The organism is Pelomonas baiyunensis, assembly GCF_043555935.1.
Lineage (GTDB): Bacteria > Pseudomonadota > Gammaproteobacteria > Burkholderiales > Burkholderiaceae_C > Pelomonas > Pelomonas baiyunensis.
The window spans coordinates 110,242-225,584 of record NZ_JBIGIB010000005.1 but is presented as its reverse complement, the minus strand read 5'-3'; the positions used below and the strand labels follow the sequence as shown (position 1 = coordinate 225,584).

Annotated in this window: 88 protein-coding genes and 1 pseudogene (2 of these 89 only partly in view); 52 read left to right on the top strand and 37 right to left on the bottom strand. The window is 67.8% G+C overall.

Translation table 11 applies throughout. The annotated features are described in order from the left end of the window. The 3 genes from ACG01O_RS17830 to ACG01O_RS17820 all read left to right on the top strand — a co-directional run. Window positions 1-87: the final stretch of a hypothetical protein gene (locus tag ACG01O_RS17830; protein ID WP_394386685.1), read on the top strand. It extends 255 nt beyond the left edge of the window; 87 of the gene's 342 nt are visible here — the last part of the coding sequence; its start codon lies off the left edge, out of view; the stop codon is at window positions 85-87. A 133-nt stretch (window positions 88-220) separates the two neighbouring features. Continuing rightward, a complete protein-coding gene (locus ACG01O_RS17825; RefSeq protein ID WP_394386683.1) occupies window positions 221-1,183 on the top strand; it encodes an alpha/beta hydrolase in 963 nt (320 codons plus the stop codon). Between the two features lie 98 nt (window positions 1,184-1,281). Beyond that, window positions 1,282-1,920 (top strand): LuxR C-terminal-related transcriptional regulator, encoded by a 639-nt coding sequence (locus ACG01O_RS17820; protein WP_394386682.1) that lies wholly within the window; start codon window positions 1,282-1,284, stop codon window positions 1,918-1,920. On the opposite strand, the gene ACG01O_RS17815 is transcribed toward ACG01O_RS17820, so the two are convergent. After that, a complete protein-coding gene (locus ACG01O_RS17815) occupies window positions 1,895-3,757 on the bottom strand; it encodes a sensor histidine kinase (RefSeq protein ID WP_394386680.1) in 1,863 nt (620 codons plus the stop codon). The two genes, ACG01O_RS17820 and ACG01O_RS17815, sit on opposite strands and share 26 nt — an antisense overlap. A 64-nt stretch (window positions 3,758-3,821) precedes the next feature. Further along, on the bottom strand, window positions 3,822-5,240 hold the full coding sequence (locus ACG01O_RS17810; RefSeq protein WP_394386916.1) for a wax ester/triacylglycerol synthase family O-acyltransferase: 1,419 nt from the start codon (window positions 5,238-5,240) through the stop codon (window positions 3,822-3,824). 118 nt (window positions 5,241-5,358) lie between these two features. Here ACG01O_RS17810 and ACG01O_RS17805 point away from each other — a divergent pair, with 118 nt between their 5' ends. Further along, a complete protein-coding gene (locus ACG01O_RS17805) occupies window positions 5,359-5,610 on the top strand; it encodes an acyl-CoA-binding protein (RefSeq protein WP_394386678.1) in 252 nt (83 codons plus the stop codon). Window positions 5,611-5,662: 52 nt separating this feature from the next. On the opposite strand, the gene ACG01O_RS17800 is transcribed toward ACG01O_RS17805, so the two are convergent. Further along, window positions 5,663-5,986: a polyhydroxyalkanoic acid system family protein gene (locus tag ACG01O_RS17800; RefSeq protein ID WP_394386676.1), complete on the bottom strand. Its 324-nt coding sequence runs from the start codon at window positions 5,984-5,986 to the stop codon at window positions 5,663-5,665. Between the two features lie 119 nt (window positions 5,987-6,105). Here ACG01O_RS17800 and ACG01O_RS17795 point away from each other — a divergent pair, with 119 nt between their 5' ends. Together ACG01O_RS17795 and ACG01O_RS17790 are read left to right on the top strand one after the other, a co-directional pair. Further along, a complete protein-coding gene (locus ACG01O_RS17795) occupies window positions 6,106-6,903 on the top strand; it encodes a tetratricopeptide repeat protein (RefSeq protein WP_394386675.1) in 798 nt (265 codons plus the stop codon). A gap of 26 nt (window positions 6,904-6,929) precedes the next feature. Further along, window positions 6,930-7,895: an aldo/keto reductase gene (locus ACG01O_RS17790; RefSeq protein ID WP_394386674.1), complete on the top strand. Its 966-nt coding sequence runs from the start codon at window positions 6,930-6,932 to the stop codon at window positions 7,893-7,895. 13 nt (window positions 7,896-7,908) lie between these two features. On the opposite strand, the gene ACG01O_RS17785 is transcribed toward ACG01O_RS17790, so the two are convergent. The 5 genes from ACG01O_RS17785 to ACG01O_RS17765 form a co-directional block, all read right to left on the bottom strand. Beyond that, on the bottom strand, window positions 7,909-8,436 hold the full coding sequence (locus ACG01O_RS17785; RefSeq protein ID WP_394386672.1) for a GNAT family N-acetyltransferase: 528 nt from the start codon (window positions 8,434-8,436) through the stop codon (window positions 7,909-7,911). Continuing rightward, window positions 8,402-9,463, bottom strand: a complete 1,062-nt coding sequence (locus tag ACG01O_RS17780; RefSeq protein ID WP_394386671.1) for an aminopeptidase — start codon at window positions 9,461-9,463, stop codon at window positions 8,402-8,404. The genes ACG01O_RS17785 and ACG01O_RS17780 overlap by 35 nt, the downstream gene beginning before the upstream one ends. Before the next feature lie 43 nt (window positions 9,464-9,506). Next, window positions 9,507-11,540: a M30 family zinc metallopeptidase gene (locus tag ACG01O_RS17775; RefSeq protein WP_394386670.1), complete on the bottom strand. Its 2,034-nt coding sequence runs from the start codon at window positions 11,538-11,540 to the stop codon at window positions 9,507-9,509. Between the two features lie 154 nt (window positions 11,541-11,694). Next, on the bottom strand, window positions 11,695-13,698 hold the full coding sequence (locus tag ACG01O_RS17770) for a molybdopterin-containing oxidoreductase family protein (RefSeq protein WP_394386669.1): 2,004 nt from the start codon (window positions 13,696-13,698) through the stop codon (window positions 11,695-11,697). Window positions 13,699-13,753: 55 nt separating this feature from the next. Beyond that, window positions 13,754-14,488 carry an SDR family oxidoreductase gene (locus ACG01O_RS17765; protein ID WP_394386668.1) on the bottom strand — a complete coding sequence of 245 codons (735 nt, stop codon included), beginning with the start codon at window positions 14,486-14,488 and terminating at the stop codon, window positions 13,754-13,756. A 116-nt stretch (window positions 14,489-14,604) separates the two neighbouring features. On the opposite strand from ACG01O_RS17765, the gene ACG01O_RS17760 reads away from it, so the two are divergent. Next, complete coding sequence (locus ACG01O_RS17760; protein ID WP_394386667.1) at window positions 14,605-15,525, top strand: LysR family transcriptional regulator; 921 nt, start codon at window positions 14,605-14,607, stop codon at window positions 15,523-15,525. Here the strand turns inward: ACG01O_RS17760 and ACG01O_RS17755 are convergent. The 3 genes from ACG01O_RS17755 to ACG01O_RS17745 form a co-directional block, all read right to left on the bottom strand. Beyond that, the gene (locus ACG01O_RS17755) at window positions 15,512-17,500 is read right to left on the bottom strand and encodes a methyl-accepting chemotaxis protein (RefSeq protein WP_394386666.1); all 1,989 of its coding nucleotides are present in this window, start codon (window positions 17,498-17,500) and stop codon (window positions 15,512-15,514) included. The two genes, ACG01O_RS17760 and ACG01O_RS17755, sit on opposite strands and share 14 nt — an antisense overlap. Before the next feature lie 119 nt (window positions 17,501-17,619). After that, on the bottom strand, window positions 17,620-19,026 hold the full coding sequence (locus ACG01O_RS17750; protein ID WP_394386664.1) for a sensor histidine kinase: 1,407 nt from the start codon (window positions 19,024-19,026) through the stop codon (window positions 17,620-17,622). Continuing rightward, the gene (locus ACG01O_RS17745) at window positions 19,026-19,688 is read right to left on the bottom strand and encodes a response regulator transcription factor (protein ID WP_394386662.1); all 663 of its coding nucleotides are present in this window, start codon (window positions 19,686-19,688) and stop codon (window positions 19,026-19,028) included. Before ACG01O_RS17745 ends, ACG01O_RS17750 begins: the two co-directional genes overlap by 1 nt. A gap of 76 nt (window positions 19,689-19,764) precedes the next feature. Here ACG01O_RS17745 and ACG01O_RS17740 point away from each other — a divergent pair, with 76 nt between their 5' ends. Both ACG01O_RS17740 and ACG01O_RS17735 read left to right on the top strand, forming a co-directional pair. Beyond that, complete coding sequence (locus ACG01O_RS17740; RefSeq protein WP_394386660.1) at window positions 19,765-21,042, top strand: ABC transporter substrate-binding protein; 1,278 nt, start codon at window positions 19,765-19,767, stop codon at window positions 21,040-21,042. Next, on the top strand, window positions 21,039-22,103 hold the full coding sequence (locus ACG01O_RS17735; protein ID WP_394386658.1) for an ABC transporter ATP-binding protein: 1,065 nt from the start codon (window positions 21,039-21,041) through the stop codon (window positions 22,101-22,103). Before ACG01O_RS17740 ends, ACG01O_RS17735 begins: the two co-directional genes overlap by 4 nt. Before the next feature lie 57 nt (window positions 22,104-22,160). Here ACG01O_RS17735 and ACG01O_RS17730 read toward each other — a convergent pair whose 3' ends face one another. Next, on the bottom strand, window positions 22,161-23,186 hold the full coding sequence (locus ACG01O_RS17730; RefSeq protein ID WP_394386656.1) for a PEP-CTERM sorting domain-containing protein: 1,026 nt from the start codon (window positions 23,184-23,186) through the stop codon (window positions 22,161-22,163). 293 nt (window positions 23,187-23,479) lie between these two features. Here ACG01O_RS17730 and ACG01O_RS17725 point away from each other — a divergent pair, with 293 nt between their 5' ends. Further along, entirely contained in the window at window positions 23,480-24,193 is a 714-nt protein-coding gene (locus ACG01O_RS17725) for an energy transducer TonB (RefSeq protein ID WP_394386654.1), read from the top strand. A gap of 47 nt (window positions 24,194-24,240) precedes the next feature. Here ACG01O_RS17725 and ACG01O_RS17720 read toward each other — a convergent pair whose 3' ends face one another. From ACG01O_RS17720 to ACG01O_RS17695, 6 genes are all read right to left on the bottom strand, one after another. Further along, on the bottom strand, window positions 24,241-24,795 hold the full coding sequence (locus ACG01O_RS17720; RefSeq protein WP_394386652.1) for a hypothetical protein: 555 nt from the start codon (window positions 24,793-24,795) through the stop codon (window positions 24,241-24,243). Between the two features lie 130 nt (window positions 24,796-24,925). Beyond that, window positions 24,926-25,894, bottom strand: a complete 969-nt coding sequence (locus ACG01O_RS17715) for a glycoside hydrolase family 16 protein (protein ID WP_394386650.1) — start codon at window positions 25,892-25,894, stop codon at window positions 24,926-24,928. 48 nt (window positions 25,895-25,942) lie between these two features. Then, window positions 25,943-27,280, bottom strand: a complete 1,338-nt coding sequence (locus tag ACG01O_RS17710; RefSeq protein WP_394386648.1) for a GH1 family beta-glucosidase — start codon at window positions 27,278-27,280, stop codon at window positions 25,943-25,945. A 19-nt stretch (window positions 27,281-27,299) separates the two neighbouring features. Further along, window positions 27,300-28,118 carry a carbohydrate ABC transporter permease gene (locus ACG01O_RS17705; RefSeq protein ID WP_394386646.1) on the bottom strand — a complete coding sequence of 273 codons (819 nt, stop codon included), beginning with the start codon at window positions 28,116-28,118 and terminating at the stop codon, window positions 27,300-27,302. Further along, window positions 28,115-29,011 carry a carbohydrate ABC transporter permease gene (locus ACG01O_RS17700; protein ID WP_394386644.1) on the bottom strand — a complete coding sequence of 299 codons (897 nt, stop codon included), beginning with the start codon at window positions 29,009-29,011 and terminating at the stop codon, window positions 28,115-28,117. The genes ACG01O_RS17705 and ACG01O_RS17700 overlap by 4 nt, the downstream gene beginning before the upstream one ends. Further along, on the bottom strand, window positions 29,011-30,279 hold the full coding sequence (locus tag ACG01O_RS17695) for an ABC transporter substrate-binding protein (RefSeq protein ID WP_394386642.1): 1,269 nt from the start codon (window positions 30,277-30,279) through the stop codon (window positions 29,011-29,013). The genes ACG01O_RS17700 and ACG01O_RS17695 overlap by 1 nt, the downstream gene beginning before the upstream one ends. Window positions 30,280-30,643: 364 nt before the next feature. Between ACG01O_RS17695 and ACG01O_RS17690 the strand changes: the two genes are divergently transcribed. From ACG01O_RS17690 to ACG01O_RS17650, 9 genes are all read left to right on the top strand, one after another. Continuing rightward, entirely contained in the window at window positions 30,644-32,395 is a 1,752-nt protein-coding gene (locus tag ACG01O_RS17690; protein WP_394386640.1) for a glycosyl hydrolase family 18 protein, read from the top strand. 174 nt (window positions 32,396-32,569) lie between these two features. Then, entirely contained in the window at window positions 32,570-34,174 is a 1,605-nt protein-coding gene (locus ACG01O_RS17685; RefSeq protein ID WP_394386638.1) for a chitinase, read from the top strand. 210 nt (window positions 34,175-34,384) lie between these two features. Further along, window positions 34,385-35,800 carry a carbohydrate-binding protein gene (locus ACG01O_RS17680; RefSeq protein WP_394386636.1) on the top strand — a complete coding sequence of 472 codons (1,416 nt, stop codon included), beginning with the start codon at window positions 34,385-34,387 and terminating at the stop codon, window positions 35,798-35,800. A gap of 95 nt (window positions 35,801-35,895) precedes the next feature. Next, on the top strand, window positions 35,896-36,945 hold the full coding sequence (locus ACG01O_RS17675; protein ID WP_394386634.1) for a LacI family DNA-binding transcriptional regulator: 1,050 nt from the start codon (window positions 35,896-35,898) through the stop codon (window positions 36,943-36,945). A gap of 369 nt (window positions 36,946-37,314) precedes the next feature. Beyond that, window positions 37,315-40,341 (top strand): TonB-dependent receptor, encoded by a 3,027-nt coding sequence (locus ACG01O_RS17670; RefSeq protein ID WP_394386632.1) that lies wholly within the window; start codon window positions 37,315-37,317, stop codon window positions 40,339-40,341. Window positions 40,342-40,605: 264 nt separating this feature from the next. Then, window positions 40,606-42,153: a tryptophan halogenase family protein gene (locus tag ACG01O_RS17665; RefSeq protein WP_394386630.1), complete on the top strand. Its 1,548-nt coding sequence runs from the start codon at window positions 40,606-40,608 to the stop codon at window positions 42,151-42,153. Beyond that, window positions 42,150-42,863, top strand: a complete 714-nt coding sequence (locus ACG01O_RS17660; RefSeq protein ID WP_394386628.1) for a SapC family protein — start codon at window positions 42,150-42,152, stop codon at window positions 42,861-42,863. The genes ACG01O_RS17665 and ACG01O_RS17660 overlap by 4 nt, the downstream gene beginning before the upstream one ends. Before the next feature lie 66 nt (window positions 42,864-42,929). Beyond that, window positions 42,930-43,937, top strand: a complete 1,008-nt coding sequence (locus ACG01O_RS17655) for a cupin-like domain-containing protein (protein WP_394386626.1) — start codon at window positions 42,930-42,932, stop codon at window positions 43,935-43,937. Window positions 43,938-43,948: 11 nt separating this feature from the next. After that, entirely contained in the window at window positions 43,949-45,490 is a 1,542-nt protein-coding gene (locus ACG01O_RS17650) for a tryptophan halogenase family protein (RefSeq protein ID WP_394386624.1), read from the top strand. A 46-nt stretch (window positions 45,491-45,536) separates the two neighbouring features. On the opposite strand, the gene ACG01O_RS17645 is transcribed toward ACG01O_RS17650, so the two are convergent. From ACG01O_RS17645 to ACG01O_RS17625, 5 genes are all read right to left on the bottom strand, one after another. After that, on the bottom strand, window positions 45,537-46,286 hold the full coding sequence (locus tag ACG01O_RS17645) for a polysaccharide deacetylase family protein (RefSeq protein WP_394386622.1): 750 nt from the start codon (window positions 46,284-46,286) through the stop codon (window positions 45,537-45,539). Beyond that, entirely contained in the window at window positions 46,286-47,596 is a 1,311-nt protein-coding gene (locus ACG01O_RS17640) for an MFS transporter (RefSeq protein ID WP_394386620.1), read from the bottom strand. The genes ACG01O_RS17645 and ACG01O_RS17640 overlap by 1 nt, the downstream gene beginning before the upstream one ends. 31 nt (window positions 47,597-47,627) lie before the next feature. After that, the gene (locus ACG01O_RS17635) at window positions 47,628-49,445 is read right to left on the bottom strand and encodes a glycoside hydrolase family 9 protein (protein ID WP_394386618.1); all 1,818 of its coding nucleotides are present in this window, start codon (window positions 49,443-49,445) and stop codon (window positions 47,628-47,630) included. A 133-nt stretch (window positions 49,446-49,578) separates the two neighbouring features. Continuing rightward, window positions 49,579-51,873, bottom strand: coding sequence for an alpha-xylosidase (gene yicI / locus ACG01O_RS17630; RefSeq protein ID WP_394386616.1), 2,295 nt, complete (start codon window positions 51,871-51,873; stop codon window positions 49,579-49,581). Window positions 51,874-51,914: 41 nt separating this feature from the next. Further along, window positions 51,915-53,450, bottom strand: a complete 1,536-nt coding sequence (locus tag ACG01O_RS17625) for a tryptophan halogenase family protein (RefSeq protein ID WP_394386613.1) — start codon at window positions 53,448-53,450, stop codon at window positions 51,915-51,917. A 258-nt stretch (window positions 53,451-53,708) separates the two neighbouring features. Here ACG01O_RS17625 and ACG01O_RS17620 point away from each other — a divergent pair, with 258 nt between their 5' ends. The 15 genes from ACG01O_RS17620 to ACG01O_RS17550 all read left to right on the top strand — a co-directional run bounded on the left by ACG01O_RS17620 (window position 53,709) and on the right by ACG01O_RS17550 (window position 79,124). Continuing rightward, window positions 53,709-54,941, top strand: coding sequence for an ROK family transcriptional regulator (locus tag ACG01O_RS17620; protein ID WP_394386611.1), 1,233 nt, complete (start codon window positions 53,709-53,711; stop codon window positions 54,939-54,941). Continuing rightward, entirely contained in the window at window positions 54,941-56,425 is a 1,485-nt protein-coding gene (gene xylB / locus ACG01O_RS17615) for a xylulokinase (protein ID WP_394386609.1), read from the top strand. Before ACG01O_RS17620 ends, xylB begins: the two co-directional genes overlap by 1 nt. Before the next feature lie 10 nt (window positions 56,426-56,435). Then, window positions 56,436-57,752 (top strand): xylose isomerase, encoded by a 1,317-nt coding sequence (gene xylA, locus ACG01O_RS17610; protein ID WP_394386608.1) that lies wholly within the window; start codon window positions 56,436-56,438, stop codon window positions 57,750-57,752. Between the two features lie 127 nt (window positions 57,753-57,879). After that, window positions 57,880-60,870: a TonB-dependent receptor gene (locus tag ACG01O_RS17605; protein WP_394386607.1), complete on the top strand. Its 2,991-nt coding sequence runs from the start codon at window positions 57,880-57,882 to the stop codon at window positions 60,868-60,870. An 84-nt stretch (window positions 60,871-60,954) separates the two neighbouring features. Next, complete coding sequence (locus ACG01O_RS17600; RefSeq protein ID WP_394386606.1) at window positions 60,955-62,598, top strand: DUF5597 domain-containing protein; 1,644 nt, start codon at window positions 60,955-60,957, stop codon at window positions 62,596-62,598. Further along, complete coding sequence (locus ACG01O_RS17595) at window positions 62,595-64,958, top strand: glycoside hydrolase family 95 protein (RefSeq protein ID WP_394386605.1); 2,364 nt, start codon at window positions 62,595-62,597, stop codon at window positions 64,956-64,958. Before ACG01O_RS17600 ends, ACG01O_RS17595 begins: the two co-directional genes overlap by 4 nt. Then, window positions 64,955-66,211, top strand: coding sequence for a GDSL-type esterase/lipase family protein (locus ACG01O_RS17590; protein ID WP_394386603.1), 1,257 nt, complete (start codon window positions 64,955-64,957; stop codon window positions 66,209-66,211). The genes ACG01O_RS17595 and ACG01O_RS17590 overlap by 4 nt, the downstream gene beginning before the upstream one ends. 21 nt (window positions 66,212-66,232) lie before the next feature. Then, complete coding sequence (locus ACG01O_RS17585) at window positions 66,233-67,600, top strand: GH1 family beta-glucosidase (RefSeq protein ID WP_394386601.1); 1,368 nt, start codon at window positions 66,233-66,235, stop codon at window positions 67,598-67,600. After that, the gene (locus ACG01O_RS17580) at window positions 67,597-69,039 is read left to right on the top strand and encodes an MFS transporter (protein ID WP_394386600.1); all 1,443 of its coding nucleotides are present in this window, start codon (window positions 67,597-67,599) and stop codon (window positions 69,037-69,039) included. Before ACG01O_RS17585 ends, ACG01O_RS17580 begins: the two co-directional genes overlap by 4 nt. After that, window positions 69,036-70,637 (top strand): family 43 glycosylhydrolase, encoded by a 1,602-nt coding sequence (locus ACG01O_RS17575; RefSeq protein WP_394386599.1) that lies wholly within the window; start codon window positions 69,036-69,038, stop codon window positions 70,635-70,637. Before ACG01O_RS17580 ends, ACG01O_RS17575 begins: the two co-directional genes overlap by 4 nt. Further along, entirely contained in the window at window positions 70,634-72,205 is a 1,572-nt protein-coding gene (locus ACG01O_RS17570; RefSeq protein ID WP_394386598.1) for a GH39 family glycosyl hydrolase, read from the top strand. The genes ACG01O_RS17575 and ACG01O_RS17570 overlap by 4 nt, the downstream gene beginning before the upstream one ends. Beyond that, the gene (locus ACG01O_RS17565; protein ID WP_394386597.1) at window positions 72,202-73,383 is read left to right on the top strand and encodes a glycoside hydrolase family 5 protein; all 1,182 of its coding nucleotides are present in this window, start codon (window positions 72,202-72,204) and stop codon (window positions 73,381-73,383) included. Before ACG01O_RS17570 ends, ACG01O_RS17565 begins: the two co-directional genes overlap by 4 nt. Window positions 73,384-73,605: 222 nt before the next feature. Beyond that, entirely contained in the window at window positions 73,606-76,383 is a 2,778-nt protein-coding gene (locus ACG01O_RS17560; RefSeq protein WP_394386596.1) for a TonB-dependent receptor, read from the top strand. A 117-nt stretch (window positions 76,384-76,500) separates the two neighbouring features. After that, entirely contained in the window at window positions 76,501-78,108 is a 1,608-nt protein-coding gene (locus tag ACG01O_RS17555; protein ID WP_394386595.1) for a tryptophan halogenase family protein, read from the top strand. Beyond that, window positions 78,105-79,124, top strand: coding sequence for a glycoside hydrolase family 43 protein (locus tag ACG01O_RS17550; protein WP_394386594.1), 1,020 nt, complete (start codon window positions 78,105-78,107; stop codon window positions 79,122-79,124). The genes ACG01O_RS17555 and ACG01O_RS17550 overlap by 4 nt, the downstream gene beginning before the upstream one ends. A 16-nt stretch (window positions 79,125-79,140) precedes the next feature. On the opposite strand, the gene ACG01O_RS17545 is transcribed toward ACG01O_RS17550, so the two are convergent. After that, window positions 79,141-80,127, bottom strand: a complete 987-nt coding sequence (locus ACG01O_RS17545) for an ArsR/SmtB family transcription factor (protein WP_394386593.1) — start codon at window positions 80,125-80,127, stop codon at window positions 79,141-79,143. A 277-nt stretch (window positions 80,128-80,404) separates the two neighbouring features. On the opposite strand from ACG01O_RS17545, the gene ACG01O_RS17540 reads away from it, so the two are divergent. Continuing rightward, entirely contained in the window at window positions 80,405-81,484 is a 1,080-nt protein-coding gene (locus tag ACG01O_RS17540) for a glycoside hydrolase 5 family protein (RefSeq protein ID WP_394386592.1), read from the top strand. Window positions 81,485-81,544: 60 nt separating this feature from the next. On the opposite strand, the gene gcvA is transcribed toward ACG01O_RS17540, so the two are convergent. Continuing rightward, window positions 81,545-82,459, bottom strand: coding sequence for a transcriptional regulator GcvA (gene gcvA / locus ACG01O_RS17535; protein WP_394386591.1), 915 nt, complete (start codon window positions 82,457-82,459; stop codon window positions 81,545-81,547). A gap of 143 nt (window positions 82,460-82,602) precedes the next feature. Here gcvA and ACG01O_RS17530 point away from each other — a divergent pair, with 143 nt between their 5' ends. Together ACG01O_RS17530 and ACG01O_RS17525 are read left to right on the top strand one after the other, a co-directional pair. Continuing rightward, window positions 82,603-83,376 carry an SDR family NAD(P)-dependent oxidoreductase gene (locus ACG01O_RS17530; protein ID WP_394386590.1) on the top strand — a complete coding sequence of 258 codons (774 nt, stop codon included), beginning with the start codon at window positions 82,603-82,605 and terminating at the stop codon, window positions 83,374-83,376. A gap of 242 nt (window positions 83,377-83,618) precedes the next feature. Continuing rightward, entirely contained in the window at window positions 83,619-84,494 is an 876-nt protein-coding gene (locus tag ACG01O_RS17525; RefSeq protein ID WP_394386589.1) for a hypothetical protein, read from the top strand. 51 nt (window positions 84,495-84,545) lie between these two features. Here the strand turns inward: ACG01O_RS17525 and ACG01O_RS17520 are convergent, their stop codons facing one another. Next, on the bottom strand, window positions 84,546-85,028 hold the full coding sequence (locus ACG01O_RS17520; RefSeq protein ID WP_394386588.1) for a GreA/GreB family elongation factor: 483 nt from the start codon (window positions 85,026-85,028) through the stop codon (window positions 84,546-84,548). 121 nt (window positions 85,029-85,149) lie between these two features. Between ACG01O_RS17520 and ACG01O_RS17515 the strand changes: the two genes are divergently transcribed. From ACG01O_RS17515 to ACG01O_RS17505, 3 genes are all read left to right on the top strand, one after another. Continuing rightward, window positions 85,150-85,572 carry a helix-turn-helix domain-containing protein gene (locus ACG01O_RS17515; protein ID WP_394386587.1) on the top strand — a complete coding sequence of 141 codons (423 nt, stop codon included), beginning with the start codon at window positions 85,150-85,152 and terminating at the stop codon, window positions 85,570-85,572. 51 nt (window positions 85,573-85,623) lie between these two features. Further along, the gene (locus tag ACG01O_RS17510) at window positions 85,624-87,930 is read left to right on the top strand and encodes a VIT domain-containing protein (protein WP_394386586.1); all 2,307 of its coding nucleotides are present in this window, start codon (window positions 85,624-85,626) and stop codon (window positions 87,928-87,930) included. 225 nt (window positions 87,931-88,155) lie between these two features. After that, window positions 88,156-88,533 carry a hypothetical protein gene (locus tag ACG01O_RS17505; RefSeq protein WP_394386585.1) on the top strand — a complete coding sequence of 126 codons (378 nt, stop codon included), beginning with the start codon at window positions 88,156-88,158 and terminating at the stop codon, window positions 88,531-88,533. A gap of 102 nt (window positions 88,534-88,635) precedes the next feature. Here the strand turns inward: ACG01O_RS17505 and ACG01O_RS17500 are convergent, their stop codons facing one another. Continuing rightward, window positions 88,636-89,772: a zinc-binding metallopeptidase family protein gene (locus tag ACG01O_RS17500; protein ID WP_394386584.1), complete on the bottom strand. Its 1,137-nt coding sequence runs from the start codon at window positions 89,770-89,772 to the stop codon at window positions 88,636-88,638. A gap of 339 nt (window positions 89,773-90,111) precedes the next feature. Here ACG01O_RS17500 and ACG01O_RS17495 point away from each other — a divergent pair, with 339 nt between their 5' ends. From ACG01O_RS17495 to ACG01O_RS17475, 5 genes are all read left to right on the top strand, one after another. Continuing rightward, the gene (locus ACG01O_RS17495; protein WP_394386582.1) at window positions 90,112-91,317 is read left to right on the top strand and encodes a DUF3734 domain-containing protein; all 1,206 of its coding nucleotides are present in this window, start codon (window positions 90,112-90,114) and stop codon (window positions 91,315-91,317) included. After that, window positions 91,314-92,090: an acetoacetate decarboxylase gene (locus ACG01O_RS17490; protein WP_394386581.1), complete on the top strand. Its 777-nt coding sequence runs from the start codon at window positions 91,314-91,316 to the stop codon at window positions 92,088-92,090. The genes ACG01O_RS17495 and ACG01O_RS17490 overlap by 4 nt, the downstream gene beginning before the upstream one ends. Continuing rightward, on the top strand, window positions 92,087-92,869 hold the full coding sequence (locus ACG01O_RS17485) for a 3-hydroxybutyrate dehydrogenase (protein WP_394386580.1): 783 nt from the start codon (window positions 92,087-92,089) through the stop codon (window positions 92,867-92,869). The genes ACG01O_RS17490 and ACG01O_RS17485 overlap by 4 nt, the downstream gene beginning before the upstream one ends. A gap of 90 nt (window positions 92,870-92,959) precedes the next feature. Next, a complete protein-coding gene (locus ACG01O_RS17480) occupies window positions 92,960-93,091 on the top strand; it encodes a hypothetical protein (protein WP_394386579.1) in 132 nt (43 codons plus the stop codon). 603 nt (window positions 93,092-93,694) lie between these two features. After that, complete coding sequence (locus ACG01O_RS17475) at window positions 93,695-94,045, top strand: RNA recognition motif domain-containing protein (RefSeq protein ID WP_394386578.1); 351 nt, start codon at window positions 93,695-93,697, stop codon at window positions 94,043-94,045. Window positions 94,046-94,144: 99 nt separating this feature from the next. Here the strand turns inward: ACG01O_RS17475 and ACG01O_RS17470 are convergent, their stop codons facing one another. The 3 genes and pseudogenes from ACG01O_RS17470 to ACG01O_RS17460 all read right to left on the bottom strand — a co-directional run bounded on the left by ACG01O_RS17470 (window position 94,145) and on the right by ACG01O_RS17460 (window position 96,024). After that, on the bottom strand, window positions 94,145-95,317 hold the full coding sequence (locus ACG01O_RS17470) for a benzoate/H(+) symporter BenE family transporter (RefSeq protein WP_394386577.1): 1,173 nt from the start codon (window positions 95,315-95,317) through the stop codon (window positions 94,145-94,147). An 82-nt stretch (window positions 95,318-95,399) separates the two neighbouring features. Then, window positions 95,400-95,555: pseudogene (locus ACG01O_RS17465) on the bottom strand (IS3 family transposase); the annotation flags it as partial. Between the two features lie 13 nt (window positions 95,556-95,568). Beyond that, window positions 95,569-96,024, bottom strand: coding sequence for a VOC family protein (locus tag ACG01O_RS17460; protein ID WP_394386576.1), 456 nt, complete (start codon window positions 96,022-96,024; stop codon window positions 95,569-95,571). A gap of 100 nt (window positions 96,025-96,124) precedes the next feature. Between ACG01O_RS17460 and ACG01O_RS17455 the strand changes: the two genes are divergently transcribed. Further along, the gene (locus ACG01O_RS17455; protein ID WP_394386575.1) at window positions 96,125-97,120 is read left to right on the top strand and encodes a helix-turn-helix transcriptional regulator; all 996 of its coding nucleotides are present in this window, start codon (window positions 96,125-96,127) and stop codon (window positions 97,118-97,120) included. Window positions 97,121-97,437: 317 nt separating this feature from the next. On the opposite strand, the gene ACG01O_RS17450 is transcribed toward ACG01O_RS17455, so the two are convergent. The 5 genes from ACG01O_RS17450 to ACG01O_RS17430 all read right to left on the bottom strand — a co-directional run bounded on the left by ACG01O_RS17450 (window position 97,438) and on the right by ACG01O_RS17430 (window position 102,691). Continuing rightward, complete coding sequence (locus tag ACG01O_RS17450) at window positions 97,438-98,004, bottom strand: hypothetical protein (RefSeq protein ID WP_394386574.1); 567 nt, start codon at window positions 98,002-98,004, stop codon at window positions 97,438-97,440. Then, window positions 98,001-98,903 (bottom strand): PD-(D/E)XK nuclease family protein, encoded by a 903-nt coding sequence (locus tag ACG01O_RS17445; protein ID WP_394386573.1) that lies wholly within the window; start codon window positions 98,901-98,903, stop codon window positions 98,001-98,003. The genes ACG01O_RS17450 and ACG01O_RS17445 overlap by 4 nt, the downstream gene beginning before the upstream one ends. 408 nt (window positions 98,904-99,311) lie before the next feature. Beyond that, window positions 99,312-100,361, bottom strand: a complete 1,050-nt coding sequence (locus ACG01O_RS17440; protein ID WP_394386572.1) for a helix-turn-helix transcriptional regulator — start codon at window positions 100,359-100,361, stop codon at window positions 99,312-99,314. 144 nt (window positions 100,362-100,505) lie between these two features. Then, window positions 100,506-102,260, bottom strand: coding sequence for a hypothetical protein (locus tag ACG01O_RS17435; RefSeq protein ID WP_394386571.1), 1,755 nt, complete (start codon window positions 102,258-102,260; stop codon window positions 100,506-100,508). Between the two features lie 44 nt (window positions 102,261-102,304). Further along, on the bottom strand, window positions 102,305-102,691 hold the full coding sequence (locus ACG01O_RS17430) for a hypothetical protein (RefSeq protein WP_394386570.1): 387 nt from the start codon (window positions 102,689-102,691) through the stop codon (window positions 102,305-102,307). 154 nt (window positions 102,692-102,845) lie between these two features. On the opposite strand from ACG01O_RS17430, the gene ACG01O_RS17425 reads away from it, so the two are divergent. From ACG01O_RS17425 to ACG01O_RS17415, 3 genes are all read left to right on the top strand, one after another. After that, window positions 102,846-103,631, top strand: coding sequence for an NAD-dependent protein deacylase (locus ACG01O_RS17425; protein WP_394386568.1), 786 nt, complete (start codon window positions 102,846-102,848; stop codon window positions 103,629-103,631). 12 nt (window positions 103,632-103,643) lie between these two features. Next, on the top strand, window positions 103,644-104,327 hold the full coding sequence (locus tag ACG01O_RS17420; RefSeq protein WP_394386566.1) for an HAD domain-containing protein: 684 nt from the start codon (window positions 103,644-103,646) through the stop codon (window positions 104,325-104,327). A gap of 323 nt (window positions 104,328-104,650) precedes the next feature. Then, complete coding sequence (locus ACG01O_RS17415) at window positions 104,651-106,297, top strand: NERD domain-containing protein (RefSeq protein WP_394386565.1); 1,647 nt, start codon at window positions 104,651-104,653, stop codon at window positions 106,295-106,297. A 128-nt stretch (window positions 106,298-106,425) separates the two neighbouring features. On the opposite strand, the gene ACG01O_RS17410 is transcribed toward ACG01O_RS17415, so the two are convergent. Further along, a complete protein-coding gene (locus ACG01O_RS17410; protein WP_394386563.1) occupies window positions 106,426-108,690 on the bottom strand; it encodes an AAA family ATPase in 2,265 nt (754 codons plus the stop codon). Between the two features lie 696 nt (window positions 108,691-109,386). On the opposite strand from ACG01O_RS17410, the gene ACG01O_RS17405 reads away from it, so the two are divergent. The 3 genes from ACG01O_RS17405 to ACG01O_RS17395 are packed head-to-tail and all read left to right on the top strand — an operon-like array spanning window position 109,387 to window position 114,020. Beyond that, entirely contained in the window at window positions 109,387-111,495 is a 2,109-nt protein-coding gene (locus ACG01O_RS17405) for an AAA family ATPase (RefSeq protein WP_394386561.1), read from the top strand. 42 nt (window positions 111,496-111,537) lie between these two features. Further along, window positions 111,538-113,055: a DUF2779 domain-containing protein gene (locus tag ACG01O_RS17400; protein WP_394386559.1), complete on the top strand. Its 1,518-nt coding sequence runs from the start codon at window positions 111,538-111,540 to the stop codon at window positions 113,053-113,055. Further along, window positions 113,055-114,020 (top strand): helix-turn-helix transcriptional regulator, encoded by a 966-nt coding sequence (locus ACG01O_RS17395; RefSeq protein ID WP_394386558.1) that lies wholly within the window; start codon window positions 113,055-113,057, stop codon window positions 114,018-114,020. Before ACG01O_RS17400 ends, ACG01O_RS17395 begins: the two co-directional genes overlap by 1 nt. Before the next feature lie 290 nt (window positions 114,021-114,310). On the opposite strand, the gene ACG01O_RS17390 is transcribed toward ACG01O_RS17395, so the two are convergent. Next, window positions 114,311-115,343, bottom strand: the 3' portion of a protein-coding gene (locus tag ACG01O_RS17390) for a PD-(D/E)XK nuclease family protein (RefSeq protein ID WP_394386556.1). 200 nt of this gene lie beyond the right edge of the window; only the last 1,033 of its 1,233 coding nucleotides appear in the window; the start codon falls outside the window, past its right edge; the stop codon is at window positions 114,311-114,313.

Here is a 115,343-nt window from a genome sequence, read left to right as displayed (position 1 = left end):
GATCCGGCCAAGGTGATGGCCGCCTACCCGACCGCCGCCGGCCGCCCGACCGCCGCCAAGAAGAAGGCCGAGCCCTTCCGCCTGTAAGCCGCTCCACGGCTCACGAAACAAGCGCTCCTCGGAGCGCTTTTTTGTTGCCTGCGCCGGGCAACAACCCTGATCCAGGCACACCAGCGACGCCCTTAAGCTGCACCGCACCCCACCTTGCTGCGGAGCTTGCATGCGGCGTTTGATCCTCCTGCTGTTCACGTGCGCCCTGCTGACCTTGCAGGGCTGTGCCTCGTGCCCGCGTCAGGATCCCCCCGAACCGACCCAGGCATTGGCCTTCAACGCCGCCACGCCCATTTACCGCTTGGCGCCCGCCGGCCACGAGGCGCTGTCGCTGGCCGAGTACCAAAGCCAGTTGGCCAGCTGGCTGCCGGGCCGCGCTCCCGCGGTGCTGTTCGTGCACGGTCGGGGCAAGGAACCCACCAAGAGCGTCTACGGACAGACAGGCATCGCATCGGGCCGAGCGCTTCAGCACCTGACCGACCGCGGCCTGCGCCCCTGGATGTTCAACTGGGACTCCGCCGCCGACGGCCTGGACCGGAGCTGTCCGCTCGCCAAGACCGATGACGCCGTCGATCCGTTCTGGCAGCTGCTGCAGTTCCACGCCGCCCTTCGCGCCCAGCAGCCTGCGCTGCCTCGCCCTGTGCTGCTGGTGCACAGCATGGGTGCCATCGTGCTGCAGAAGGTGATCCAGCAGCACGGGTGGCCAGCCACGGCCCCAGGCGACCGGCTCTTCGAGCGCATCGTCTTCTCCGAGCCCGATGCCGACGAGCGCGACCACGTGCGCTGGCTCACTCGCCTGGCCCAACGCGAAGAGGTGTGGGTCACCTGGAATCGGGGCGACGTCACCTTGAACTTCGCCACCGATGCCCGCGAGGCCGGCGAGGGCGCCTTGGGTCTGGGGGTGCCCTACAACCGCCCGCTGGCCCCCGGCGTGCGCTACCTGGACCTGAGCCACACGGGCTGCTGGCGCGGCTGGCTGAACCACACCGTGTTCGTGGCAGGCAGCTTCGGCTACGCACCGACCACCGACGCGTTCCTGGGGCGCCTGCTCGCTGGCCATCCCATTGACCCCGACCACGACCGCGCCATCGAGCGCCGGGACGAGCGCGGTGTGATTCGGCTCAAACCCTAACCGACAAACCCCACGGCCCTCGGTCAATTGGCCGATGGGCAAGCCCAAGCGCGGGCGGCACAGTCTCCCGTCCAGCCCCTCCCCCGCCCACCGCCACCATGTGCTTCCTGCTGATCGACGACCACGCCCTGCTGCGCGACGGACTGGCCCTGATGCTGGCTGCAGCCAACCCGGGCACACCCTGCGTGCAGGCGGGGTCGCTGGGAGAAGGGCTGGACATCGCACGCAGCCGTCCGGACCTGCGGCTGGTGCTGCTGGACCTGGACCTGCCCGACAGCCATGGCCCGACCGGCATCCCGGCCGTCATGGACGCCTGCCCCACCGCGCGCGTGGTGGTGCTGTCGGCCCACGAGGAGCCAGCCACGGTGGAAGCCTGCATCGAGGCCGGCGCCTCGGGCTTCGTGCACAAGAGCGCCGGGTTCGATGAGTTGAGCGCGGCGCTGGCGCTCGTGACACAAGGCGGCATCCCGCTGCCGCAACGCCTGCTGCAGGGCTCCGCCCGGCCGCTGGACAGCGCGCTGGACGCCCTCAGCGCCCGCCAACACGAGGTGCTGCAGCAACTGCTGCGCGGCGCCAGCAACAAGGTGATCGAGCGCGAGTTGGGGCTGTCGGCGTCCACGGTCAAGACGCACCTGGCCGAGATCTACCGCCGGCTCGGCGCGGCCAACCGCACGCAGGCCGTGGTGGCCGCTGCGGCGCTGGGCCTGCGCATCACACCCGGGGCAGCCGCACCCTGAAGCGAGAGCCTTTGCCGGGCCAGCTGTCCAGCTCCAACGGGTGACGCAGCAGCGCCAGGCTCTGGCGCACGATGGCCAGCCCCAGACCCCAACCCGGCGTGCCGCCGGTGCCCGGCCCCAGCCGCACGAACTCGTCAAAGATGGCTTCGCGCTGCGCCTCGGGAATGCCGGGGCCGGTGTCCCACACCTCCAGCCAAACCTGCGTGCGCCGCAGCCGCGCCCGCACCAGCACGCCCCCGCGCGGCGTGTGGCGCACGGCGTTCACCGCCAGGTTGCGCAGCACCTGGGCCAGCAGCGTGGGGTCGGTGCGCACCACGGCCGCGGTGGGCCGCACCCGCAGCACCAGGCCTTTGGCCTCGGCCTCGGTGCGCAGGTGCAGGGCCACTTCATCCAGCACCGGCTGCAAGGGCACGTCGGACACGCGGGTCTTCACCGCGCCGGTGTTCAGCCGGGAGAGGTCCAGCAGCTCACTCATGAAGCGCTGCAAGCCGTCCAGGCCCTGCTGGGCGCGGTCGAGCAGGCTGAGCTGGTCTGCATCGGTCGCGCGCTGGCGGGCCAGGCCCACCATCAGGCTCACGGCCAGGATGGGCTGGCGCAGGTCATGGCTGGCCGTGGCCAGAAACGCCGACTTCACCCCGTTGGCCCGGTGCAGCGCGCGGGTACGCCGCTCGATGCGGGACTCCAGCAAGCGGTTCAGCCGATCGCCCCGCGCCAGCGCCAGCATCAGCCCGCGCAGCCGCCACAGGCCGAACACGCCAAGAAAGATGGGCGAGGCAAACGGCAGCAACAGGCGCCCCTCGATGGACAGGTGCCCCAGGCCATAGAGGTAGTCGTGCGCCCCGGCCGCCGAGACGAGCACCGCCCCCAACGCCACGGCCGCCACCGGCCAGCCCCGCTGCCGCCAGGCCTGGCGCAGCAGCAGGCCCACGGCCGGCAGCAGCATGAGCGCCAGCAGTGGGTACAGCCAGCGCCGCGCGGTCACGATGGCCTCCATGCCCGCGGCCACGGTGCCCAGCACCAGCAACACCACCGTGAAAGCGTCGGCCAGCGTGCGCCAGCGCCCCAGTTGCAGGTCGCTGGCGGCCAGCGCGAGCCGCGTCAGCAGGTAGGCCGACACCACCTGCGCGCCGAAGAACAGCAGGTCCGGCCCCGGTGCCGGCAGACTGAAGCCCTGGTCGTAGTAGGTGAGGTTGCGTGCACAGGCCACGCAGGCCAGCAGCGCGAAGCTGCCCAGCACACCGTCGTTTCGCTGTTGCAGCCAGAGCAGCAGCATCACCAGCGCCAGCGTCAGGGCCACCAGGTTCAAGGCCTGCGGCAGGCGGGCTTCGCGCACATGCGCTTGAAAGGCCAGCGCCCGCACGTCCGCCACCGGACCGGCCCACACTCGCGACAAGCCGCCCCGGATGCCGTAGTTCACCTCGACCTCCAGCCGGTTCAGGCCTGGCTGCAACAAGCCCAGCGGCAACGCCACCAAGCGCGGCTCCGGATGCTGGCGCGGCAGGCGGGCGCGCTCGCTTTGCAGCACCACGCCATTGAGCAAGATGCGGTGCTCGCTGGACACCCGCGGCAGGTACAGCGCCCAGGCGCCGTTCAAGGGGCCCGACACGGGCAAGTCCAACAGGTAGGTGCCACGCCCGGCAATCGGCAGCCCACGCAGGCCCCAGGTGTCGGGTAGCGCCACGGCCTGCGCCGTGCCGTCCGCCGCCACGAAACGGGCCTGCAACAACTCCAACAACCCGGGTGGCGGCGCGGCCGCACTGCTTGCCGCCGGCTCCAGTGGGGCCTGCGCCCAAGCCGCAGGCAGTGCCCACATCAACCCCATGATCAACAGCAGCACGCGCGGCCCCTGCAGCGCACGCCGCAAGGCCATCCGCGCCCAGCGCGCGCCAAAACTGCCGCGGCTAGACCGCATCGCCCTGCCAGGGCAGCATCAGCGACAGCAACAACAGCTTCTCGAACTCCGGCGCGAAGTTCTCAATGATGGCTTCGGGGTCTGGGCACAAGCCGGTGTCGGTGATGAGCCCGAACTGCACGCGGCCGGCGTAGGTCAGGATGCTCACGCCCATGCCGATGTCGCCGGACTGCGGCACCCAGAACATCACCTTCTCCACGGTCGAGCCGCAGAACTGCAGTGCGTGCGCCGGCCCCGGCACGTTGGTCATCACCGCGGTGGCCTTCTTGGCGAACACGTTCAGCATCGCGTGCTGCACCGGCTTGATGAGCAGACCCGCCACCGAGAGCAGGCCGAACGCCATCACCGGCTGGAAGCTGCCCTTGAGCTCGCTCATGCGCGCGCGCACCGCGAACAGCCGCTCCACGGGGTTGGCAATGCCGATGGGCAGCACCAGCGGCACCAGGCCGAAGCGATTGCCCAACTGCCAGGCCTGCTCCAGCGGGCGCAGGTTCACCGGCACCATGGCGCGGATTTCCTTGCCGGCCGGGTCTTCGCCCTTGTCTGCCAGGTACTGGCCGATGGCGCCCGCCGCGCAGGCCAGCAACACGTCGTTGATGGACGCCCCCAGCGCCTTGCCCACGGCCTTCACCTCGTCCAGCGCCAGGCTGTCGTCCCAGGCCACGGTCTTGCGGTTGCCGGGCTTGCCTTTGAGGCGGGTGTGAGAGTCGTCCGGCATCAAGGCAAACGCCGCCACGTCCGACACCGCCTGGTAGCCCATGCGGGCCATCTCCAGCGAGGTGTCCATGGGGGTGGTGCCGTGCATGGCCAGGTCCACGCCCTTGGCCATGCCTTTGCCCGTCATGCCGATGGCCTTGACGGTCAGGTTGGTCATGGGGCGCAGGAAGGCATCCAGCAGCCAGTCGGTCTCGTGGTGCTCCTCGGGCTCACGCGCCCGGCGCTGCGGGGGCGACTTGCCACCATCGGTGATGGACAGCATCACCGCGATCAGCGCAATGCCGTCGGCAATGCAGTGGTGAATGCGGGCAATCAGCGCGCTGCTGCCGTCGCCCATGTCCTCGATCAGCTGGAACTGCCACAGCGGGTGCGCCGGGTCCAGCGGCTGCGAGCACAGCTCGCCCACGCGCTCACGCAACACCGCATCACGGCTTTGCCCGCGCAGCGGCAGCGGCACTTCCTCCACCACGTGCCGGGCGATGTCGAAATCACGGTCCACCACCCACTGCGCGCCCATCAAAGGGTCTTCCACCACCTTCTGGCGAAAGCGCGGGTACTGCAGCAGCCGCTGCGCCACACGCTCGCGCAACGCAGCCAGCGTGATGCCCGGGCGGATGGACCACACCCCGACGATCATCATCAGGTTGGCCTCGGTGTCCATGCGCAGCCAGGCGGTGTCCACCTTGGACATGCGTTCGCTCAACTGGGCCACGGCGTCTCCTCGCAAGTCGTTTTTGGGGGCCTAAACTCGAAAGCCCGTCGAGCCATTGTCCTGAGAATCGACGACCCTGATCAGCCTGGAGAACCCCGTGAGCCTGAAAGACCAATTCGAAGCCGCCGTCGCCGACTCCAAGAACCTGCCCGAGCGGCCCGACAACATGACGCTGCTGAAGATCTACGCCCTGTACAAGCAAGGCAGCGCCGGTGATGTGGACGGCAAGCGCCCCGGTTTCACCGACATGGTGGGCCGCGCCAAGTGGGACGCCTGGAACGAGCTCAAGGGCACCTCCACGGACGACGCCATGCAGCAGTACATCGACCTGATCGAGTCGCTGAAGTAAACCCGCCCCGGCGCTGGACGCAGCGCCTGCGGCAGCCGGCCACCCGTGAGGGTCAGGCCGGCTTCTTTTTGGCCGGGGCTTTTTTCTTGCTGGCCAGGAGGGTGTCGAGTTCTTTCTGGATCTCGGCCTCGATGGTGTGCTTGAAGGCGCCGAGCAAAAAGCCCAATTGCGCCACCAGCTCGAACCGGTCGGCCGCCACGGTCAGCTCGCCCTTGACGCCGGAGCGCGTGAACTCCACGGTGTCTTCGTCGTCGCCCTCGATCACCGTGCATTCCATGTCGAACTTCTGTTCGACCTGCTCGGCCCACTGCCAGGCGATCTCGCGGGCCTGCTTGAGGCCCAGCGTGTGCTCACGGTGAATGCGAATTTCGGCCATCGGCGCCACTCCTGCAATGCTGGCGCGCACTCTACCGCCCGCGCTGGCTTTGCCCGCATACTTTGCGCCGAAAGCCCCGGGGCCGTGCGCCCCTCAGCAGGGCTCGCCAGGGAGGATGCATGCGACTCAACCCCACCACGCCCACCGCCGCACGAACGGCCACGCCCCCTCGCTCGGCCGACAGCGCGCTGGACGAAGGCCTGCTGCATTTCCACGCCCCCGAGCCCGACCACGCGCTGGCCGTGCACTGGTTCAGCCTGGCGGCCGAGGCCGGCAGCGCCGAAGGCCTGGCCCACCTGGGCTGGTGCCAGCTGGAAGGTCTGGCCCTGCCGCGCGAGCCGCTGCAAGCGCGTGAGCGGCTGGAGCAAGCCGCCGCCGCCGGCAGCGTCACCGGGCAGTTTCAGCTGGGCCGCATGCTGGTGGGCGGCTGGGGCGGCACGCCCGACGCGGCACGCGGCGTGGCGCTCTACACCGCCGCGGCCGCACAAGGCCATGCCGACGCCACGTTCAACCTGGCCTGTTGCCTGGAATCGGGCTGGGGCTGCCAACCCGACCGCCTGGCCGCCAAGGCCCTGTTCCTGCGCGCCCGCACGCTGGGCAGCCCGCTGAAGGCCCCGGGCCTGCGCATCCGCCAGCGCGAGCTGGACGCCGTGCGCGACCTGGCGCGGCGCCTGGCCCAACCGGGCCTGCTGCCCGAGGTGCTGGCCGACCGCCAGGCCGAGGTGGCGCGTGCGCAAGACCTGGCCCGCAGCCCCACGCGCCGGGCCATGCGCAGCCACCAGCAGCGCGCCCGCTGGCGCCGGCTGGCCAGCCTGGCCGCGCTGGCTGGAGGGCTGGCGGCGCTGCTGGCCGGCTTGTTCGGCTGGCGTAACCAGCAGCACCTGGCGCATGATGCCGGCCCCACGTCCACCGCCTGATTCACCTCCGGATTCCCCGTCTGCCCATGAGCCACCGCGCCTTGCCCCTGAACACCCATTTCACCGACATCGGTCCCCTCGTCTACGGCTGCATGGCCCTGGGCGGTGATTGGGGCGGCGGCCCGCTGACCGAGGCCGACATCGCCCAGGCCCACGCTGCCGTGGAGGCCGCGCTGGACATCGGCGTGAAGCTGTTCGACCACGCCGACATCTACCGCCGCGGCAAGGCCGAGGCGGTGTTCGGCGAACTGCTCAAGCGCAACCCCGGCCTGCGTGCCCGAGTGCGGCTGCAAAGCAAGTGCGGCATCCGCTTTGCGGACGACGTGAACGTGGGCCGCTTCGACCTGAGCGCGGCCTACATCGAAGACAGCGTCAACGGCATCCTGCAGCGCCTGGGCGTGGAGCAGATCGACATCCTGCTGCTGCACCGGCCTGACGCCCTGATGGAACCCGCCGAAGTGGCCCACGCCTTCACCCGCCTCAAGGCGGCCGGCAAGGTGGCGCACCTGGGCGTGTCCAACATGCACGCCGGCCAGATGGGCTGGCTGCAAACCGCGCTGAGCGAACCGCTGGTGGTGAACCAGCTGGAACTCAGCCTGGCCAAGCTGGACGCCATCGACGCCGGCACCGCCTTCAACGACCCGCAAGCCGCCACCCGCCCCGGCGCCATCGGCTGGGCCGGTACGCTGGAATACGCCCAGCGGCACGGCGTGCAGCTGCAGGCGTGGGGGTCGCTCGCGCAAGGCCGCTTCAACGACCCCGCCTCGTCAGCCGCTGCCCAGGTCGTGCACGAGACCGCCGAAGCCCACCGCACCACGCCCAACGCCGTGCTGCTGGCCTGGCTGCTGCGCCACCCGGCGGGCATTCAGCCGGTGATTGGCAGCGGCAATGCCGAGCGCATCCGCGCCTGCGCCGATGCGACCCGCATCCAGCTCAGCCGCGAAGAGTGGTACCGCCTCTACGTGACAGCGCGGGGCGAGCGCCTGCCCTGAACCACGCGAAGCCTCACGCCAGCAAGGGCTGCTTCGGATGCAGCCGCGCCATGCTCAGCACGTCTTCGTAGCGGCCGTTGCGCAAGCCGTAGGCCTTGAGCCGGCCTTCCGGCGCGAAGCCATGGCGCTCGTACAGGCGGATGGCGCGCTGGTTGTCGTGATAGACCGTGAGCTCGATGCGCAACACCTGGGCCCAGTTGTCGGCGTAGTCCAGCAGCGCGGTCATCAGCGCGTTGCCCACGCCCTGCCCTTGCGCGGCGCGGGCGACCGTGATGCCCAGGCTCATCGCGTGGCGGCGGCGCACCGAGGGGCCCACCGGGTGCAAACCGGCCAGGCCCACGGGCTTTTCATCGATCACCGCGGCCAGCACCAGTTCGTTGGAGCCCGGTGCCGGCGGGTTCATGCCTGCGATGCGCTGAGCCCAGAGCTCTTCGCTGGCGAACGGCAGTTGCAGCGTGCCACCGAACACATCGGGGTCGGAAAACTGTTCGGCAATCGCCGCAGCGTCAGCGGGTTTGACGCGGCGCAGGGTCAGGTTCATCGGGGCCTCCTTGGCCGCGCAAGGTAGCACGGCGGGCGTCACGCGGCAGCGGCTGCAGCGCCTGCACCGCCGCATGGAAGCGGGGCCAGTCACGCCCCTCGCGCTCGAACAGCTGCTGGAAGGCCGGCACCAGCTCGTCGTACGCCGACAGGATGGCGAAGCTGGCGTTGTTGGCGCGCTGGAACCAGGCTTCATAGCCGGGGGCCTCGCGGGGCGCTCGGGCGCGCAGGTCGTCCAGGATGGCGGCCTTGGCCTCGGCCCGCGCCTCGGGCGCGCCGGCGTAGGCCGCCTGCAGGCGCTGCCGGCCTTCGCGGGCCAGCGTCAAAAAGGCTTCACGCCGCGCGCGGCCCTGGTTGAAGGTGGCCCGGGCGTCGGGCTGATCGGCCAGCCAGGCCTGGGCCCCGAGCAGCTCCACAGCGGTGGCGTAGGCCTCGTTGAAGCCGGTGTCATCGGCCACGTAAACGCGCTGGTGGGCCAGCTCGTGGAACATCATGGCCGCCAGCTCACCGTCCGGGTAGCGGATGAAGGTGCTGAGCAAGGGGTCGCCGCCCAGGAAGCGGCTCCAGCCCAGCGTGGAATACGCCGGAATCGCCTGCACCTGCACCTCCCAGCCCTCGGCCTGCAAGGCGTCGGCCACGCGTTGCGCGGCGGCGCGGTCGAACCAGCCTTGGTAGCCGGCGCAGCCCATCAAGGGGTAGCACCAGGTCTTGAGCTGCAGGTCGAACGCCGGGGCGGCCACCACGTTCCACACCACAGCCGGGCGGCCCAGGTCGGCGTAGCGGCGGTAGCTGTTGTTGTCGGGCAGGGCCAGCTGGGCGCTCGCGAAGTCTCGAATCTGCTGACTGAGGCGCAAGCGTTCGGCCAGGGCCGGCGGGGTGGCGGGGTCGGCCAGCCAGTCGGGCACCGGGCGGGCGGCGCGCACCAGCGCGAGGTGACCGCCAGCCGCCTGACTCCAGTGCGCCAGCGTGCTGCAACCGGTCAAGCTGAGCGTCAGCCCCGCGCCCAGCACCAACACCAGCGCGCCCACGGCCGCACGGCGGAGGCGTCGCCTACCCCGCGCGCCGGCCATGTCAGCGCACCACCACCGTCAGCACCGTGCCGGCCGGCACGCGCACGCCGCGGCGCACGTAGCGCGTGGCGCCGGCGGGCACCTGGTCGTCCACGTAGGTGTGGCTGGTGCGGCCCAGGCGCGTGAGGGCGTCCAGCGGGGCCTTGCGGCGCGAGCCTGCCTGCTCGGCCGTGTCGGCGCCCATCAGCAGGTAGCCGGGCCATTGCACCTTGGGGAAGCCATAACCCAGCGGCGCGTGGCGCTGCGGCATGCCACCGAACACCGTGGTGCCCAGGCGCTCGAATTCATCGGCCAGGCCCTCACTGCCCGCGCGACGCAACACGCCGTCCAGGCAGGCGTAGCTGCTCATGGCGTCGCACTCGGTGATGATCTTTTGTGTCCAGCCAGGGCCCAGCCGCCGGTTCAGGAAGGCGGCCAGGCTGCCGCCCATGGCGTAGTTGGCGGTGGACTGCCCTTCCGCCCAGTCCAGCAGGGGCGTGCCGCTGCCCGAGGCCAGGTAGTTGGGCAAACGGCCGCGCACGATCTTGTTGGCACCGGGGGTGATGCGGTCCGAGAGCAGGTCTTCGGTGGCCATGGCGGAGGTTTCCTCCAGCCAACTGTCGTGCGACACGCTGCGCCGCACCGAGCGCTGGTGGTAGTTGATCATGTGCGTCAGCTCGTGCACGAGGGTGGACGACACATCCGTGGGCGAGCGCGCCAGGCTGGTGCCACGCACAAAGAACGCCAGCGCCTCGTTGGAGTTGGCGTAGCGGCTGCTGCGGCTGCGGTAGGAGTTGTTGACGCCGTAGAAGTAGCCCACCGTGGACGTGCTGCTGCCCAGGTGGCTGGTCACCACCACGTTCACGTCCTGCCGGTTGGTGGCGCTTTCCTGCAGCAGCCAAGGGCGGGTGTTGATCTCGCTGCTGCCCCACACCTCGCCCAGCAAGGCCACGGCCAGGGCATAGCCGCCCGCATCGCCGCAAAAGCTCTGCTGCAACGCGTCCACATCCGACGTCTTCACGGTGCCAGCGGTACTGAGTTCGTCTTCCACCCAGAACACCACGCGGCGGCCGGGCACGGCGCAGGTGCTCACCACGCGCGCCGTGTAGGGCACGGGCTTGCTCACGTCGTCCATCAGGTCGTTCCAGACCCGGGAGGCGCCCACCTCAGTCGCAGCGCGCGCGCGGCGCTGCGGAGCTTCGGCCGGCGCCGCAGCGGCCACGGGCGGCGTCTGCAGGTCGTCCAGCGCCTGCAAGCGTTGCTGGTTCAGCAGGCGTTGGTGGGCGGCATCGGCGGCGGCCTGCGTGCCGTCGCTCGCCGCCAGCGCATGCGCGCGCGTGGGCGAAGCCGAGGCCGGTGCAGCCAGCGTGCCGGCGCCCGGCAGGTCGTTGGCATCGGTGGACTCGCCATGGCTGAACACCAGTGTGACCGCCTGACCGGGTTTGACGCCGGGCAGGTCCACATCCAGCACCCGCGTGCTGGGCGAGGCATTGCGCAGCCGCCACACACCCACACCAGACGCCGCACCCAGGTAGCTGCCGTCGGCGGCCGTGGCGCAGTGCAGGCCGCTGCAGCCCGGCTGCCACACGCCGGCCGGGCGTGGCGCCAGCGCAGGCGCGGCCTCCACCTGCACGGTGACGCTGCTGCGCGCGGTCACGCCCAGGCTGTTTTGCCCGGTCACCGTGGCCTGCACGCTGCCCGCCTGGGCCAGCAGGCGCTCGGCCACCAGGCCGTCCATCGCCGTGGTGTCGCTGAACTCCCAGCGCCAGCTGATGCCGTTTTGCAGGTCGCCGCCCACGAACTGCACGGCCTCGCCCGCGTACACCCGCAGGGCGGACGCCGTGGCGCGTGCCACCGGGTCGGCCGGCGGTGCAGGCGCAGGGGCCGGCGCCGGCGCGGGAGCAGCACCGCCACCCCCACCGCCGCCGCAACCCGCCAGGCTGGCCAGGGCGGCCACGGCCACGCATGTGCCCCACGTGGCCCAAGTGGCCCAAGTGGCCCAAGTGGCCCAGTGCCCCACCGGCTTGGCCCGCGTCTTCACCCCATACCCGCTCATGCTGCTTGCTGCTCCATCTTGATGCGCCACGTTGGGCGCGCGGGGCCGATTGTGGGAGCCTGCCGGGGGCTCACCAGGCCCACCGCGCCCCCTGGACGAGCGACACCCCTAACGCATCCGTCCGCAGCCCTTCAGCTGCGGCGGCGCGCAACGGTCACGCGGCCTGCACCTGCACCAGGCAGTCGTAGAAGGCCGGGGCCTCGCCCAGGTCGGTCAGCCGCTGGTGCGTGACCTCGTTGACGTTGGTGCCGTCCAGGCCCAGCTTGCGCCACCACACGCCCAGGCCGTTGACCACCCCCGGCCGTGCCCGCGGGCTGACCTTGAGCGTGGCGACGTAGCGCCCCCGGTCGTTGAACGCGGCCACGCGGGCACCGTCCACCAGGCCACGTGCGGCGGCGTCGTCGGCGTGCATCTCCAGGATGGGCTCACGCTCGATGTCGCGCAGGCTCTTCACGTTGACGAAGCTGCTGTTCAGGAAGTTGCGCGCCGGCGGCGAGATCATGGCCAGCGGGTAGCGGGCGGCCAGCTCGGGCGCGCTCGTCGCGCTTTCGTAGTTGGGCACGTAATCCGCCCCCACCGCGCTCGCCCGGCCGCTGGGCGTGCGAAAGCCGCCGTGCGCGAACGGCGCCTCCGGAATCGGCAGCGGCTGCCAGCCCTGGGTGCGCAGCAGGTTCAGGTCGATCTCGGCCGTGAAGGCCTGGGCGGCGAGCTGCTCGTCGGTGTCGGCAAAGCAGGAGTCGGTCAGGCCCAGCGCCGCGGCGAGCTCGCGGAAGATTTGCGTGTTGGGCTTGGCCTCGCCCAGCGGCGCAATCGCCGGCTGGTTCATCAGCACGTCGGTGTGGCCGTAGCTGGTGTGCACGTCCAGGTGCTCCAGCTGCGTGGTGGCGGGCAGCACGTAATCGGCCAGGTCGGCGGTGTCGGTCATGAAGTGTTCCAGCACCACGGTGAACAGGTCCTCGCGCTGGAAACCCTTCACCACCTTGGGCGACTCGGGTGCCACCGCGACCGGGTTGCTGTTGTAGACCACGACCGCCTCGATGGGCTCGTCGGTGTGCAGCAGCGCGTCACCGATGGTGCTCATGTTGACCATGCGCGGCGTGCGCCCCGCGAGCAGGTCCGGCCGCTCGAGGGCCGGGTTCTTGTACGGCGCAAACCAGCCCGAGGCCGACAGCAGCAGCCCGCCGCTTTCATGCCGCCACGCGCCGGTCAGGCAGGGCAGCAAGGCCACCAGGCGCACCGCGTTGCCGCCGCCGCGCACGCGCTGCATGCCGTAGTTCAGGCGGATGGCGGCGGGCTGGGTGGTGCCGTAGTCGCGCGCCAGGCCGCGCACCTCGTCGGCGGTGATGCCGCATTCGGCCGCCACGCGCTCGGGCGGCCAGGCCAGGGCCTTCTCGCGCAGTTCGTCCCAGCCCTCCACGTGAGCGTCGATGTAGGCGCGGTCCAGCCAGCCGTGGGTGATCAGCTCGTGCATCACGCCCAGCGCCAGCGCGCCGTCGGTGCCGGGCAGCACGGCGATGTGCTGGTGGCATTTGTCAGCGGTTTCGGTCTTGCGCGGGTCGATGCAAATGAGCTTGGCGCCCTCGCGCTTGGCCTGGTTGGCGTAGGTCCAGAAGTGCAGGTTGGACGCGATGGAGTTGCTGCCCCAGATGACGATGAGCTTGGCGCCCGCGAAGTGCCGCGTGTGCATGCCCAGCTTGTGGCCGTAGGTGGCGGCCAGCCCCGCCCCACCCGCGCTGGCGCAGATGGTGCGGTCCAGCCGCGCCGCGCCCAGCGCGTTCCACAACCGGCCGGCCATGGCCTCGCCTTGAATCAGGCCCATGGTGCCGGCGTAGCTGTACGGCTGGATGCGCTGCGGGTCACGCGCGGCGATCGCCTGCAGCCGCGCGGCGATGTCGGCCAGCGCCTCGGCCCAGCTCACCTGCACGAACGCCGGCGCCTCGGTCTTCTTGCTGACCCGCTTGAGCGGGTGCAGCACGCGGTCGGGGTGGTAGGTGCGCTCGGGGTAGCGCGACACCTTGGTGCACAGCGCCCCATGCGTGTTCGGATGCTCGGCCCGGCCCTGCACCTTGATGACGCGTTCGCCCTCCACGGTGACCTGCAAGGCGCAGGTGTCGGGGCAATCATGCGGGCAGGCGCCCAGGACGGTACGGGTGGACATGGCAATCGCGGTTCACAACGGAGCCGCGATTGTCTCCACTCGAGGGTTCCCGGGTTCAGAGCTGGCTCATCCCGCCGTCCACGATGACCTCGGTGCCGACGATGAACGCCGACTCCGGCGCGCTGAGGTGCAGCACCGTGGACGCCACCTCCTGCGGCGTGCCGAAACGGCCCAGCGGCACCTGACTCTGGATCTGCGCGGCCACCTGCTGGAGCGTCTCGTCATCGAAACCCAGCTTGCCGTACAGCGGCGTGCTGACGGGGCCGGGGCTGACGACGTTGACGCGCACGCCCTGCGGCAGCAGCTCTGCCGACAGCGTCTTGGCCAGGGAGATGAGTGCGGCCTTGCTGGCGGCGTAGATGGCCGAGTTGGGCATGCCGATGCGGGCGTTGATGGAGCCGTTCAGCACGATGGACGCGCCGCGCGCCAGCACCGGGCGCAGCGCCTGGATCAGGAAGAACGCGCCCTTGGCGTTGGTGGCGAAGGTGCGGTCCCACAGGTCTTCGCTGGCATCGGCCAGCGACGCGAACTCGGCGATGCCCGCGTTGATGAACACCGCGTCCAGCGTGCGGCCGGCGGCTGCGAGATGGGCGCCCAGCGCACGCGCGCCCAGCACGTCGGACGCATCCAGCGGCACAAGCTCGAAGCCCTGGGCCTCATGCGACTTGCCCGGGCGGGCGGTGACGATGACGTGCGCGCCCTCGGCCTGGAAGGCATGGGCCGCGGCCAGGCCGATGCCGGAGGTGCCGCCAGTGACGAGAACGGTCTTGTGGGTGAAGCGCTTGGACATGATGGGGTTCCTTTCGAGTCGGGTGATGCAGCGGTGTTGCCGTGGACTCGATACTCGGCTTCAGCCCCGTTTTTGACGTCCGGCCCGGTGGGCCGACTCGTGCAAGGCTTTCGAACATGCTCAGTGACGACGAGATCCAGCTGATGCAGGCCATCGGCGACAGCGGCAGCCTCACCCGGGCCGCGGCCCGCCTGGGCAAGGCGCCGTCCACGGTGTCGTACACGCTGCGCCAGATCGAGGGGCGCTTCGACGCGCTGCTGTTCGACCGCCGCCGCTACCGCCTGCAACTCACGCCCGCCGGTGCGCTGCTGGTGCGCGAGGCCGTGCGGCTGCGGGACGACATGCAGCGGCTCACGCGCCGGGTCACGCAAGTCGCCAAGGGGTGGGAGGACCGGCTCTGGATTGCCACCGACGAGGTCATTGAGTTCGAGAGCCTGCTGCCGGTCATTCAGGACTTCGACACACTGGACTCCGGCGTGAGCCTGCGGGTCACGCACGAGGTGCTGGGCGGCACCTGGGAGGCCCTGGCCGAGGGCCGTGCGGACCTGGTGGTGGGCGCCACCAACGAGCCGCCGCCCGGCTTGGGCGTGCAGTGGCGCGAACTCGGCCAGATGCGGTGGGTGTACGCGGTGTCACCGCGCCACCCACTGGGCCAGGCGCCGCAACCGTTGACGGTGGAGCAGATGCGCGCCCATCGCGCGGTGGTGGTGCCGGACACCTCACGCCGCCACGAAGGCCGCGCGTATGGTCACGGCGCCGGCCAGCCCACGCTGGCGGTGCCCACGATGGCGGCCAAGATCCAGGCGCAACGCGCGGGCCTGGGGGTGGGTTGGCTGCCCGAGGCGCGCGTGGCCTCGCTGCTGGCCCGGGGCGAGTTGGTGGCCCGCATCGTCAGCGTGCCGCGCGAGCCCAACACCCTGTACCTGGGCTGGCGGGCCAGCGACGGCCGCGCCCTGGCCTGGTGGCTGGAGCGGCTGGCCGACCCGCGCCTGTGCCGGCGCCTGGTGGACGGCCTGGACCGCTTCAGCTCAGCTTGAAGTAGCTGATTTCTTCGCTCAGGCGCTGCGCCTGCTCGGACAGCGCCTTGGCCGCGGCGGAGGTTTCCTCCACCAACGCGGCGTTTTGCTGCGTGGCGGTGTCCAGCGCCCGCACGGCCTGGCCCACTTCCACCACGCCCTGGCCTTGCTGCTGCGTGATGAGGGCGATCTCATCCATCATGGTGGCCATCTGGCCGGCCTTGTCGACGATGGAGACCATCATCCCCTGCGCCCGGCCCACCACGCCGTGACCGGCCTCGACCTGGTCCATGCTGGTGCCGATCAGCGTCTTGATTTCCTTGGCGGCTTCGGCCGAACGGCTGGCCAGGGCGCGCACTTCCGATGCCACCACCGCAAAGCCGCGGCCGTGCTCGCCGGCTCGCGCGGCTTCCACCGCAGCGTTCAAGGCCAGGATGTTGGTCTGGAACGCAATGCCGTCGATGACGCCGATGATTTCGCCGATGCGGGCGGACGACTGCCGGATGGTGGCCATGGTCTGCACCACATCGCCAATCGCCTGGCCGCAGTCGCCGGCAGCCCGGGCGTTGTCCTTCATCAGGCCATTGGCCTGCTCCACGGTGCGGCCGGCGTGCTGCACCTGGGCGGAGATCTGCTCCATGGTGGCGGCGGTTTCTTCCAGGTTGGCGGCGGTCTGCTCGGTGCGGGCCGACAGGTCCAGCGACGCGCCGGCAATCTCCTGGCTGGAGGTGCGCACCTGGGCCGAGCCCCGCAGCACTTCGCCCACGATGCTCCGCAGCGCGGTCTGCATCTCACCCATGGTGAGCATCAGGCTGGCGGCTTCGTCACGGCCCCAGGGGCGCGGGGCGGTGGTGAGGTTGCCTTGGGTGATGGCCTTGAGGTGGTCGGCCACTTCATCCAGGCCGCCCATCATCACGCGGTAGAAGCTCAGCAGCAGGTAGGCCGCCACGGCCACGAAGGCGCCCGACAGCATGAGCTTGAACGCGAAGCCGTGCTGCTGCTCGTCGATGCGCTCCTGCAGGCGCGTCGTCAATCGCTCCAGAACCTGATCGTTCAGGCGGTGCTGCCGTTCGACCACGGCATTGCCCAGCTGTTTCAAGGCGCCGCCGTCGCCCTGCACCGAGCCGGACAGCAGCTGCGTCTCCACCGCCTTGAGAAAGGCTTCCTGCGCCGCGTCAGCGCCGGCCATGTCCATGGGCTTGGCCACCTCCGGGAAGGCCGCCACGCCGAGCTGGAACGAGCGCTCGACATTGGCCTCCATGTAGGACTGCAAGGCCGACCATTTCGAGATCTGGTCATGCTGCTCGGGTGTGGCCGCGCCCGCCTTCAGCACGGCGCTGCCCAGGTCGCGCAGCCGCGCCAGGATCTCGGTCTGCAGCGGCCCGTGCATCACGGTCACCAGCATCATGTGGTACGTGTCCAGGTCCGGGTCCAGGCTGAGTTGGGACCCGTCGGCCACGTCGGTGATCAAGGCCAGCACCGCGTCGTTGAATTGCACGTAGGCCGGGAGCGCTGACGCGTCCAGCGGCGCATCTCGCAACGCGGCGTGGCGCTGGCGCACCTGATCGAACGCCTTGCGTGTGCCCAGCGCCTGACCCATCTCCCGCTCGGCCGCGTCCAGCTTGGACAGCGCCTGTTCCGCGCGACGCAGCGCGTCGGCCGGTGATTCGCCCAGCATCGCCGAGGCCCGCGCGTCCTGCGCCGCACGCATCAGCGCCAGGGTCGGGCGCAAATAGGCCACCCCCTGCTGCTCGGCCTGCGCCGCACCGATGACGCCCTGCGCGGCTTGCCACAGGAAGGCCAGCATCACCACCAGCGGCACCACAAATGCCGTGGCGATCCAAAGCGCCTTGGCCGTGAACGACAGCCGCCGGAAGAGTCGGATGCCGGGTGCCAGCCAGCCGTGGTATCGGAAGAAATCACCCCGGGATCGGGCGGCGGTGGGTGCTGATGCAGCAGCGGCGCGGGTTGCGCCAGGGGCCAGAGACACGTTCATCAAAATTGTGGAGATGGGTTCGAGACGAGGGCCAGCGGCCGATGCTAGGGGCCGCTCGTGGCAGCGTGCTTTCAGGCACGTGTCGCAGCCGTCCAAAGACAGCCACCGTGCGCATCAGTTCACGCTTGGTTCAGTGCAATCGTTGGCAGCACAAAACGTGCCACGCAGCCGTGGGGCACCGCCGCATGCAATTCGCACCGCCCGCCATGCCGCTCGGCAATCTCCCGCACGATGGCCAGGCCCAGGCCGCAGCCGTCGCCGCCCGTGGCGCCGCGCACAAAGCGCTCGAACGCCCGCTCGCCCAGATCAGCGGGCACGCCCGGGCCGTTGTCTTCCACTTCCAGCACCACCTGCCCGCCGGCGTCGCGCAGGCGCACCGTGATGGCCGCGCCTGCTCCGGCGTAGCGCAGCGCGTTGTCCACGAGGTTGGCCAGTGCTTCACGCAGGAGCACCGCCACGCCCATCGTTTGCACCGGCGTGGCGGGCAGGTCCACACCCAGGTCGCAACCGGCCGCCAGCGCGCGCGGCACCCATTCGGCCACCACCTCGCTCACCAGCCGGGTGCAGTCCACCGGCTCGCGGGGCTGGGCGGCGCCGGCCTCCGGCTCGGCCCGCGCCAGCACCAGCAACTGCGACACCAGGCGCGCGCCGCGCACTGCGCTTTCATGCACCCGCTCCAGCCGCTGGCGCAGCGCCGGGTCGGTGGCCGCGGCCAGGGCCAGTTCCGTTTGCCCCTTGAGCCCGGCCAGCGGGGTGCGCAGCTGGTGGGCCGCGTCGCTGATGAAGCGGCGCTGCGTGGCCAGGCTGTGCTGCACCTGGCCCAGCAGCTCGTTCACCGCGTCGGCCAGCGCGCCCACTTCGGCCGGCGCGGCCTGCAGCTGCACCGGGTCCAGCGCATCGGCGCGGCGGCCTTGCATCTGGCGTTGCAACTCGGCCAGCGGCTTCAGGCCTTTGCGGATGCCGGCCCACACGCCCATGCTCATCAGGCCGATCAACAGCGACAGCGGCAAGGCCGTGTCCAGCAGCATGCGCCGCGCGAGCTGATCGCGCGGGGCGGTGGAGCGGGCCACCTGCACGCGCATGGCCGAGTCCAGCGCGCCGGCGGCGCCCAGGTGCAGATCCAGCGACACCACGCGCATGGCCTCGGGCAGCGCGGTGTCGAAGAACACCGGCTCGTTCAAGGCCGGCTGGCCCGGTGGCGGCGGCATGCGGGCGTCGCCCAGCAGCAATTGCCCCGGCGGCGAGCTGACGGTGTAGAGCACCCGCTCCTGCGGGTTGGCGGGGTTCACGCTGAGGATGTCTTGCGCCGAAGCGGGCAGGTCCACGAACACGCCGCTGGCCGTGGGCTTGATCTGCCGCGCCAGCGCCCGCGCGGCCTGCAGCAGGCTGGCGTCCACCAGCTCGTCGGCATGCCGGCTGGCCAGCCGGTAGGCACCGAACGCGGCCACCAGCCACAGCACGATCTGCGGCAGCAGCAGCCACAGCAGCAACTGCCGGTGCAGCGAGCGGCGGGGCGGGGCGCCCATCAGGCCGGCGACGTGGTCGCTTCCAGCAGGTAGCCCAGGCCGCGCACGGTGCGCACGGCGAGGCCAGAGCCCTCCAGCTTCTTGCGCAGCCGGTGGATGTAGACCTCGATGGAGCCGCCTTCGTCAGCGCCCCAGGCGTCCACGATCTGCTGCTTGGTGACCACGCGGTCGCGCTCGGTGACCAGCAGATCCAGCAGCGTCCACTCGCGCGGGCTCAGCTCCAGGGCGTCGCCGCCCACGCTGGCGCGCCGGGCGGTGCGGTCCATCGTGAGGCGGCGCAGCTGCTGGCTTTGCGAGGCCGGCCGGCCCCGGCGCATCAGCGCGTGCAGGCGGGCTTCGAGTTCAGGGAAATCGAAGGGCTTGGTGAGGTAGTCGTCCGCCCCGGCTTGCAGGCCTGCCACGCGGTGCTCCAGCGCGTCCAGGGCCGTGAGCACGAGGATGGGCAGGGTGCGGCCGGCCTCGCGCACGCGCTTGAGCACGGTGAGCCCGTCCACCAACGGCAGGCCGAGGTCCAGGATGGCCACATCGAAATCCTGCTTGCGCAGCAGGTACTCGGCCACGGCGCCGTTCTCGGCCCATTCCACCTTGAACTGCGCGTTCAGCAACTGCTGCTGCAGCGCATCGGCCAGCAGGGGGTCGTCTTCGGCAAGCAGCACGTTCATGCCGCGCACTGTAGCGGCGGGCGCGCTACTGGTTAATACGCTATTAAGTTTATTAATTGTTCGTAATCATTCGGGCATGCGCCGCCTGTCCGTTCTCGCCCCCCTGCTGCTGAGCACAGCCCTGGCGCAGGCGGCCCCGGCGACGGACGTGGTGCACTGGTGGACGTCGCCCGGCGAAACCGCCGCGCTGCGCGCGCTGGCCGATGCGTACCGCAGTGCCGGCGGCCAGTGGCGCGAGCTGGGCGTGCCGTCCTCCGAGCAGGCACGCACCGTGGTGCAGGCGCGCATCCAGGCGGGCACGCCGCCCATGGCCGCGCAGTTCAACCCCTCGCTGAGTTTTCGGCGCCTGGCCCGCGACGGCCACCTCACGGCGCTGGACGACCTCGCCGCCCAAGGCCGCTGGGCCGATGTGCTGCCCCCCGTGCTGCTGGACGCCGTGCGCGTGGACGGCCATGTGTACGCCGTGCCGCTGAGCATCCACATGCCGGCCTGGCTGTGGAGTTCCAAGGCCGCGCTGGCCAAGGCCGGCGTGCGCCAGGAGCCGCGCAGCGTGGACGACCTCTTCGCCGCGCTCGACCGCCTGCAGGCCGCCGGCCTCATCCCGCTGGCCCACGGCGGCCAGCCCTGGCAGGACCTGAACCTCTTCAACGCCCTGCTGGCCAACCAGGGCGGGCGCGAGCTGTACTTGGCCGTGCTGCGCGACCGCGACCCCGCCGCGCTGCAAAGCGATGCCCTGCGCCAGGTGCTGCTGAACTTCAAGCGCCTGCGCCGCTATGTGGACGCCGCCTCGCCCGGGCGCAGCTGGGCCGACACCACCGCCCTGCTCACCAGCGGCCGCGCGGGGCTGATGTTCATGGGCGACTGGGTGAAGGGCGAGTTCAGCGCCGCCGGCCAGCAGCCCGGGCGCGACTACGGCTGCGCGCCGGGTCTGAGCCCGCGCGCGCCCTACATCGTGGACGGCGACGTGCTGGTGTTCCCGCGGGACGCGTCAGGCGCGGTCACCCCAGCCAACCCCGCCAGCCCCACGCCCGCACAAGCCCTGCTGGCCCGCGTGGCCAGCGCCCGCGGCACGCAGCTGGCCTTCAGCGCCCGCAAGGGCTCGGTGCCCGCCCGCACCGACCTCGACACCCGAAGCCTCGACACCTGCGCCCAGCAGGGCGCGGCCGCCCTGCGCGACGCCCAGCGCCTGGTGGGCAACACCGAAATGCTGCTGCCGCCCGACCAGCTCACCGCGCTGGAAAAGGCCGTGAGCGACTACTGGAACCGCGACATTCCCGCGCCGGCGATGCAGCAAACGCTCGCCCGCATCCTGCAACGCCCCGACAACAACACCGCCCCGAGGAGACAGCCTTGACCCGCGTTCACATCCAGGACCTGCACATCCGCTTCGGCCAGAACGACGTCATCCAGCACCTGGACCTGGACGTTCACAGCGGCGAGTTCCTCGTGCTGCTGGGCCCCTCGGGCTGCGGCAAGAGCACGCTGCTGCACACCATCGCCGGCCTGAACCCGGTGACGGGCGGCAGCATCCACATCGGCGAGCAGGACATGACCCGCGCCGAGCCCAGCCAGCGCGGCGTGGGCATGGTGTTCCAGAGCTACGCGCTGTATCCGAACATGACGGTGAAGGAGAACCTGGCCTTCCCGCTCAAGATGGCCAAGATGCCCAAGGCCGAGCTGGAAAAGCGCGTGGCCGCAGCGGCCGACATGCTGCAGCTGGGCCCCTTGCTGGAGCGCCGCCCGGCGCAGCTGTCGGGCGGCCAGCGCCAGCGCGTGGCCATCGGCCGCGCCGTGGTGCGCGAGGCCAAGGTGCTGCTGCTGGACGAGCCGCTGTCCAACCTCGACGCCAAGCTGCGCACCGACCTGCGCCGCGAGCTCAAGACGCTGCACCAGCGCCTGGGCAACACCATGATCTACGTGACCCACGACCAGGTGGAGGCCATGACGCTGGCCACCCGCATCGTGGTGATGCACCAGGGCGTGATCCAGCAGATCGGCACGCCGGCTGAGGTGTACGACAAGCCCAAGAACCTGCGCGTGGCGGGCTTTGTGGGGTCCCCAGCCATCAACCGCATCGAGGGCCAGGTGGGAGAAGGCGGCGTGTTTGCCACGCCCGCATTCAGCCTGCCGCTGCCGCCCGGCCTGGCCCAGCGCCCGCAAGGCGAAGTGCTGACGCTGGCCGTGCGGCCGGAGAACGTGCGCCTGGCAGCGGACGCGCCGATCGAGGCCGAGGTGCAGTTGGTGGAGCCGCTGGGCAACCAGCACGTGGTGTGGCTGCAATGCGCGGGCGTGACGCTCTCGGCCGTGCTGCCGGGTCAGCCCGAAGTGCAGGAAGGCGCCCGGGTGCGCGTGGGGTTCGATGCAGCCAAGACGCTGTGGTTCGACGCCGCCAGCGACCGCATCGCGCTGGACTGAGCTGCCCCCCCCGCAAGAGCGGCTGACGCGGCGCCCACGGCGCCGCGCCGAGAGGTCTCAGCGCCGACGGCGGCTGGCGAACCACACCCAGGCGCCACCGGCGGCCAGCAGCATCCAGCTGGAGGGCTCCGGAACCGGCACGGGCGGCACGGCCTGGCTCACATCGAACGAGATGGAGACGGAGCCCAAGGCCAGCGAGGCCTCGGCGTTGCCCAGCACCGAGGCGGAGCCCGAGAACACGGGCATGAGCGAGAACGCGCTGCGCCAGCCGTTGGTGCTCGACATCACCTGGCCGCTCGCATCGAGTTGGTCGACGGACAAGGCCTGCACCAGGCTGATCTGGGCGTGGCCGTATTCATAGGCCGTGGTTGCGCCGCTGGACCATGCCGCCAAGCCCCGCCCGGCCGACACGCCCTGCCCCGTGTCCGCGCCAGGCGTGGCCGTGCCGAACGAGGTGACAGAGCCCGTGCCAGCCGCGCCGTCCCGAGTGACCGGGTTGTTCACGCGGTCGAACCGCAGCGTGGCGCCCGCCACCGAGGAATTCACCACCCCATTCGCCATGGCCGGCAGGGCGTCCAGCGTGGGTGCGGCCGAGATGCCGTAGTCCACCCGCGCGCTGCCATTGCTGCCTTGGTAGAGGCTGTAGATCGCGTTGTTCGGGTTGCCGCCGTTGGCGGTGGCGGTGGACTCCCCCGTTTGCCGGGCGCCCAGGCGGTACGTGATGGCGTTGACCTGCCAACCGGCCAGCGGTGCGACGGCCATCGTGGTGAAGAGGTCAAAGCTGCTGTATTTGCTCAGGCCCGGCGCCACCCCTTGCACAAAGGTGGCGGCCCCGGTCGGGCAGAGCCCGCCGCAACCGGTGCCGTTGTACAGCCCCGTCCACGACAAGGTCAGGATGGAGTGCCCCGCCGCCCCCTGCGTGACCACCTGGCTGAAGGTGCCGGGCAATGCGTCCAGCGTCACCTTCAGATTCGCGCCGTTCACCGTGTCCGCCTGGGCGGCCCACGAGCCCAAGGCCAGTGCGGCGGCCCAGGCCAGGGTGCGAGCGGGGTGGCGCGGGGTGGGGAACGAGCGGGTCGTCATGGGAGGCTCCAAAACCGGGGTTGATCGCTGCAAGGGGGGGCTGCACAGGACGCAACAACAGCAGTGCGGCGATGCAGTGGGCGCCAGCCTAGTGACACCGGACGACATTGGAGTGAAGGCGCGCCCGCCGCACTCCACACTTCTGTGGAGTGGCGGGCGGCGGTGTCGCGCGCGCCGGGCTGGCTCATCAAACCGTCATGGCGCTCGGGTCCAATGCAGCGCCCTGTTCATCGCTCCACCGCCCCTTCTACCGTTCCGCGCCCATGCTGTTGCTCGCCCGAACCGCGCTTGCCATGCTCTTGGCCACCTGCTCCGCGCTGTCGCTCGCGCAAGCCCCGGCGGCCGCACTCACCCCAGCGGAAAAAGCCCAGCGTGACGCCGAGCGGGTGTTCGATGTGATTCGCTTTCACACGGTGCGCAGCAAGCCGGCTCGGCCCACCCCGGCCGCATCCACCGCCAACGCGCCGGCGGCGGCGCGGCCCGCCACCACCGCCAAAGCGGCCACACCGCCGGCCGCCACAGCATCGGCCCCCGATCCCGCAGCGCGCCGCGCGCTGGCGGACGGCGCCCTCAGCCCCGCACCGGCTGCGACCGTGGCGACCGCCGCCGCGGCGGACAGGCCCCAGGCCGGAGGCACCACACCCATCACTACCGCCGAGCCGCCGCCCGCGTCGGCCCCTGCCGCCCCCACGGCCATGACGGAAGCGACGGCAGACGAGCCGGACAACACCGACGCAGACGGTGCCGACGAAGTGCCGCTGCGCCTGCAGAACTTTGTGGCGCCGCTGCTGTCGCCCGAGTTGCAAGCCACGCTGGGCGCGGGCAACCGGCACGTGAAGGTGCGCGTGACGGTGGAGATGGATGGCCGCGTCAGCCGCGCCGAGGCCGCGCCGGGCGTGCCACGCCGGCTGGCGCGCCCCGCCACCGAGGCGGTGATGCAATGGCAATTCGCGCCGCTGCCCGAGGCCCGGACGGCGGATGTGGACCTGCTGTTCCGCCGCGACTGAGCCGCCCGCACAGCACGCGAGGCGCTGCGGCACTCAGCCGCTGAAGCTCAGGGTGCGGAGGCGGCGGCCGCAGCGGGCAAGGCCCAGCTGAAGCCCTCGATGCCCCGGGCAATCGCGTCGGCCGTGTCTTTGGCGGTGCCGGATGCCGGGCCTTTGAGCAACACCACCAGCCGGTGGCCCTGGTTGTTGGCCACATAGCTCACGGCGCGCAGGCCGTTGGGCAGCTTGCCCTCGTAGCGCGCCCCGGGCACGCCGCCCACCTGCACGGCCTGGGCGGCGTCGCGGGTCAGGCTCTTGTCGAAGGGGTTGCCGATCTTGACCGCGCTGTCCAGCGCGTCATAGGGCTTGGCGGCATCGGGCTCGGCGTAGCTCCACACCACGATGTAGACGGCCTTGGTGTCGGGCGCGCGGGAGAGCACCACCATGCCGGCGGGCTTGCCGGTGCGGGCGTCGACCTTCTGCTCGCGCGAGAGCTCTTCGGTGCCATCCGGCGCGTTGAAGCTGCCGAAGGGCGTGGCCACCGCCCCCGCCCACGTGGGCAGCGGCAAGGCACAGGCCAGCAGCGCGGCGGCCCCGAGGCATGAAAACAAGTGACGGCGCATGGTGGTGGTTCTCCCTGGTGTGCGGTGAGGCCTCGACTGACCCCTTCGAGGCCCATCCAGGCCCAGCAAGGCTCATCGGAAGCGGATGTGACAGCGGCGCCACGTGGGGCGCCGCTTCAGCTTTAACGGTTCAGTTCTCTTTGTAGATGCGGACCCAGTCGACCTTCATCTGCGACGTCGCAGGCGTGGTCGCATCGGGCGCGCCAGGCCAGTCGCCACCGATGGCCAGGTTCAGGATGACGAAGAAGGGCTTCTCGAACACCCAAGTACCCCCCGCCGGCAACAGGGCCGGTGTGAGACGGTGGTACTCCTTGCCGTCCACGTACCAAACGATCTCGTTGGGCCGCTTGATGATGGTGTACGTGTGGAAGTCGTTGATGACCGGCGCACCGAGGTCCACCGGCTTGCCAATGCCCTGCGCGCCCGAGTAGCCGGGGCCGTGCAGCGTGCCGTAGGTCGTGTTCGGGGTCTGCGGCACGAACTCCATGATGTCGATCTCGCCCGACTTGGGCCAGCCGGCCGTGGCGAGGTCGGTGCCCAGGGCCCAGAAGGCCGGCCAGACGCCCTTGCCCGTGGGCAGCTTCATGCGCGCCTCGACCTTGCCGTAGGTGAAGGCGACCTTGTTGTTGGTGTGGATGCGCGCCGAGGTGTACTCGCAGGGCTTGTCGTTCCAGCAGGGGCCGGGGTTGGCGGTCTTTTCGGCGGTGATCACGAGCATGCCGGCACCGTCGGTCTGCGCGTTGCGCGCGTTGGACGTGTAGTACTGGTACTCGTGGTTGCCCCAGCCGTTGACTTCCTTGTTGCCGAGGTCGTAGTTCCAGTTCGCGGCCTTCGGCACCGTGCCGGCGGGGTCGTCGAACTCGTCACTCCAGACCAGCGTCCAGGTGGACGGGGCCGGTGCGGGCGTGGGGGCTGGCGCGGGAGCCGGAGTGGGAGCCGGCGCCGGTGCCGGCGTGGGTGCCGGCGTGGGTGCGGGCGCGGGGGCCGGGGTGGGCGCTGCCGTGGCCGAACCGCCGCCGCCGCCACAGGCGGTCAGCACGGCGGCAACGGCCGGCAGCAGGTGGCGCCAGGGGCTGGGGGCCGGGGTGATCTTGGGCATGGTGTCTCCAGTGCTTTCTTTGTGGTGAAGGTGGGGCGGCGTCCAGGCTCAGCCGCGCCAGTCTTTGAGGAATTGCTGGTACCAGCCCGCGCTGGCCTTGGGCGTGCGGGCGAGGGTCTCGTAGTCGACATGCACGATGCCGAAACGCTTGAGGTAGCCGCTGGCCCACTCGAAGTTGTCCATCAGGCTCCACACCATGTAGCCAGCCATAGGCACGCCTTGCTGCATGGCCTTCGCCACGGCGCCGATGTGGGTGCGCAGGTAGTCGATGCGGTCGTCGTCCTGCACGCGGCCGTGGCTGAGCTGATCGTCCTTGAAGGCGCCACCGTTTTCGGTGATGTAGACCGGCGGCAGCGCGGCGTAGTCGTTCTTGAGCAGCACCAAGAGGTCGGTCAGGCCCTGAGGGTAGATCTCCCAGTCCATGTCGGACACGGGCAGGCCGCGGCCCTTGGCGTTCCACTCCTCGCCGCTGGCCGACACGACCGAGCGGGTGTAGTAGTTCACGCCGAGGTAGTCCATGGGCTGGGCGATGGCGGCCATGTCGCCGGCTTCCACCACGGGCGCGTCGGCGCCCAGGTCGGCCAGCGCGTCGGCGGGGTACTCGCCCTTGAACAGCGGGTCGGCGTACCAGCGGCGGCCGTGGGAGTCGGCCAGCTGCGCGGCGGCCACGTCGGCCGGCATGGCGGTGGCGGGCACGGTGGAGGCGAGGTTGAGCACGATGCCGAGCTGGCTTTTTGCCCCATCCGCCCGCAACGCCTGCAGCGCCAGGCCGTGGCTCAGCAGCAGGTGGTGCGACACCTGGGCGGCGAGTTTGCGGCTCTTCAGGCCCGGGGCAAAGATGCCCTTGTCATGGCCCAGCGTGGCCACCACCCAGGGTTCGTTGTGGGTGGTGATGCCGGCCAGGCGATCGCCCAGGCGGTCGTTCACGTGGCGGGCGTACTCGACGAAGCGGTGCACCGTGTCGCGCGAATTCCAGCCGCCGAGGTCTTGCAGGCCTTGCGGCAGGTCCCAGTGGTTGAGCGTGGCCCAGGCCTGAATGCCGCGCGCCTTCAGGCCGTCCACCAGCCGGTCGTAGAAGTCCAGGCCCTGGGGGTTGAACGCGCCGTGGCCGTCCGGGCGCACGCGCGGCCACGCGATGGAGAAGCGGTAGGCGTTCACGCCCAGCGAGGCGATGAGGTCCAGGTCTTCTTCCAGGCGGTGGAAGTGGTCGCAGGCGACGATGCCGTCGCTGGCGTCGGCGATCACGCCGGGCTGCTTGCAGAAACGGTCCCAGATGGATTCGCCCTTGCCGGCTTCATGTGCGGCACCTTCGATCTGGAAACTGCTGGTGGCCACGCCCCAGACGAAATTGGGCGGAAATTGCAGGTGCAGGGGGGCTTGCGACATGGCAGGGGTTGTTGTGTTTTTATTTGACGGCGCCCGCGGTGAGGCCCGCGATGAGTTGGCGCGACGAGACGATGAACAGGACGATGAGCGGCAGCGTGGCGATGGCCGAACCCGCCATCAGCGCACCCCATTCGGTGCTGGTGGTGCTGAAGAGGCTGCGCAGGGCCAGCGGCAGCGTGTAGTTGTCGGCCGTGCGCATCACGATCAGCGGGTTCATGAAGTTGTTCCATGAACTGATGAAGGTGATGAGGCCCAGCGTGCCCAGCGCCGGCTTCATCAGCGGCAGCGCGATGCGCCAGTAGATTCCCAGCTCGCTGGCGCCGTCGATGCGTGCGGCATTCAGCAGCTCCTTCGGCACCGTGCTGGCCGCGAACTGCCGCATCAGGAAGATGCCGAAGGCACTGGCCGCGCCGGGCAGGTACAGCGCGCGGTGGGTGTCAATCCAGCCCAGCGTGTCCATGACCATGAACATCGGGATCATGTTCATGAAGGCCGGCACCATCATCGTGCCCATCACCAGCGCGAACAGCGCCTTCTTGAAGCGGAACTCCAGCATCGCAAACGCATAGCCCGCCATGGAGCAGAACAGCAGCGTGAGCGCGGTGGACATCAGGCCCACGTACAAGCTCCAGCCCACGTTCTTCCAGAACGGCAGACGGGTGGTGAGCACCGCGATGTTGTTGAGCAACTCGCTGCTGAAGAACAGCGGCGGCGGCACGTTGAAGATGTCGGTGCGCGACTGCGTGGCGAACACGAACATGAAATAGAACGGCGCCAGCATGATGAGCGCGCCGACGCCCACAAGCCCGTAGGCCAGCCATTTGGAGGTGTGCTTCATGCCTGCACCTGCCGATCGGCGAACGCCTTGTTCGTGAGCCAGGTCATGGCGGCGATGACGCCGAACATGATCCAGGCCAGGGCACTGGCGCCGCCAAAGTCCGAGAAGTCAAACGCCAGGCGGTAGAGGTAGATGCCCACCGTCATGGCTTGCTGATCCGCCCCGCCCTTGCCGTTGGTGAGGATGAAGGGCTCTTCGAACAGCTGCAGCCCGCCGATGACCGACAGCGTCACGCCGAACAGGATCATGGGCTTGAGGCCCGGCAGCGTGATGCGCAGGAACTGCTGCCAGGGGCCGGCGCCGTCCAGCTTGGCGGCCTGGTACAGGTCGTGCGGGATGGTTTGCAGCGCAGCCAGGTACAGCACGAGGTTGAAGCCCACGTAGCGCCAGAACACGACGATCGCCACCGCCGGCTTGATGGCCTCGGGCGAGCGCATCCAGTTGATGTGCTCCATGCCGAACATCGCGTGCAGCGCCTGATTGACGAGGCCGTAGTCGGTGGAAAACAGCGAGCCGAACAGCATGGCAATCGCCACGGTGGAGGTGATGTAGGGCAGGAAGTACGCGCCCGACAGCACGCCGCGCCAGCGCTTGAGTGCCTGGTGCAGGAACACCGCCAGCGGCAGCGCCACCAGGTGCTGCGGCACGCCGGTGGCGACTGCCAGCCAGAGGGTGTTCTTCAGCGACTTCCAGAACCAGCGGTCGGTCAACGCGAACACAAAGTTATCCAGGCCCACGAACTGCATGGCCTCGATGCCGCTGGTGGGCTCCCACGACTGGAACGCCAGCCACAGCGAGAACAGCAGCGGGAACAGGCCGAACACCGCGAACAGGATCAGGAAGGGGCTGACCAGCAGGTACGGCGCCCAGGAGGCAGGAATGCGGAAACTCATCAGCGATTCGCCCGGTGAACAAGCAGGGCCTGGGCGTCTTCCAGCGCCTGCGGGATGGGCTTGCCGTACTCCAGCACGTTGTCGAGTTCGGCGTTGACCACCTCGTCGGCAAACTTCTGCTGCTTGTGCATGCGCACCACAGGAATGCGGCGGGCGGCGTCGCGCCACAGCACGCGCGCCCGCTGGCCGCCGAGGAAGGGCACGGGCTGGTCGAAGAAGGCGTCGTCCTGCGCGGCCAACAGCGCGGGGAAGGCGTCTTGCGAGCGGAAGGCGTCGAGCTGGCGCTGGCGGTCCAGCGTCATCTCCTGGATCAGCTGCCAGGCCAGTTGCTTTTTCTCCGGCGCCGAGCGGCGCGGGATGGCGTAGTAGGTGCCGCCGTACGAGCAGAAGGTGTTTTCGGGCAGCTGCGCCACGCGCCACTTGCCGGCGGTGTCGGGCGCGACCCAATTGGCCATCTGGCCGGCCATCCAGCCGCCCGAAATTTCAGTGGCCAGGCGGCCGCGCTTGAGCAACTCGGCCCAGTCGTTGAACCAGACTTCCACCCGCGCATCCAGCCCCTGCTGGCGCACCTTCTTGGCCAGCTCGAACGCGCGCACGAAGCGGGCCGAGGTGATTTGCGGGCGCTGCTGGTGGTCAAAGAACTGGCCCTCGCCGGCCGGCGTGCCGGCGCGCACCACCACATCCTTGAGCAAGCGCACATCGCCAATCAGGTAGGCGCCGGTTTTGGCCTTGAGCTGCAGGCCGGCGTCCACATAGCTTTCCCAAGACCGGGTGAGGTCGTCTTCCTTCAACCCGGCGCGGGCCAGCACATCGGCCCGATAAAACAGCGAGCCCGGCCCGATGTCGGTGGGCATGGCGACGATGGCGCCCTGGCGGTTGCGGGCGGTGTCGATGGCGAAGGGCACGAAGCGGTCTTTGAACCGCTCGGCGCCGAAGGCGGGCGCCGACAAATCTTCCAGCCCGGTGCCCAGTGAGAACCGGCCGAGGTAGCTGGTTTCCAGCGCGATCACGTCCGGCAGGTGGCCGGAGGTGGATAACGCTGTCGTCATCGCCGTGTGGTGGTCGTCGTACTGGCGGCTGATGACCTGGGTGCGCACCTCCGGGTGGCTCTGCGCCCAGCCCTTGAGCAGGTCCTTGGCGATGACGTCCACCAGCGGGAACGCGGCCACGGTCAGCGGCGGCAGGTCTTTGGCGCGCGCCCAGCCGGTGGCGCCGCCCAAGGCGGCAGCCAGCAGGTGGCGACGGGGGAGGTTGGGGAGCTGGGACATGGTCTTGAAAGCGCTTTCAAGATTGTGCTTCATGCCGGTGCAGGCCCCAGCAGCACAAACCCTAGGCCCCGTGGCCACGAAGGCTGAACCGCGCAGAACGGGGCAGGAAACGCCGCTATCCCCCTAGAAACCCCAGGATGACAACGTTTTGTCACCCGATTTCGGGTTTCCACCGCTGACGCCCCGCCTCACCGGTCGCAAAGTGGTATCTAAGAGGTGGTCGCAGTCGCAAACTGGATGCATACCAGTTGGAGCCAGCTCACACCGTCTGCTCGGAGGGGCAGGCGACGCCCGCCAGGGCTCCGAGCCAGGAGCCCTGCCCGCACGAACCGTTTGCACCCATTCAGTCAAGGACCGACTCGCCATGAAGAAGCCCGTTTCCGGCATCTCCGCGCACCAGCTGCGCCGCCTCGCCGCCATCACCGCCGCCGCGTTTGCGCTCAGCGCCAGCGCCCAGACCTACCCCGCCTGGAAGGCCGACACCTACTACGCCGCCGGCACCCTGGTGACCTACAACGGCCACGTCTACAAGGCCCTGGTCAACCAGACCGACTACGCCTCCACCGGCTGGAACCCCACCAACGCCTCGCTCTGGACCGACATGGGCGTGGCCGCCGGCCCGGCGCCTTCTCCGGCACCCACACCTGCCCCGACGCCCGCCCCCACCCCCGCGCCCACCCCGGCGCCGACACCTGCGCCCACGCCCGCCCCCAGCGGCAGCTGCGCGGCCGGCTGGTCCAGCACCAAGGCCTACAACGGCGGTGAAGTGGCCAGCAAATCCAACGTGAACTACAAGGCCAACTGGTGGACCCAGGGCAACGACCCCGCCACCAACAGCGGCCCCACCGGCAGCGGCCAGCCCTGGACCTCGCAAGGCGCGTGCTCCACCGCCCCCACACCGGCGCCCACGCCCAGCCCGACACCCTCGCCGAGCCCCTCGCCCAGCCCCAGCCCCTCTCCGAGCCCGGCTCCCTCGCCCGCCCCGGCCCCGGGGCTGAGCGACCCGGCCGCCAAGTCGGCCAACCAGAACGGCCGCGCCTACACCGTCTACTACCCGAGCTGGAGCGACAACTGGTTCGATGCCACCGGCAAGAACCTGAACCAGGTGTTTCAGGCCAGCAACTTCGCCCGCATTCCGGCCAACTACACCCACGTGGTGGCCGCGTTCGCGCAGCCCAACTTCACGTGGGGCGGCATGGCGGCCAACAACTGGTCGGGCACCGGCATCAACTTCAATGGCCGGCCGTCGGACATCAAGGCCGCCATCGACGTGCTGCACGCCCGCAACATGAAGGTCATCCTGGCCGTGGGCGGCGCCACCTACAACAGCTGGGGCACCCTCTCGGCGGAAGGCCACGCCGGCAGCGGCCCGACCATCACCGCCCTGGCCAACATCATGAAGGACGTGGGCTTTGACGGCCTGGATGTGGACTACGAAGTCGACGGCATCACCACCGACGCCTACGCCGGCGCGGTGAAGGCCATGCGCAAGGCCGTGGACCTGGCCGGTGGCGGCCGCATCCTGACCGTGGCCGCCTGGTCGTCGGGTTCGGACTGCACCGGCGCCACCGCCAACGACCCGCAGTGCGCGGGCGTGGGCGTAAGCTACTGGGGCGGCAAGGCCGGCGGTGAGCGCCTGCTCGTCAACGCCTACCCGGCGCTGAAGACGGCGTTCAACATCGTCAACATCATGAGCTACGACGCGCGCTTCGAGCACTACGACGGTGTGACGGCCTGGAAGTCCTACCGCCAGATGTTCCCGAGCAGCACCATCGTGTCCATTGGCTTCGAGACGGCCCCCGAAGGCTGGAGCGGCGGCCAACTGGTGGTGAACAACGCCGACGCCCAGTGCACCGGCTCGGTCATCCTGCAGAACAGCTACGGCACCAACATCAACCAGCCGTACTCGGTGGAGCGCTACCTGAACGCCGTGGTCACCAGCACCTCGGCGAACAAGAACCCGCGTGACGGCGCCATGCTGTGGCAAGCCCTCAAGACGGCCACCGGCACCTGCGGCAGCGCGCCGCTGGCCTCGCCCGGCGCCATCGGCAAGAAGGCCGCCGGCCTGCTGAACCTGGTGGACGACCCGGCGCTGCAGAACGCACCCTGGAAGTAAGCGGCCCACCGCCTCTCTGAAGCCTCTCTGAAGCCTCTCTGAACGCAACGGGCCGTCACGGCCCGGTTGCACCGCACGGCCGCCCTGGGGTGGCCGTGCGGCGTTGCCCTGCGCGCTGCGCTCATTCACTCGGACGGCCGACACCGGACTGTTCACCCCGCAAGGAGCCCACCCATGATCACCCGCCCCCCGCTGCCCACCACCGCCCGCGTCTGGGCCGCTGCCGCCACGCTGGCCCTGGCTGCCGTGGCCCACGCCCAAACCTACCCCGCCTGGAAGGCCGACACCTACTACGCCGCCGGCACCCTGGTGACCTACAACGGCCACGTCTACAAGGCTCTGGTCAACCAGACCGACTACGCCTCCACCGGCTGGAACCCCACCAACGCCTCGCTCTGGACCGACATGGGCGTGGCCGCCGGCCCGGCGCCTTCTCCGGCACCCACACCTGCCCCGACGCCCGCCCCCACCCCCGCGCCCACCCCGGCGCCGACACCTGCGCCCACGCCCGCCCCCAGCGGCAGCTGCGCGGCCGGCTGGTCCAGCACCAAGGCCTACAACGGCGGTGAAGTGGCCAGCAAATCCAACGTGAACTACAAGGCCAACTGGTGGACCCAGGGCAACGACCCCGCCACCAACAGCGGCCCCACCGGCAGCGGCCAGCCCTGGACCTCCCAGGGCGCCTGCGGCGGCAACGCCCCCAGCCCGGCCCCCACCCCTGCGCCTTCCCCGGCGCCCACACCGGCCCCGACTCCGGCGCCAACGCCAGCTCCCACGCCGGCCCCCACGCCCGCGCCCAGCCCCTCCCCTGCGCCCGCCCCGGGCAAGCACCAGCTGATCGGCTACTGGCACAACTTCACCAACCCGGCCGGCCCCACCTTCCCGATCAGCCAGGTGTCGAGCGACTACGACGTCATCGTGGTCGCTTTCGCCGACGACGCCGGCAACGGCAACATCGCGTTCAACCTCGACGGCGGATCCGGGGGCGAAAGCCGGTTCATCGCCGACGTGGCCGCCGCGCGCGCCAAGGGCAAGAAGGTGGTGCTGTCGTTCGGCGGCCAGAACGGCACGGTCACGCTGAACAACGCCACGCAGGTGACGAACTTTGTGAACAGCGTGGAAGCCATCCTGCGCAAGTACGGCTTCGACGGCATCGACCTCGACCTGGAAAGCGGTGCGGGCGTGACGTCGGGCGCGGCCATCCAGACCAACCTCGTGACGGCGGTCAAGCAGCTCAAGGCCCGCATCGGCAGCGGCTTCTACCTGTCGATGGCGCCCGAGCACCCGTATGTGCAGGGCGGCTACGTGGCCTACAGCGGCATCTGGGGGGCCTACCTGCCCATCATCGACGGCCTGCGCAACGAGTTGAACATGCTGCACGTGCAGTACTACAACAACGGCGCGGTCTACACGCCCTACAGCACGCAGGGCCTGGCCGAGGGCAGCGCGGACATGCTGGTAGCGGCCAGCCGCATGCTGATCGAGGGCTTCACCACCAACAACGGCACCGGCGCGTACGTCTTCAAGGGCCTGCGGCCGGATCAGGTGGCGTTCGGGCTGCCCAGTGGCCCGTCGTCGGCCAACAGCGGCCTGGCCAGCGTGGCCACCATCACGGCCGCGCTGAACTGCCTGACCAAGCTCACGCAGTGCGGCGCCATCAAGCCGCCGGTGGCCTACCCCACGCTGCGCGGCGTGATGACCTGGTCCATCAACTGGGACCAGAAAGACGGCCTGGCGTTCTCGCGCGGTGTTCGTGCCTCGTTGAACGCGCTGCCGTAACCCCGCATCGCCCGCGGCGCGCCTCCGTTCGAGGCGCGCTGCGGGCGCCACCTCACCCCGGCCTGGGGTTCTCACTCCCCGGGTCACCCCGTCCCTCACTTCGGGCACACGCAGGTGTTGCCACTCCGGTGCACGTCCGCTTAACGTTGAAAGCGCTTTCAAGTCGCCGACACAGGCGGCGGGCACCACAACCCCTTGTTGGAGACAGACATGCGATTCATGCGATCCCTCGTTCGGCCGGCCCTGGCCGGGCTGTTGATGGCCTCGGCCGCCTTGGCCCAGGCTCAGTCCTGGCAACTGATCTGGAGTGACGAGTTCAACGGCAGCATCGGCCCGAACTGGGTGTTTGAAACCGGTGCCGGCGGCTGGGGCAACAACGAACAGCAGTACTACCGCCGCGAAAACGCCACCATCGAGAACAACGCCCTGGTCATCACCGCCAAGCGCGAAAGCTTCGGCGGCATGGCCTATACCTCGGCCCGCATGAAGACGCAGGGCCTGAAGACCTTCAAGTTCGGCCGCATGGAAGCGCGCATGAAGCTGCCGTCCTTCATGGGCGCGTGGCCGGCGTTCTGGATGCTGGGCGCCAACCTGCCCCAGGTCGGCTGGCCCGCCTCCGGCGAGATCGACGTGATGGAGCACATCAACGACGAGAACAAGGTCTACGGCACCATCCACTGGCAAGACAACAACGGCCAGTACGCGTCCTACGGCGGCAACATCGCCACCTCCGTGACCGACTGGCACGTCTACGCCGTGGAGTGGGACCCGAGCGCCATCCGCTGGTACGTGGACGGCACCAAGTACCACGAGGTCAACATCGCCAACGGCATCAACGGCACCGATGAATTCCAGAAAGACTTCTTCCTGCTGCTGAACTTCGCCGTCGGTGGCAACTGGCCGGGCTTCAACATCAACGCCGCCGCGCTGCCGGCCAAGATGTACGTGGACTACGTGCGCGTCTACGCCCCCGCCACCGGCGTGGCCACGGTCTACCAGGACTGCAACTACGCCGGCTACTCGGCCGCCCTGCCCGAAGGCAGCTACACGCTGGCCCAACTGCAGGCCCGCGGCATCCGCGACAACGACCTGTCGTCGCTGCGCGTGAACGCTGGCTACAAGGTGCAGCTGTTCGATGGTGACAACTTCACCGGCGCCAGCGTCGTGCGCACCGCCGACTCCGGCTGCCTGGTCGACCAAGCCTTCAACGACCGCGCCACCTCCATCATCGTGTCCAAGGCCTCCGCCGCCTGGTCGCGCCAGATCGAGGCCGAGTCGTTCAGCGCCATGGCCGGCGTGCAGCTGGAAGCCTGCTCCGAAGGCGGACAAGACGTCGGCTGGATCGACACCAACGACTGGATGGCCTACAACAGCATCAGCTTCCCGACCAGCGGCACCTACAAGGTGGAATACCGCGTGGCCAGTGCCGGCGGTGGCCGACTGTCGCTGGACCTGAATGCGGGCAGCATCCAGCTGGGTCAGCTGGCGGTGCCCGCCACGGGCGGCTGGCAGAACTGGACCACCATCTCCCACACCGTGAACATCAATGCCGGCACCTACAACGTCGGCGTGTTCGCGGCCCAGGGCGGCTGGAACCTGAACTGGATCAAGTTCACCAAGCTGTAAAGCACCGAGCCCGGGCCGCCGCGAAACCGGCCGCCCGGGCCTGACGCTGTGCGCGGCGACGGCGCCTACACTTCCCCTTTCGCCCGCCGCACACGATGAACGCCAAGCAGCCCCCCGCCAAGAAAGCGTCTTTGAGCCGCCCGGACGGTGTCGTCACCCTGGAACAGGTGGCCGAAGCCGCTGGGGTCTCGCCCAGCACCGTGTCGCGCATCCTCAACGGCACGGCGGCGGTGAGCCAGGCCAAAAAGGACGCGGTGCAAGCCGCCATCCAGGACCTCGGCTACCGGCCCAACCCGGTGGCCCGCGGGCTCGCCGGCGGGCGCACGCTGTCCATCGGCGTCGTCACCCAGATCATCTCCAGCCCGTTCTACGGCGAAGCCCTGCTGGGCATCGAACGAGAACTCGAGCGCGCCGGCTACGTGCCGCTGTTCGTGTCCGGCAACTGGAACGAAGACGACGAACGCAAGGCCATCGAGACCCTGCTCTCGCGCCGGGTGGACGGCGTCATCGTGCTGGCCGGGCGCATGCCCGACGCCGAACTCGCCACCGTGGCCGACAGCCTGCCGGTGGTGGTGGTGGGCCGCCAACTGGCGGGCCCGCAACTGTTCAGCTTCAGTTTTGACAACCGCGAAGGCGCGCGTCTGGCCACCCAGCACCTGATCGACCAGGGGCACCGGCGCATCGCCTTCATCGCCGGCGACCTCATGCACGACGACGCGGTGGAGCGCCAGAACGGCTACTTCGACGCCCTGGCCGGCGCCGGCATCGCGGTGGACCCCAACCTCATCGTGCAGAGCGACTACACCGAAGCCGGCGGCATGCTGGCGGTGAGCCGCCTGCTGGAGCGCGACGCGCCGTTCACCGCGCTGTTTGCGTCCAACGACCAGATGGCCATCGGCGCCTGCCTGGGCCTGCACCGGCGCAACCTGCGGGTGCCGGACGACGTCTCTCTGGTGGGCTTCGACGACCTCATCATGGCCCGCTACGCCATGCCGCCGCTCACCAGCGTGCGCCAGTCGGTGTACGAAGTGGGCGTGGAAGCGGCCAACGCCATGCTGGCCATGCTCAGCGGCGGCCAGCCCAAAGCCCACCTGCCCGGCCCCGAACTGGTGGCCCGGGAAAGCACCCGCCGCCTGTCCCGCTGACGCAGCACTGCCCCGCCCCCGCAGCCCGGTGAGCCGGAGTGTTGCGCAGGGCGGGAAAACCATGTGGCCGAGCCTCCGGACGCCGCGCATAGTTATCTGAAAGCGCTTTCATTGACCGCCGTCAAGGACCGCTTTCAACCCAGCACGCCTCGCCCGAGGCGGGTGGGCTCACCGGGCTGCCCCCTGTAAGACCCACCCCACACCCCGTGGTGCGCGCCCCCTGTTTCGGGCTCGCGCCGCGTTGCGGCCGCGCCGCAGACTGCGGGTGTTGCCTAGGTTGAAAGCGCTGCCAATGACGTATTCTTGAAAGCGCTTTCAGCTCCTGACCGAGCGCCAATCGACAAGATCCACAACTCTGGAGACACGTGAATGAGACAGCTTCGCCCTGCCCTTCGCCGCACCACTCTGGCCACTGCTAGCGGCCTGCTGTTTGCGAGCGCCGCTGTTCAGGCCCAAGGCCCTGGCCAAGGTCCCGCCCAGCCCCCCGGCTCGCCGCCGACCCCCTCCACCGTCGCCTCGCAGGCACTCGCTGGCACCACGCAACTGGAAACGGTCATCGTCACCGGCATCCGCAAGTCGCTGGAAACCTCGGTCAACCTGAAGCGTTCGTCGTCCGGTCTCGTGGACGGCATCGTGGCCGAAGACATCGGCAAGTTCCCCGACACCAACCTGGCGGAATCGCTGAGCCGCATCTCCGGCGTGTCCATCGACCGTGCCAACGGTGAAGGCACCCGCATCACGGTGCGCGGCATGGGCCCCGACTTCAACCTGGTGCTGCTCAACGGCCGCCAGATGCCCGGCGCCAGCCTCGACGGCAGCGCTCCCAGCTCGCGCTCGTTCGACTTCTCCAACCTCGCATCCGACGGCGTCGCGGCCCTGGAGGTCTACAAGACCAGCCGCGCCAGCAGCCCCACGGGCGGCATGGGTGCCACCATCAACGTGCGCACCCCGCGCCCGCTGGACACCAAGGACACCATCGCGCAAGTCGGCGTGAAACTGGTCAGCGACCAGTCGGCCCGTCGCCTGCCGGGCGAAGAGCAAGGCAAGAACGCCACGCCTGAGCTGAGCGGCATCTACAGCACGCAAACCAACGACGGCACCTTCGGCATCGCGCTGATGGGCACCTACCAGGTCCGTGACTCCGGCTACTCGCAAGCCAACGTCAGCAGCGGCTGGAAGAGCTTCGACGGCATCGTCGACAACGACTGGGGTGGCTCGCACGCCGCCTGGGGCGGCCTGCCGCCGGCTTCGTCGGGCGACATCAAGAACCGTCCGACCGCCGGCTCGATCTACAGCGTGCCGCAGAACATGAACTACTCGTTCACCGGCGTGCACCGCGAGCGCCTGAACGGTCAGCTCGTCATGCAGTTCAAGCCCAGCAAGGACCTGCTCGGCACGCTGGACTTCGTCATGTCGGAGCAGAAGTTCCGTCAGCGCCGCAACGACATCTCCGCCTGGTTCAACTACGGCGGTCAGTTCGGTGAGTACCAGACCGGCTCGCCCTCCTCGCCCATCATCTACGGCGAGCGCATCCCTGGCGCGAACTCTGACGTGGCCATGGGTGCCTCGCGCATCCAGACCAAGAACAAGAACCAGCAGATCGGCTTCAACCTGAAGTGGACCGCCACCGACGCGCTGAGCTTCGACCTGGACGCCCACCACTCCACCGCCACCTCCGGCGCCAACGACCCGCTGGGCACGGCCGTCACCCTGGGCACCGCGTCCCAGAACCGTGGCGACACCTCGGTCGACTTCAGCAACAAGTTCCCGGTGCTGATGATCAAGGGCGGCGCCCTGGATCCGGCCAAGCAAGAGCTGCAGGGCTCGGTGTTCGGCAACAGCTACCAGAAGAACCAGGTCAGCCAGCTGCAGACCAAGGGCCACTGGAAGATCGACGGCGACAGCAGCCTGGACTTCGGTCTGGCCCTGACCGACGTGAAGAACCGCTCGGCCTTCGCCAACGTGCAGCGCGACACCTGGGGTGCAGGCGCCGCCGGCGGCCCCGCCGCGATGCCGGACGACATCTGGAAGGTGGACTCGATCAGCAAGTACTTCAGCCGCATCCCCGGCTCGAGCGATCCGCGTCTGTTCAACAACTTCTTCTACTTCAACTTCGAAGACCTGCGCGCGGCCGCCATCAAGGCCCTGGGCTCGGACTCGCTGCTGAAGGCGTCGTTCAACTTCACCGACGACTACAACACCACGGAAAAGTCGCAAGCCATCTTCGGCCAGTACAACCTGGCCTGGGACTGGGGCGTGCCGATGGACCTGGCGGCCGGCCTGCGCTACGAGCGCACCAAGGTGCATTCGCCGAGCGTGGAATCGGTGCCGTCGACCGTGCGCTGGGTGTCCGCCAACGAAATTCCCATCACCTTCAACGGCACGACCAACGCGTCGCGTGATGGCAAGTACGGCTACGCCCTGCCCTCCATCGACTGGAGCGCCGACCTGAGCAGCGACATCAAGCTGCGCGCCAGCTACGGCAAGACCATCGGTCGCCCGGGCTGGAACGCCATCCAGGGTGGTCGCACGCTGAACGGCCTGGCCCGCATCGACGGTGGCAGCGGCTCGGTGGGCAACCCCGACCTGAAGCCCCTGCAGTCCAACAACCTGGACTTCTCGGCGGAGTACTACTACGCCAAGAGCAGCTACGTCGCGGCCAGCTACTTCCGCAAGTCCATCAAGGACTACAACGAAGCCGTCATCTCGCCGCAAACCATCCCGGGCATCACCACCCCGATCGGTGGCGCGTATTACCAAAAGGCCATCCAGGTCGGCAAGTGCACGGCGAACGACTCCGGTTGCATCCGCGACTACATCTTCGCCAACTTCGCCGGTCAGCCGGGTGTGGACGCTGCAGCCAAGACGATCACGGCCCAGCCGGGCGATCCGCTGCTGGTGTTCCAGATGGGCACGTTCCAGAACAACCAGCGCACCAGCAAGCTCAGCGGTATCGAGCTGAATGCGCAGCACATCTTCAGCAACACCGGCTTCGGCGTCTCGGCGAACTTCACCAAGGTCAAGTCCAACCTGACCTACAACAACAACAAGGTCGGCGCACAAACCGACGTGTTGGTGGGCCTGGGTGACTCCGGCAACCTGGTGGGCTTCTACGAAGACACGACCTACTCGGCCCGCCTGGCCTACAACTGGCGCGGCAAGTTCCTGGCAGCCAACTTCGGTGGTCAGGAAGGCGCTCAGCCGCTGTACGTCGAGCCGTTCGGTCAGCTGGACATGAGCCTGGGTTACAGCTACGACAAGAACCTGCGGTTCCAGTTCGAAGCCATCAACCTGACGGACCAGTACACGCGCACCCACCTGCGCAACGAGAACCAGATCGGCGCGGTGACCCAGCTGGGCCGTCGCTTCATGATCGGCGCTCGCTACAAGTTCTGATGAGGGAGTGCGTCAGGCCGCGCGTCGCGCCGGCTTGACGCATCTCCGCCAGAACGGCGGGCTTCGGCCCGCTTCACGAACACACACCTGAGGGTGGCTCCGGCCGCCCTGCTTCAGGCCCGAGTCAAGGTAAGTCGGGGGGCCCCCGGCGCCTGAGCTCAGGCACAGTCTGGTTCGGCGGTGTTCGCACTCTGGGGCACCGTCCTTGTTCGCCCGTTTGGCGAGGCCGCGAGAGCGGCCCTTTTTCATTGTGGGGACCGGATCGTGAACGACAGACTGCGTGACGTGGTGGTGCTGGGCGGCGGCTCGGCGGGCTGGCTGGTGGCCGGTTTGCTGGCGGCTGAACACGGCCAAAGCTTGCGGATCACGCTCATTGAATCCAGCGATGTGCCGACCATCGGCGTCGGCGAAGGCACCTGGCCGTCGATGCGCGACACGCTGCGCCGCATCGGCCTGTCTGAACCCGAATTCATCCGCCGCTGCCAGGTCACGTTCAAGCAAGGCTCGCGCTTTGACGGCTGGGCCCGCGGCGACGCCGGCACGCCCGGCGACCGCTACTACCACCCCTTCATGCTGCCCGTGGGCTGGGGCGACGCCGAGCTCGTGCAGGGCTGGCTGGCCAGCGCCCCGGAGCGCCCGTTTGCCGACGTGGTGAGCCCCTCGGTGCAGGTCTGCGAAGCCGGCCGCGCGCCCAAGCAGGTGCAGACCCCCGCGTTCGGCGCCGTCAGCAACTACGCCTACCACTTCGACGCCGGCCTCTTCGGCCAGATGCTGCGCGAACACGCCGTGCAACACCTCGGCGTGCGCCATGTGGTGGACCACGTCGAGGCCGTGATCGGCCACGACACCGACGCCCGTGCCGGCGACATCGCCGCGCTGCGCACCCGCGCCCATGGCGACCTGACGGCCGACCTGTTCATCGACTGCTCCGGCCTGCACGCCCGCCTGATCGGCGAGCACTTCGGCGTGCCGCTCCAAAGCGAACGCGAGGTGCTGTTCAACGACGCCGCCCTGGCCGTGCAAGTGCCTTACGCGCAGGCCGACACGCCGATTGCCACCTGCACCATCGCCACCGCGTGGGCCAAGGGCTGGTTCTGGGACATCGGGCTGCCGCACCGGCGCGGTGTGGGCTGCGTGTTCTCGCGCGCCCATGCCACCGAAGACGAAGCCCAAGCCGCCTTGCAGGCCTACCTGGATGCCACCGGCGCGCCGGCCGAGCGGCCCGCCCCCCGCCCCATCCGCTACGACCCCGGCTACCGCACGCAGTTCTGGGTGCGCAACTGCCTGGCCGTGGGCCTGGCCAGCGGCTTCATCGAGCCCCTCGAGGCCTCGGCCCTGGCACTGGTGGAACTGGCCGCCCAGCGCCTGTGCGAAGAGTTCCCCATGACCCGCGCAACCATGGACGCCGTGGCCCGCCGCTACAACGACGACTTCCGCTACCGCTGGGCCCGCGTCATCGACTTCCTGAAGCTGCACTACGCGCTGACCCAGCGTGACGACAGCGATTACTGGCGCGCCCACCGCGACCCCGCCAGCTGGCCCGAGCGCCTGCGTGAACTGCTGCCCCAGTGGCAACTGCGCGCCCCGGCCCGGCACGACTTCGGTCGGCTCGACGAGGTGTTCCCCTCGGCCAGCTACCAGTACGTGCTGTACGGCATGGGTTTCCGCCCTGACACCCAGGCCCTGCCTGCCGACAAACTGCAAGCCGCACAGGCCTGCTTCGACGAGGCCACCCGCCAGGCCCGCCGCATGGTGCCCGGCCTGCCCGGCCACCGTGCGCTCATCGACCACATCCACCGCTCTGCCGCATGAAACCCGCCCTGCTCGACAACGTCACCCACCGCCACCTGCGCATCCACACTGAGCGTGCGGCGCACCTGGGCGATGCCCGCCAATCGGCGCTGGCCCTGCCGGCTGAGTTCCGCCAGCTGCAGGCGCACTTCCCCATCGTGTTCCAACTGGTGGAAGGCCAAGGCACCAACGCCGGCTTCCAGCCCGTGGCGCTGTTCGGCCTGGAAGAGGGCCAGAACCTGTTCCTGACGCCCACAGGCTGGGATGCCCCGGTGATGCCCATGGCACTGCAGCGCGACCCCTTCCTGATCGGCCGCGGCCCGGACGACAGCCTGCAGCTGCACATCGACCTGGACAGCCCGCGCATCGTGCGCCCGGAAGAAGGCGAAGTGGGCACGGCCCTGTTCATGCCGCACGGCGGCTTCAGCGACCACCTGGACCACATCGTCCAGCTGATGGAGCACCTGCATGCCCACGCCCAGCAGCTGCCCCTTTTCATCGAAGCGCTGACGCGCCACCAGCTGCTGGAGCCTTTCGTCATCGACATCGAGTCGCCCAGCGGCGAACAGCACCGCCTGACGGGCCTGTTCACCATCCATGAAGAGCGGCTGCATGCCCTGCCTGGCGAGGCGCTGGAAGCGCTGGCGCGCGAAGGACACCTGCTGCCCATCTACATGCAGATTGCGTCGTTGGCGCAGCTGCCGGTGCTGCTGGAGCGTGCCCGCGGATGAGCCCCTCGTCCAACGATGACGTTGGCCGGCTCGGGCAGCCGAGATGCGCCCTGCCTTGAGATTTCCATGCGAGCTGTACCCACCTGGACCGGGCCCTTCGACCCGAACGCCCTCCCCGCCGAGCTGCTGACGGCCGATCGCCCCTACCTCGTGCGTGGCGGTTTTGCGCACTGGCCGGTGGTGCAGGCGGCGCGCCAGTCCGACGAAGCCCTGGCCCGCTACCTGATGGCGCAGTACAACGGTGTGCGGGTGGGGCTGTTTCAGCTCGCACCGGAGGCCCAGGGCCGCGTGTTCTATGCCGACGACACGCTGACCGACTTCAACTTCAACCGCTTCAGCGCTACGCTGGACCAGGTGCTCTCCGGCCTGCTGGGTGTGGCCCAGAACCCGCAGGCACCGGGCCTCTACGTGGGCTCCACCACCGTGGACGCGGTGATGCCCGGCTTCCTGGATGCCAACCTGATGGGCCTGGGCGACCGCGACGCGCTCGTCAGCCTGTGGCTGGGCAACCGCACTCGCATCGCCGCGCACTACGACCTGCCGGACAACCTCGCCGTGGTGGCCGCCGGGCGCCGGCGCTTCACGCTGTTTCCGCCCGAGCAAATCCACAACCTCTACCTCGGCCCGCTGGACCCCACACCCGCCGGCCAGCCGGTCAGCCTGGTGGACTTCGCGCAGCCCGACCTCGCACGCTTCCCCCGCTTCTCCCGCGCGCTGGAAGCGGCCGAAGTGGCCGAGATGGAGCCCGGCGACGCGCTCTTCATCCCGAGCATGTGGTTCCACCACGTGGAGGGCCTGGCGCCGGTGAACCTGCTCATCAACGCCTGGTGGCGGCAGACGCCCGAGCACGTCGACTCGCCGCTGACCGCCCTGCGCCTGGCGCTGATGACGCTGCGCGACCTGCCCGAGAAAGAGCGCCGCATCTGGCAGCAGCATTTCCAGCACTTCATCTTCGAGGCCGATGACGACACCTGGGCCCACATCCCGCCGCCGGCGCGCGGCGTGCTGGGGCCCATCGACGAAACCCTGTCGCGCCAGGCCCGCACCCAACTCCTGAACCAGCTCAAACGATGATGAACACCGCCATGAAGTCTTTCCACCGCGTCGTCATCGCCGGCGGCGGCACCGCCGGCTGGATGATGGCCGCCCTGATGAGCAAGCTGCTGGGCAAGCGGCTGGACATCAAGCTCGTCGAGTCCGAGGAGATCGGCACCGTCGGCGTGGGCGAGGCCACCATCCCGGCCCTGCACACCTTCCACAACCTGCTCGGCATCAACGAAGCCGAGTTCATGGCCGCCACCAACGCGACCTTCAAGCTCGGCATCAACTTCGAGGGCTGGAAGGACATCGGGCAGGACTACTTCCACTCCTTCGGCACCACCGGCAACGACCACTGGAGCGCTGGCTTCCAGCACTTCTGGCTCAAGGGCCGCGCCGAGGGCCTGGCCAAGACCTACACCGACTACAACCCCGAAACGGTGGCCGCCTTCGCCAACCGCTTCGCCCACGTGCCGCGCAACGGCCTGAACTACGCCTACCACCTGGACGCCACCCGCTACGCCAAGTACCTGCGCGCCATGAGCGAGGGCTACGGTGTGAAGCGCATCGAGGGCAAGATCGCCCAGGTGCTCAAGCACGGGCCGGAGGCCGGACCGGAGCGCGACGGCGACATCGCCGCGCTGCAGATGCAAGACGGCAGCCGCATCGAAGGCGACCTGTTCATCGACTGCACTGGCTTTCGCTCGCTGCTGCTGGGCGAGGCCTTGGGAGTGGGCTATGAAGACTGGTCGTACTGGCTGCCGTGCGACCGCGCGGTGGCCGTGCAAACCACCTCGGTGCGCGACCCCTGGCCCTACACCCGCTCCATCGCCCACCCCTTCGGCTGGCAGTGGCGCATTCCGCTGCAGCACCGCGTGGGCAACGGGCTGGTCTACAGCAGCAAGGAACTCAGCGACGCCGACGCGCCCGACATGCTGCGCCAGAACGTCGAGGGCGAACTCATCACCGCGCCCCGCCTCATCAAGTTCACGCCCGGCCAGCGCAACAAGGTGTGGGAGCGCAACTGCGTGGCCGTGGGCCTGGCCAGCGGTTTCGTGGAGCCGCTCGAGTCCACCAGCATCCACCTGATCCAGCGCGCGGCCATCCGGCTCATGCAGCTGTTCCCGGCCGGCGGCGTCAGCCAGGGCGATGTGGACGAGTTCAACCTGCAGTCCAAGCGCGAGCTGGAGCACATCCGCGACTTCATCGTGCTGCATTACCACGTGAACGAGCGCACCGACTCCGCGCTGTGGAAGCACGTGCGCGAGATGAACATCCTGCCCTCGCTGCAACACCGCATCCAGCTGTTCCGTGAGACGGCGCGCGTGTTCCGCCCGAGCGACGAGCTCTTCGCCGAGAACTCGTGGGTGCAGGTCATGATGGGCCAGGGCATCACGCCCGAGCGCTACCACCCGGTGGCCGACCTGATGGGCCGCCAGGAGTTGAACAACTTCCTGAGCGACATCCAGGTGAAGGTGTCACGCACCATCGCCGGCCTGCCCACGCACAAAGCCTATGTCGACCAGCTCTGCGCGCCTTACCGCGAGGCCACGCTGGACCAGCTGGTGGCCGTGATGCCCAAGGTCTGACGCCCCAACGGCCCGCCGCGGGCGAGCCCCTCGCGCGCGGGCTCGGTCACCAACGCAGGTGCACGACCCGGTAGCCCGCCGTGCGCAGCGCCTTCAACAGGGTGGGCAGCGCGCGGGCGGTCTGGTCTTGGGCGTCGTGCAGCAACACGATGCCGCCGCCGCTTTTGGCGAGTTGGCCCAGCAGCTTGTCCGTCAGCATCTGCGGGGTTTGATCGGGCAGCCAGTCTTCCGCGCCGGCATCGACCGACATGACGGTGATGCCCAGCCGCGCCAGCGCCTGCATCAGCACCGGCGACTCGGCCAGGAACGGGAACCGGTAGGCCGGCGGCGACTCGCCCAACACCTCGGTGTAGGTGGCGAGCATGGCTTTCAGGTCCTGCCCCTGCGCCTCGGGCGGCAGCTGCGCAAAGTTGTCATGCCGAAAGCCGTGCATGCCCACGCTGTGGCCGGCGTCGCGCACCTGGCGGGCCAGCGCGGGGTGGCGCGCCATGGGCTCGCCGTTCATGAAGAAGGTGGCTTGCACGCATTGGTCGGCCAGCGCCTGCAGCACCTGCGGCGTGGACTCCGGACGCGGGCCGTCGTCAAAGGTCAGTACCACCTCTTGGGGCGCCAGGCCGGGCAGTGCGGCGTGCTGGGCGGTGCCCCAGGCGGCGGCCTCGCGCGGCAGGGTGAGCGTGCGGGCGGTGCCCCAGGCGCCGGGGTCGCAGACCGGCGCCGCAGAGGCTGCGCCGCTGGCCGCTGCCAGGGCGAGCAGCCAGCTGCCCGTGCGCACCCGTGCACCCATCAGTGCACCCATCAGTGAGCCCCCACGGCAGCCTCGTGGCCCTCGGGCTGATCGGCCGGGTCGTGCGGGAACGGCGCCAGCCAGGCCAGCAGCACCGGCGGGATGGAGAACACCAGCACCCAGCCGAAGAAGCTGACGTACTGGTGGTTCACGTGGTTCCACAGCAGGCCGCTGACGCTGCCGGTGCCCCACTTGGTCAGCGCCATCACGCCGGTGGCCATGGCGTAGTGGGCCATGCGGAAGGGGCCCGGGGCGATCTGCTGCATCATGTACAGCATGTGGCCCACCGAGCCCATGCCGAAGCCGAATTTCTCCAGCGCCACAACGACCGCGATGGTGGTGGCATCGACCGGCATGGACTGCGCCAGGTAGAAGTAGGTCAGGTGCGGAATGTTGAGCACCAGGGCCAGCGTGAAGAAGGTGCGCGGCAGCGTGCGCTTGGCGACGAAGAAGCCGCCGAGAAACGCGCCTGCAATGAAGGTCAGCGTGCCCACCGTGCCGTTGATGTGCCCCAGGGATTCGTTGTCCAGCCCCAGGCCGCCGGCCTCGCGGGTGTCCAGCAGGAACAGCGGGCCGAACTTCTCGATGAAGCCTTCGCCGAAGCGGTAGAAAAAGATGACGGCCAGCATCATCCAGATCTGCGGCTTCTGGAAGAAGGTGATCCAGGCCTCGGCCGTGGCCTTGAACCCCGCCGCCAGCCCCTGCCCTTGCAGCGTGGAGGGCGAGCCCGGCGGCAGCACGCGCAGGTGGTACACGCCGAACAGCGCCATCGCCGCCGCAGCCAGCGCCACGACGATCACCCAGCACTGCACCCAGCTCATGCCCAGCTGGTTGTGCAGGTGGCCGGTGAGCGACACCAGCAGGCCCGACGCGATGACCGCGCCCAGGTTCCAGCACATGCCCTGCAGGCCCGAGTAGCGGGCCTGGTCGGTCTTGGAGACGGTGGTCATGAACACGCCGTCGGCACAGGTGTCTTGCGTGGCGGACGCAAAGCCCACGATCCAGAAGAAGGCCAGCGACAGCTTGAAAAAGCCGTCCAGCGGCAGGCACAACGCCACCAAGCCCAGCGCGGCGGCCATGGTGAACTCCATGCTGATGACCCAGAAGCGCTTGCTGCGCCCCACCTCCAGCAGCGGCGCCCACAGCGGCTTGAGCACCCAGGGCAGGTACATCTGCGAGGTGTAGAGCGCGATGTCTTCGTTGGACACGCCGAGGTTCTTGTAGATGATGGCCGCGACCACCCCCACCATCACATTGGGCAGGCCCATGGCCAGGTAGAGCGAGGGCACCCAGGCGAGCGGGTGACGGGAAGGCGTGGTCATGGGGTCTCCGGGGTGTTTTTGTTGGGGTCGATCAGCGCGGGGCCGGTGCTGGCGCCGGCGCCGGGGTCAGGGCTTGCAAGGCCGCGGCCACGTACACCAGCGGCGCGTTCCAGTTGATGGCCACCTCGTTGCTGGCGTAGCTGCAGGCGTGGTCCAGGTAGGCCCGCGCGGGCTGCGCCGAGGCGTAGCGCACCGGGCAGCCTTTCTCGTCTTGCCGGCCCGGGTTGGGGCCGCCCACCACAAAGCCCGGCACGGGCGCGGCCACGCCGTCGGCCTCGGACGGGCGGTGGTGCGGATGCAGCGGCGGCCGGGTGCCGAACCCGGTCACGTAGCTCTGGCCCAGGGGGTTGCGGCCCAGCAGGTAGTCCAGCACCGACTGCGCGGCGTCGAGCCGGGTGCGGTCGCCGTCCAGCCGGTAGGCCTGGATGAGCATCAGCGCCTGGTTGAGGGCCTGCGCATTGCTGCCCCAGCCAAAGTCGGCCCCCTGCAACGGCAGGCGGTAGGCCGACGCCTGCCAGGTGGCGGCCAACTCAGCCCCCAGGCCCCGCACCTGGCGGGTCACGAGTTCCGCATCGGCCGGCGTCAGTTCGGCCCGGTGCTGCGCCAGGCTCACCCAAGCCAGGCCTGCCACATCGCCCCAGCCGGGCACGCGGATCGCCTGGCGCTCCAGCGCCAGGGCCTCGCGGTAGGCGGGCTCGCGGGTGGTGAGGTAAAGCTCGGCGGCGGCCCAGGCGAATTCGTCGCCGAGCTTGTCGTCGCCGTACTCGCCGGTGTGCACGTCCGGTGGGTTCTTGAACACCACGTCGGGGTGGGCCTGCGCCCAGCGCCAGGCCGCCACGGCGGCGCTGCGCAGGCGGGCCGAGAAGCCCGGCCGCTGGGCCTCGAAGGGCTGGAACACGCGGCTGGCCTGGGCCATCACGGCGGCGAAGTCCAGCGCGGCGGCCGTCCCCTTGGCCACCACGTAGCGCGGCGCGCGGGCCTCGTGCGGCATGACGATGCCGTCAAAGCCCAGGTTGGTGAGCTTGTTGTAGACGCCGCCGTCCGCCGGGTCCTGCATGGCCAGCATCCAGTCCAGGTTCCACAGCACCTCGTTGAGCAGGTCGGGCAGGCCGTTGCCGGTCTCGGGGATATTCAGGTGCTGGGCCTTGAACAGCTCGGGGAAGTGCTCCCACGCGGCCAGCAGCGTGTAGACGCTGATGCCGGAGTTGACGATGTACTTGTTGTAGTCGCCCGCGTCGTACCAGCCCTTGGGGGCGGCAATGCGCGTGCCCTCGGGGCGCTCGGCACTGGCGGCGGAAGCGTGCACGCGCACGTCGGTGTCGGGGTGGCCCGCCGGGCGCGCCCAAGGGCCGGCATGGCGGGCCTCCAGCGCGGTGCTGGCGCGGTTGAAGTAAAAGGCCTTGAGCGCCGCGGCCGAGAGCGCGGCATAGGCGTCCGCCGCCACCTGCACGCGCACCGGTGCGGCGCGGCCGTCCACCTGCAATTCGTAGGTGCCGGGTTCGGTCAAGGCCGACAGGTCGGCCAGTTGCACCGGCGCCTGGGGCCCGGCCGGTGCCCAGGTGCGCGGCGCGCTGAGGCGGCCTTGCAAGACGGGCTCGGCACGGCCCACCCGTCGCACCTGAAAGCTCGCACCGGCATCACCCGAGGCCTGAACGGTGGTTTCAGCGGCCGCCTCCACCACCACCCACTTGGCCGCGCCAGGCAGGTAACCCAGCTGGTTGACGGCCACGCCCTGCGCGCAAGCCGGGCCAACCGCCAACGCGACGCACGCGACCGATGGCAAAGGCAGCGACGACAACAAGCGGCCCAAGGCGAAGCCGCGCGTGCGGCGGAGGGAGGTGGTGTTCATGGTGCGAGGCGGGGAAGTCGAAATGATGACAACGCTGTCAATTCGCGTCTATTGGGGTGAACACCCGCGCGGGGCGCGCGCCGCCGGTGCCTTGAAAGCACCCGGCAACGCCCGCCCGGCACGCGGGTGGGGTTCAGGCCGTCCAGCGCAGCGACGCACCTTCGGCCAGCGGCGGGCTGCGGCGGCCGTCCACCTCCAGCGCCCAGTCGCGCAGGGCGCCTTCGGTCACGGTGGCGATGTACTCGGCGCCCTGGCGGGCCACGGTGCCGCGTGCCGCGACCTGCCCGTTCAGCCCCACCACGGTGAAGGCCGCCGTGGCGCCGTCGGCCAGCTCGAACACGCGCAGCACGGTGCCGCGGGCGTAGTCGTAGTCGGGCTTCTCGGTCTCGGCACCCCAGGCGATGACGCTGCCCGGCGCGGCGTACAGCGGCAGGCTCAAGTAACCATGCGTCTCGCGGTGCCAGCGGCCGCCGGCCTTCTTCTCGCCGCTCAGCAAGTGGGTCCACAGACCGTCGTCAGCTGCGCCCGGCAGGTAGAAGTCCACCTCGCCGATCTCGGTGAACACCGGCGCCACCAGCAGGCTCGGGCCCAGCTGGTACTGCCGGTCCAGCGTGGCGCAGGCCGGGTCGGTCGGGTGCTCCAGCAACATGGCGCGCATCATGGGCACGCCGGTTTGCGTGGCCTCGTGCGCGGTGGCGTAGAGGTAGGGCATGAGCTGGTGCTTGAGTCGCGTGAAGACGCGCAGCACGTCGCAGCTTTCTTCGTCCACCAGCCAGGGCACGCGGTAGAAGCTGCTGCCGTGCAGGCGGCTGTGCGAGGACATCAGGCCGAACTGGATCCAGCGCTTGTAGACGGCCGGCGGCGGGTTGCCCTCGAAGCCGCCGATGTCGTGGCTCCAGAACGCGAAGCCGCAACTCGTGAGCGACAGGCCACCGCGCAGGCTCTCAGCCATGCTCTCAAAGGTGCTCCAGCAGTCACCGCCCCAGTGCACCGGGAAGCGCTGGCCCGAGGCGTAGGTGGAACGCGCGAAGACGATGGCGTCACGGCCCTGCACCTCCTGCAGCAGCTCGAACACCGCTTCGTTGTACTGAAGCGCGTAGAGGTTGTGCATCTCCACCGGGTCGGAGCCATCGAAGTACTGCACGCCTTCGCTGGGGATGCGCTCGCCGAAGTCGGTCTTGAAGCAGTCCGCCCCGGTGGCCAGCAGGCGGCGCAGGTGGCCCTGGTACCAGGCCTTGGCGGCGGGGTTGGTGAAGTCCACGATGGCCATGCCGGGCTGCCACTGGTCGGTCTGGAAGGTCAGGCCGTTGGTTCTCTTGATGAAGTAGCCGTGCTTCACGCCTTCCGCGAACAGGGGCGACTTCTGCGCCACGTAGGGGTTGATCCAGAGGCTGATCTTCAAGCCCTTGGCATGCAGGCGCTGCAGCATCGCCTCGGGCTCAGGGAAGCCCCGGCGGTCCCACTCAAAGTCGCACCACTGGAACTCGCGCATCCAGAAGCAGTCGAAGTGAAAGACCGACAGCGGCAGCTCACGGCGCTTCATCTCGTCGATGAAATGCGTGGCGGTGGCTTCGTCGTACTGCGTGGTGAACGAGGTGGTCAGCCACAGGCCGAAGCTCCAGGCCGGCGGAAGCGGGGCGCGGCCGGTCAGCGCGGTCAACCGCTGCACAACATCCTTGGGCGTCGGGCCGGCAATGACGCAGTAGTCCAGGCTCTCGCCTTCGCGGCTGAACTGCACGCGGGCCACCTTCTCCGAGCCGACCTCGAAGGACACCGGCCCGGCCTCGTTGACGAGCACGCCGTAGCCGCGGCTGGTCAGGTAGAAGGGCACGCTCTTGTAGACCTGCTCGCAGGCGGTGCCGCCGTCCTTGTTGGTGTTCTCCACCACCTGGCCGTTCTTGACGAAGGGCGTGAAGCGCTCGCCCAGGCCGTAGACGTTTTCGCCCACGCCCAGCGTGAGCTGCTCGTGCACGTGATTGCGCGTGACGCCGTCTTTGCCGGCCCACTGGATGTAGCCGAGACTGCGCCAGTCACTCTTGGTGAGCAGGCGGTCGCCCTCGCGGAAGGTGAGGCTCCAGCCCTCGCCCTTCTTCACCTCCACCGACAGCGCGCCCGAGGTGAGCGTGGCCGTGGTGTCGCCGTCCACCACCTGCACGGCGGGCTGCGTGGCGCCCACCATGGGGATGTGCAGGCGCGGTGCCTGCGAGGCGATGTAGTGCTCCACGCTGACGCGGATGACGCCGGGCAGCGGCGAGGTCAGCGTGACCGTGAGCGTGGGGCCTTGCAACGTGTCGCCGCGGTGCTTGATGGGGCGGGTCGTGGCAAGCACGACCAGGCGGTCGGCGTGGGCTTGCACCTCGTAGGCCTCGGCCGCGTAATGCGCGGCGACGCCGGGTTGCAGCATCCACTGTCCGTCAGTGAACTTCATGGCGGTCTGGTTCTTTCTTCTCTGGTTGTCTCCGAATGCCTTCAGAGGGGTGCGGCTCTCACATGGCGTGAGATGTAGTCGCCGTGGTCCGGCACGGCGGCCACGGTCTGGTGGATGGCCTGGCGCAGCCGCACGAAGTGCTGCAGCAAGGCTTCCGGCGGGATCTGATCGATGGCGGGGTCCAGGCTCGCGGGGCGCACGCCCAGGCCCAGGAACAGGCTCACCCACGAGGGCTCGGCAAAGCTGTCGGGGTCAAAGATGGCCACGCGGCCGCTCTCGCGGAACAACTCGATCTGGTGCGCGAGGTTGTCCGGAATCGGCATGGCCGCGCAGTAGCGCCACAGCTCGCTGTCGCGCCGCTCGGTGAGCTTGTAGTGCAGCGCAATGAAGTCGCGCGTGGACTCGTACTGCCGCGCCATCAGCCGGTTGAACTCGGCCGCCAAGTGCGGCTTGAACTGGCGGTCGGGCCACAGCTGCAGCAGGCGGCCCACGCCGTCCATGATGAGCTGGATGCTGGTGCTTTCCAGCGGCTCCAGAAAGCCCCCGGCCAGGCCGATGGCCACCACGTTCTTCACCCAGCCGGCCTTGCGGCGCCCGGTGGTGAAGCGCAGCTGGCGCGGCGTGTCCAGCGCCGGGCTGTCCAGGCCCGCCAGCAGCGTGGCGGCGGCTTCGTCGTCGCTGATGAAGTGGCTGCAGTACACATGGCCGTTGCCCGTGCGGTGCTGCAGCGGAATGCGCCACTGCCAGCCGGCGGCGTGCGCGGTGGAGGTGGTGAAGGGCGTGAGCGGCGAGGACGGGCCCAGGCGCTCGCTCGGCACCGCCAGGGCGCTGTTGCAGGGCAGCAGCGCGCTCCAGTCCTCGAAGGGCGACTGCATCGCCCCGCCGATGAGCAGCGCGCGAAAGCCCGAGCAGTCGATGAACAAGTCGCCTTCGATGCGCCGGCCGTCCGCCAGCTTCACGGCCTGCACGAAGCCGTCCTCGGGGCGCAGCTCCACGTCGACGATCAGGCCCTCCAGCCGCTGCACGCCGCGCGCGGTGGCGTACTCGCGCAGGTAGGCCGCGTAGAGCCCGGCATCGAAGTGGTACGCGAACGAATAGGCATTGGCGGCCGACGGCGGGCCCTCCACCGGTGGCGTGAAGCGGTGTTGGTGCGCCATGACGGTGGCGGTGGACCAGTCTTCGTAGCTCGGCAAGCCGTCCACCACGGCCGACAGGCGCAGCCAGTGCTGCCAGGGCGCGCGGTTCTCGATGGCGGGGCCGAAGTCACCAAAGCCGTGGAAGAACCGGTGGCCCACACGGCCCCAGTTCTTGAACTCGATGCCCAGCTTGAAGCTGCCCTGCGTGCGCTTGACGAAGTCCGCACCGTCCAGCCCCAGCGTGCGGTTGTAGGCGCGGATCGGCGGCAGCGTGGCCTCGCCCACGCCAACGGTGCCGATGTCGGGCGACTCGATCAGCACCACCTCGCAGCGCCCCGCGCCCGCGCGCTCGAAACGCTGGGCCAGCGGCGCAGCGGCCATCCAGCCCGCGGTGCCACCGCCCACGATGACGACCTTGCGAAGCGACGGATCAGCAGACATCTCAGCGGGCATGGCGGCAGACGGGGCAGCAGACAGGACAGGCACAGCACGCGTGAAGTGCGCGCGTGGTGCAGATGAGGCGGCAGCGCGCCCCAAAGCCGGGCATCGGGGCGGCGGCGCGATCTTCGGTGAGGCATGGGCGCTTCGGATAGGTGCTTTCACCCTATTTACTTCGTTCGTTGGTCGAACTAATATGAATTTCACAACAAGGCCTCAGGCGTCCGCAGCGGCGCCCGAGCCCACACACCAAGGAGACACATGCAGGCCGAAGCCGCCGGCAGCCAACAGCTGCTCAAGGTCATCAATCGCATGGCGCTGGTGCGGCACCTGTGTGCCCACCCGGGCCTGTCGCGGGCCGACCTGGCCGGCGCCGTGGGCCTGACCAAGTCCACCGTCAGCGGCCTGACGCGCGAGCTCATCGCCGAAGGCTGGCTGGTCGAGCGCGAGGTGGTGGCCACCGGCGACTTGGGCCGCCGCCCCACCCCGCTGTTCATCGACCCCGACCGCCTGCTGCTGCTGGGTGCCGAGGTGGGCATCGAGCAGGTGCGCGTGGTGGCCACCTCCCTGACGGGCGAGGTGCGCGCCAGCACGGTGGCCAGCTACGGCGCCAGCCGCACCGCCAAGGCCTGCATTGGCACGCTGGCCACGGCGCTGCTCAAGCTGCGCAAGCAACTGGCAGCCACGCAACAGGTGCTGGGCATCGGTGTGGGCCTGCCGGGTGGCGTGAACGAAGCGCGCGGCCTGCTGCACTTCGCGCCCAACCTCGGCTGGCGCGATGTGCCGGTGGGCCAACTGCTGGCCGACAAACTGCACGACACCGCACTCGCCGACGTGCCCCTCTTCATCCAGAACGAAGCCGATGTGGCCGCACTGGGGGAGATGGAATTCAACCCCGCCGCCGATGCCGACCCGCTGCTGTACGTGTCCATCAACCAGGGTCTGGGTGCGGGCGTCATCGTGGGCGACCGGCTGCTCACCGGCAGCCGTGGCTTCGCGGGCGAGGTGGGCCACATGGTGCTGCAGCTGAACGGCCCGCGCTGCTCCTGCGGCCGCCGCGGCTGCGCCGAAGCGCTGATTGCCACGCGCGCCCTGCTGGGCGGCAGCGACGCCGCACCGGCCCTGCGCTCACTGGCCGAGGTGCGTGCGCACCTGGTGGATGAAGACGCCGACACGCTGAAGGCCGTGGCCTCCGCCGGCCGCTACCTGGGCGTGCTGCTGCAAAACCTGGCCACCGCGTACGACCCCGGCGCCATCGTGCTGGGGGGCTCGGTGGTGGAGCTGGGCGAGCCCTTCCTGCAACCCGCACTCACCACGCTGAACGACTACGCCGCCGCCGCCAACCTGCCGCCGCCGAGCGTGCGCGTCTCGCTGTTCGGCGCCAACGCGGTGGCCGTGGGCGCCGCGGCGTTGGCCCGTTATCGCCTGACCCGCCCCACACTGCCGCTGGCCGACAGCAGCACCGTGGCCACCGATGCCGAGGAGGCCGTCTGATGTTCCTGGGCATCGATCTCGGCACCTCGGAAGTCAAGCTCCTGCTGCTGGCGGACACCGGCCGCATCGTCGGCACCGCCGGCCACCCGCTCACGCGGCAGAGCCCGCAGCCGCTGTGGTCGGAGCAAGACCCCGCCGCCTGGTGGCAGGCCACGCAAGCGGCTGTGGCGCAGCTGCGCGCTGCCCATCCGGCAGCGTTCGCCGCGGTGCGCGGCATTGGGCTGTCCGGGCAAATGCACGGCGCGGTGCTGCTGGACGCGGCCGACGCCGTGCTGCGCCCGGCCATCCTGTGGAACGACGGCCGCAGCCATGCCGAGTGCGCCGAGCTGACAGCCGCCGCACCGCAACTGCAGGCCATCGCCGGCAACCTCGCCATGCCCGGCTTCACCGCGCCGAAGCTGCTGTGGGTGCGCCAACACGAGCCCGAGGTCTTCGCGCGCACCGCCAGCGTGCTGCTGCCCAAGGACTGGCTGCGACTGCAACTCACCGGCGAGAAGGTGTCCGACCCGTCGGACGCCGCCGGCACGCTGTGGCTGGACGTGGCCCGCCGCGATTGGTCTGACGCGCTGCTGGCCGCCTGCGGGCTGAGCCGCGCCCACATGCCGCGCCTGGTGGAAGCCAGCGAACCCAGCGGCGTGTTGAAGCCGGAACTCGCCGCCGCCTGGGGCCTAGGCCCTGACGTGGTGGTAGCCGGCGGCGCGGGCGACAACGCCGCCAGCGCGATCGGCATCGGCGCCGTCGCGCCGGGCGACGGCTTCATCTCGCTGGGCACCTCGGGCGTGCTGTTCGTGGTGAACGACCGCTACCGCCCCAACCCCGCCTCGGCCGTGCACGCCTTCTGCCACGCCCTGCCCGCGCGCTGGCACCAGATGAGCGTGATGCTCTCGGCCGCCAGTTGCCTGCGCTGGTTCTGCGAGTTCGTGGGCCAGAGCGAGGCCACGCTGCTGGCCGAGTTGGACGACCACCCCCGGGCTTTGTTGTCGGCGAATGACAGCGCAGTCATTCCCGAAGCCAGCGCGCCGATCTTCCTGCCTTACCTCGCCGGTGAGCGCACCCCGCACAACGACGCGTTCGCCACCGCCACCTTCCACGGCCTGACCGCGGCCACCTCGCGCGCCGCCCTCACCTACGCCGTGCTGGAAGGCGTGGCTTTTGGCCTGGCCGACGGGCTGGACGCGCTGCGCGCCGCCGGCACCGCGGTGCAGCGCCTGTCGCTGGTGGGCGGCGGCTCGCGCAGCCCGTTCTGGGCACAGCTGATTGCCGACGCGCTGAACGTGGAGATCGTGGTGCACGCCGGCAGCGAAGCAGGCGGTGCGCTGGGTGCGGCCCGCCTGGGCGCGCTCGCCACCGGCGGCCAGGTCGAACAGGTCTGCACCCGCCCGCCTGTTGCGGCCACCTATTCCCCCACCCCCGAACGCCACGCACGCCTGGCCCCCCGCCTGGCGCGCTTCCGTGACCTCTACCGCCGCTTGCGCGGCGCCTGACCTTCCCGTTATGACGAGCTACTTCCAACACATCGCGCCCATCCGCTACGAGGGCGCCGCCAGCGAAAACGAGCTGGCCTTCAAGCACTACGACAAGGACCGCCTCGTGCTCGGCAAGCGCATGGAAGACCACCTGCGCTTCGCCGCCTGCTACTGGCACAACTTCGTCTGGACCGGCATGGACCCGTTCGGCGGCGCCACCTTCGAGCGCCCCTGGTTCCAGGGCGGCAGCCCGATGGAACTGGCACGTGCCAAGGCCGACGCCGCCTTCGAGTTCTTCCAGAAGCTCGGCGTGCCCTACTACTGCTTCCACGACCGTGACGTGGCCCCCGAAGGCGCCACGCCGCGCGAGAGCCACGAGAACTTCCAGCGCATCGTCGACCTGCTGGGCGAGAAGCAACAAGCCACGGGCCTGAAGCTGCTGTGGGGCACGGCCAACCTGTTCAGCCACCGCCGCTTCATGTCGGGTGCGGCCAGCAACCCCGACCCCGAGCTCTTCAAGATGGCCGCGCTGCAGGTGCGCGACGCGATGGACGCCACGCTCAAGCTCGGCGGCGAGAACTACGTGCTGTGGGGCGGCCGCGAGGGCTACGAGACCCTGCTGAACACGCGCATCGGCCAGGAGCTGGACCAACTCGGCCGCTTCCTGAACATGGCGGTGGAGTACAAGCACAAGATCGGCTTCAAGGGCGCCATCCTCATCGAGCCCAAGCCGCGCGAGCCGTCCAAGCACCAGTACGACTTCGACACCGCCACCGTCTACGGCTTCCTCGTGCGCTACGGCCTCGAGAAGGAAGTCAAGGTCAACATCGAAGCCAACCACGCGACCCTCTCGGGCCACAGCTTCGAGCACGAGATCGCCACCGCGGGCGCGCTCGGCATCCTCGGCAGCCTGGACATGAACCGCGGTGACCCGCAGCTGGGCTGGGACACCGACCAGTTCCCCCACAACGTGCCCGAGACGGCGCTGGCGCTGTACCACGTGCTGCAGGCCGGTGGCCTGGGGAGCGGCGGCCTGAACTTCGACGCCAAGGTGCGCCGCCAGAGCATCGACGCGGCCGACCTGTTCCACGGCCACATCGGCGGCATGGACGTGTGTGCGCAGGCACTGCTGGTGGCCGAAAAGATGATCACCGACGGCCGCCTGAAGGCCGCCGTGGACGCCCGCTACGCCGGCTGGGACAGCGCGCAGGGCCAGGACATCCTGCAAGGCCGCTGCACGCTGGACCAACTCGCCGACGAGGTGCTGGCCCGCAACACCGATGTGGCGCCCGTCTCGGGCCGCCAGGAAGTGCTGGAGAACCTCGTGAACCGCTTATGCGGTTGAGGCCCAGGCCCCGTTTCTTTCCCCTCCAACCCGCCCCGTGGCACGGGCGGCGTTGCTTCATCCCCGTTCCCGCCGAACCAGTCCTGAATCACAGGCCACGCGCCACCACACAAAGACAGGAGACACAGTGAACCGACCCCGCCGAACCGCCATCTCGTTGGCCGCCGCTCAAGCCACCCTGCTCTGCAGCGGCCTGGCCCTGGCGCAAACCGCCCCCGCCCCGGCCGCCGCGCCGGAAGCCAAGACGCAGAAGATCGAATCCGTCGTCGTCAGCGGCCGCCGCGCCGCGCTGCAAACGGCGCAGAAGATCAAGCAGGAGGCCGACGAGATCGTCGACTCCGTCAATGCCGATGACATCGGCAAGCTGCCGGACAAGTCGGTCACCGAGGTGCTGCAACGCATCGTGGGTGTCACCATCGATCGCACCATGGCCAAGGGCGACCCCGAGCACTACTCGGTGGAAGGTTCGGGCGTGAACATCCGCGGCCTGTCCTATGTGCGCTCCGAAGTGAACGGCCGCGACACCTTTTCCGCCAACGGCGGCCGCGCGCTGAACTTCGAGGACGTGCCGCCCGAGCTGATGGCCGGTGTGGACGTCTACAAGAACCCCTCCGCCGCCCAGGTGGAAGGCGCCGTGGGCGGCCTGGTGAACCTGCGCACCGCGCTGCCGTTCGACCACGCCGGCTTCAAGGGCGCGCTGTCGGTCAGCAGCAACTACAACGACCTGCAGGGCAAGTGGAGCCCGGCCGCTTCGGGCCTGGTGTCCAACCGCTGGCAAACCGACGCGGGCGAGTTCGGCGCGCTGCTGAGCGTGGCCCGCAGCCAAACCACCACCCGCACCGACCTCTGGCAGGTTGAGCCCTACTACAAGGTGGACGGCACGCACTGGGTGCCCAAGGGCGCGCAGTGGCGCGACTCCAACTTCGACCGCACCCGCTCTGGCACCTACGGCGCGCTGCAATGGAAGAAGGACGACGTCAGCAGCTCGCTCACCTACTTCGAGTCCAAGTACAAGATGCACTGGGACGAGAACGCGCTGTTCGCGCAGTCCTCGCCCTACAACATCCAGATCGGCAGCGGCGCCACCTACGGCAGCAACGGCCAGCTGCTGACCGGCACGCTGACCGACCCGGCCGACGGCGGCATCAACTTCGGCGCTGACACGCGCTACATGACGCGCGACTCCCGCACCCGCGACCTGGGCTGGAACCTGAAGTGGAAGGCCAGCGACCGCTGGAGCTTCAGCACCGACCTGCAACTGGTGAAGTCCAAGACCAGCGCGTTCGACTCCACCGTGGCCACCGGCCTGCAGATGCCCAAGGAAACGCTGGACCTGTCGGGCTCCATCCCGCGCGTGGTGTTCGATGCCTCCGACCTCGCCGCCCTGCAGAACAAAGGCAACTACTACTGGGCGTTCACGATGGAACACCTGGACAAGAGCAAGGCCGATTCCAAGGTCTGGCGCGCGGACGCCAAGTTCAACTTCGACGACAAGGTGCTGCAAGACCTGCAGTTCGGCGTGCGCCTGACCGACCGCAACGCCACCACCATCAACTCCTCGCCCAGCTACAACTGGTCGGCCATCACCCAGACCTGGCAGCAGGGCTGGAACATCTCGGGCCTCGCCCGCCTGAACGACCCGCGCTTCAACGCGCCGGTGCAGCTGCACCAGTTCAAGAACTTCTTCGGCGGCCAGAGCGTGCCCAGCATCTACGTGCCGGACGTGTCGCTGGCCCAGGGCTACCCGAACAGTTACGCGCAACTGCACAAGTACCACGACATCCTGTGCGCCGAGCAAGCCGCCGCCCAAGGCTGGGGCAGCTGTGACGCCTGGACGCCCGCCACCTTCGGCACCGATCCGCAAGGCACCAACGCCCAGCACGAGAAGACGCAGGCCGTTTACGGCCAGCTGCGCTTCGGCTTTGACGACCAGCCCCTGCCGGTGGACGGCAACGTCGGCCTGCGCGTGGTGCGCACCGACATGAAGGCCGCCGGCTACACGGTGTTCAAGAGCAATGCACCCACGTTGCAGCCCGGCCAGACGCTGGGCGGCGTGGCCATTCCGAGCGTCACGTCCTTCTCCAAGGCCATCGACGCCGGCCAGACCTACACCAACGTGCTGCCCAGCCTGAACCTGCGCCTGAAGGCCAGCGACCAGCTGCAGTTCCGCCTTGCGGCCGCGCAAGCCATCTCGCGCCCGGACTTCTCCGACATGCAGGCCTACACCTCGCTGTCGCTGGACACCACGCAGCACACCACCGGCAGCACCATCGTGGTGGACAACGTGGCGCTGACCGGCAAGGCCAACGGCAACCCGCTGCTCAAGCCGGTGCGCTCCAACCAGCTGGACCTGACCGGCGAGTGGTATTTCTCCAAGACCGGCTCGCTGACCGTGGCGCTGTTCGACAAGGAGTTGAAGGACGTCATCGTCAAGCAGTCGGCCAACGTGCAGCTGCTGGACGGCGCGGGCAAGCCGGTGAACTTCACCGTCACCTCCCCGGTCAACGGCGCCAAGGGTCATGCCCGGGGCCTGGAAATCGCCTTCCAGCGCTACCTGGACATGCTGCCCGGCTGGCTCTCGGGCTTCGGCGTGCAAGCCAACTACACCTACGTCGACAGCAAGACCAAGCCCTACGACCCGGTCCTGAGCGCCTACTGCGCCGGCACCAGCACCGACGCGGCCAACCTCAACCTGAACATCAACGGCTGCGACACCGACGGCAAGACCTTCGGCAACCTGCCGCTGATGAACCTGTCCAAGAACGCCTACAACCTGGCGCTGCTGTACGACCACGGCCCCGTCTCGGCCCGCCTGGCCTACAGCTGGCGGTCCAAGTACCTGCAGGGGGTGAACGTGAATGGCACCAACGGCGGTGACGGCAAGCTGGCCAACGGCACCGGCGTGGCCTGGGCCCTGCCCACCTGGAGCGATGCCTACGGCCAGGTGGACGCCGGCGTGACCTACCGCTTCAGCGACCAGTTCAGCCTGAGCCTGGAAGGCCAGAACCTGAACAATGCGCTGGCCCGCCAGCTGATGCAGCAGCAGATCGGGCTCATGACGCGTGGTGTGAACTACACCGGCCGCCGCTACTCGGTGCAGGCCAGCTACACGTTCTGACCGTCGCACCGGCCCGGCGCCTGCAAGGGCGCCGGGCCCTTGGGTGCGGAGACCCGATTGCGGTAACCCGATTGCGGAGCCCCGATGAAGCCCTTCTCCTGCCTCGCGGCGGCCACGGCCCTGGCCGGCCTGCTCGCCCTGCCGGCGGCCCAGGCCGCTGAAGCCCCCCGCCTCGTCCAACGCGACGGCCGCCACGCGCTGCTCGTGGACGGCAAGCCCTTCCTCATCCTGGGCGCGCAGGCGCACAACTCCAGCAACTACCCTGCCGCCCTGCCCAGCGTCTGGGCTGCGGCGAACGACCTGCACGCCAACACCGTGCTGATGCCCGTGGCCTGGGAGCAGGTGGAGCCCGAGGAGGGGCGCTTCGACTTCAGCTTCGTCGACACGCTCGTCAAGCAGGCCCGCCAGCAGAAGAAGCGCCTGGTGCTGCTGTGGTTCGCGACCTGGAAGAACACCAGCGCACAGTACACGCCGGCGTGGGTGAAGCTCGCGCCGCAGCGCTTTCCCGCGATGCGCGACAAAGACGGCAAGGCCAGCTACTGCCTCAGCCCCTTCGGCACCGAAACCCTGAAACACGACCAGCGCGCGTTTGTGGCGCTGATGACGCACCTCAAGAAGATCGACGCCACCGAACGCACCGTGCTGATGGTGCAGGTGGAAAACGAGGTGGGCACCTACGGCCTGGCGCGTGACCACGCCCCGGCCGCGCAGGCCGCGTTCGAGCAGCCCGTGCCCGCCGAAGTGCTGGCCCGCCAAAAGCCCAAGCTGGCCGCCACCGGAAATTGGCGCGAGGTGTATGGCGACTACGCCGACGAGTACTTCCACGCCTGGGCCATCGCCCGCTACATCGGCCACATCGCCCAGGCCGGCCGCGCGGTGTACGACCTGCCGATGTACGTGAACAACGCGCTGCGCAACCCGTTGGAGCAACCGCCCAAGCCCTGGGCCAACAACTTCTCCAGCGGCGGCCCGAGCTGGGACGTGATCGACATCTACAAGGCCGCCGCCCCGGCGGTGGACATCGTCGGCCCCGACCTCTACAGCCCCGAGTCCGCCCAGATCGAAGCCAACCTGCGGCTGTTCCAGCGGCCGGACAACCCACTGTGGGTACCCGAGTTCGGCACCAAGCCGGCCTACGCCCGCTTCATCTACGCCATGCTGGGGCGCGGGGCCATCGGCATCTCGCCCTTCGGCATCGACTACTTCAACTACAGCAACCACCCGCTGGGCAGCACCGCCACCGACAAGGCCCTGGTGGAGCCCTTCGAGCGCGTGTACCGCATGTTCGCGCCCCTGCAGCGCCAATGGGCGCAGTGGGCATGGGACGGCAAGGTGCAGGGCGCGGCCGAGGGTGACGACCGCCAGCCCCAGCAGCTGAACTTCCCCGGCTGGACGGCCAAGCTCACCTACCGGCTGGGTCGCTTCGGCGAAGCCAGCTGGGGCGGCGAATTCGCCAAGCCCGCGCCGGGCACGGAAGAACCCAACGGCGGCGCCGCGTTCGCGCAGATCAGCCCGGATGAGTTCATCGTCATCGGCCACCGCGTGCGCGTGCGCCTGGAGCCAGCCGAAGGCACGCAGGGCCTGATGCTGCGCGCCGAGCAAGGCCGCTTCGACGCCCAGGGACGCTGGGTGATGGAGCGCGTGTGGAACGGCGACCAGGTGGACTGGGGGCTGAACCTGCCGGCCGAGCCGGTGATGCTGAAAGTGACGATGGGCCGAACGAGATGAGCTCCGCCCCTACCGGCTTCGCCGGCCCCCTCGAGGGGGCGCCGCTGGTGGCCCGGCAGAGCCGGTTCCACGGCGGCCGCTGGAGGAGGCGGCTGCTGCGCGCCGCCATCATTCTGGTCGGCTCGGCCACGCTCAACTCATACGCGGCCGAACCCGTGCTGCACTACGCCTCGCCGGCGCCCGACACGGCGCAGGGCTGGGAGCAGCAGGCCCTGCCCATCGGCAACGGGCGGCTGGGCGCGATGCTGTTCGGCCAGGTGGCGCGCGACCGGCTGCAGTTCAACGACATCACGCTGTGGACGGGTGACCGGCACACGATGGGCGCCTACCAGCCCTTCGGCGACGTGGTGCTCACGCTGGACGGCGCCGATGCGCCCGTGACCGACTACCGCCGCACGCTGGACCTCGCCCGCGCGGTGAACCGCCTGAGCTACACCCTGGGCGGCGTGCGCTTCGAGCGCGTGGCTCTGGCCAGCCACCCGGCGCAAGTCATCGCCTGGCGGCTGACCGCCAACCAGCCCGGGGCCTACAGCGGCCGCCTCGCGCTGACCGACCGGCACGGCGCCACGCTCAGCGCCGCCGGCCACACGCTGACCGCCGTGGGCCAACTGCCCAACGGCCTGGCCTACGCCAGCCAGCTGCGCGTGGTGAACGAAGGCGGCACCGTGGCGGTGGAGGGCAGCACGCTGCGCTTTCAAGGCGCGACCGCGCTCACCGTGCTGCTGGCCGCCGGCACCAGCTTTGCTGACGGCCAGCCGCCGCTGCCGCGCGTGGAGCAGCAACTGGCCGCCGCCCCGCGCTGGCCGCAACTGCGCCAGGCGCACGAGCGCGACGTGGGCGCCCTGCTGGGCCGCGTGCAGCTGAACCTGGGCGCCACCCCACCCGAGCGCCGCGCGCTCACCACCGACGCCCGCCTGGCCGCCTACAGCCAGCAGGGCCACGACCCGGAACTGGAAGCGCTGTACTTCCAGTTCGGCCGCTACCTGCTGGTCAGCAGCTCGCGGAGTTCGTTGCCCGCCAACCTGCAAGGCCTGTGGAACGACGCGCTGCAGCCGCCGTGGAACAGCGACTACCACTCCAACATCAACCTCCAGATGAACTACTGGCCGGCCGAGGTGACGAACCTGGCCGAAGCGGCGCGGCCGCTGCACCGCTTCGTGCAGCGCCTCATCCCCGAGTGGCGCCGGCCTGTTGCCGAACGCGCCGCACTCGCGTTGAACGACCCCGCCGCGCTGCCGCCGGAAACCCCGCCGTGGGATCACTCGGTGCAGCCGCCCATCGAAACTTTCTTGAAGGACGGCCGCCCCGTGCGCGGCTGGACGCTGCGCACCGAAACCAACCCCTTCGGCGCCCAGGGCTACCTGTGGAACCTGACCGGCAACGCCTGGTACGCCCGCCACTTCTGGGAGCACTACGCCTTCACGCAAGACCGCCGCTTCCTGCGCGAGCAGGCCTGGCCCGTGCTGAAGGAAGTGGGCGAGTTCTGGGAAGACCGGCTGCAGGCAACGCCAGACGGCCGCCTCGTCGCCCCCAGCGGCTGGTCGCCCGAGCACGGCCCCATCCTGGACGGCGTGGCCTACGACCAGCAGATCCTGTGGGACCACTTCGACCACCTCGCCCAAGCGGCCGCCCTGCTGGGCGAGCGCACCGTGCAGGCCAAGGCCGAGCGCATCCGCGACCGGCTCGCCGGCCCGCAGGTGGGCCGCTGGGGCCAGCTGCTGGAATGGCCCACCGAGCTGAACGACCCGGTGCTGGACACCCCGCAGGACACGCACCGCCACGTGTCCCACCTGTTCGCGCTGTTCCCCGGCCGGCAGATTTCGCCCGGCCGCACGCCGGCCCTCGCGGCGGCGGCGCGCACCACGCTGGAGGCGCGCGGCGACGTGAGCACCGGCTGGTCCATGGCCTGGAAGATGGCCTGGTGGGCCCGGCTGCGCGACGGCGAGCGCGCCCACCGGCTGCTGGGCCATCTGCTGGCCCCACCCGGCGCCCGCAAGGCGCGCGAGGGCGGCGAAGTGAACCAGGGCGGCACCTACCCCAACCTGTTCGACACCCACCCGCCCTTCCAGATCGACGGCAACTTCGGCGCAACCGCCGCCATCGCCGAAATGCTGCTGCAGTCGCACGACGGCGTCATCGACCTGCTGCCCGCCCTGCCCGCCGCCTGGCCGCAGGGCGAGGTGCGCGGCCTGCGCGCCCGCGGCGGCTTCGTGGTGGACATCGCCTGGGCCCAGGGCCGCGTCACCCGCGCCACGGTGCGCGCCGCAGCCGGCGCGGGCGGCGGCCGCCTGCGCGTGGGCGAACGCGTCATCGACCTGCACCTCCAACCGGGCCAAGCCCGCACGCTGAACTTCCCATGAAACGATTCCTCCTGCCCTGGCTGGCAGCCCTGCCGCTCGCCACCCAAGCGCTCGACCTCCAACGCTGGCAGATCGCCGTCACCGACTTTGAAGGCGAAGCCCTGCTGGCCGCCGACCGCGTGACCGTGCCCAAGCCGGCGCAACCCCGCGTGCCCAACAGCCACGTGGCGGCCCGCCGGGCCGGTGACGGCACGCTCACGCTGCAGTTCAGCAACTCCTGGATCGCACAGTTGCGTTGGCAAGGCGGCAAGCCCATCAACCTCACCCCCTACCTGGCTCAAGGCACGGTGGAGTTCGACCTGAACGTGATCGACCTCGCCCACGGTGGCATGAAGTTCAAGCTGGGTTGCGGCAAGGATTGCGAGCGCAAGCTGCCCTTCTTGTTCGCTGGCCGCGAACTCATCGGCAAGGGCCCGCAGCACCTGTCGTTCGCGCTGAAATGCTTCTGGCGCGAGGGCGACGACTTCTCCGCCGTGCCCACGCCCTTCACGCTGGAGGGCACGGGCAGCGGCGAGGTGCAGATCAGCCGCCTGCGCTTCAACAAGACGGGCAAGCCCACCACCGCTTGCCCGGACTACCGCACGCAGTCCGTCACGCCGCAGCGGCTGCAGGAATCCTGGGCCGTGCAGTGGTGGCTGCCGCGCCATGCGCAAAAGCTCGCCGAAATCCAAGCCCACCGGGAAGCCGGCCGGCGCGTGGACCTCGTGTTCCTGGGCGACTCCATCACCCAAGGCTGGGAGAACGAGGGCAAGCAGGTCTGGGCCGAGCGCTTCGCCCAACACAACGCCGTGGCCTTGGGCTTTGGCGGCGACCGCACCGAGAACCTGCTGTGGCGCCTGCAGCAGGGCGAACTGGACGGCATGGCGCCCAAGGTCATCGTCATGATGATCGGCACCAACAACACCGGTGACCGGCTGGAAGACCCGGCGCTCACCGTCGCCGGCATCCGCGCCAACCTGGCCGAGATCCAGAAGCGCCAGCCGCAGGCCACCGTGCTGTTGCTGGCCCTCTTCCCGCGCGGCGAAAAGCCCGACGACCTGACCCGCCGGCACAACGCCAAGATCAACGCGCTGCTGCCCGCGCTGGCCGATGGGCAGAAGGTGCGCTTCCTGGACCTCGGCCCCGCCCTGATGAACGCGGACGGCACGCTCTCCCAAGACATCCTGCCCGACTGGCTGCACCTCAGCCCGGCCGGTTACGCGATCTGGGCCCGCAGCCTGGAATCGACCCTGAACTCTCTCCTCGCGCCCTGACGGCGCCCCGCTCCTGACCCCATGACCGCACTGACCTACGCCAGCCCCTTCCCCGCCGACTTCGTGTTCGGCGTGGCCGCCGCCGCCGCCCAGATCGAGGGCGCCGCCTTCATCGACGGCAAGGGCGAATCCATCTGGGACCGCTTCGCCCGCCAGCCCGGCAAGGTGCACGACGGCGACACGCTCGACGTGGCCTGTGACCACTACCACCGCTTCGACGAGGACTTCGCGCTGATGGCGTCGCTCGGCGTGAAGCACTACCGCCTGTCACTGGCCTGGCCGCGCATCTACCCGAACGGCGACGGCGAGCTCAACCCCGCCGGCCTGGACTTCTATCACCGGCTGTTTGCGAGCATGAAGCGCCACGGCATCACGCCCTGGGTCACGATGTTCCATTGGGACCTGCCGCAAAGCCTGGAAGACCGTGGCGGCTGGACCTCGCGCGTGACGGTGGACGCCTTCGCCCGCTATGCCGACACCGTGGTGCAGGCGTTTGCCGGCGAGGTGAAGCACTGGATCACGATGAACGAGATCCGCTGCTTCACGCAGCTGGCCTACGGCTACGGCACCAAGGCGCCGGGCCGCAAAGAGCCGCAGGCCGTGGTGAACCAGACCTTCCACCACGCGCTGCTGTGCCACGGGCATGGCGTGCGTGCGGTGCGCGAGTTCGGCGGCGCGGGCGCCGTGGTGGGCCTCACCGACAACTGCGACGTCTGCATCCCCGTCACCGAAACGCCGGCCGACATCGCTGCCGCGAAAGCCTGGTTCCTGGAGAAGAACGCCCACGTGCTGGGTGCCATGCACGCCGGCCACTACCCGGCCGACTACCTGGCCCGCGCCGGGGCTGACGCGCCCGAGGTGCTGCCCGGCGACTTCGAGCTCATCAGCCGGCCCACCGACCACCTGGGCCTGAACATTTACACCGGCACCTACGTGCGCGCCCCCAAGGCGGGTGCCTCCGACAAAGCCTGGGAAGCCGTGCCCCTGCCGGCGAACTACCCCAAGGCCGACAGCCCCTGGCTGCACATCGCGCCGCAGTGCATCTACTGGGCCACGCGCTTTTGTGCCGAGTTGTACGGCCACACCTCGCTCTACATCACCGAGAACGGCTGCGGCTACAACGACGAGCCCGTGGTGAACGGCGAGGTGCTGGACCTGCACCGCCGCGACTTCCTGCGCAACCACCTGCGTGAAGCCCACCGCGCGATTGCCGACGGCGTGCCGCTGCACGGCTACTTCCTGTGGAGCTTCATCGACAACTACGAGTGGGAAGATGGCTACCAGCGCCGTTTCGGCATCGTGCACTGCGACTACGAGACGCTGCAGCGCACGCCCAAGCTCTCGGCCCGCTACTACGCCGACGTGATGCGCACGAGGACCATCCTGTGAGCGCCGTCGCCCCGCCCCTGAGCGCCGCGGTGGCCCCCGCGACCGACCGCCTGCCGCTGAAGCAGAAGATCGGCTTCGGCCTGGGCTCGGTGCTGGACATGTGGGGCCACTGGCTCTACGCCTCGCTGGCCTTCCACGTGTTCAACATCTTCCTGGGCGTGGCGCCGGGGCTGATCTCCACGGTGCAGGCGATCAAGATCGTCATCGACGCCGGCTCGGACGCGCTGTTCGGCTGGCTGTCGGACAACACCCGCACGCGCTATGGGCGCCGCCGCCCCTTCATCCTCGTGGGCGGCGTGCTCGCCGGCATCGGCCTGCCGCTGATGTTCGCCGTGGGCCGGGGCTGGACCGACACGCAGTACTTCCTCTTCATGCTGTTCAGCATGGTGATCTACGTGCCGGTGATGAGCTGCTTCAACATGCCGTGGGTGAGCCTGGGCGCGGAGATGACGCCCGACTACCACGAGCGCACCAGCGTGATGGCCGTGCGCGCGGCCATCCAGAAGGGGCCGGAGCTGGCGATGTTCTTCGCCGCGCAGTTCACCACGCTGGCCTGGTTCCACGACGCCAACGGCAAGCCCGACATCCTGCGCGGCGCGCAGACCTACTGCGCCATCCTGGGCGCCATCATGGTGGCGGTGTCCATCGCCATCTTTTTGCTGGTGCGTGAGCGCTATTACGAGAAGCTGGTGTCGCACTCGCAGGCCCGCATCCCGCTGGCCGACACGCTGTGGCGCACGCTGCGCTGCAAGCCCTTCCGCACCATCCTCACCATGTCGCTGGCCTACAGCATCGGCACGGCCATGGTGGGCGCGCTGGGCTACTACGCAACCGTCTACTACGTCTGCCAAGGCGACGTGACGCTGGCCACGAAATGGAACACCGCCATGGGCCTGGCCGGCATGGGCTTCGGCTTCGCCGGCATTCCTTTCTTCACGTGGATCGCGCGCCGCCACGGCAAGCGCACCGGCCTGGCCTGCGTGCTGACGCTGGCCATCGGCGCCTTCATCGGCGACTGGTGGTTCTACGACCCCGAGCACCCCGCCCTGCAGCTGCTGGCCTGCGGCTTCGTGGCCTTCACCGGCGCGGGCTTCTGGACGCTGTACGGCGCCACCATCGGCGACGTGGTGGACTACGACGAGCTGGAAACCGGCCAGCGCCGCGAGGGCTCGTTCTCGGCCTGCCAGTCGTGGATCTCCAAGGTCGGCATCGCGCTGGGCGTGGGGGCCTCGGGCTGGATCTTGCAGTTCACCGGCTTCGACGCCCACCGCGAAGGCGCGCAAACCGCCGAGGCGCTGTTCTGGATTCGCGCGCTGCTGTCGGGCATTCCGGTCATCGGCCTGGTGATGGCGCTGGCCGCGGTGCTGCGCTTCCCGCTGACCGAAGCCCGCATGGCCGACATCCGCCGGCAGTTGGAAGCCAAGCGGGGCACGGTATGAGCCTGTCCCGCCGCCACGCGTTGCAGCTGGCGCTGGCCACGGCCAGCGTGCCCGCCGCGGCAACCCCACACACGGCGGCCGGGGTGGAAGGTCAGCGCCGGGCCGACCTCGGCAACGGCACCTACCTGAACCCCATCGTGGCGGGTGACCATGCGGACCCGACCATCCTCAAAGATCGTGCGGACTACTGGATGACGTTCTCGTCCTTCCAGTCCTACCCCGGCGCGGTGCTGTGGCACTCGACCGACCTGCTGAACTGGACGCCGGTGACGGCTGCACTCACCGAAAACATCGGCACCGTGTGGGCCATGGACCTCGTCAAGCACGCGGGCCGCTACTACCTCTACATCCCCGTGCTGCAGGACGCCGGCACCGGCATCTACGTCATCCACGCCAGCGACATCCGCGGGCCGTGGAGCGCGCCCATCGACCTGAAGATCCCAGGCTGCATCGACCCCGGCCATGCCGTGGGCGAAGACGGCCGGCGCTACCTGTTCGTGAACGGCGGCCGCCGCGTGCGGCTGCGCGACGACGGCCTTGCCACCGACGGCCCGCTGGAGGCCCACGCCTGGCAACCCTGGCAGTACCCCAAGGACTGGGTGGTGGAGATGTTCGCGCCCGAAGGACCGAAGCTGCTGCGGCGGGGCGAGTGGTTCTATCTCGTCTCCGCCGTGGGCGGCACGGCCGGGCCGCCCACCAGCCACATGGTGACGGTGGCGCGCTCGCGTTCCATCCACGGGCCGTGGGTGCACTGCCCGCACAACCCCATCGTTCGCACGACGAGCGCGGACGAGCCGTGGTGGTCGCGCGGCCACGCCAGCCTGGTGGAGGGCCCGAGCGGCGATCCGGGCGACTGGTGGATGGTCTATCACGGCTACGAAAACGGCTTTCGCACGCTGGGCCGGCAGGCGCTGCTGGAGCCGGTGGAGTGGACGAAAGACGGCTGGCCGCGGGCCAAGGGCGGCACGCTGGCGCGACCGCTGCCGGCCCCGCGCGGCGGCCGCCGCGGCCCGGCCGGGGTGCCGCTGTCCGACGACTTTGCACAGCCCCGCATGGGCACGCAGTGGAGCTTTCATGCGCCGGGGCCGGATGAACTGCAACGCCTGCACTGGGAGGGCGGGAGCCTGGCCCTGCGCGGCAAGGGCAAATCGCTGGCGGACTGCTCGCCGCTGGTGTGCATCAACGGCGACCGCCGCTACGAATGCAGTGTGGACGTGGAGATCGCCGGCGACGGCCACGCCGGCCTGGGCCTGTTCTACGACGAGCGCGGCCACGTGGGCCTCGGCTTCAGCCCCACGCAGCGGCTGACCTACGGCTACGGCCAGGAGCACGCGTGGATGCGCGAAGCCCTGCCCCCGCTCACCGCGGGCACCACGCGCCGCGTGCGCATCCAGCTCACCAACCGAGACCACGTCCTCACCTTCCGCTACTCGCTCGACGCCGGCGCCACGTGGGTGCAACACCCCTGGCAGATGGAAGTCTCGGGCCTGCACCACAACGTCTTCGGCGGCTTCGTCAGCCTGCGCATCGCGCTGTTCAGCGCGGGGGCCGGCGAGGCGCGCTTTCGCCACTTCACCTACCGGGGGCTGCCCGCATGACCTCTCGCCGACACCTGCTGGCCGCTGCGGCCGCCTTGCCCTTGATGGCCCACGCCAAGCCGGCCCGGCCCGCGTCACGCCGCATCGTGCTGGACCTGGCGCAGGCCACCCAGCCGCTGGACCGCTTCTTCGACCACTGCGTGGGCGCCGACTACCCCGGCACCCTGTTCCGCGACGACTCGCTCGCGCAGCTGAAGACGACGGTGGACGAACTGGGCTTTCGCTACCTGCGCTTCCACGCGATCTTTCACGATGTGTTCAAGACCGTCACGCGTGACGCGACGGGCCAGTTGGTGTTCGACTTCAGCGGCATCGACAAGCTCTACGACGCGCTGCTGGCCCGGCGCATCAAGCCCTTCGTGGAGCTGGGCTTCACGCCGCTGGCGCTGAAGACCTCGGACCTCAAGATCTTCTACTGGCAAGGCAACACCTCCCACCCCGAGCCCACCGGCTGGGTGGCGCTGATCGAAGCCTTCACGCGCCACCTCCTGCAGCGCTATGGGGCGGCCGAGGTGCGCAGCTGGTACTTCGAGGTGTGGAACGAGCCCAACCTCGACGGCTTCTGGGAGAAGGCGGACCAGCAGGCCTACTTCGACCTCTACACCCGCACGGTGAAGGCCATGAAGGCCATCGACCCCGCCCTGCGCGTGGGCGGCCCGGCCACCGCGGGCGCGGCCTGGGTGCCGGAGTTCCTGGCCCACGCCCAGGCCACGAACTCGCCGGTGGACTTCATCACCACGCACACCTACGGCGTGGACGGCGGCTTCCTGGACGAGTTCGGCCAGGAGGACCGCAAGCTCTCGCCCTCGCCCGACGCCATCGTGGGCGACGTGCGGCGCGTGCGCAAGGAAATCGAGGCCTCGCACCTGCCGGGCCTGCCGCTGTTCTTCACCGAGTGGAGCACCAGCTACAACCCGCGCGACCGGGTGCACGACAGCTACATGAGCGCCGCCTACGTGCTCACCAAGCTGAAGGGTTCGCAGGGCCTGGCCCAGCACATGAGCTACTGGGTCTACAGCGACCTGTTCGAGGAACCCGGCCCGCCGGACGCGCCCTTCCACGGCGGCTTTGGCCTGATGACGCGTGAAGGTGTGCGCAAGCCGGTGTGGTTCGCCTACAAGTACCTCGCGGCCCTGCAGGGGCGCGAAGTGCCCACGACGGATGCCCACACCTGGGCCGCCACCGACGGCCACGGCCTGCAAGCCCTGGTGTGGGACTGGCGCACACCCGACCAGCCAGTGAGCAACCGCAGCTACTTCGGCAAGCCCCAGCCCGCGCGCGATGCGGGCACGGCCACCGTCGAGCTGCGCCACCTGCCCCCAGGCCGCTACCGGCTGGCGGTGCACCGCACCGGCTTCGAGGCCAACGACGCCCACACCGCTTACCTGAAGATGGGATCGCCCCAGATGCTGAACGCTCAACAACGGGCCACGCTGCAAGGCCTGACCGCCGACCGCCCCGAGACGCAACGCGAGTTGCGCGTGGGGGCGAGCGGCACGGCCACCGTGACGCTGAAGCTGCGCAGCCACGACGTGCTGCGCCTGAGCCTGACGAAGGTGGCCGCATGAAGCGCCGCCACGCCCTGGTTGCGCTGGTGCCGCTGAGCGGTTGTGGCGGTGGCGGCGCCGCGTCTGCCGCGCCCGCCGTCGCCCCGGCGCCTTCACCGGCCCCCAGCCCGGCACCCGCCCCCGCACCGTCCCCCTCCGGCATGCGCGACCTCACCAGCCTGCAGCTCAGCGCGCTGATGGGCGCAGGCTGGAACCTGGGCAACGCGCTGGAGGCCATCGGCGGCGAAACCGCCTGGGGCAACCCGGCCACCACGCAGGCGCTGCTCAACGCGGTCAAGGCCGCGGGCTTCAAAACCGTGCGCATTCCCGTGTCGTGGAAGCAGTACGCCGACGCCAACGACGTCATCCGCGCGACCTGGCTGGCCCGCGTGGCCGAGGTGGTGGGCTACGCGCAAAAGGCGGGCCTCTTCGCCCTGATCAACATTCACTGGGACGGCGGCTGGATGCAGCCCACCTACGCCGCGCAGGCCGTGGCCAATGCGCGCATCACCACGTTCTGGATGCAGATCGCCAACCACTTCAAGGCCTACGACGACACCCTGCTGTTCGCCGGCACCAACGAGGTGATGGTGGAGGGCGACTACGGCACGCCCAAGGCCGAAAACGTCGCGGTGCAGAACGGCTTCAACCAGCAGTTCGTGAACGCGGTGCGCGCTACCGGCGGCAACAACGCGGTGCGCCACCTCATCGTGCAGGGCTTCAACACCAACATCGACCACACCGTAGCCTTCGCGGTGTTGCCCACCGACACGGCCAAGAACCGGCTGATGATGGAAGTGCACTTCTACGACCCCTACAACTTCGCGCTCAACGAGAAGAGCACGATCTGGCAGTGGGGTGCCGGCGCCACCGACCCCCAGGCCACCGAGACCTGGGGCAACGAAGCCCACATCGACGCCCAATTCCAGAAGATGAAGGCCAAGTACGTGGACCAAGGCGTGCCGGTCCTCCTGGGCGAGTTCGGCGCCATTCGGCGCACCGAGTACGCGGCCGCCGAGTCCTACCGGCTGGCGTGGAACGGCTACGTGGCCCGCTCCGCCTGGACGCACGGCCTGGTGCCCGTGTACTGGGACGCCGGCGCTGCGCGCGAGAACCACAGCATGGGGCTGTTCGACCGCAACACCGGCGAGGTGGTGTACCCCGCGCTCGTCCAGGCCCTGGTGAACGCCGCCCGCTGAACACGCCGCACCGCGCGCTCCCCCTGAAGCCGCCCCGTTTCGACGGGGCGGCTTCTTTTTAACTACTTCTTTCGCAACTAATGGAAAACTCGCGCATTAATCGCGTGTTTCTTCGTGATAATTGCGCCGAAAGGGGTCGCGCCGAGCCCCTCACCGATGTGTGCCGAAGAGCGCCAAGGTGTCTCGCCCTCCAGACGGCAGACCATACACAGGAGACAACAGGTGAAGGTGCCCTTCAAGAGTTCCCCCATCGCCATCGCGGCGATGATCGCGACAATCATGGCCCCCACGGGCGCCATGGCCGCCGACGCGGCCGATGTGAAGCAGCTGGAGACCGTGAGCGTCCAGGGCCTGCGCCAGAGCCTGGAAAAGGCCCAGGAGGCCAAGCGCAACGCTGATCAGGTGATGGACGCGATCCGCGCCGAAGACATCGGCAAGTTTCCGGACAAGACGCTGGGCGAGGCGCTGCAGCGCGTGGCCGGCGTGCAGGTGGGCCGCGACAAGGCGGACGTGACCTCGGTGCTCATCCGCGGCCTGCCCGACGTGGCCACCACGCTCAACGGCCACGAAATCTTCACCGCCGAGGGCCGCCGCCTGGCGTATCAAGACCTGCCGGTCGACAGCATCGCCGGCGTGGACGTGTTCAAGGCCCAGACCCCGGGCCAGCTGGAAGGCGGCATTGCCGGCCTGCTGAACGTGCGCACCCGCCTGCCCTTCGACAACAAGGGCCTGGTGACCACCTTCTACGCCAAGCTGGACCGCGTGAACCCCATCGGCAATGCGGGCCCCGACCTGAACAACCCCACGATCGGCGGGCTGGTCAGCAACCGCTGGCACACGCCCCTGGGCGAGGTGGGCGTGCTGCTGGACGCCACCTACAAGCGCCAGCACTTCAACCACGCCGTGCAGTGGGTGGACGTGCCCGACCACATCTGGAACGTGCGCGCCGACGGCACAGGCGAGCGCAACTTCTCGGGCACCGCCCCGGCCGGCGCGGCCCTGGGCTCCATGGGCCACGTGGGGGGTGTGTACAACCAGGGCAAGGTGGAGCGCCCCAGCGCCCACGCTGCGCTGCAGTGGAAGCCCAGCCAGGAGCTGGAGCTGAACACGCAGCTGGTGTACATGGGCTACAAGGCCCGCACCGAGGAAGACTACATCGGCAACATCACCGGCTGGGCGCCCGCCGCCAAGAACCTGGTGACGGCCCCGCAAGGCCCCTGGTGCAACACCAACAAGGGCAATGTCTGCCCCATCCTGAGCGGCTACTTCCCGGCCGAAACCAACCCGGCCAGCGGCGTCTACAGCGTGGACCCGTACACCTTCGACAGCACGCAGGCCCGTGACATGAAGACCACCACGGCCATGTGGAACGTGGGCGGCGTGTACCGCAGCGGGCCGCTGAAGGTCGAGTCCGACGCGGCGCTGTCGTACTCCAAGTTCAAGGTGGACGACATCGTGCTGGACCAGGCCATCATCTTCCCCAGCGCCCAGGTCTGGTTCTATGACGAGCAGGGCCACGGCGGCTTCAAGGTGACCAACCCGAACAGCGCCACGCCCTTCCTGGACGCCAACCAGTTCCGCCTGCGGGCGCTGAACCAGAACTGGCACGACGGCATCGGCCGCCAGCTGCAATGGCGCAACGACGTGAGCTACCAGACCGGCCACAGCTGGCTGCCCGAGCTGCTGGGCGGGCTGCGCCTGTCGTCGCACAAGGCCGAGGCGCACGGTGCCGACAGCGGCCGCGACGTACCCGGTGGCGGCCTGAACTCGCAGCGCCCCAAGCCCACCGACATCTTCGGCGCGGGCATCGAGAGCCTGGTGCCCGGCATCGACCGCCTGGGCGGCGCCTTCCTCACGCCCTCGGTGGACTACCTGCTGGACCAGACCGACAAGATCCGCAGCTACTACGGCTTCAACACCGGCCGGCTGGCGGAAGACCCGAACCGCATGTTCAAGCAGAAGGAAGACACGGTCACGCTGCACGGCGCCGGCCGCTTCGTCACCGCGCTGGGCGGCGTGGAACTCTCCGGCGTGGCCGGCCTGCGCGTGGTGCACCTCAAGCGCAACCTCAAGGGCATCAACCAAACCGGCGCCTACACCGACGCGAGCGGCGTGGCCCACGCCGAAACCTTCACGCCGTTCGACATCGACACCGCCGAAACCAACGTGCTGCCCAGCGTGAACCTGCGCATCGATTGGGGCGACAACTGGGTGTCGCGCGTGGCGGCGGGCAAGACGATCTCGCGCCCCAACTTCGGCGACCTGAACCCCGCGCTGGCCCTCACGCCGGCCAACCCGCCCAACGTGCCGGTGGGCCACGGCGGCTCGGGCAACCCGGACCTGAAACCGGTGAAGTCGCAGAGCCTGGACTTCAGCCTGGAGTACTACTTCGCCCGCAACGGCTTCGTGCAGGGCGCGGCCTTCTACCGCAAGATCGACGGCTACGTGTACGGCCTGACCCGCCGCGAAACCATCAACGGCGCGCCCAGCGACATCGGCCGCCCGTTCAACGCCGGCAAGGGCAACCTCAAGGGCTACGAGCTGACGGCGCAGAAGTTCCTGGACTTCCTGCCCGGCTGGTTGAGCGGCTTCGGCGCATCGGCCAACTTCACCTACATCGACGGCAAGACCGATGTGGCCGACAACGTGGAGCAGACCTCCTTCTCGCGGCGCGACCTGTTCGGCGTGTCCAAGAAGAACATCAACCTCTCGCTGCTGTACGAGAAGGACGGCCTGACCGGCCGCGTGTCGGTGAACCACCGCGACAAGTACCTCGAAGGCCTGAACGGCGGCCAGATCTCGACCAGCAACTACGTCAAGGCCAGCACCTACGTGGACCTGGGCGTGGGCTACCGGCTGACCGAGTCGCTGTCGCTGCAGTTCGACGCGCTCAACGTGACGGCGCAGCACTACGAGAGCTACATGGACTCGGTCTACCGGCCGCGCGACATCCGCTACCAGCCGCGCACCTACAGCGTGGGCCTGCGGGTCAAGCTGTAAACGCCGCACTGGTTCCAACGATCTCTCATCAGGGCGAGAGTTGCCGTGCGGACCCTTCCTCCCGAATGGCCGCACGGCCTTTTTTGACACGCCCCGGTGACCCCACCCCGACCCGCCATGGCTGAACCGCTGCTCCACGATGCCTCCGCCCCCGCGGCCAACGCCGACGGCCCGCTGCTGCGCAAGCTCGTCATCGTGGGCGGCGGCACGGCCGGCTGGATGGCGGCGGCCGCTTTGTCCAAGGTGCTGCGGGGCCGGGTGCAGATCGAGCTGGTGGAGTCAGACGACATCGGCACCGTGGGGGTGGGGGAAGCCACCATCCCGATGATCCAGCAGTTCAACAAAGCCGTGGGGCTGGACGAGAACGAGTTCCTGCGAGAAACGCAGGGCACCTTCAAGCTGGGCATCGAGTTCGTGAACTGGCGCGAGCGCGGCCACCGCTACTTCCATGGCTTTGGCTGGTTCGGGCAGGCGTTGCACTCCACCCGGTTTGAGGACTACTGGCAAAAGCACTGGCAGCGCGGTACCGCGCAAGACCTGGACGACTATTCCATCGGCCACCAGGCGGCACTCGCCGGGCGCTTCATGCGCCCCACCACCGAGTTCGGCCCCTCGCCGCTGGCCGACATCGCCTATGCCTTCCACTTCGACGCCCACCTCTACGCCCGCTTCCTGCGCCGCGTGAGCGAGGGCCGCGGTGTGCAGCGCACCGAGGGCCGAGTCGTGCAGGTGCACCAGCATCACAACGGTCATGTGCGCAGCGTGCAACTGGCCAGCGGCGCCGTGGTGGCGGGCGACTTCTTCCTGGACTGCTCAGGCTTTCAGGGGCTGCTGATCGAGCAAACGCTGAAGAGCGGCTTCGAGGACTGGAGCGACCTGCTGCCCTGCGACCGCGCCATTGCCGTGCCCTGCGCACCGGCGCCGCAGCTGCTGCCCTTCACCCGCTCCACCGCGCACACGGCGGGCTGGCAGTGGCGCATTCCATTGCAGCACCGCATCGGCAACGGGCACGTGTTCTGCAGCCGCTTCATGAGCGAGGACGAAGCCACGCACCTGCTGCTGACGAACCTCGACGGCGAGCCGCTGGCCGAGCCGCGCACGCTGCGCTTCACCACCGGCATGCGCAAGCAACCCTGGGTGGGCAACGTGCTGGCACTGGGCCTGGCGGCCGGCTTCATGGAGCCGCTGGAGTCCACCAGCATCCACCTCGTGCACACGGCGCTGCTGAAGCTGCTGCAGTTCTTCCCGGACCGCGGATTCAACCCCGTGGTGATTGCCGAGTACAACCGCCAGGCCCGCTTCGAGTGGGAACGCATCCGCGACTTCCTGGTGCTGCACTACCACCAGACCCTGCGCGACGACAGCCCCTTCTGGCGCCACTGCCGGCAGCTGAGCATCCCCGACACGCTGCGCGCCAAGATGGACCTCTACCGCGCCCACGGCCGCGTGTTCCGCGAAGCGGACGAGCTCTTCACCGAGGTGAGCTGGCTGCAGGTCATGCACGGCCAGGGGCTGCGCGCCGAGGGCTACTTTCCACTGGTGGATGTGGTGGACGACCACGCCGTGCGACACCACCTGCAGAACACCCGCGACATCATCCAACGCTGCGTGCCACAGATGCCCACGCACGAGGCCTACATCGCCCGGCACTGCCCAGCCCCCGCCCCCACGGCCCTCGCCTCCCGCATGGCCCCCACGGCTCACCCTCTGGAACCCACCGCATGAAACACCCCCTCGCCACCCTGGGCCTGGCCTGGCTGCTGGCCCACAGCCTCACCGCTTGCGGCGGCAGCGGCGGCGGCGCCAGCCCGGCGCCCGCCACACCCACGCCCAACCTCGCCACCACCAGCAGCATTGGCGACTTCCCCGATCCCTTCGTGCTGGTGGACGGCGCCACCAGCTACGCCTACGCCACCAACGGCAACGGCGCGCATGTGCAGCTGCTCAGCTCCGCCAACCGCGTGAACTGGACGCGCCAGCCCGACGCCATGCCCACCCTCGCCCCCTGGGTGCGTGCTGCCACGCCCGACATCTGGGCACCCGAGGTGCTCAAGCTCGCCGCCAACCGCTACCTGCTCTATTACACGGGCCGCGACAACGCCAGCGGCAAGCAGTGCGTGGGCGTGGCCGAGGGCACGCAGCCAGCCGGCCCCTTTGTGGACAAGCGCAACGCACCGCTGCTGTGCCAGGTGGCCGAGGGCGGCACCATCGACGCGAGCCCCTTTCTCGACAGCGACGGCCAGCTCTACCTCTACGCCAAGAACGACGGCAACTGCTGCGGCCAGCCCACCACGCTTTACGCGCAAAAGCTGAGTGCTGACGGCCTGAGCCTCGCCGGCCCGGCCGTGCCGCTGTTCCGCAACACCGAGGCCTGGGCGGCCCACGTGATCGAGGCGCCCTTCATGTGGAAGCGCGACGGCGCCTACCAGCTCTTCTACTCGGGCAACGCCTACGACTCAGCCGCCTACGCGCTGGGCCTGGCCCACTGCACCAGCCCGATGGGCCCGTGCACGCTGCACCCGGGCAACCCGGTGCTGAAAAGCAACCTCACCAGCACGCCGCCGCTGATCGGGCCTGGCCACAACGCACTGTTCAACGTGGGCGGCACTGACTACATGGCCTATGCCGCCTGGCAGGTCACGGCCAGCGGCGCGCGCGGTTCAGTGCGCTACCTGTACATCGACAAGGTGGACTGGGTGAACGGCGTGCCCACGGTGACCGGCCCCAGCCTCATGCCCTGAGGCCGAAGCCGTGCGCTCAAACGGTAGTTCGAGGCGGCGCCTTGGCCGCGGCGTCGTCATGCGCGCGCGCCGGGGTGAAGGCAATGCGCGTCAGCAAGTCTTGCGGGTAGTTGCCGAACTTGCGGCCGAACAGATTGAGGCCGCCGCGGTGCTTGGCATCGGGCTTCACGCCGAAGCGCACCTTGATGTGGTTGGCGCGGGTGAGCTGCAGCTGCTCGATGGTCACGCCCGACAGGTGCACGCCGTCGATCAAGGTGCCGGCTTCGCTCACGGTCCATTGCTTGAGCAGCCCATGCGTGGTGCGCTCCAGCGGCCACCAGTCGGGCGTGAACGCGGCCCGCGTGCCGCCGTAGTCACCGGGGCAGGTCCAGGTGCCCACCTCCACGTCGTTCACCCACAGCGTGATGTCGCTGGGCCAGTCGGGGTTGAACTGCGGCGCCTCGGAGCAGATCTCCACGCTGAGCTGGATGGACTTCGGGCTGGCACCGAACGGCAGGTTGTTGGGCAGCGCGTATTCGATGTAGCCGTCCTGCGCGAACCAGATCAGCTGCGCGTTCACGTGCTCCGGCTCGAAGAAGCTGCGCGTGTCGTCCAGCATGCCGATGATCTTGTTCTCGCTCACCAGCCCGCAGGTGGGCTTGGCCTCCACGTGCCGGTAGCTGCCGATGGGCATGCTGATGGACACCACATCGGCGTCTTGCTCCACCGCCGCGCCGGGCAGCTGGATGAGGATGGCGTCGTAGCGTTTGCGGCAGAGCTTTTGCGTGCCGCGCGTGCCGGGCTCGGTTTCCACCGCCACCAGGCCCACGGCCTGCAGCAGGTTGATGTTGGAGCTGATGGTGGAGTGCGGCAGGTTCATCGCCTCCGCCAGGTCGCTCACGTTCAGCACCTGGTTGGTCAGCAGGCCCAGGATGGCCTGGCGTGTTTCCAGCGCCAGCGCCTTGGCCACCGGCACGACGGACTCGCCGTCCACCATCAACACGCGCCCACCGTCGATTGCCATCCCCGACCCCGGTCTTTGTTTCCAAGAAGCTCGCGATTTTATGGACGGGCGCCCACCCCCGCTGGCACTCGTCTACCCCAGGTGAGCTTGGCACCACTCCCACCGAACAGGGCGCTCGCAGCGGCGCGCTTCGTTCCGGCTGCATTCGCGACAAACGCCCCCATTCCCGTTCCTCCGGAGGCGGCAACGCCTCGATCCCGACCGCCCGCCGGTCTTTGCCGTGCTGCGCGCCACCCCGGCCCGGAGCGCAGCCCGGCCCATCACCCTGGCCTTTGACATGACCCCTTCCCCCTGGACCGCGCAGGCCGCGCACGACTGGTTTCAACGCCAACCCCTGCCGCTGGGCGCCAACTACGTGCCCGCCAACGCCATCAACCAGCTGGCCCTCTGGCAAGACCTGGACGAAGCCCGCATCGACCTCGAGCTCGGCTGGGCCGCCGGCCTGGGCATGAACATGATGCGGGTGTTCCTGCACGACGCGCTGTGGCGCGCCGACGCGGCCGACTTCAAGCGCCGCATTGACCGCTTCCTGACGGTTGCCGAGCGCCACGGCATCCGCGCGATGTTCGTGCTGTTCGATTCCTGCTGGAGCCCGGTGCACCACCTCGGCCCGCAGCGCCCGCCCATTCCCGGCGTGCACAACAGCGGCTGGGTGCAGGGGCCTGGCGCTGTCATCCTGAACAGCTACGAACAGCACCTGGACAGCCTGCGCGGCTACGTGCAAGACATCGTGGGCCACTTCGCCCAAGACCCGCGCGTGGCGGTGTGGGACGTGTGGAACGAGCCGGACAACAGCGGCGGCGGCTTTGGCTTTTATGACGCGGTGGAAACCCCGCGCAAGACCGAAGCCGTCACCGCGCTGCTGCCCCTGGTGTTCGACTGGGCCCGCAGCGCGGCGCCCTCGCAGCCGCTCACCAGCGGCGTCTGGATCGGGGAGGACTGGTCCGCCACCAGCACCACGCTCAGCCCCATCCAGCGCACCCAGCTCACGCAAAGCGATGTGACCAGCTTCCACGACTACTCGTGGCCCGAGAAGCTGGAAGCCCGCATCCGCCAGCTGCAAACCTGGGGCCGCCCGTTGCTGTGCACCGAGTACATGGCACGCAGCCAGGGCTCCGCGTTCGACACCGCCCTGCCCGTGGCCGCACAGCACCGCGTGGGCATGATCAATTGGGGCTTTGTGGACGGCCTGTCGCAAACCCGCTACCCGTGGGGCAGCTGGGTGCACCCGTACAACCGCATGCCCGACGGCATCTGGACCTGGTTTCACGACGTGCTGCACACCGACGGCACGCCCTACCGGGCGGCCGAGGTGCACTGCCTGAGGGCCCACGCCGAGGCGGTGGGCACACGCTGAGGCACACCGGCCGGTGCAGGGCGGTTCACGCCGCCCAAAGGCTAACGCCATGGCCAGGCGTCAGCGGCTCCGCGCTTGCTCCAGCAGCCAATCCCGAAACGCCTGAAGTCGCGGCACGCCGCTGCACTGCGGGCGGTACACGATGAAGTAGGCCCGCGGTGACGAGAACGACACCTGCGGGAACAGGCGCACCAGCCGCCCGCTGGCCACGTCGTCGCGCGCCATCACGCTGCGGCCCAGGGCCACGCCCTGCCCCTCGACGGCCGCCTGCAGCACGGCCGCTGCGTTGTTGATGCGCGTGCCACGCCCGCGCGGCGCCCCGGTCACGCCCGCTGCGCGCAGCCAGGCCGCCCAGGTCGGGAACCCGGCGTCGCCGTCCATCGACAGGTCATGGATCAGTGTCTCAGCCAGCAGGTCGCTCGGGCGGCGCAGCCGGCGCGCACCCTCCAGCCAGCGGGGGGAGCAGACCGGGTAGATCTCCTCCTCCAGCAGCTTCTCGGCCGTGAACCCGGGCCACTGGCCCGCACCGTAGCGCACGCCGATGTCCACCCCGTGCGCGGCCAGGTCCACCGGCTTCAAGCTGGTGTCCAGCCGCACCTCGGTGTCAGGCCAGGCGCGGTGGAAGCTGTCGATCCTCGGCAGCAGCCACTTGGCGGCGAACGCCGGGCTCACGGTCACCGTCAACACGCCGTGGGGCGAGCCCTCCTTCAGCCGCTCCAGCCCCAGCGTGAGCCGGTCCAAGCCGGCGCGGATGTCCGCCAGCGCGAGTTCCGTCGCCTCGGTCGGCACCAGCCGCTCACGCCCGCTGCTGCTGCGATGGAACACCGGCGTGCCCAGCCAGGCTTCCAACGTGCGCACCAACTGGCCCACCGCCGCCGGCGTCACATGCAGCTCAGCAGCAGCGGCCGCAAAGCTGCGGTGGCGGGCGCTGGCCTCCAGGGCCCGCAAGGCGTTCAGGTGCACCAGCTTCGTCATGTCGCAAAAGTTTTTCTTTGTCGATGGCGCAATTTATCTGGTTTGTCGGGCGTGCGCGCTTTCCAAAGAATTCACTCCGTTCGGCCCGTATGCAAAGCGCACTTTCGTGAGGCCGGCGTCTCCAACCGAGTTGAAAGGCAATCATGAGCACATCATTTGAAGGAAAGAAACTGTTGGTCATCGGCGGCACCAGCGGCATGGGGCTGGAAGTCGCACGCCAGGTGCTGGCGCAAGGCGGTCGCGCCGTCGTCGTGGGCCACCGCGCCGACAAGGCCGCCGCGGCCCGCGAGGCACTCGCCACGCTGGGCCCAGTGGAGGCGATCACGGCCGACCTCGCCAGCCCCGCCGGCGTCGCGGCCCTGCGGCAGACCCTCGCGGCCGAGCACGCCGACGTCGACCTGCTGGTCAACGCCGCAGGCGTGTTCTTCCCCAAGCCCTTTCTGGAGCACCAGGCAGCGGACTACGAGATGTACATGCAGCTGAACCAGGCCACCTTCTTCCTCACCCAACAAGTGGCGTCGCAATGGGTGGCCCAGGGCCGGCCCGGCGCCATCGTCAACATCGGCTCGATGTGGGCGCGGCAGGCCATTGCGGCCACGCCGTCGTCGGCCTACTCCATGGCCAAGGCGGGCCTGCATGCGCTGACGCAGCACCTGGCCATGGAGCTGGCGCCGCACCGCATCCGCGTCAACGCGGTGTCACCGGCGGTGGTGCAAACGCCGATCTACGAAGGCTTCATCCCGAAGACGCAGGTGCACGAGACCCTGCAGGGCTTCAACGCCTTCCACCCGATCGGCCGGGTCGGCACGCCGGCGGACGTGGCCCATGTGGTGAGCTTCCTGCTGTCCGACCACGCCTCCTGGGTGACCGGCGCGATCTGGGACGTGGACGGCGGCGTGATGGCCGGCCGCAACTGAGGGCCACGCGGCCGTCCCCCCAGGATGGCAGGGTGGCAGGGCGAAGTTGAGGTCAACTGGGCACACGCGTGGCTATGCTCGCCGCACCGTTTCCTTCGCCCCAGTGCCACGATGCGAATGACTACTTGCTGCGGCCCTCTTGCGGGCCCTCTCGCTGACCTGCTCCCCAGCCCTCTCGCCGGCCCTCTCCCCGGCTGTACCCACGCCCGGCCCTCGCAGGCCACACGGGCTGGACGCCTCGCATGAGCGCGCGGCGGATGTGGGCGGCGGGCGGCGCCGCCGCGGTCGCCGTGCTGGCCTGGGCCGCATGGCAGGGCTATGGCCTCGGCGCCCCGGCGCCCGCCGCGGCCGATGCCGCGTCAGCGCCGGGCGCGAGCGGCAGCCACCTGGCCCTGCCCCAGGCAGCAGCCGCCGCCAGCGCGGCACCGTCGGTTGCCGAGGCCACACCGACGGCCGCCAGCGGCGCGGCACTCGCCACCCTGTCACCGGCCGAGCCGGGCTTCGGCTCGGCGGGCTACGCCCCCTTGGTGCAACGCGCACTCGACAGCGGCGACCCGGAGCAGGCGCTGGAAGCCGCGCGGCGGATTGCCGGCTGCAACCCGGAACGGGATGTCGAGGCCATGCTCAATGGCACGCACCCGAAGTACCGCATCGTCATGGCGCAATCGGCCCAGACCGAGATGATCAACAAGGAGCGCCAGAACCAGCGCTATTGCCAGACGCTCACGCCTGAGCTGCGCGCGCAGTACCCCGCGCTGGTGGCCCGCGCGCTGGAGGCCAAGGTGCCCGGCGCGGGCCTGGCCTACTACGACAGCCTCAACCGCGAGACCCGCACGCCGGCCGAACTGGCGCGTGCGCTGCAGGCACTGCGCGCCGACGCCGAACACGGCGAGGAGATGGTGGTGCCGTTGATGGTCCTGCAGGACCTGGGCCAGTCGCGCGTGGAACGGGCGGCGTACACCCGGCTGATGGACTTGCTGATCCTGAAGAACGTGCTGCCGCCCCTCAACGGCCTGACGCCACCCAAACCGGCGGATCCGCCGTACTCGGCGCAAGAGCAAAGCGAGGCTGCAGCGTTGGTCAAGCGCTTGTGGCCGCGGTTCGAGCGGCGGGGCTGAGCTCTCGCCCGTTCAACTACGGCGGCTGAACGGGCGGCCCGGACACCGTCCTCAGGCCGCCCACAGCACCTCAAACCATTGGCGGCTGGCGCCCAACTGCAGGCTGACGTCGTCGCCCTCGACCTTGCCCAGCAGCGCCTGGCCCAGCGGCGCGTCGGGGCTGATGACCTGAACCCGCTGGTCGCCCCGCGTCAAGCTCATGGTGCCGCCCGGCGGGCCCACATAGAGCTGTTGCTGCTGGCCGGCCGCATCAACAAGGCACACCCAGGCGCCGAGCTGGATGCCGCGGTCAGCGTCGTACGCCGCCGGCCGAAACCGCCGCCAGCCCGCCATCGCCTGGGCGATCGCTTCAGCGCGGCGCACCTGGCCGGTGGCGAGGTACGCGGCCTCCAGGCCGAGGGTGTCGTATTTGTTCTCGGCAATGTTTTCTTCGTGCGTGGCCGTCTCGTGGGCGGTGCGTGCAGCCTGTTCGGCCTGCCTCAGGTCTTCCGCCAGACGCGCCAGCACCTGCTCGTGCAGCCAAGTCTTGTCCATGGCGACAGCGTAGCGCGCCGGCCGCGCGCAGCCGCCCGCCTGACGCGGGTCGAGCCCCGGGTGCTAAAAAATCGTTTTTACGACAGTTGCGTGTCGCATTTAACTGTTGCATAGTGACGCCATGGAACAGCCCACGCCTGACAGCGCCGCAGACCGCCTGTCCCTCGACACCCTGGCCAGCCTGACCGGGGTGAGCCCCCGCACCATTCGCTTCTACATCGCCCAAGGCCTGCTGGACCGGCCCGAAGGCGAGAAGCGCGGGGCGCACTACCTGCAGCGCCACCTGGACCAGTTGCTGCAAATCCGGCGCTTCAGCGAGGCGGGCCACAGCCTCGACCGCATCCGCGCGCTGATGCAAGGCGCGCCGGAAGACCCACCGCGCCAGCGGACGGAGCCCGGCGCGGTGGAGGTGTGGAGCCGCATGACGCTGGTGGATGGCCTGGAGCTGCACGTCGAGCCCGGCCGCGCGGGCCTGTCGCCCGAGCAACTGCGGGCGCTGCTGCAGGGCCTGACTCAGCTGTACCACCAGGTGCGCGCACGCTGACCGCGCCCGCCGGGCGACACGCCCACCGATGCATTCACAGGGAGAGAACACATGAGCCACGACACCGCCGCCTTCCTTTTGACCCCCGTCGACGACGAGGCCCCCCGGCCCGTGCTGTGCGGCGTCCAGGCCCACGGGGTGCTGGACGGCGTGCTGCTGGAACTGACGGTGCGCCAAACCTATCGCAACGCCTCGCGGCAGAACCTCGAGGTGGTCTACACCTTCCCGCTGCCGAGTCAGGCGGTGTTGCTCGGCTTCGCCTCCGAGCTCAACGGCCAGCGCATGCAGGGCCAGGTGGTGCGCCGGCAGCAGGCCGAGCAGCGCTATGAAGAGGCGCTGCGTGAGGGCAATGCGCCGGTGATGCTGCAGGCCCTGGGCGATGGGCTGCACACCGCCAACATCGGCAACCTCAAGCCGCAGGACGAATTGGTCATCGAGCTGCGATACGCCCAGCTGCTGTGCTTCGAGCAGGGCCGGCTGCGGCTCAGCATCCCCACAACGATCGCGCCGCGCCACGGCAACCCGACCGCAGCCGGCCTGCAGCCGCAGCAGGTGCCCACCGCGTCGCTGCACGCTGCGTACCCGCTGGAGGTGTCGGTGGTGGTCGGCGCGGGCCTGGGCGACGCGGCGGTGGAATGCGCCACCCACCGCGTGGCCGTGGAGCCGTGTGCCGAGGGCCGCCGCTACCGACTCGCCCCCGGCGCGTGGCTGGACCGCGATGTGGTGTTCAGCGTCCAGCCGGCCGGCCCGGTGCCGTCGCTGCTCGTCACCTCGCAAGACCGGGCCGCGCCGAACGCCGGCTTCGTGGCCCTGGCCGCCTTCCAGCCGCCGCTGGAAACGCCGCGCGCGGCGCTCGCGCTCAAGCTGCTGGTGGACTGCTCCGGCTCCATGGCGGGCGACAGCCTGGCGTCGGCCAAGTCGGTGCTGCACGGCGTGCTGCACCAGCTCGGCGACGCGGACAGTCTCAGCCTCACACGCTTCGGCTCCACGGTCGAACACCTGCTGCCCCCGAGCCGGGCCGTGGCCGAGGTCAAGCACCACGTGCAGCCTGCGCTGGCCCGCATGGAGGCCGACCTCGGCGGCACCGAAATGGCGCTGGCCCTGCGCGCCGTGTTCGCGCTGGAGGCCCCGTCCCAACTGGCGACCCAAGACGTCCTGCTCCTGACCGATGGCGAAATCTGGGAGATTGACGCCGTCATCGCGAGCGCCCAGGCCAGCCAGCACCGGCTCTTCATCATCGGTCTGGGCTCCTGCCCTGCCGAAGGGCCGTTGCGCCGCCTGGCGGAAGCCACCGGCGGCGCCGCCGAGTTCGTGACGCCCGGCGAGGCCCTGGAAGCCGCGGCCCGCCGCATGCTGACGCGCATGCGCCAGCCGCGCCACGCCGAAGCGACGGTGGATTGGGGCGCCACGCCGGTGTGGCAGACGCGGCTGCCGCGCAGCGTCTACGGCGGCGACACCGTCATCGCCTTCGCGGGCTTTGCCGCGCCCTGCGCCCTGACGCCCTGCTTGATGGCCACCGGCGACAGCGACGGCCGCCGCGCCACGCTGGCCCGCACCAGCACCCACGCCGAGTCAGGGGGAGCCACGCTGCCGCGCATGGCAGCGGCGCACCGCATGGCGCAAATCGATGCCCCCGACGCGCCCGAAGCCTTGGCCCTGGCGCTGAGCCACCAACTGCTGTCGGACCAGACCCACTGCATCCTCGTGCACGTGCGCGCGGCGGAAGACCAAGCCACGGATGAAGCCGAGCTGCACCAGGTCTCGTCGATGCTGGCCGCCGGATGGGGCGCCACGTCAACCGTGCGCGCCGCGCCGACCTTGCAGACGGTGGCGGCGATGCCTTCGCCCTCCCGCCAAGCCCGGCCCGGCGCCGCGCCGCCGGAGATCAAGTTCTCGCTGGCCTTCTTCGATGACGGCGAAGACGCCAATGCGCCCGCCCCGGCCTTCCTGCGTGCGCAGCCGAGCGCAGCCCCATTCGCAACGCTACGCGAGGTGGCCGAAGCCATCCACGCCTTCCTCCGAGCGCCCCAGCCCCACGGCGCGTCGCTCGACGCCACCTGCCGCGCACTCTCACTGCATGACGACCTGCTCGCGGCGATTGCCGAGGTGGGCGCTCTCGTGTCCGAGCCGTCGATGGCGTGGCTGCTGCTGGGCCACTGGATCAACACCCGCCCCAGCGGCCTGCACGACCCCGCCCTCCGCAACGCGCTGACCGCACCGCTGAGCCCGGTGGACCAGAGCCTCGTGCACACCGCGATGGGCCTGCTCGACCAAGCGCTCGGCCTCTACGGCCTGGACGACGGGTGCAACCCGCGGCAGCGCCGCCCGGCCGGTGCGCTGCGACCCGCGGCGGTCTGATCGACCCGCGGCGGCGGGCGGAGGACGACGGCGGCCCGATGAAGGCGGGTGCCGCCGAACCCGGATACTTCGCGCCTCCTTCGCCCCGGAACGCCCATGAAGAAGATCATCCTCGTGCTGCTGGTCGCCGCCTCGGCCTACTTCACCTACAAGACGCGGCAGGAGCGCTAGCAACAGCAGGCCAACCCCGCCGTCATCGAGCGGCCCGAGTACGCCGAGACCAAGGTGGACCTCAAGGGTGACAGCGGCCGGGTCATCAACTCGGTGGTGCTGGTGGCCACGGCCAGCCAGACCGAGTGCGACACCGCCGCAGCCAAGATGGTGCAGACCGTGCTGGACGCCAGCGCCCGCAAGGGCGTCACCGGCACCGTCAAATCCACCGAGTGCAAGACCGAGCTGGATGCCCGCATGGCGCGCCTGTTCGCCAACCAGCCCACCTTCGTCACCTACATGGCCCTGGCCCGCGGCAAGCCCGAAGAGCGCGAGACACGCATGCTCTATTGGGGCGTCACAGTGCAGGAAAGCGACATGCTCTGCGAGATGGTGCCGCAGATTCAGAAACGCTGGACGGGCAAGGTGTCGTGCGTGCAGGCCACGCGTTAGTCCGATTCATTGCGGTGCCAACCGACCGCAATCGCATCCAGGCCCGCACAGACCCAACGAGCATCGCCCAGCCGTCACGGGTTCGCGCGGTGGCGGTGTCACTCACGAGCACGCCTGTTCGAGCGCCAGTTGAGGCGCCGTGAGCGCCCCGCGTCCGAAGTTCATCGCCAACTCACCGCGCACGCCGGCGGCAATCGCCTCGTGGATGAAGTCCAACTTCTCCAGCACCCGGTCGGCCATGACGAACGGATAGGCGTCGTGCGCGCCCATGCTGCGGGACATGGCATTGCTGAACTGAGAGATGGGCAGCCAGTCGGCAACCACGCGGTGCTTGAAGTCTGGCGCGTCCGCGGGCATGGCGCGCGCGTGAACTGGCGGCAGATTGGGCACTGCACCGTCCAGCCGCAGGCCCCACGCTGACGCGGTTTCCAGCCCATCCCACACGTGCAGGTAGTGGGCCCAGCATTCGGCCCAGTCCTCCCAGGGGTGGGAGCTGGCGTAGACGCTGATGAACGCGTCAGCCCAATCGGTCAACGGGCCTGCGTAGTGACGCTGCAGGGCCTCACGGTAGTCGGCCCGCTCGTCGCCAAACAGCGCACGGAAGCGATCTTGCCAAGGAGTGTGGGCGATGAGGCGGTCCCAGTAGTAGTGCCCGATCTCGTGGCGGAAGTGCCCCAGCAGCGTGCGATACGGCTCGCCCAGGCGGGTGCGCACGTGCTCGCGATGCGCATCGTCCGCTTCGGCGATGTTCAGGGTGATCCGGCCACGGTCGTGGCCTGTCAGCACCTTCGCCTGAGGGTTGGTTTGCTCGAGGAAATGAAACGCAACGCCATCGAGCGGGTCCACCTTCTGGTTGGGCACGGGCAGGCCCAATGACAGCAACCCATAGGTCATGCGCCGCTTGGCCGCCTCGATGCGAGACCAATGCGCCCCGTTCTCGGGCTTGTCGAGCGCGGGAAAGACTTCGGTGGTCCGGCACGACACACACAGCGGATCCACATCGTCGGCCCGGACCATCCAATTGCAGCCCAACGGGGGACTGTGGTGGGCGCATCTGCGGTGGAGGTGCGGCGCAACCGCGGACAGGCGAACCCACGCCCCGTTGGGCGCCGGTCCAGCGTCGAACGCGCCCATCGTCAACTCATCGGGAATGAACCCGAGCTGCGCCTGACAGGCCTCACACACGACGTTTTCAAAGAAGACACGCGCACCGCAGCGCGCACAGCTGAATCGTTTCATGAGGGTGTGGGAGGGTGGGTTGGCTACGCTGATCGACGATCCAATGCCGCCAGGCGTCCGTGCCTGAAGGCTTGCCCACCACCGAGCACGCTCCGGACTCGACGACACCTCGCGGCGCTTGAAACTCCACGCTAGGGCTCGCGCCACGCCGCACCCATCAGACAACACGCCGAGCCCGAATCAGCCGCGCCTGAATCAGCACGTGCTGGCGCCAGAGCGCCACGCTTCAACCGGCCGCCGAGGGTCGGTGGGCAAGGAAGCCCGCGTAGGACGGCTGAACCGGACGACGGCGTGTTGGATGACATGCGCGCGCAAGCGTCCCACCTAAGCTGACCCGCCATGGCTCCGACACGCAAAGCATCCGCACTCTCTGCCGACAACGGTGCCGAAGACTGCATCCTGGTGCTGCAAGGCGGGGGAGCCCTTGGGGCTTACCAAGCCGGCGTGTTTGAGGCGCTGGCCACCGTGCAACAGGAACCGAATTGGCTTGCGGGCATTTCCATCGGCGCCATCAACGCAGCACTGATTGCGGGCAACCCTGCGGCTATGCGGGTGCAGCGCTTGCGCGCCTTCTGGGATCGGGTTAGCTCCGTGCCGCAGCTGCCGGGCACGGAACACTGGACACGGTGGCTCAGCGCCGTCACGGGGCGCGAGGCCTCGAACGAAGCGCGTGCCGCGGGCGCCATCTGGCTCGGTGTGACGGGCTTCTTCGCGCCACGCGTGCCGCCCGCGCCGTGGCAACCGCGCGGCACTCTCCAGGCGATCAGCTACTACGACACCTCGCCGCTGCGCGAGACGCTGGAGCAGTTGGTGGACTTTGACCGCATCAACAGCGGCGCGGTGCGCTTGTCCGTCGGTGCCGTGAACGTGCGCACCGGCAACTTCGAATACTTCGACTCGGCCAAGCAACGACTGGACGCGCGCCACGTGATGGCCAGCGGCGCGCTGCCGCCCGGCTTCGCGCCCGTGGAAATTGACGGACAGCACTACTGGGACGGTGGTTTGGTGTCCAACACGCCGCTGCAGTACGTGCTGGATGAGCCTGGTGAGCGCCGCCGCACGGTATTCCAGGTGGACCTGTTCGCGGCACGCGGCGAACTGCCGACGACGCTGCCCGAAGTCACAGAGCGCGAGAAGGACATCCGCTACTCCAGCCGCACGCGCTTGAACACCGCCCACCAGTTGGAGCGCCAAGCTCTTGCACAGGCCGCCCACCGGCTGCTGGCCAAGTTGCCCGCGAAGTTGCGCAACGACCCGGATGCCCTCGCGCTGGTCCGTCTGCGCTGCGATGCGGCGGTGGATGTGGTGCACCTCATCTATCGCAGCAAGCACTACGAGACCCAGGCCAAGGACTATGAGTTCTCGCGCCTGTCGATGCAGGAGCATTGGGAAAGTGGCCGAACGGACATGGCCCGCACGCTGCTGGACCCGCGCTGGACCCAGCGCCAACGCATGGCCTCCGGCGTGCGTGTGTTCGACCTCTCGGCCGACGCTCCCACCGTCGACAAGATCCGCCCGCAAGCCAAAACCCCCACCACCGCATGAACGCTGCAGACGTCGCCCGCAATGCCTTCGCCATGCCCCTCACCAGCCCGGCGTTTCCGCCTGGGCCGTACCGCTTCATCGACCGCGAGTTCCTGATCGTCACGTACCGCACCGACCCGGACGCGCTGCGCGCGGTGGTGCCCGAGCCGCTGCAACTGACCGAGCCAGTGGTGAAGTACGAGTTCATCCGCATGCCCGATTCCACCGGCTTCGGCGACTACACCGAGTCGGGCCAGGTGATCCCGGTCACGTTCGACGGCGAACCCGGCGGCTACGTTCACGCGAAGTATTTGAACGACGAGGCCCCCATCGCAGGCGGCCGCGAGTTGTGGGGCTTCCCCAAGAAACTGGCCTCGCCGCGCCTCGCGGTGGAAACGGACACGTTGCTGGGCACCCTGGACTACGGTCCGATGCGCGTGGCCACAGCCACGATGGGCTACAAGCACCGCGTGTTGGACACCGAGCCGGTGCGTCGCGGGCTGCTGGGGGCGAACTACCTGCTGAAGATCATTCCCCACGTGGACGGCAGCCCGCGCATCTGCGAGTTGGCGCGGTATTTCCTGGAAGACGTCACCGTCAAAGGCGCCTGGACCGGACCCGCGGCTCTGGAACTGGCGCACCACGCGCTGGCGCCGGTGGCACAGCTCCCGGTGTTGGAGGTGGTCTCCGCCATGCACCTCCTGACCGACATGACCCTGGGCCTCGGCACCGTTGTGCATGACTACCTGGCCGCACCGCCATCCCCCAGCCCCCTGAGGTCCACCACACCATGAAACTTCAAGACAAGGTCTGCCTCGTCACTGGCGCCGCCAGCGGCATCGGCAAGGAAATCGCCCTCACCTTCGCACGTGAAGGCGGCAGGGTCGTCATTGCCGATCTGAACCGGGCGGCCGCGCAGGCCGCGGCGAGCGAGATCACGGGAAGCGGCGGCGCCGCCATGGCCGTGACGATGGACGTGACCGACGAAGCGCAAGTCAACGCCGCCGTCGCCGAGGTTGTCGCGGCGTGGGGCGGTGTCGATGTGCTGGTGAGCAACGCGGGCATCCAAATCGTCCATCCAATCGAAGACTTCCCGTTTGCCGACTGGAAAAAGATGCTTGCCATCCACCTCGACGGCGCGTTCCTCACCACCCGGGCTTGCGTTCCGCTGATGCAAAAGTCCGGCCGCGGCGGCACGGTCATCTACATGGGCTCGGTGCACTCCAAGGAAGCGTCGGTGCTGAAGTCGGCCTACGTGACAGCCAAACACGGGCTCATCGGCCTGTGCAAAACGGTGGCCAAAGAAGGCGGCAAGCACGGCATCCGGGCCAACGTCATCTGCCCCGGCTTTGTACGCACAACGCTGGTGGACAAGCAGATTCCCGAGCAGGCGCAGGCACTCGGCATCAGCGAAGACGACGTCGTCCAGAAGGTCATGCTGAAAGACGCCGTGGACGGTGAATTCACAACCGTCCAAGACGTGGCCCAGGCGGCACTGCTGTTTGCGGGTTTTGAGTCCAACGCGCTGACCGGCCAGTCGCTGGTCGTCAGCCATGGCTGGTTCATGCAGTGACCCCCACCGTTGGGAAGTCCAACGCCACGTGGGGGGGGGCGACGCAGGTGACGGACATGCCCAAGGGGGGGGCTGGCCGAACCGCAGGCCGTGTCGCCCATCATCATGAGCACGCGGCTGCAGGATCAGTCCAGCGACATCGTGTTGCTGCGGGAGTTGATCGATGTCATCTATGCCGAGCAGCGGGCAGCGAGAGAGGCCGCGGAGGCGAAACGTGGATGAGGGCGCGGTGTGCTTCGTCCAGCGAATGGGTTGGCGGGAGCCGCCTTTTAAAACCCAATTTGATATCAAATTGCCTCAAAATTACTTGAAGGCATAATTCGGCCGTTGAACTTGGATGGCAAGGCTGACCGCCTTGTGAGCCGGCGCCGGCCTGCCGTCCAAGCCGCGCGACACCCCGTCGCCCATGTCGGGCTCGAAAACGGCAAACCAACGAACCCCCAGTTCGTGCCGGCACCCTCAGGCCCGCAACCCGATTGCCCCTTATCTCAAACACCGAATTCGCCCTGGGGCCGCCCCGCCGTTTGCCCGCGACACACGAGGCCCAGACGGGTCGCTTCAGTGCCTCGCTCACCGTCCGCCACGCGCAGTGCGAGGCCCGACACACCCCCCGTGCTCCGCGTCGACGCTACGCTGGCGTCGCGACACGCGGCCCGGGTATTGGCCGTCACTCAAGGCTGGCTGCAGGACTGCAAGCCCCAACCGCCCGGCACCCCACGATCTGCGCATGGCTGACCACCGCCCGGCGCTTTCTCCGCAGCGAGCTTCCGGTTCGCACGTCTGCATCGCGACGCGATGCGCCCTGATTCCATGAAAGGCTCCTCCATGAGCACCAAAATTTACGTGGGCAACCTGCCCTATTCCGTCACCGATGCCAGTCTGCGGAGCAACTTCTCCGAGTTCGGCACCGTGTCGTCTGCCAAGGTCATGATGGATCGCGACACCGGCCAATCCAAGGGCTTCGCTTTCGTGGAAATGGAGTCGGCCGACATGGCGCAGGCGGCGATCGGCGCCCTGAACGGTGTGTCGGTGGACGGCCGCGCCATCACCGTGAACCTGGCGCGCCCCCGCGAAGAGCGCGCGGCGCCGGGCGCCCGCAGCACAACCGGCTACCGCGCCAGCCATCGCAAGGATGTCGGCTACGGCACGGGTGGTTTTGGCGGTGGCCGCTACTGAGGCCTTCGCGGCTCTTGCTGCAAACCGGCTCGCCTGAGCCGGTTTTTTTTCGTCTGCGACGCCGCCTCCGGCCCCACATCCGTGGCGTGCCGCAGCGGGTCAGGGGCGCGCCGGCCTCAGCACCGCGTACGCCGCGCCCCCCAGCACCACACCCCAGAAGGCTGAGGCCAACCCCAAGAAGTTCAGCCCCGACGCCGTCACCAGAAAGGTGATGAGGCCGGCCTCGCGGTGGGCGGCGTCTTGCGCCAGCGCCGTGAGGTTGGCACCGATGGCACCCAGTAGCGCCAACCCGGCCAACACCGCCACCAGCACCGGGGGCAGCGCCAGGAACAGCGCGATCAGACTGCCACCCAGGCTGCCCGCCAGAACGTAGAACACGCCGTTGGCCACCCCCGCCACGTAGCGGCGTGCCGGGTCCGCGTGCGCCTCCTTGCCGGTGCACAGCGCGGCGGTGATGGCCGCCAGCACGGTGGCAATGCCACCAAACGGTGCCGTCAGCAACGCACCCAGGCTGGTGACGCCCAGGATGGGCCGCGCCGGCGTGGCGTAGCCCGCGGTGCGCAGGATGGCCATGCCGGGCAGGAACTGGCCCGACAGGCTCACCAGCACCAGCGGCAGCGCAAGACTGAGGGTGGACGCCCACGACCACGCGGGGGTGATGAACTGGGGCACTGTCCACTGCCAGCGCAGCGCATGCACCGGCCACTGCCCCAAGGCGGCCGTGAGCGCCAGGCCCAGGGCCAGCACGGCCACCACGTGGTAGCGCGGCCACCAACGCTTGAACACGAGGTAGCCCGCCACCATGCCCAGGCCCAGCACGGGTGCGCCCTCCACGGCCTTGAAGGCCCGCGCGCCGAACTGGAACAGGATGCCCGCCAGCATGCCGCTGGCGATGGCCGGCGGCAGGTGGCGCATGAGGCGGTCAAAACTCCCGGCAAGGCCGATGAAGCCGATGAGCACGGCCGCCGTCAGGTAGGCGCCCACGGCCTCGTTGAGCGACAGACCCGGGGACAGGGTGATCAGCAACGCTGTGCCGGGCGCCGACCACGCCGTGATGATGGGCGCCTTCAGCCACAGGCTGAGCACGATGCCGCTCACACCCGCGCCGACCGAGATGGCCCAGACCCACGACGCCGTCATCTCCGGCGACACCTGGGCCGCCTGTGCGGCCTGGAACACGATGACCAGCGGCCCGGCGTACGAGATGAGCACCGCAAGGAAGCCGGCGGCCACGGCCGACAGGGACAGGTCGCGGCGCAACGCGGCGAGCACGGGCTCAGCCCTGCGGCAGTTCGTCCAACCAGGCGTCCAGGCAGACGGTAAAGTGAACCGCCCCAGGTTTCAAGGAGGCTCAATAGCCCCGGAACCGCGCCACCTGGTCCAGCACGCGCGCGACGTACTCGCCGCCGATGCCGTGGTCCACGGCGATGTCCACGCACTCGTGGCTGAAGTCGTCGGTAACGGTCAGGCACTTGATGCGCCGCCCACTGGCCAGGCTGTCGCTGACGAAGACGCAGTGCGCGTCAGCGCGCCGTGACACTCACCGACCACGTGACGCCGAACCGGTCGGTGAGCATTCCAAAGCCTGCACTCCACTGTGACGCGGCCAGGGACTCCACCACCGTGCCGCCCACCGCAAGTGCCTCCCAGTAGCGTCGAGCTTCATCAAGGCTGTCGGCGCTGATCGAGACGAAGCACGCCTGATCTGTGTGCGTGAGCCCCTGCTCGCGACGCGTGGCGCCACCTGCAGCAATGCCAGCCTGGGCAGGGCCAGGGATGTCGTAGGCCATCACTCGGAAGCCGTTGCCCGCGGCGACAAGGCCAAACACGACATGCTGGGCCCCCGGTGCTTGCGCCGGCATGCCGAAGTCGGCATAGGTCTTGGCGATCAACTGACCGCCAAACACGGATTGGTAGAACTCCAGCGCCGATCGCGCATCGCCCCGGAAATTGAGGTGGGTGGTTGTCTGAACTGACATCGGTGCTCCTTGAAAGAATCGGCCGGATTGGCGCGACCGATGCAGTCTTTCAGGGGAGTAGGTCAGAATCGGTCCTAGATGACGACGAGCCTTTGACTGCATGACAACGGCCGACCGACTCCTCAACTTGCTGTCCCTATTGCAGACAGGTCGCGAATGGTCGGGCTCGACGCTGGCCGATCGGCTCCACATCAGCGCGCGCACCGTCCGCCGCGATGTAGACCGCCTTCGCGAGATGGGCTACTGCATCCGGGCCACGATGGGTCCCGAGGGCGGATACCGACTTGCCGCGGGCCAAGCGCTGCCACCGATCCTGTTTGATGACGACCAGGCGGTGGCCGTGGCCATCGCGTTGCGCGCTGCGACTTCGCTCGGCGCCGGCATTGAAGACGCGGCCGTTCGTGCGCTGAACACGATCCGCCAAGTCATGCCGAGCCCCCTGCGGCACCGCCTGGATGCGATCGAATTCACAACGATCGGGCGCGCCGGAGACGGCCCATCAGTCACAGCGCCGTTGGACGTGCTGCGCGCCCTCACGCAAAGGATCAGCGACCGTCAGACGCTATATTTCGACTATGTCCCGCGGGCCGGCAGCGACGCTGCCCAGGCGCCAGCGTCACGCCGTGCCGAACCACATCATCTGACGCAGTCCCGCAGTCGCTGGTACCTCGTGGCTTGGGACTTGGATCGACAGGACTGGCGCATCTTCAGTGCTGACCGGATTCGGCCGAGCTCCAAGCCGGGGCTGCGCTTCGCTCATCGCACGGCGCCCGGCGGGGACTTCGCTGCTTTCGTGTCTGCGAGATTCAAAGGCTCGGACGGACCTGAGTGGCCCTGCGTTGGAACGGTGTTGATTCAGTTGCCGGCGGAGAAGGTCTTGCCGTTTGTGGGAGACGGCCAAGTGACGGCGGTGGACGCCGAGTCCTGCTTGCTCAAGATGGGATCGTGGTCGTGGCACGCTTTGGCGGCCGTCTTTGGGCAGTTCAATGCCCCGATGAACGTTGTCGAGCCGCAGGAGCTTCGAGAGTCTTTCAACGCGCTGGCTCAGCGCTATACACAGGCTGCCCATGCAGAGCGGAATTCGAAGCCGGAGTAGTTGATCTTTAGTCGCTATCGGTTCACAACAGCTCGCCAGCGATTAAACGTTCTCCTGCGACGCGCGGACGACACTGCGAGGATCGCAATGGATCTGTAGATTGAGCGAGGATCAAGGAACTGGCAACGCGCACCGGCGCAACACTAAGCCCGTCTTTTCCTGAATTTATCTGGGATTGCAGCCCTTCTAATCGCCGAGCTCAAAGTACGGAACAGGTCGCTCGACACCTGAAAGGCAGCAACAACCAGTCGCCCAGCGATCCAAATCAAACTGCCCGCAACAATACAAAAACACCCGGCACTCAAATTCCTCGCCGGCTAGCCGGCCTGCTTTCGTACGCTTATCAAGAATTTCCAGAGGTGCTGAGCCGCTTTTTCCGCCAATGCCGAAAATGGCAAACTCTGTTTGAGCTCAATGCCAGGAGAGTATATGCAATAACCATCATACTCTCCAAACTCCACTCCTTCAGTCTTCAACGAGTCCTTGACGGATTCGATGATCTCCTTGTACACACTGACGCTTGCGTAAAGTTTAACGACGCCATCCGCGTTACCTTCAAGTGAAAAAAAGGCTCCGTAGATCTTTCCAGGATTTGTCGCTTGCTTCAACACTTGAACGCGCCTTTTTTGCTGCGTCTTATCCCGCTGAAAGCGAGGCATCGGAAACTCCTGTTTATCAAGCCGCGCACACTCGGTCAATTTGTCACCACAGAGCTTTAGCAGATCATAGACGCTCTCGTTAATGTGGACACGCGCCGCCTCGAACGCCTTCAACTCTTCAGCGCTGAGCACCGAATCGTATGTCGGTTCACCGTCCAGAATTTCATCCCAGTAGTCGGTGTACTTCGCTGCAAACGCGAGAACATCGGTAACCGTGCCACTCATGCAACACACTCCTCAACCAATTCAAGCATCGCCCGCTGCTCCCGAAGACTCCAGCGATCGAATCCGCCTTGACGACACAGTTCCAACAAGCCAACAGCGATCGACTTCAGATATCGAGCGAGATAGTTACTCGAACCATCGGCTTGATTAGAGAATGGCAACCACGCATGAAGAACGTCCCGAAAAGTCATATGCACGCAGGGAACTCGGCTCCTGGGCGGTTGGGCTCCAGGCAGAGTCAGGTATACGAGCAACCCCTGTCGCGCCCCCCGCAACTCAGTCAGCGCGTCATGGTACCGATCAAGTTGCGCGTGGCCCTCAGTTGCGTCGATCTTGTTCTCCACGAGGATCAGCATATTGCTTAGCGAAATACTAATGTCAACCCTGCCCTTGGATGTCGTGCGCTCTGGCTCCACCGATACTTCACACCCAGGCGCGTACGTCGGCTCCGCATAACCACGCTCCTGACAATAGCGTGACATGCTGATCAAAAACGCTTCGAGTAATTGGGGGGCGAGTTCCGAACCGTTAACGGGATCCAAGTGGTAGGCAAGCAGTTTCGTGTGGATCGGTTCGTAGCGCAACTCACGCATCGGCCCAAGCAGGTCCGGCTCAACCTCAAGAGAAAGCAATGCCGAACGCTGAACCGAGCTCAATTCGGATTTTCGCTGCACATTCGCCCCGAGCATGCGCCAGCGAAGGTCGTTCTCACGAGCCATCACAAGCTGCCGAAATAGATCAAGCCCGACATCAGGCGCACCCGGGCCGCAGTTAAGTTCTTTCGCATATAGCGCTAGCTGTCTGGCGTAGGAATCCAACGAGATTCCGCCGCTTGGCGCATGCGCCTGCCACATCGACGCCAGCGTCTTCAAATAATCAACAATTGGCACTTTCGGCACCTTGATCTTCGCTTTGTTTTCCTGGGTCTATCCGGCCTAATAAAGATCACTGGCAAACCGTTATTAGGTACGCAACCGCATTGAGACCGCGCTTTGACACCAACAACGCCATCGCGGCTTAACGGGGCCGAAGAAGCGCCGCATGGACATAAAGCAGACTTGCTTTTTGGCTCACTGTGAACCAGCCGCTCGGGACTTGGATGTCACACTCGCTGCCCCGATGAATGGTCCTTCACGGCTACGAACTCTAGTCCCACCTTCATAATTCGGAAGGCGGGATAATCCAGTAAGGCAGACGAACGAGTGCGGCGGCCTGAACACAATCCCAATGTATACGTGATCAGAAAGTTTGCCCCGCGATTCAATGCAAAAAGCCGGTATCTATGCCACGCATGATCGCCCACAAAGTTACGACGGATGTGCAACCTGTGCCGGTAGATGCCGCAGCAGGCCGGCTTCCAGCTTCTGTCGCACCTCTTCGCGCAGGTTGGCAGGCGCCAAGACTTCCAACTGCGCGATGTGCGCGAGCAACCACCATCGCAATTCCCAGCTCAGTGGCAAGCGCACCCTCACCTCGTACCAGTCCGGGGTCAGGGTCTCGACGTGCTGCGATGCATCCAACGGAGCCTCACAGAGCAGATCTGCGAGGACCCGATCACATCGGAAGCAAAGGTCGATCAGTTCACCGCCGCTCTCGGTCCCAAAGAGCCCTCCACTGCGCTTCATCGCAGCAGCCATGTCCAGGCCGACCGGCAGGGCCGACAACTTGGGCAACGCAAGTGCAGCGGTGATACGGTGCAGCGCAAAGTGCCGAACAGGGCCGGTGCGATCGGCATCGGTCACAGCAGCCAGGTAAACCGTCGGCCCTCGCAGGAGCAGTCCCACCGGGTGAAGGAGATAACTCTGCTCTTCCTGGGTGCCCGGCTTGCGATAGCTCAACTGGAGTTGGTGCTCGTTCAGCAAAGCTTCTGACACCGCTTCCAGCACCGCAGCAGGCGGGAGTTCGGCAGGCAGTTGTCCAAGGCCTGGTGGTGCCACGTGGACCTTAGACACCCAACGTGTGGCCCGGCCTCGAGGGCCTGTTTTTTCCAGCGCGGTTCGCGCCTGTTGGAACAGCGCGTTCAGGCTGCTGCTCCAGCTTGCGGGCAACGCATGCCGCAGATGTCGCTCAAGCAGAACCAAGCCAAGCGCCTCCGGCGCCGACAGACCCAACAAGGAGTCCCGGGCACCTGCGGAAGTCCAGCGCCAACCGTGCGGCTTGCTCCGCTCGTCGCATTCAATGGCGAAGTGCTGTTGCAGCATCCTCAAGTCACGCTGAACCGTCCGCGCCTCGACTTCAATGCCTTGACCAGCGAGCGCATTGAGCAGCTCGGAAGTCGTAGACAACCGCCCCACGGGGATCAACGCCAGGAGCGCCAGCAGGCGATCGAGCGACTGGGACTTCTCTGCGGATGGCATGTCAGGGGAAGGTCTTGGGTTGGATGCTGCTGTTCAATGCGCTGCCGCCACAGTCGACCGGGCGACGGTAATGATTCTGGATGCGACTCCACTATCGACCGAGGCGTTAGTGGATTGGCTCATGTGATCTGTCGCAGCCGCTACTTAGGGCACGCTGGCGATGCTAGAGATCGATCGCCAGACCCGCATTCGCGTTCGCTCGACGGTCAGGAACAATTCCTCGTCCTCCGCGAGAACGTCCTCACGCTCCACGCGCTCCAAGACACCCCATCCCTCCGCATCGCGCTGTTTCCAAAGTTCCACCATTGCGCTTCGACAGTCAAAACTGAGATCGTCAGTGCCCGATAGCGGGACCTGTGCAATCAGCTCCAACATGAGCTTGCCGCGGCCTGTCGCGGCATGGAGCACGGCCAGCGAGCACGGTTGCCGAGCCCCAGGCACGAAGAACAAAAGCCACTGAACCCGCCCCACCAAGCTCGGCCTCACCCATTCGCACAGATGCTGCTGCTGATGCCGTTCGAGCAGCGAACTCACCGCGCGCGCAGAGTCCACGCAGCGCACCATGCGATTTCCATACTGACGCAGGCCGGTGTGCAGAAGTTTCCAGCTCAGCCCACGTGACGTCGGCGGTGTTGCGGTGATCTTGGCCCACCAGCGCGGCAATCGCTCCAACCACCACTCAGGCGACGAGCGCCGCCACGGCGCGCCGATGTGCTCCATGACGTCAGGCTCGTCTTGGTGCAGATCCTGGAAGCTGTTGGACAGGTGGGCGAGCATCTGGTGGAGTACTTGATAGCGGGGCACCTCTGCCTTCAAGGCCCGTTCGAACCTCGACCAATCGCCGTGGTGGCAGACGCGCAGTTCACGCAGCATCCAGCTCAAGACCTTGGGTGGCAGAGGCATGTCCTCGGGCCAAGCGACACAGTCGACCAAGCCAAAGCACAACATGCCGTCCATCGCGCGCAAACACCGCAAAGCACTGCGCAGACTGGGCTGATCCCGAGGCCACGCACGCGCGGGAAGTTGATGGCTCAATCGCTGCAAGTCCGTCAACGACGTTCCAGCGTCCGTCTCATCGCCGGTGATCTCGAACTGCATGACGCGTCGTACGGCCCAAGGCGGTATGTGAAGCCTGGGGGCCAACGCTTTGGCGATCGCACGTGAACTCGGCTGCCGTCCCTCACGGAAGAGACGTGCCAAGCACTTGAGCGCCCCGAAGACCTCCGCTCGACAGCTCGTCATCTGCCCCAGCAGAAGTCCGATGACTGCATGGGCGCGACCGATGACGGCGCGCCGCTGCAAGCGCAGTACTTCCTGGCGCGGCGCAAGAACCCAGCGCACCAACGGCAGCGTCATGGCGTGACCGGTGGCGAAAACGGGGCTTGGGAGAATCTCGCCCTGGAGCGACTGCCGCCAGATCTGAAGGATCACCTCATCCCTGAGCCGACGCTCCACCGGTGCGATCCACTGGATGAAGGCCTGCCGATCACGCAGCGAAGCCTGGCTGCGCTGTGCGAGTTGGTGCCAGTAGGCGACCCGGATGCCCGACCAAGCAGCCAAGCGACTGGACAGGTCTGCCAAGTCCATCAGCATCGGCTTGTGCGGATCGCGCTCCCCGCAGCCAAAGAGCGCGTCGCATTCATCCAAGAACAACGGGTTCGGCCAACGGGTAGGCGGCTCACCAGCAGTACGTGCAAGCGCCCAGATGCGCTGGGCTCTCAGGCTCTCAAGAACGGCAACGGGGGTCTCCCAATGGGATGCCCATTCCAACGGGCCGCTGCGCAGCCAGGCGAAGCACTCGATGACCTGATCCACTCGCACGCCAGCAACCGATGCCAGCGTGTGCTGCTGACCCGGCGCCGCTGCCAGGTGTTTCGAAGCTATTGCGTTGCCATCCATGACGTCATCGTCACGCCTGATGCGACAGCATGGGTCGCATCCAGTCAGCGCGGCGGGTTCCTGCAATCCGTGCAGCGACATCCATCAATAGCAATCGAGGCCAGTTTGTGGGGGGCGCCGCACTGGCAACAGAGTTCCGCGCAGGCGGCTTGGGCTTGCTGGATGAGAACCTGCAGCGTTGCGCCTTGAACCGGCGTTGCGAGGTCTCGCGGCCGAACTCTGAGACGCAGAAAGCCGAGCTTGAATTTGCAAAGGACAGGCACGGCACCCGCGGCGGCCAGCGCATCAAGCGCGGTGAGCACCGGCTTAGACCAACCTGGTGGAAGTGGCCCAAACTGCCGCGGCTCGTCCGCTGGGTGTTCCAGCAGCCATTTCGCAATGGCCGACGGAAGGTCGTCCGGGTCATCAAGGGCAGCAGAAATGCGTTTCATGGGCGACCTGAGTGGGATGGAACCCAAAGCTGCCGCACGCTGCGACAGCATCGGTCGCACACGCGCAAGTCCTGTGGCGCTGCTCAGGAACTCGGGGCTTTGTGCGACGGCGCCGTGATGATGAGCCGATCACCTCGTGCGCCGCTCAACAACCGTGCCTACCGACGACTGCTGCTGTCAGCTGCCCACCGCGCTGCGCGAAGCCCTGCGTTCAGTGCCCGGGCGGCCGCAACTCACCGTCTTGAGCGGTGCCGGGGCCTCAGCCGAAAGCGGGATCGCGACATTCCGAGACGCTCAACATGCGTTGTGGGCTGACTTTGACCCGGCCGAGCTGGCGACCGAACAGGCCTGGCGGCGAGATCCTGCCCGGGTATGGGCCTGGTACGAATGGCGTCGACGGACGGTCATGGACGCCTCACCGAATGAGGGCCATCTTGCGTTGGCTGCGCTGGAATCTCGGTATGACGTCACCCTCATCACTCAGAACGTGGATGATTTGCACGAGCGGGCGGGAAGCAGTCAGGTCGTTCATCTGCACGGCAGCCTGTTTGCGCCCAGGTGCTTTGCGTGCGCTCGCCCAGGCACCTTCCACGGGTTGCCACCCCAAGCAGACTCTCCGCAGTCGCGCATGAACCCGCCGGGCTGCAAACACTGCGGCGGCAAGGTCAGGCCGGGCGTGGTGTGGTTCGGTGAAGCCCTCCCTCAGGTTGCGTGGAAGGCCGCTGAAGCGGCAACGGTCAACACGAGCTTGCTGGTTGTGGTTGGCACATCAGCCATCGTGCAGCCGGCCGCCCGTTTGCCCGAGCGTGCGCTTCGCGCCGAAGTTCCCGTACTGGAAATCAACACCACGCCCGTGCTTGCGCAACATCACTCAGCAGTGATCGCTTGGCCCTGCACGGCAGCAGCCGGACTTGGTGCGCTGGCCTCGCAGCTGCTCTGACGCCTGGTCGCCATGAACACTCAGCAACCCAGCCCATTGCACGGCGCCGCTCGGCGAACGCGGCGCTTCGACCCCACCTTGCCACCCTTGGTGTTTCTGGACTTCGATGGGGTTCTGCATCCCAACCAGACAACGCCTGATCAGCGCTTCGAGCATGTGGACGTATTGATGGACCTGCTCGACGAACACCCGGAGGCCGAGCTGGTGGTGTCGTCGAGCTGGCGGTTTCATTTCGGCTGGGACGACCTGTTGGCCGAGGTTCCGTCTCGGCTGGCCAAACGTCTGGTGACAGCGACGGGGCCCGCCCTCCCGGGCAGGTTCCAGCGGCATGCGGAGATTAAGAACTTCCTGGGGCGCCTTGAAGTCGATGGACAAGGCGTGAGACCCTGGCGCGCTTTGGATGATTGCGCCTGGGAGTTCCCTTCGAACTGCACTGAGCTGATTGCGTGTGATGGCGCGCGTGGGGTTCAAGAGGGCGAGCTCTATGAGCTCCAGGAGTGGCTCAGCCAACTGAGTTCGTGCCGGCTTGCGATAGACACCGGTGGCGCGCCCGCATCGCCAGAGCTGGCGCGACGTGCCGTCGAGGTTCTGGATGCAGCCGATATTCCCAACGTGGCGCTGTTGCAGCGCACGTTTCGCCTGAGCTACAGCGAGGCGCTCCACATGCTTGGCGCTTACCTGCATCACACGCGGTAAAACGACATGCCGCACGGTAGTCGCCGCACCATGGCAGCGCGGCACAGCGTGCAGGGCAGGCAATGCAGTCGCGGCCTCCGCTGTTGTTGTCTGCGTGTCGTCAGCCCACGCCATGGCGCAGTGGGCGACAGCAGATGTCCATCAGCGTCGCTTCGCTGCATCGCTGGACTTAGCGTCTTCGTTCAATAGGTCGTGCAGCGATCGTGCAACTGACGCGCTCCCGACTCAGTACAGGCCGGATGCCGCCTGCTGTGCACTCAACAGAGCGTCAGGTTTCCGGGCGAGGCTTCTATAGTGCCGGCAGTTCCGTACTCTGTTCTGCCATGGCCAGCGTACTGCCCGACTTGCCACGCCAGCGCCCACTCAACGCCGGCGAATACGCTGAACGACAGCTGCTCGAGCGCCTGGCCGAAGAACTGCCGGACGCGATCACCCTTTTCCATGGGGTGCAAATCGGTCAATCCATGCCGATGCCGGCCTTCGGTGAACTTGACCTGGTACTGGTCGATCCGGCGGGCGACCTGCTGGTCATTGAAGTCAAAAGCGGATCCCTGGAGGTCGAGCAAGGAAGGTTCTACAAGCAGTACGGCCATCAGCGCAAAGATGTGCTTCAGCAGGCCCGTCGCCAGTTGCAAGGGCTCCGCCAGCGCCTGAGCGGCGAAGGCCTCAATGTCACTGTCCATCACGTCCTGGTGCTGCCCGACGTGAAGGTGATTTCCGGAACCGTGGCTTGGCCCAAAGAGTGGATCTTGGACGCAGACGCTCAGCCAGACTTGTCGCGCCGGCTGATGGATCTCATGCATCCGGCGGGAGCCATGCCCGCTCCGAACCCAGAACTGGAAAGCCGCGTCCTGGATTTCATGCGTGACCGCTTTCTGGTCGCCCTGGACGTGTCGGCAAGGACGAAGAATGTCCGCACGGTGACCCAACGCCTCGCCGAGGGCCTGGCCACGTGGGTGCCTCGACTCCAAGTGCCATCCGGCCTGCTGCGAGTGCAAGCCACGGCAGGCTCCGGCAAGACGCAGCTGGCTTTGCGCCTGCTGCAAGACGCCTGCCGCCAGGGGCAGCGGGCCGCTTACCTGTGCTTCAACCGGCCTTTGGCGGAGCACATGGCGCGCATCGCTCCAGTCAACTGCCAGGTGGAGACCTTCCATGAACTGGCCGTGCGCCGGCACCGGCAGCAACTGGGGCAGAGCGAATGGCAACCCGTGGGCAGCATCGACTTCGACGCCGCAGTCGCCACGTTGCTCGCTCAGCTTGAAACGTCAGCGCCAGATTTGGACCTGCTGGTGCTGGACGAGGCCCAGGATTTCCGGCCCGAGTGGGTGCTTGCCGCTCTGCAGCGGCTGCACACGCAAGGCCAAGCCGTCCTGCTGGAGGACGCGGATCAGGCGCTGTACGCCGATCGCGAGACGTTCGATCTCCCAGAGGCTGCGGTGCTCCGAAGTCCAGACAACTTCCGCAGTCCGCGGGCCATCGTCGACCTCATCAACTTGCTTCAGTTGTCTGAGACGCGCGTGGAGGGACGCGGTGTCGAAATGGGAGAGCCGCCCGATCCGCTGGTCTACGACGGTCCCCGACAACTGATTCGGCAAACCGAGCTCGCAGTGAGGCGATGTTTGGAAAAAGGCTATGCCTTGTCCGACATCGTCATCCTGAGCTTCCGAGGCCGAGCGAGCTCCGCCCTACACGAGATCGAAAAGCTGGGCGAATGGTCGGTGCAACGGCCCACAGATCAATTTGATGCCGATGGCAGCATGAAATGGACAAGCGGCGAGGTCATGCTCGACACCGTGTTTCGCTTCAAAGGGCAAGCCGCTCCTGCCGTGGTTTTGACCGAGTGTGACTTTGAGTCGCTCGACGTCGTTGCTCGCCGTCGGCTGTTCGTCGGGATGACGCGGGCGCAAAGGCATCTGGAATGGGTCATCAGCCAGCAGGCCGCCAAGGCCCTTGCTGCTCTGCTGGAGTAGGCTCGAATGTCGCCCGACTCGGATCCTGACTCGGATCCTGACTCGGAACGTTAGTTCCATTGTCCTTGACATGCAACACCCTGCCGGTCGCCCCATTGGAACTAGCAACTCGGCGCCGATACGTCTCATCAATGTCGCATCTGCGCGTCTGCAGCACCACTGCTGGCCAACGTACTCGCAGCCTTGTCGATGTCCTGACTGGTAAGGGTCTTCAGTTCCTGATCGCTAGTTTGCTCTCCAATTCCTACCGACGTTGCTAGTCGATGAGATTGACTGAGACGAGCCTGATCTTTTAGGTTCCGAGCTAGCCGCCCATTGCCGCCACAGCCTTTCTCGCTAAGAAGCCACTTTAGGCGTAATGGCAATAACCGACGCGCAGATTCGCTCAACGTCAGGTCCTCGGCGGCACATTGCTGATCAAAAATGCATACCAGTTCATCGACAGAGTAATCAGCAAAATCAAGATGCACGCTAATGCGCGACCGCAAACCCGGGTTGCGGTCCAGAAACTGTTGCATCAATTCCCGGTAGCCAGCAACGATCACAACCATCTTGTCCCGATGGTCTTCCATAACTCTCAAGAGCGTGTCGAGGACTTCCGGCCCGAAGTCCCCGTCCGAGTCCGAGCGAGTCAGTGCATAGGCCTCATCGATGAATAGAACACCTCCCATCGCACGATCAAGAACGGCCTGCGTCTTCGAAGCTGTCTGACCGACGAACCCAGCAACAAGATCCACACGCTGCACTTCGGTCACTTTGGGAGACGGCAACAGCCCTAGCGAGTAATAGAGCTTGGCGATGATTCGTGCGACTGTGGTTTTACCGGTACCTGGGTTACCGCAGAACGCCAGATGCAAAGAAGGCAGCGCTTCCGCCTTTAGATGGCGCCGTGCGCGCTCCTGGTTGACCTGACAAAGGTTGACTAGACGTTCAACTTGTCGTTTGACTTCATTCAAGCCAACCAATGCCTGTAGTTGCGACAAGGTATCTGAAACTTCCTGTTGTGGATCTGGACGATCCAGTCGGATAGCCTCATTTAACGCAGTCTCAATATCCTGGCGCCGAATGGTCTTCATTTCGAATCTACTAACTCTAGGAAGCTTACCAATCCGAAGCGCGTGTGCCTCAAGAACTTTCTCAACAACGTTTCTTACATAGCGTCCGTTGCCAAAGCGCGCCCCCTGTGCACGTAACTCACGCCCAAAGATCACTCCTAGACCATCGCGCAGACTATCCCAGCCTTCGACATCAAAGTCCTGTTGCGCCAATTGCTCTACGAAGACGGACAAAAGATCATCCTCGTCAAAGTTTCCGAACTCGACGTAACGGCTGAAGCGAGACTGCAGCCCAGGATTGCTCTCGAGGAACTCACGCATTTCTGCCGGGTAGCCCGCGACAATGACTGCCAGTTCATCCCGATGGTCTTCCATCATCTTCAGCAGTGTGTCGATGCACTCCTGCCCGAACGCATCTTGCTCGCGACTCAGCGTGTACGCCTCATCGATAAAAAGGACACCCCCAAGCGCTTCACGAACCCGCTTGCGGGTCTTGATGGCTGTCTCACCGAGGTATTGAGCCACGAGACCAGCCCGGTCGGTTTCGACAAGCGTCGAACTCGGCAACACGCCGAGATGCTGATACAGATGGGCCACGATACGGGCTACTGTTGTCTTCCCTGTTCCCGGATTACCAACAAACACAAGGTGTCTGGTGATCGTAGGAGTCGTTCGCAAGCCCGATTCGGCACGTAATCGCTGAATCGCGAAGAAGCTTGCCTGCTTGGCAATCTCCTGCTTGATGCGCGACATTCCAACCAACCCAGCGAACTCTGCATCCAAAAAGCGCTCAATCCGCTCCGTAATCGATCCAGTTTGTCGAGGCGTGGCAGCCCTTGCGGATTCAGGGGAGGGGACGAGACGATTCGGTGTCCTTGAACCCTCACGTGAACCGCCCACCGGCGGGGCTACGTAGACGACACGCTTCCTCGGCTTGAGCCGCAGCGTCTGATCGGCTTCAGAAGCTGGTGGTAATGGAGGAACTGCTTCTGTAGCTAACTTAGCTTCTGAAGGTCGTTGCCCAGCTTGCACATTCGCCAAATATGCTTGAGCATCCCTCTCACCTTGTTGAGCTGCGAGGCTAATCCAGTGAAGTCCCTCCGCCTCGTTTGTCAGCCCACCCAGCCCTTGCACCAAAGCTCGACCGATCTCGAACCGCGCCGCTGCATGTCCTTGCTTTGCTGCAGCGAGCAGCCAACGAGCCCCCGTTGCTGAATTGGCGGTGACGCCGACACCATGAAGTCGCGCGAGGCCAACCAAGTATCTTGCGTTGATGTCACCATGAATCGCGGCATGTAGATTCTGCTCATAGGCACGCTCATCCTCAATGGATGACAAGGGCGGTACATCAGGCCAAGGCTGATTCTCCGGAGTACCCGGTTGCGGGTTGTCTTGAGGTGTAGAACTTGCCATGAAAACGGACGCCCCCGTAGCGCAACTCGGTCGATGCTACGCCGCCGTCTTAGCTACACAGTGACGCAATCCTCCAGATAGCGTGCCAATGTCTCCACCCGTGAGGCTCCGCAGGCCTCAACGACGCGCTGCAGACCGCCCAATTTCGTCGCTATCGCTACTTGGAGTAGCTCCAACTGGCCCTGAAACGTTCAGCGAAGCTCTGTCGCTGGCGGCGTTTAAGGCACAAAACCCCACAACCATTCAGTCATCCACCAAGCGCCCATTGCTTTCCGATTCGTGACTTCCCGGTTGCTACGCCGTCTCTGAACATCGCAATAGGCCCTTGGAAATCACAGAGTGCCGACCAACACGTGAATCATTGCAAACGTTCGGTACTTGCCGCCCTCGAAACGCCCCGCCCGCCTAGGCTCGAATGCCATAGGCACTGCCTGAGCGCAATTAGACGCCCGAGCCTTTTCAAGTTTGGATCCTGCCGGCTAGCGCAATCTCAGCGCTAACGGCGCGTTTCGAAGTACGCCTCTTAGGCCGGCCTACGAAGAAGGAACGCAGATTTTGATGCGACATGAAATGTCGCTCCTCTCCGGATGATTTAGCTCGTCTTCTCCAACGAGCCCATCCATGAAAGTTCGCTACTCGCGTGCCACGCTGCTGTCCAGCCCAGGCACAGGCCTGGAAACGATGTCTGCCCTCTCCCGGCTCTGGGCGCTGCGGCTTCTGGTCCCCTTGGGGGCCCATCGGCAACTCCTGTTTGCCGATGGCTTCCAGAACGACCTGCTCGGTCGCGCGCTGGGCGTCGAGGCAGACGACGGTGAGGCCTTGGAAGTTCGCGGCCTGCCCGAACGGCTGGCGGAGCTGCGACGGTTGCACCGCACCGCCGAGCGCAAGCGCAACACGTGCAAGCTGCCGCCGCAGTTGCAGAGCAACCTGGAACGCCTCACAACCGCCCTGCCCCTGAGCCCCCTGGAGCAACATCTCCTGGCCTTTGCGGTGGTGCTGGCCAGTGACACGCTGCTGGAGGCGGTTGCGAGCGGGCTGGGCTACATCAGCACCAGCGCCGCGTACCAGGCTCTGGCCGTGCTGTTGGACTCGGATCTCGGCAGCGTGCGATCGGCTCTTTCAGCGAACGGTGCCCTGGCCAGTTCCGGGCTCATCAAGTTCGACCGAAGCGGGCAAGGGGAGTTGAGCAGCAAGCTGATGCTCTTGTCGGGTGAACTGGCCGATCAACTGCTCCATGTCGACGCCGAGCCCATGGACCTGCTGCGTGAGACCGTCCTGATCGCCGCACCCGGGGAGTTGCGCCGGGAGGACTTTGACCACGTGGCGTCGATGTTGGACGTTCTCGTCCCCTACCTTGACCAGGCGCTTGGCCATGGGCACACCGGAGTGAACGTCCTTCTGCACGGAGTGCCCGGAACCGGCAAAACGCAGTTGGCCCGGGTCCTTGCCGAGCAACTGGGCGCAAGGTTGTTTGAAGTGACGAGCGAGGACGGAGACGGCGACCCGATCACGGGGGACCGGCGGCTTCAGGCCTACCGAGCTGCCCAGTGCTTCATGGCTCGGCAGCGTGCGATGGTGTTGTTCGATGAAGCCGAAGACGTTTTCACGCCCGCAGAAGGGATGTTTGGACGCCGCCGTCCCGCGTCCAGCAAGGCATGGATGAATCGAATGCTGGAGGAGAACACCGTGCCGGCGATCTGGATCACCAATGACGTCTCGAGCATGGATGCGGCGGTCGTCCGGCGCTTTGACGTGGTCCTGGAGATGCCGGTGCCACCGCGTCAGCAACGCGAGCGCATCTTGTCGCACGCCTGCGGAGACATCGCCCTGGCCCGAGACCTCCGCGCACTGGGCGCCCTGGACCGCCTCGCCCCGGCGGTGGCCGTGCGGGCAGCCAAGGTGGTTCGTGCCGTGAACGACAAGCTTGTCTCCACGAGCCAGCACAAAGCCTTGCAAGGCCTGATCCACGAAACCCTGCGTGCGCAAGGACACGAGGTCCCCTGGGTGAAGCCGTCGGCGCGTCCGAACATTGCGTTCGACACCGCGTTTGTGAATGCAGACCTCGACCTGTCGCGCCTGGTGGACGGGCTGCAACGGAGCCGCATGGGCCGGATGTGTCTGTACGGTCCTCCCGGCACCGGGAAATCAGCTTTCGCCCGCTGGGCGGCAGAACGTCTGGACATCCCGCTGATCGCCCTGGGCTGCTCGGACTTGCTGTCCCCATGGGTGGGCCAGTCCGAGAGGAACATCGCGCTGGCTTTCCGAAAGGCTCAGTCCGAGGGCGGCTTGCTGCTGATCGACGAGGTGGATGCGCTGCTGCGGGATCGATCACGTGCCGGCCACACCTGGGAGCACAGCCTGGCGGCAGAGCTCCTCACACAATTGGAAGCATTCGATGGGCTGTCCATCATGACGACCAATCTGTTGGACTCGCTTGATCCGGCTGCACTGCGGCGATTCGACATCAAGATCAAGTTCGACTACCTCAAGCCCGCGCAATCCACGGCCCTGCTGGAACATTGCTGCGCCGCCCTGGGGCTGGATGCACCTCAGCAGTGGCTTGCCAACAAGGTGGCTCGGGTCGGCATGCTGGCGCCCGGGGACTTCGCGGCGGTGCTGCGACGCCACGCCATTCAGCCCTTTGAGCGGCCCGAAGACCTCGTGTTTGCCCTAGAGGGTGACAAATCTCTGCGGGAAGCTAACCGGCCATCTGTAGCATGGCTGAACTAAAAAATGGCTCGATCACCACGACTCGTGCCCAAGGAGGAGCGGATGCGCACGCTGTCCAAATCAAAGCTCATGGCGTTTCGGCAATGCCCCAAGCGGCTGTGGCTGGAGATCCATCGACCAGAGCTCGCGACCGTCTCGGCCGGTGCGCAGGCGCGATTCGCGGAAGGTCACACCGTAGGCGCGATTGCGCGCAGCTTCTATGACCCCGAGGGCACCGGCGTTCTGATCGACCCGGTTGCGCAAGGTCATGCGGGCGCGATGCAGCGCAGCCAAGAATTGCTCCAGGCCAAGACCGTGGCCCCGCTTTTCGAAGCAGGCTTCTCGGACGGTCGCGTGATGGCCTATGCCGACGTGCTGCTGCCAGTCCCGACGAAGCGGGGCCGCAAGTGGCGCATGGTCGAGGTGAAGTCATCGGCCCAAGTCAAGGACTACCACCGGGAAGATGTGGCGGTGCAGGCCTATGCCGCACGCGCTGCGGGCGTGGACATCGAATCCGTGGCGCTCGCTCACATCGACAGCAGTTGGACGTATCCCGGCGGCGGCGACTACCGAGGACTTTTGGTCGAGGAAGACCTCACGACGGATGTGGCCGCGCTCGCCCCCGAAGTTCCTGTCTGGGTCGACGAAGCGCACAAGATCGCTCAACGCCGCACCGCGCCCAAGATCGCGACCGGGGCGCAATGCACCACGCCGTTCGATTGCGGATTCATCGACCACTGCCAGCAGGGGCAGGTGGCCGCCGAGTTCCCTGTCGCATGGCTGCCGCGGGTTCAGACCAAGGCCCTGCGTTCCCACTTGGATGAACCCGGCGTGCAGGACCTTCGGGACGTGCCTAACGACCTGCTCAACGAGCGCCAACTTCGGGTCAAGGTGCACACGCTCTCGGGCCAGGTCTTCTTCGATGCCACGCGAGCAGCCGCAGAGTTGGCTCAACACAGTCGTCCCGCCTATTTCCTGGACTTTGAGACGGTTCAGTTGGCCGTGCCCATCTGGAAAGGTACGCGGCCGTACCAGCAGATTCCGTTTCAGTTCAGCGTTCACCGCATCTCCCGCACCGGGCAGTTGACGCACGGTGAGTTCCTGCAACTGGACGGCTCAGATCCGTCGCGCTCATTCGCAGAAGCTTTGATAGCAGCGTGCGGCCGCAAGGGGCCGGTCTTCGTCTACAACGCCGGCTTTGAAAGCTCCCGCATCAAGGAACTGGCGCAGCGCTTCCCGCGCCTGCGGGCAGAACTTCTGCTGATCCAGGGTCGCTTGGTAGATCTGATGCGGGTGGCCGAGGCTTGCTACTACCACCCTGACCAGCAAGGCAGCTGGAGCATCAAGAAGGTACTGCCCACGATCGCGCCGGATCTGGACTACGGGGCGCTGTCGGGTGTGCAAGACGGAACGATGGCCATGCAGGCGTTCGTGGAGGCGGCCATCGATCCGCACACCACGGCGGAACGACGCAGCGCCATTGACGCGGAACTCCGCGCGTACTGCCGCCTGGATACGCTGGCCATGGTGAGGATCTGGCAGTACTTCTCCGGTCATTCCAAACCGATCGAAGTCACCTGATGTCCAAGCGTCCGGACAACCTTGAAACCGTGCTGCTGGCGCTGGAGTTGCTCCGGCGCATTCCGCGGCGCGGCCAGATCTCTGCTCCGGAGCTGCATGAGCAAATTGAGGCGGCGGGCCTCAAGCGCGATCTGCGCACGATCCAACGACAGTTGGAGGTCTTGTCCGCCCACTTCGCGATCGATCGGGACGACTCGAGCAAACCGTTCACTTACCGATGGAAAGAGCAGTCCGCCGGACTGTCGTTGACGTCCCTGACCGAGCAAGAGTCGTTGCTGCTCCTCTTGGCCAAGCGGCATCTGGAGGCCTTGCTGCCCGCGCGGCTGATGAAGTCGATGGATGGGTTTTTCAGGCAGGCCAACTCACGGCTGCTCGACCCCACGCAACGCAAGCTCGAAAGGCAATGGCTCGACAAGGTTCGCATCGTCAGCGTCACGCAGCCTCTTCTGCCTCCTCCAATTGAAGAAGGGGTCTTCGAGCAGGTCAGCGAGGCGCTGTATGCCAACCGCTGGCTGAACGTGCACTACCGCAACGCAGCTGGCAAAGACACGATCGCCGATGTCATGCCCTTGGGTCTCGTGCAGCAAGGTCCAAGGGTCTACTTGGTGTGCAGGTTCAGTGGGCACAAACAAGAACGCAGCCTGGCTCTACACCGGATGAAAAGCGCTCTGGCAAGCTCACAAACGTTTGACAGGCCCACCGAGTTTGACTTGGCTCGCTACGACGCCGATGGTCAATTCGGATTTGGCGATGGGAAACGCATCCGCCTGCACTTCAACATCACTCGCGATGCAGGTCAGCATCTCCTGGAGTCGGCGTTGTCCGCCGATCAAAAAGTCCAGATGCGAGACGACCACATGCGCGTCAGTGCCACCGTCATCGAGTCGGCCCAGCTGACTTGGTGGCTGCAGAGCTTTGGCAGTGATGTTTGGGGCGTACGGCGAAACCGTGTCACTTCGCCATGATCGGTGCCGTGGCCTAAACAAAAACGCTCTGCGGACGAACAGAACGGCCCCGTCCTGCACGTCAGATCCGTTCGCCAACGACATCGCAGCAGCTGCCTTCAGCTGCCGACATAGCCTGTAGCAGTGATGCCACCTCGAGATCCGCCGTTCGATTGTTGAAAGAGGCCTTTAGCGCGCGCCCTACGCGGAATGCAGACCTGGCTGAGCCAGCTCATAGGTTCAGCCGGTGCAAAGCGACGAAGCAAGCAACGACTTGCCGCGGACACTCACGCCGGAAGGCATTCCGTTGTTTATCCCAGGCGCTCGTCAACCGACATCATCTGAGTCTTGAGCTCATTACTGAGTTTCGCGGCCGTAACGTCCTCGGTTTTTTCCAATGCCGTCCACTTCTTCTGCAGGCCATCCCGCGTCAAACCGTGGTCCTGATCTGCCAGCCTCTTAATCGATTTGGTCGACATCTTCTCGAGCCAGCCGATCGTCCTTACGCGAAATGCGGGACCGTTCTTTTGCGGTTCCACCAGCAGGTATACGGGCCATGAACCTTGATCCTTTGACTTCTTGAATGCGTCCCAGCGCGGGTCGTACAAGCAGGCTGTGGTGCGCCCTTCGTCTACTGTCAGGCCAAGTTGATGGGCTGCTGCGTAGATCGGAGCAAACGGCAGGTGGTCGACAACCTCTTGCCAGTGCTCCCAGTCACTCAAATACCAAGCGTCGATCGCACGACGACCATCAGATGCCACGGAGCGGATGCACTTGTTCCAGTCCATGTCATACAGCCTCCCCATCCAACGGACAACGGTCTCATGGCGCATGGCAATTCCCGTGATCAGCCTCTCGCGCTGATCGTGCTCACGCGCATGGCGTTCAAGGTAGGTCAAATAATCTCGAAGCGCCTGCTTTCCGGAGCCACCGAGGCGCCCGTCAGGCTTGTGCTCCGACAAAAAGCTGACCAGCCAACTCAGATCCAGCGGAATCCAGCCATGTTCCATGGCCTCAACATGATTGCGACTTTCGGAGTCGAGCAAGACGCCTACGAACTGCCAAGGCTCGCCCTTCCGCGTGTCCGCCGGGAATTCCTTCTTCAGCCCTTTCTCATAGTCTGCCAACTGCTTTGGACTGAGCTTCGCCCCTGTCTTGAATTCGATCGCCAGGATGACTCGCTGCTTCGGGTTGGCAATGACCAGATCGCAGCTCCGATTTCCGATCCGGTACTCGCGACAAACCACGGCCTCTTTCCATGTGAGCTTGGCGAGCCGATTCAGTTCTCCGGCTCGATCACCATCAGCCTTTGCCGCCGCACGAAGTAGAGCGCGAATAGCGCCG

Coding starts and splice junctions, on each gene's coding strand:
- ACG01O_RS17825 (WP_394386683.1), top strand. CDS start 221: ATGCGGCGTTTGATCCTCCTGCTGTTCACGTGCGCCCTGCTGACCTTG.
- ACG01O_RS17820 (WP_394386682.1), top strand. CDS start 1,282: ATGTGCTTCCTGCTGATCGACGACCACGCCCTGCTGCGCGACGGACTG.
- ACG01O_RS17810 (WP_394386916.1), bottom strand. CDS start 5,240: ATGTCCAAGGTGGACACCGCCTGGCTGCGCATGGACACCGAGGCCAAC.
- ACG01O_RS17800 (WP_394386676.1), bottom strand. CDS start 5,986: ATGGCCGAAATTCGCATTCACCGTGAGCACACGCTGGGCCTCAAGCAG.
- ACG01O_RS17795 (WP_394386675.1), top strand. CDS start 6,106: ATGCGACTCAACCCCACCACGCCCACCGCCGCACGAACGGCCACGCCC.
- ACG01O_RS17790 (WP_394386674.1), top strand. CDS start 6,930: ATGAGCCACCGCGCCTTGCCCCTGAACACCCATTTCACCGACATCGGT.
- ACG01O_RS17785 (WP_394386672.1), bottom strand. CDS start 8,436: ATGAACCTGACCCTGCGCCGCGTCAAACCCGCTGACGCTGCGGCGATT.
- ACG01O_RS17775 (WP_394386670.1), bottom strand. CDS start 11,540: ATGAGCGGGTATGGGGTGAAGACGCGGGCCAAGCCGGTGGGGCACTGG.
- ACG01O_RS17770 (WP_394386669.1), bottom strand. CDS start 13,698: ATGTCCACCCGTACCGTCCTGGGCGCCTGCCCGCATGATTGCCCCGAC.
- ACG01O_RS17765 (WP_394386668.1), bottom strand. CDS start 14,488: ATGTCCAAGCGCTTCACCCACAAGACCGTTCTCGTCACTGGCGGCACC.
- ACG01O_RS17760 (WP_394386667.1), top strand. CDS start 14,605: ATGCTCAGTGACGACGAGATCCAGCTGATGCAGGCCATCGGCGACAGC.
- ACG01O_RS17755 (WP_394386666.1), bottom strand. CDS start 17,500: ATGAACGTGTCTCTGGCCCCTGGCGCAACCCGCGCCGCTGCTGCATCA.
- ACG01O_RS17750 (WP_394386664.1), bottom strand. CDS start 19,026: ATGGGCGCCCCGCCCCGCCGCTCGCTGCACCGGCAGTTGCTGCTGTGG.
- ACG01O_RS17745 (WP_394386662.1), bottom strand. CDS start 19,688: ATGAACGTGCTGCTTGCCGAAGACGACCCCCTGCTGGCCGATGCGCTG.
- ACG01O_RS17740 (WP_394386660.1), top strand. CDS start 19,765: ATGCGCCGCCTGTCCGTTCTCGCCCCCCTGCTGCTGAGCACAGCCCTG.
- ACG01O_RS17730 (WP_394386656.1), bottom strand. CDS start 23,186: ATGACGACCCGCTCGTTCCCCACCCCGCGCCACCCCGCTCGCACCCTG.
- ACG01O_RS17725 (WP_394386654.1), top strand. CDS start 23,480: ATGCTCTTGGCCACCTGCTCCGCGCTGTCGCTCGCGCAAGCCCCGGCG.
- ACG01O_RS17720 (WP_394386652.1), bottom strand. CDS start 24,795: ATGCGCCGTCACTTGTTTTCATGCCTCGGGGCCGCCGCGCTGCTGGCC.
- ACG01O_RS17715 (WP_394386650.1), bottom strand. CDS start 25,894: ATGCCCAAGATCACCCCGGCCCCCAGCCCCTGGCGCCACCTGCTGCCG.
- ACG01O_RS17710 (WP_394386648.1), bottom strand. CDS start 27,280: ATGTCGCAAGCCCCCCTGCACCTGCAATTTCCGCCCAATTTCGTCTGG.
- ACG01O_RS17705 (WP_394386646.1), bottom strand. CDS start 28,118: ATGAAGCACACCTCCAAATGGCTGGCCTACGGGCTTGTGGGCGTCGGC.
- ACG01O_RS17700 (WP_394386644.1), bottom strand. CDS start 29,011: ATGAGTTTCCGCATTCCTGCCTCCTGGGCGCCGTACCTGCTGGTCAGC.
- ACG01O_RS17695 (WP_394386642.1), bottom strand. CDS start 30,279: ATGTCCCAGCTCCCCAACCTCCCCCGTCGCCACCTGCTGGCTGCCGCC.
- ACG01O_RS17690 (WP_394386640.1), top strand. CDS start 30,644: ATGAAGAAGCCCGTTTCCGGCATCTCCGCGCACCAGCTGCGCCGCCTC.
- ACG01O_RS17685 (WP_394386638.1), top strand. CDS start 32,570: ATGATCACCCGCCCCCCGCTGCCCACCACCGCCCGCGTCTGGGCCGCT.
- ACG01O_RS17680 (WP_394386636.1), top strand. CDS start 34,385: ATGCGATTCATGCGATCCCTCGTTCGGCCGGCCCTGGCCGGGCTGTTG.
- ACG01O_RS17675 (WP_394386634.1), top strand. CDS start 35,896: ATGAACGCCAAGCAGCCCCCCGCCAAGAAAGCGTCTTTGAGCCGCCCG.
- ACG01O_RS17670 (WP_394386632.1), top strand. CDS start 37,315: ATGAGACAGCTTCGCCCTGCCCTTCGCCGCACCACTCTGGCCACTGCT.
- ACG01O_RS17660 (WP_394386628.1), top strand. CDS start 42,150: ATGAAACCCGCCCTGCTCGACAACGTCACCCACCGCCACCTGCGCATC.
- ACG01O_RS17655 (WP_394386626.1), top strand. CDS start 42,930: ATGCGAGCTGTACCCACCTGGACCGGGCCCTTCGACCCGAACGCCCTC.
- ACG01O_RS17650 (WP_394386624.1), top strand. CDS start 43,949: ATGAAGTCTTTCCACCGCGTCGTCATCGCCGGCGGCGGCACCGCCGGC.
- ACG01O_RS17645 (WP_394386622.1), bottom strand. CDS start 46,286: ATGGGTGCACTGATGGGTGCACGGGTGCGCACGGGCAGCTGGCTGCTC.
- ACG01O_RS17640 (WP_394386620.1), bottom strand. CDS start 47,596: ATGACCACGCCTTCCCGTCACCCGCTCGCCTGGGTGCCCTCGCTCTAC.
- ACG01O_RS17635 (WP_394386618.1), bottom strand. CDS start 49,445: ATGAACACCACCTCCCTCCGCCGCACGCGCGGCTTCGCCTTGGGCCGC.
- yicI (WP_394386616.1), bottom strand. CDS start 51,873: ATGAAGTTCACTGACGGACAGTGGATGCTGCAACCCGGCGTCGCCGCG.
- ACG01O_RS17625 (WP_394386613.1), bottom strand. CDS start 53,450: ATGTCTGCTGATCCGTCGCTTCGCAAGGTCGTCATCGTGGGCGGTGGC.
- ACG01O_RS17620 (WP_394386611.1), top strand. CDS start 53,709: ATGCAGGCCGAAGCCGCCGGCAGCCAACAGCTGCTCAAGGTCATCAAT.
- xylB (WP_394386609.1), top strand. CDS start 54,941: ATGTTCCTGGGCATCGATCTCGGCACCTCGGAAGTCAAGCTCCTGCTG.
- xylA (WP_394386608.1), top strand. CDS start 56,436: ATGACGAGCTACTTCCAACACATCGCGCCCATCCGCTACGAGGGCGCC.
- ACG01O_RS17600 (WP_394386606.1), top strand. CDS start 60,955: ATGAAGCCCTTCTCCTGCCTCGCGGCGGCCACGGCCCTGGCCGGCCTG.
- ACG01O_RS17595 (WP_394386605.1), top strand. CDS start 62,595: ATGAGCTCCGCCCCTACCGGCTTCGCCGGCCCCCTCGAGGGGGCGCCG.
- ACG01O_RS17590 (WP_394386603.1), top strand. CDS start 64,955: ATGAAACGATTCCTCCTGCCCTGGCTGGCAGCCCTGCCGCTCGCCACC.
- ACG01O_RS17585 (WP_394386601.1), top strand. CDS start 66,233: ATGACCGCACTGACCTACGCCAGCCCCTTCCCCGCCGACTTCGTGTTC.
- ACG01O_RS17575 (WP_394386599.1), top strand. CDS start 69,036: ATGAGCCTGTCCCGCCGCCACGCGTTGCAGCTGGCGCTGGCCACGGCC.
- ACG01O_RS17570 (WP_394386598.1), top strand. CDS start 70,634: ATGACCTCTCGCCGACACCTGCTGGCCGCTGCGGCCGCCTTGCCCTTG.
- ACG01O_RS17565 (WP_394386597.1), top strand. CDS start 72,202: ATGAAGCGCCGCCACGCCCTGGTTGCGCTGGTGCCGCTGAGCGGTTGT.
- ACG01O_RS17555 (WP_394386595.1), top strand. CDS start 76,501: ATGGCTGAACCGCTGCTCCACGATGCCTCCGCCCCCGCGGCCAACGCC.
- ACG01O_RS17550 (WP_394386594.1), top strand. CDS start 78,105: ATGAAACACCCCCTCGCCACCCTGGGCCTGGCCTGGCTGCTGGCCCAC.
- ACG01O_RS17545 (WP_394386593.1), bottom strand. CDS start 80,127: ATGGCAATCGACGGTGGGCGCGTGTTGATGGTGGACGGCGAGTCCGTC.
- ACG01O_RS17540 (WP_394386592.1), top strand. CDS start 80,405: ATGACCCCTTCCCCCTGGACCGCGCAGGCCGCGCACGACTGGTTTCAA.
- gcvA (WP_394386591.1), bottom strand. CDS start 82,459: ATGACGAAGCTGGTGCACCTGAACGCCTTGCGGGCCCTGGAGGCCAGC.
- ACG01O_RS17530 (WP_394386590.1), top strand. CDS start 82,603: ATGAGCACATCATTTGAAGGAAAGAAACTGTTGGTCATCGGCGGCACC.
- ACG01O_RS17525 (WP_394386589.1), top strand. CDS start 83,619: ATGAGCGCGCGGCGGATGTGGGCGGCGGGCGGCGCCGCCGCGGTCGCC.
- ACG01O_RS17520 (WP_394386588.1), bottom strand. CDS start 85,028: ATGGACAAGACTTGGCTGCACGAGCAGGTGCTGGCGCGTCTGGCGGAA.
- ACG01O_RS17515 (WP_394386587.1), top strand. CDS start 85,150: ATGGAACAGCCCACGCCTGACAGCGCCGCAGACCGCCTGTCCCTCGAC.
- ACG01O_RS17510 (WP_394386586.1), top strand. CDS start 85,624: ATGAGCCACGACACCGCCGCCTTCCTTTTGACCCCCGTCGACGACGAG.
- ACG01O_RS17500 (WP_394386584.1), bottom strand. CDS start 89,772: ATGAAACGATTCAGCTGTGCGCGCTGCGGTGCGCGTGTCTTCTTTGAA.
- ACG01O_RS17495 (WP_394386582.1), top strand. CDS start 90,112: ATGGCTCCGACACGCAAAGCATCCGCACTCTCTGCCGACAACGGTGCC.
- ACG01O_RS17490 (WP_394386581.1), top strand. CDS start 91,314: ATGAACGCTGCAGACGTCGCCCGCAATGCCTTCGCCATGCCCCTCACC.
- ACG01O_RS17485 (WP_394386580.1), top strand. CDS start 92,087: ATGAAACTTCAAGACAAGGTCTGCCTCGTCACTGGCGCCGCCAGCGGC.
- ACG01O_RS17475 (WP_394386578.1), top strand. CDS start 93,695: ATGAGCACCAAAATTTACGTGGGCAACCTGCCCTATTCCGTCACCGAT.
- ACG01O_RS17460 (WP_394386576.1), bottom strand. CDS start 96,024: ATGTCAGTTCAGACAACCACCCACCTCAATTTCCGGGGCGATGCGCGA.
- ACG01O_RS17455 (WP_394386575.1), top strand. CDS start 96,125: ATGACAACGGCCGACCGACTCCTCAACTTGCTGTCCCTATTGCAGACA.
- ACG01O_RS17450 (WP_394386574.1), bottom strand. CDS start 98,004: ATGAGTGGCACGGTTACCGATGTTCTCGCGTTTGCAGCGAAGTACACC.
- ACG01O_RS17440 (WP_394386572.1), bottom strand. CDS start 100,361: ATGCCATCCGCAGAGAAGTCCCAGTCGCTCGATCGCCTGCTGGCGCTC.
- ACG01O_RS17435 (WP_394386571.1), bottom strand. CDS start 102,260: ATGGATGGCAACGCAATAGCTTCGAAACACCTGGCAGCGGCGCCGGGT.
- ACG01O_RS17430 (WP_394386570.1), bottom strand. CDS start 102,691: ATGAAACGCATTTCTGCTGCCCTTGATGACCCGGACGACCTTCCGTCG.
- ACG01O_RS17420 (WP_394386566.1), top strand. CDS start 103,644: ATGAACACTCAGCAACCCAGCCCATTGCACGGCGCCGCTCGGCGAACG.
- ACG01O_RS17415 (WP_394386565.1), top strand. CDS start 104,651: ATGGCCAGCGTACTGCCCGACTTGCCACGCCAGCGCCCACTCAACGCC.
- ACG01O_RS17405 (WP_394386561.1), top strand. CDS start 109,387: ATGAAAGTTCGCTACTCGCGTGCCACGCTGCTGTCCAGCCCAGGCACA.
- ACG01O_RS17400 (WP_394386559.1), top strand. CDS start 111,538: ATGCGCACGCTGTCCAAATCAAAGCTCATGGCGTTTCGGCAATGCCCC.
- ACG01O_RS17395 (WP_394386558.1), top strand. CDS start 113,055: ATGTCCAAGCGTCCGGACAACCTTGAAACCGTGCTGCTGGCGCTGGAG.